General features: G+C 67.3%; 84 protein-coding genes, 1 tRNA gene and 23 pseudogenes (2 of these 108 only partly in view). 59 read left to right on the top strand and 49 right to left on the bottom strand.

Going from position 1 to position 115,343, the window contains the following annotated elements; all coding sequences use genetic code 11:
• Window positions 1–311: the 5' portion of a hypothetical protein gene (locus OHB49_RS42550; protein ID WP_329166920.1), read on the bottom strand. The gene continues 322 nt to the left of window position 1, outside the view; only the first 311 of its 633 coding nucleotides appear in the window; the start codon lies at window positions 309–311; its stop codon lies off the left edge, out of view.
• Window positions 312–1,513: 1,202 nt separating this feature from the next.
• On the opposite strand from OHB49_RS42550, the pseudogene OHB49_RS42555 reads away from it, so the two are divergent.
• From OHB49_RS42555 to OHB49_RS42565, 3 genes and pseudogenes are all read left to right on the top strand, one after another.
• Window positions 1,514–1,723, top strand: a pseudogene (locus tag OHB49_RS42555) (hypothetical protein); the annotation flags it as partial.
• Window positions 1,724–1,955: 232 nt separating this feature from the next.
• Window positions 1,956–2,579, top strand: a complete 624-nt coding sequence (locus OHB49_RS42560; RefSeq protein WP_329166922.1) for a hypothetical protein — start codon at window positions 1,956–1,958, stop codon at window positions 2,577–2,579.
• Window positions 2,515–3,927, top strand: a complete 1,413-nt coding sequence (locus OHB49_RS42565) for a hypothetical protein (RefSeq protein ID WP_329166923.1) — start codon at window positions 2,515–2,517, stop codon at window positions 3,925–3,927. The genes OHB49_RS42560 and OHB49_RS42565 overlap by 65 nt, the downstream gene beginning before the upstream one ends.
• A gap of 735 nt (window positions 3,928–4,662) precedes the next feature.
• On the opposite strand, the gene OHB49_RS42570 is transcribed toward OHB49_RS42565, so the two are convergent.
• The 4 genes from OHB49_RS42570 to OHB49_RS42585 form a co-directional block, all read right to left on the bottom strand.
• A complete protein-coding gene (locus OHB49_RS42570) occupies window positions 4,663–5,172 on the bottom strand; it encodes a hypothetical protein (protein ID WP_329166924.1) in 510 nt (169 codons plus the stop codon).
• Window positions 5,173–5,178: 6 nt separating this feature from the next.
• Window positions 5,179–5,631, bottom strand: a complete 453-nt coding sequence (locus OHB49_RS42575; RefSeq protein ID WP_329166925.1) for a CAP domain-containing protein — start codon at window positions 5,629–5,631, stop codon at window positions 5,179–5,181.
• Between the two features lie 402 nt (window positions 5,632–6,033).
• Window positions 6,034–6,198, bottom strand: coding sequence for a hypothetical protein (locus OHB49_RS42580; protein WP_329166926.1), 165 nt, complete (start codon window positions 6,196–6,198; stop codon window positions 6,034–6,036).
• Window positions 6,199–6,612: 414 nt separating this feature from the next.
• Entirely contained in the window at window positions 6,613–6,825 is a 213-nt protein-coding gene (locus OHB49_RS42585) for a hypothetical protein (protein ID WP_329166927.1), read from the bottom strand.
• Between the two features lie 157 nt (window positions 6,826–6,982).
• Between OHB49_RS42585 and OHB49_RS42590 the strand changes: the two genes are divergently transcribed.
• A complete protein-coding gene (locus OHB49_RS42590) occupies window positions 6,983–7,231 on the top strand; it encodes a Smr/MutS family protein (RefSeq protein ID WP_329166928.1) in 249 nt (82 codons plus the stop codon).
• 1,086 nt (window positions 7,232–8,317) lie between these two features.
• Here OHB49_RS42590 and OHB49_RS42595 read toward each other — a convergent pair.
• Complete coding sequence (locus tag OHB49_RS42595) at window positions 8,318–8,632, bottom strand: hypothetical protein (protein WP_329166929.1); 315 nt, start codon at window positions 8,630–8,632, stop codon at window positions 8,318–8,320.
• On the bottom strand, window positions 8,617–9,201 hold the full coding sequence (locus OHB49_RS42600) for a hypothetical protein (RefSeq protein ID WP_329166931.1): 585 nt from the start codon (window positions 9,199–9,201) through the stop codon (window positions 8,617–8,619). Before OHB49_RS42600 ends, OHB49_RS42595 begins: the two co-directional genes overlap by 16 nt.
• Window positions 9,202–9,777: 576 nt before the next feature.
• Between OHB49_RS42600 and OHB49_RS42610 the strand changes: the two genes are divergently transcribed.
• The 3 genes from OHB49_RS42610 to OHB49_RS42620 all read left to right on the top strand — a co-directional run bounded on the left by OHB49_RS42610 (window position 9,778) and on the right by OHB49_RS42620 (window position 14,862).
• A complete protein-coding gene (locus tag OHB49_RS42610; RefSeq protein ID WP_329166932.1) occupies window positions 9,778–9,972 on the top strand; it encodes a hypothetical protein in 195 nt (64 codons plus the stop codon).
• A 248-nt stretch (window positions 9,973–10,220) separates the two neighbouring features.
• Window positions 10,221–11,342, top strand: a complete 1,122-nt coding sequence (locus tag OHB49_RS42615; RefSeq protein WP_329166933.1) for an IS630 family transposase — start codon at window positions 10,221–10,223, stop codon at window positions 11,340–11,342.
• Window positions 11,343–12,456: 1,114 nt separating this feature from the next.
• A complete protein-coding gene (locus tag OHB49_RS42620; protein ID WP_329166934.1) occupies window positions 12,457–14,862 on the top strand; it encodes a hypothetical protein in 2,406 nt (801 codons plus the stop codon).
• Window positions 14,863–15,215: 353 nt separating this feature from the next.
• On the opposite strand, the gene OHB49_RS42625 is transcribed toward OHB49_RS42620, so the two are convergent.
• Window positions 15,216–15,803: a hypothetical protein gene (locus OHB49_RS42625; RefSeq protein ID WP_329166935.1), complete on the bottom strand. Its 588-nt coding sequence runs from the start codon at window positions 15,801–15,803 to the stop codon at window positions 15,216–15,218.
• A 600-nt stretch (window positions 15,804–16,403) separates the two neighbouring features.
• Between OHB49_RS42625 and OHB49_RS42630 the strand changes: the two genes are divergently transcribed.
• Window positions 16,404–17,489, top strand: a complete 1,086-nt coding sequence (locus tag OHB49_RS42630; RefSeq protein ID WP_329166936.1) for a YncE family protein — start codon at window positions 16,404–16,406, stop codon at window positions 17,487–17,489.
• Between the two features lie 411 nt (window positions 17,490–17,900).
• Here the strand turns inward: OHB49_RS42630 and OHB49_RS42635 are convergent, their stop codons facing one another.
• The gene (locus OHB49_RS42635; RefSeq protein ID WP_329166937.1) at window positions 17,901–18,359 is read right to left on the bottom strand and encodes a hypothetical protein; all 459 of its coding nucleotides are present in this window, start codon (window positions 18,357–18,359) and stop codon (window positions 17,901–17,903) included.
• Between the two features lie 359 nt (window positions 18,360–18,718).
• On the opposite strand from OHB49_RS42635, the gene OHB49_RS42640 reads away from it, so the two are divergent.
• From OHB49_RS42640 to OHB49_RS42655, 4 genes are all read left to right on the top strand, one after another.
• Window positions 18,719–19,063 (top strand): hypothetical protein, encoded by a 345-nt coding sequence (locus OHB49_RS42640; protein ID WP_329166938.1) that lies wholly within the window; start codon window positions 18,719–18,721, stop codon window positions 19,061–19,063.
• Window positions 19,060–20,286, top strand: coding sequence for an integrase (locus OHB49_RS42645; protein WP_329166939.1), 1,227 nt, complete (start codon window positions 19,060–19,062; stop codon window positions 20,284–20,286). Before OHB49_RS42640 ends, OHB49_RS42645 begins: the two co-directional genes overlap by 4 nt.
• Window positions 20,287–21,526: 1,240 nt before the next feature.
• The gene (locus tag OHB49_RS42650) at window positions 21,527–22,165 is read left to right on the top strand and encodes a hypothetical protein (RefSeq protein ID WP_329166940.1); all 639 of its coding nucleotides are present in this window, start codon (window positions 21,527–21,529) and stop codon (window positions 22,163–22,165) included.
• Between the two features lie 202 nt (window positions 22,166–22,367).
• Window positions 22,368–22,799, top strand: a complete 432-nt coding sequence (locus OHB49_RS42655) for a DUF6083 domain-containing protein (RefSeq protein ID WP_329166941.1) — start codon at window positions 22,368–22,370, stop codon at window positions 22,797–22,799.
• A 512-nt stretch (window positions 22,800–23,311) separates the two neighbouring features.
• On the opposite strand, the gene OHB49_RS42660 is transcribed toward OHB49_RS42655, so the two are convergent.
• Both OHB49_RS42660 and OHB49_RS42665 read right to left on the bottom strand, forming a co-directional pair.
• Window positions 23,312–24,661 (bottom strand): IS630 family transposase, encoded by a 1,350-nt coding sequence (locus OHB49_RS42660; protein ID WP_329163976.1) that lies wholly within the window; start codon window positions 24,659–24,661, stop codon window positions 23,312–23,314.
• Window positions 24,662–24,706: 45 nt separating this feature from the next.
• On the bottom strand, window positions 24,707–25,828 hold the full coding sequence (locus OHB49_RS42665) for an IS630 family transposase (RefSeq protein ID WP_329166942.1): 1,122 nt from the start codon (window positions 25,826–25,828) through the stop codon (window positions 24,707–24,709).
• Window positions 25,829–25,868: 40 nt separating this feature from the next.
• Between OHB49_RS42665 and OHB49_RS42670 the strand changes: the two genes are divergently transcribed.
• Window positions 25,869–26,075 (top strand): hypothetical protein, encoded by a 207-nt coding sequence (locus OHB49_RS42670; RefSeq protein WP_329166943.1) that lies wholly within the window; start codon window positions 25,869–25,871, stop codon window positions 26,073–26,075.
• A gap of 845 nt (window positions 26,076–26,920) precedes the next feature.
• Here OHB49_RS42670 and OHB49_RS42675 read toward each other — a convergent pair.
• Both OHB49_RS42675 and OHB49_RS42680 read right to left on the bottom strand, forming a co-directional pair.
• On the bottom strand, window positions 26,921–27,124 hold the full coding sequence (locus OHB49_RS42675; protein ID WP_329166944.1) for a hypothetical protein: 204 nt from the start codon (window positions 27,122–27,124) through the stop codon (window positions 26,921–26,923).
• A gap of 510 nt (window positions 27,125–27,634) precedes the next feature.
• The gene (locus tag OHB49_RS42680) at window positions 27,635–27,805 is read right to left on the bottom strand and encodes a hypothetical protein (RefSeq protein WP_329166945.1); all 171 of its coding nucleotides are present in this window, start codon (window positions 27,803–27,805) and stop codon (window positions 27,635–27,637) included.
• Between the two features lie 149 nt (window positions 27,806–27,954).
• Here OHB49_RS42680 and OHB49_RS42685 point away from each other — a divergent pair.
• Window positions 27,955–29,134 (top strand): annotated as a pseudogene (locus OHB49_RS42685) (ISL3 family transposase); the annotation flags it as partial.
• Window positions 29,135–29,184: 50 nt separating this feature from the next.
• Here OHB49_RS42685 and OHB49_RS42690 read toward each other — a convergent pair.
• The 7 genes and pseudogenes from OHB49_RS42690 to OHB49_RS42720 form a co-directional block, all read right to left on the bottom strand.
• Window positions 29,185–29,444: pseudogene (locus OHB49_RS42690) on the bottom strand (transposase); the annotation flags it as partial.
• Window positions 29,445–29,674: 230 nt separating this feature from the next.
• Window positions 29,675–30,364 carry an LPXTG cell wall anchor domain-containing protein gene (locus OHB49_RS42695; protein ID WP_329166946.1) on the bottom strand — a complete coding sequence of 230 codons (690 nt, stop codon included), beginning with the start codon at window positions 30,362–30,364 and terminating at the stop codon, window positions 29,675–29,677.
• A 642-nt stretch (window positions 30,365–31,006) separates the two neighbouring features.
• A complete protein-coding gene (locus OHB49_RS42700; RefSeq protein WP_329166947.1) occupies window positions 31,007–31,150 on the bottom strand; it encodes a hypothetical protein in 144 nt (47 codons plus the stop codon).
• A gap of 168 nt (window positions 31,151–31,318) precedes the next feature.
• On the bottom strand, window positions 31,319–35,734 hold the full coding sequence (locus OHB49_RS42705; protein ID WP_329166949.1) for an nSTAND1 domain-containing NTPase: 4,416 nt from the start codon (window positions 35,732–35,734) through the stop codon (window positions 31,319–31,321).
• A complete protein-coding gene (locus OHB49_RS42710; protein ID WP_329166950.1) occupies window positions 35,731–36,129 on the bottom strand; it encodes a CU044_2847 family protein in 399 nt (132 codons plus the stop codon). The genes OHB49_RS42705 and OHB49_RS42710 overlap by 4 nt, the downstream gene beginning before the upstream one ends.
• Window positions 36,130–36,184: 55 nt before the next feature.
• Window positions 36,185–40,501: an nSTAND1 domain-containing NTPase gene (locus tag OHB49_RS42715; protein ID WP_329166952.1), complete on the bottom strand. Its 4,317-nt coding sequence runs from the start codon at window positions 40,499–40,501 to the stop codon at window positions 36,185–36,187.
• A gap of 29 nt (window positions 40,502–40,530) precedes the next feature.
• On the bottom strand, window positions 40,531–40,935 hold the full coding sequence (locus tag OHB49_RS42720; RefSeq protein WP_329166953.1) for a CU044_2847 family protein: 405 nt from the start codon (window positions 40,933–40,935) through the stop codon (window positions 40,531–40,533).
• A 117-nt stretch (window positions 40,936–41,052) separates the two neighbouring features.
• Here OHB49_RS42720 and OHB49_RS42725 point away from each other — a divergent pair, with 117 nt between their 5' ends.
• Window positions 41,053–41,253 carry a hypothetical protein gene (locus tag OHB49_RS42725; RefSeq protein WP_329166954.1) on the top strand — a complete coding sequence of 67 codons (201 nt, stop codon included), beginning with the start codon at window positions 41,053–41,055 and terminating at the stop codon, window positions 41,251–41,253.
• A 105-nt stretch (window positions 41,254–41,358) separates the two neighbouring features.
• Here the strand turns inward: OHB49_RS42725 and OHB49_RS42730 are convergent.
• Window positions 41,359–41,440 (bottom strand) — tRNA-Leu (locus OHB49_RS42730).
• A 1,040-nt stretch (window positions 41,441–42,480) separates the two neighbouring features.
• A pseudogene (locus tag OHB49_RS42735) lies at window positions 42,481–42,668 on the bottom strand (IS21 family transposase); the annotation flags it as partial.
• 208 nt (window positions 42,669–42,876) lie between these two features.
• Here OHB49_RS42735 and OHB49_RS42740 point away from each other — a divergent pair.
• Window positions 42,877–43,128 carry a type II toxin-antitoxin system Phd/YefM family antitoxin gene (locus tag OHB49_RS42740; protein ID WP_329166955.1) on the top strand — a complete coding sequence of 84 codons (252 nt, stop codon included), beginning with the start codon at window positions 42,877–42,879 and terminating at the stop codon, window positions 43,126–43,128.
• Window positions 43,125–43,376 carry a type II toxin-antitoxin system RelE family toxin gene (locus OHB49_RS42745; RefSeq protein ID WP_329166956.1) on the top strand — a complete coding sequence of 84 codons (252 nt, stop codon included), beginning with the start codon at window positions 43,125–43,127 and terminating at the stop codon, window positions 43,374–43,376. The genes OHB49_RS42740 and OHB49_RS42745 overlap by 4 nt, the downstream gene beginning before the upstream one ends.
• An 87-nt stretch (window positions 43,377–43,463) precedes the next feature.
• Here OHB49_RS42745 and OHB49_RS42750 read toward each other — a convergent pair whose 3' ends face one another.
• Window positions 43,464–43,625: a hypothetical protein gene (locus OHB49_RS42750; RefSeq protein ID WP_329166958.1), complete on the bottom strand. Its 162-nt coding sequence runs from the start codon at window positions 43,623–43,625 to the stop codon at window positions 43,464–43,466.
• A gap of 1,514 nt (window positions 43,626–45,139) precedes the next feature.
• Here OHB49_RS42750 and OHB49_RS42755 point away from each other — a divergent pair.
• From OHB49_RS42755 to OHB49_RS42780, 6 genes and pseudogenes are all read left to right on the top strand, one after another.
• Window positions 45,140–45,418 (top strand): hypothetical protein, encoded by a 279-nt coding sequence (locus tag OHB49_RS42755; RefSeq protein ID WP_329166959.1) that lies wholly within the window; start codon window positions 45,140–45,142, stop codon window positions 45,416–45,418.
• The gene (locus tag OHB49_RS42760) at window positions 45,415–45,687 is read left to right on the top strand and encodes a hypothetical protein (RefSeq protein ID WP_329166961.1); all 273 of its coding nucleotides are present in this window, start codon (window positions 45,415–45,417) and stop codon (window positions 45,685–45,687) included. Before OHB49_RS42755 ends, OHB49_RS42760 begins: the two co-directional genes overlap by 4 nt.
• Before the next feature lie 202 nt (window positions 45,688–45,889).
• Complete coding sequence (locus OHB49_RS42765) at window positions 45,890–46,030, top strand: hypothetical protein (protein ID WP_329166962.1); 141 nt, start codon at window positions 45,890–45,892, stop codon at window positions 46,028–46,030.
• Window positions 46,031–46,080: 50 nt separating this feature from the next.
• Window positions 46,081–46,482, top strand: a complete 402-nt coding sequence (locus OHB49_RS42770; RefSeq protein ID WP_329166963.1) for a hypothetical protein — start codon at window positions 46,081–46,083, stop codon at window positions 46,480–46,482.
• 126 nt (window positions 46,483–46,608) lie between these two features.
• Window positions 46,609–46,727, top strand: a pseudogene (locus OHB49_RS42775) (cold shock domain-containing protein); the annotation flags it as partial.
• 261 nt (window positions 46,728–46,988) lie between these two features.
• Complete coding sequence (locus tag OHB49_RS42780) at window positions 46,989–47,627, top strand: BlaI/MecI/CopY family transcriptional regulator (RefSeq protein ID WP_329166965.1); 639 nt, start codon at window positions 46,989–46,991, stop codon at window positions 47,625–47,627.
• A gap of 1,398 nt (window positions 47,628–49,025) precedes the next feature.
• On the opposite strand, the gene OHB49_RS42790 is transcribed toward OHB49_RS42780, so the two are convergent.
• On the bottom strand, window positions 49,026–51,455 hold the full coding sequence (locus OHB49_RS42790) for a SpoIIE family protein phosphatase (RefSeq protein ID WP_329166966.1): 2,430 nt from the start codon (window positions 51,453–51,455) through the stop codon (window positions 49,026–49,028).
• 667 nt (window positions 51,456–52,122) lie between these two features.
• Between OHB49_RS42790 and OHB49_RS42795 the strand changes: the two genes are divergently transcribed.
• Window positions 52,123–52,245, top strand: coding sequence for a hypothetical protein (locus OHB49_RS42795; RefSeq protein ID WP_329166967.1), 123 nt, complete (start codon window positions 52,123–52,125; stop codon window positions 52,243–52,245).
• 1,472 nt (window positions 52,246–53,717) lie between these two features.
• Entirely contained in the window at window positions 53,718–54,191 is a 474-nt protein-coding gene (locus OHB49_RS42800) for a DUF6210 family protein (RefSeq protein ID WP_329166969.1), read from the top strand.
• 47 nt (window positions 54,192–54,238) lie between these two features.
• Here the strand turns inward: OHB49_RS42800 and OHB49_RS42805 are convergent.
• A pseudogene (locus OHB49_RS42805) lies at window positions 54,239–54,602 on the bottom strand (transposase); the annotation flags it as partial.
• Between the two features lie 387 nt (window positions 54,603–54,989).
• Between OHB49_RS42805 and OHB49_RS42810 the strand changes: the two are divergent.
• The 4 genes from OHB49_RS42810 (at window position 54,990) to OHB49_RS42825 (ending at window position 63,299) form a co-directional block, all read left to right on the top strand.
• Window positions 54,990–57,335, top strand: a complete 2,346-nt coding sequence (locus OHB49_RS42810; protein WP_329166971.1) for a helix-turn-helix domain-containing protein — start codon at window positions 54,990–54,992, stop codon at window positions 57,333–57,335.
• Between the two features lie 222 nt (window positions 57,336–57,557).
• The gene (locus OHB49_RS42815) at window positions 57,558–58,166 is read left to right on the top strand and encodes a DUF4232 domain-containing protein (RefSeq protein ID WP_329166973.1); all 609 of its coding nucleotides are present in this window, start codon (window positions 57,558–57,560) and stop codon (window positions 58,164–58,166) included.
• Between the two features lie 494 nt (window positions 58,167–58,660).
• Window positions 58,661–59,440 (top strand): sigma-70 family RNA polymerase sigma factor, encoded by a 780-nt coding sequence (locus OHB49_RS42820; protein WP_329166974.1) that lies wholly within the window; start codon window positions 58,661–58,663, stop codon window positions 59,438–59,440.
• Window positions 59,441–60,422: 982 nt separating this feature from the next.
• Window positions 60,423–63,299 (top strand): helix-turn-helix transcriptional regulator, encoded by a 2,877-nt coding sequence (locus tag OHB49_RS42825; RefSeq protein ID WP_329166975.1) that lies wholly within the window; start codon window positions 60,423–60,425, stop codon window positions 63,297–63,299.
• 595 nt (window positions 63,300–63,894) lie between these two features.
• On the opposite strand, the gene OHB49_RS42830 is transcribed toward OHB49_RS42825, so the two are convergent.
• Window positions 63,895–65,307: a GH1 family beta-glucosidase gene (locus tag OHB49_RS42830; RefSeq protein WP_329166976.1), complete on the bottom strand. Its 1,413-nt coding sequence runs from the start codon at window positions 65,305–65,307 to the stop codon at window positions 63,895–63,897.
• 1,249 nt (window positions 65,308–66,556) lie between these two features.
• Between OHB49_RS42830 and OHB49_RS42835 the strand changes: the two genes are divergently transcribed.
• From OHB49_RS42835 to OHB49_RS42860, 6 genes are all read left to right on the top strand, one after another.
• A complete protein-coding gene (locus OHB49_RS42835) occupies window positions 66,557–67,888 on the top strand; it encodes an ABC transporter substrate-binding protein (RefSeq protein WP_329166977.1) in 1,332 nt (443 codons plus the stop codon).
• A 29-nt stretch (window positions 67,889–67,917) separates the two neighbouring features.
• Complete coding sequence (locus OHB49_RS42840) at window positions 67,918–68,910, top strand: carbohydrate ABC transporter permease (protein ID WP_329166979.1); 993 nt, start codon at window positions 67,918–67,920, stop codon at window positions 68,908–68,910.
• Window positions 68,907–69,797, top strand: coding sequence for a carbohydrate ABC transporter permease (locus OHB49_RS42845; RefSeq protein ID WP_329166981.1), 891 nt, complete (start codon window positions 68,907–68,909; stop codon window positions 69,795–69,797). Before OHB49_RS42840 ends, OHB49_RS42845 begins: the two co-directional genes overlap by 4 nt.
• Before the next feature lie 108 nt (window positions 69,798–69,905).
• Entirely contained in the window at window positions 69,906–70,178 is a 273-nt protein-coding gene (locus OHB49_RS42850; RefSeq protein ID WP_329166983.1) for a transposase, read from the top strand.
• Between the two features lie 5 nt (window positions 70,179–70,183).
• On the top strand, window positions 70,184–70,861 hold the full coding sequence (locus OHB49_RS42855; RefSeq protein ID WP_329166985.1) for a hypothetical protein: 678 nt from the start codon (window positions 70,184–70,186) through the stop codon (window positions 70,859–70,861).
• 114 nt (window positions 70,862–70,975) lie between these two features.
• Window positions 70,976–71,866, top strand: a complete 891-nt coding sequence (locus OHB49_RS42860) for an ROK family protein (RefSeq protein ID WP_329166987.1) — start codon at window positions 70,976–70,978, stop codon at window positions 71,864–71,866.
• Here the strand turns inward: OHB49_RS42860 and OHB49_RS42865 are convergent.
• From OHB49_RS42865 to OHB49_RS42875, 3 genes are all read right to left on the bottom strand, one after another.
• Window positions 71,782–72,861: a terpene synthase family protein gene (locus OHB49_RS42865; RefSeq protein ID WP_329166989.1), complete on the bottom strand. Its 1,080-nt coding sequence runs from the start codon at window positions 72,859–72,861 to the stop codon at window positions 71,782–71,784. The two genes, OHB49_RS42860 and OHB49_RS42865, sit on opposite strands and share 85 nt — an antisense overlap.
• 152 nt (window positions 72,862–73,013) lie before the next feature.
• Entirely contained in the window at window positions 73,014–74,363 is a 1,350-nt protein-coding gene (locus OHB49_RS42870) for a cytochrome P450 (RefSeq protein WP_329166991.1), read from the bottom strand.
• A gap of 60 nt (window positions 74,364–74,423) precedes the next feature.
• Window positions 74,424–75,425, bottom strand: coding sequence for a polyprenyl synthetase family protein (locus tag OHB49_RS42875; protein ID WP_329166994.1), 1,002 nt, complete (start codon window positions 75,423–75,425; stop codon window positions 74,424–74,426).
• A gap of 384 nt (window positions 75,426–75,809) precedes the next feature.
• Here OHB49_RS42875 and OHB49_RS42880 point away from each other — a divergent pair, with 384 nt between their 5' ends.
• The 3 genes and pseudogenes from OHB49_RS42880 to OHB49_RS42890 form a co-directional block, all read left to right on the top strand.
• Window positions 75,810–75,947, top strand: a complete 138-nt coding sequence (locus tag OHB49_RS42880) for a hypothetical protein (RefSeq protein WP_329166996.1) — start codon at window positions 75,810–75,812, stop codon at window positions 75,945–75,947.
• Between the two features lie 66 nt (window positions 75,948–76,013).
• Window positions 76,014–76,103 (top strand): annotated as a pseudogene (locus OHB49_RS46015) (hypothetical protein); the annotation flags it as partial.
• A gap of 167 nt (window positions 76,104–76,270) precedes the next feature.
• Window positions 76,271–76,527: pseudogene (locus OHB49_RS42890) on the top strand (IS5/IS1182 family transposase); the annotation flags it as partial.
• A gap of 43 nt (window positions 76,528–76,570) precedes the next feature.
• Here OHB49_RS42890 and OHB49_RS42895 read toward each other — a convergent pair.
• A pseudogene (locus OHB49_RS42895) lies at window positions 76,571–77,778 on the bottom strand (RNA-guided endonuclease InsQ/TnpB family protein).
• A 51-nt stretch (window positions 77,779–77,829) separates the two neighbouring features.
• On the opposite strand from OHB49_RS42895, the gene tnpA (OHB49_RS42900) reads away from it, so the two are divergent.
• Window positions 77,830–78,258: an IS200/IS605 family transposase gene (gene tnpA, locus OHB49_RS42900; RefSeq protein WP_329166998.1), complete on the top strand. Its 429-nt coding sequence runs from the start codon at window positions 77,830–77,832 to the stop codon at window positions 78,256–78,258.
• Between the two features lie 144 nt (window positions 78,259–78,402).
• On the opposite strand, the pseudogene OHB49_RS42905 reads toward tnpA (OHB49_RS42900), so the two are convergent.
• Window positions 78,403–79,606, bottom strand: a pseudogene (locus OHB49_RS42905) (IS110 family transposase).
• Between the two features lie 230 nt (window positions 79,607–79,836).
• Between OHB49_RS42905 and OHB49_RS42910 the strand changes: the two are divergent.
• From OHB49_RS42910 to OHB49_RS42920, 3 genes and pseudogenes are all read left to right on the top strand, one after another.
• Window positions 79,837–80,145: pseudogene (locus OHB49_RS42910) on the top strand (transposase); the annotation flags it as partial.
• Window positions 80,146–80,679: 534 nt separating this feature from the next.
• Complete coding sequence (locus tag OHB49_RS42915; protein WP_329167000.1) at window positions 80,680–81,318, top strand: sigma-70 family RNA polymerase sigma factor; 639 nt, start codon at window positions 80,680–80,682, stop codon at window positions 81,316–81,318.
• Window positions 81,319–81,573: 255 nt separating this feature from the next.
• Window positions 81,574–82,314, top strand: a complete 741-nt coding sequence (locus OHB49_RS42920) for a sigma-70 family RNA polymerase sigma factor (RefSeq protein WP_329167002.1) — start codon at window positions 81,574–81,576, stop codon at window positions 82,312–82,314.
• Here OHB49_RS42920 and OHB49_RS42925 read toward each other — a convergent pair.
• Window positions 82,304–82,564, bottom strand: a complete 261-nt coding sequence (locus tag OHB49_RS42925; protein ID WP_329167004.1) for a hypothetical protein — start codon at window positions 82,562–82,564, stop codon at window positions 82,304–82,306. The genes OHB49_RS42920 and OHB49_RS42925 overlap by 11 nt on opposite strands.
• A gap of 152 nt (window positions 82,565–82,716) precedes the next feature.
• Here OHB49_RS42925 and OHB49_RS42930 point away from each other — a divergent pair.
• Window positions 82,717–82,878 (top strand): annotated as a pseudogene (locus tag OHB49_RS42930) (helix-turn-helix domain-containing protein); the annotation flags it as partial.
• Window positions 82,879–82,939: 61 nt separating this feature from the next.
• A pseudogene (locus OHB49_RS46020) lies at window positions 82,940–83,401 on the top strand (winged helix-turn-helix domain-containing protein); the annotation flags it as partial.
• A 226-nt stretch (window positions 83,402–83,627) separates the two neighbouring features.
• Here OHB49_RS46020 and tnpA (OHB49_RS42945) read toward each other — a convergent pair.
• Window positions 83,628–84,056, bottom strand: a complete 429-nt coding sequence (gene tnpA / locus OHB49_RS42945) for an IS200/IS605 family transposase (RefSeq protein ID WP_329166998.1) — start codon at window positions 84,054–84,056, stop codon at window positions 83,628–83,630.
• Between the two features lie 51 nt (window positions 84,057–84,107).
• Here tnpA (OHB49_RS42945) and OHB49_RS42950 point away from each other — a divergent pair.
• Window positions 84,108–85,315: pseudogene (locus OHB49_RS42950) on the top strand (RNA-guided endonuclease InsQ/TnpB family protein).
• Window positions 85,316–85,466: 151 nt separating this feature from the next.
• Here the strand turns inward: OHB49_RS42950 and OHB49_RS42955 are convergent.
• Window positions 85,467–85,892: a cold-shock protein gene (locus tag OHB49_RS42955; protein WP_443079714.1), complete on the bottom strand. Its 426-nt coding sequence runs from the start codon at window positions 85,890–85,892 to the stop codon at window positions 85,467–85,469.
• A 576-nt stretch (window positions 85,893–86,468) separates the two neighbouring features.
• Window positions 86,469–87,622: pseudogene (locus tag OHB49_RS42960) on the bottom strand (ISL3 family transposase).
• Between the two features lie 97 nt (window positions 87,623–87,719).
• Here OHB49_RS42960 and OHB49_RS42965 point away from each other — a divergent pair.
• The 5 genes and pseudogenes from OHB49_RS42965 to OHB49_RS42980 form a co-directional block, all read left to right on the top strand.
• Window positions 87,720–88,447 (top strand): annotated as a pseudogene (locus tag OHB49_RS42965) (IS256 family transposase); the annotation flags it as partial.
• A 134-nt stretch (window positions 88,448–88,581) separates the two neighbouring features.
• Window positions 88,582–90,267 carry an IS4 family transposase gene (locus tag OHB49_RS42970; protein ID WP_329156951.1) on the top strand — a complete coding sequence of 562 codons (1,686 nt, stop codon included), beginning with the start codon at window positions 88,582–88,584 and terminating at the stop codon, window positions 90,265–90,267.
• 13 nt (window positions 90,268–90,280) lie between these two features.
• Window positions 90,281–90,508 (top strand): annotated as a pseudogene (locus OHB49_RS42975) (transposase); the annotation flags it as partial.
• 410 nt (window positions 90,509–90,918) lie between these two features.
• Window positions 90,919–91,146, top strand: a pseudogene (locus OHB49_RS46025) (WhiB family transcriptional regulator); the annotation flags it as partial.
• A gap of 186 nt (window positions 91,147–91,332) precedes the next feature.
• Window positions 91,333–91,515: a hypothetical protein gene (locus OHB49_RS42980; RefSeq protein ID WP_329167009.1), complete on the top strand. Its 183-nt coding sequence runs from the start codon at window positions 91,333–91,335 to the stop codon at window positions 91,513–91,515.
• Window positions 91,516–92,112: 597 nt separating this feature from the next.
• Here OHB49_RS42980 and OHB49_RS42985 read toward each other — a convergent pair.
• Together OHB49_RS42985 and OHB49_RS42990 are read right to left on the bottom strand one after the other, a co-directional pair.
• Complete coding sequence (locus OHB49_RS42985) at window positions 92,113–92,973, bottom strand: GGDEF domain-containing protein (protein ID WP_443079715.1); 861 nt, start codon at window positions 92,971–92,973, stop codon at window positions 92,113–92,115.
• Window positions 92,974–93,060: 87 nt separating this feature from the next.
• Window positions 93,061–93,345 carry a hypothetical protein gene (locus OHB49_RS42990; protein WP_329167011.1) on the bottom strand — a complete coding sequence of 95 codons (285 nt, stop codon included), beginning with the start codon at window positions 93,343–93,345 and terminating at the stop codon, window positions 93,061–93,063.
• 762 nt (window positions 93,346–94,107) lie between these two features.
• Here OHB49_RS42990 and OHB49_RS46030 point away from each other — a divergent pair.
• Window positions 94,108–94,422, top strand: a complete 315-nt coding sequence (locus OHB49_RS46030; RefSeq protein ID WP_443079740.1) for a hypothetical protein — start codon at window positions 94,108–94,110, stop codon at window positions 94,420–94,422.
• 611 nt (window positions 94,423–95,033) lie between these two features.
• Here OHB49_RS46030 and OHB49_RS42995 read toward each other — a convergent pair.
• Both OHB49_RS42995 and OHB49_RS43000 read right to left on the bottom strand, forming a co-directional pair.
• Complete coding sequence (locus tag OHB49_RS42995) at window positions 95,034–95,423, bottom strand: hypothetical protein (RefSeq protein ID WP_329167013.1); 390 nt, start codon at window positions 95,421–95,423, stop codon at window positions 95,034–95,036.
• Between the two features lie 428 nt (window positions 95,424–95,851).
• Window positions 95,852–96,613 (bottom strand): annotated as a pseudogene (locus tag OHB49_RS43000) (transposase family protein); the annotation flags it as partial.
• Between the two features lie 1,865 nt (window positions 96,614–98,478).
• Between OHB49_RS43000 and OHB49_RS46035 the strand changes: the two are divergent.
• Window positions 98,479–98,558: pseudogene (locus OHB49_RS46035) on the top strand (ABC transporter substrate-binding protein); the annotation flags it as partial.
• Between the two features lie 53 nt (window positions 98,559–98,611).
• Window positions 98,612–99,604, top strand: a complete 993-nt coding sequence (locus tag OHB49_RS43010) for an asparaginase (protein WP_329167017.1) — start codon at window positions 98,612–98,614, stop codon at window positions 99,602–99,604.
• A 9-nt stretch (window positions 99,605–99,613) separates the two neighbouring features.
• Here the strand turns inward: OHB49_RS43010 and OHB49_RS43015 are convergent, their stop codons facing one another.
• Together OHB49_RS43015 and OHB49_RS43020 are read right to left on the bottom strand one after the other, a co-directional pair.
• A complete protein-coding gene (locus tag OHB49_RS43015; RefSeq protein ID WP_329167019.1) occupies window positions 99,614–100,018 on the bottom strand; it encodes an AMP-binding protein in 405 nt (134 codons plus the stop codon).
• 119 nt (window positions 100,019–100,137) lie between these two features.
• Complete coding sequence (locus OHB49_RS43020; RefSeq protein ID WP_329167021.1) at window positions 100,138–100,455, bottom strand: hypothetical protein; 318 nt, start codon at window positions 100,453–100,455, stop codon at window positions 100,138–100,140.
• Here OHB49_RS43020 and OHB49_RS43025 point away from each other — a divergent pair.
• Window positions 100,443–100,754, top strand: coding sequence for a transposase (locus OHB49_RS43025; protein ID WP_329167022.1), 312 nt, complete (start codon window positions 100,443–100,445; stop codon window positions 100,752–100,754). The genes OHB49_RS43020 and OHB49_RS43025 overlap by 13 nt on opposite strands.
• Complete coding sequence (locus OHB49_RS43030; RefSeq protein ID WP_329167023.1) at window positions 100,751–101,476, top strand: IS3 family transposase; 726 nt, start codon at window positions 100,751–100,753, stop codon at window positions 101,474–101,476. Before OHB49_RS43025 ends, OHB49_RS43030 begins: the two co-directional genes overlap by 4 nt.
• Before the next feature lie 7 nt (window positions 101,477–101,483).
• Here the strand turns inward: OHB49_RS43030 and OHB49_RS46040 are convergent, their stop codons facing one another.
• The 3 genes and pseudogenes from OHB49_RS46040 to OHB49_RS43040 all read right to left on the bottom strand — a co-directional run bounded on the left by OHB49_RS46040 (window position 101,484) and on the right by OHB49_RS43040 (window position 103,912).
• A complete protein-coding gene (locus tag OHB49_RS46040; RefSeq protein ID WP_443079716.1) occupies window positions 101,484–102,275 on the bottom strand; it encodes an IS3 family transposase in 792 nt (263 codons plus the stop codon).
• Complete coding sequence (locus OHB49_RS43035) at window positions 102,272–102,583, bottom strand: transposase (RefSeq protein WP_329167024.1); 312 nt, start codon at window positions 102,581–102,583, stop codon at window positions 102,272–102,274. The genes OHB49_RS46040 and OHB49_RS43035 overlap by 4 nt, the downstream gene beginning before the upstream one ends.
• Window positions 102,584–102,704: 121 nt before the next feature.
• Window positions 102,705–103,912, bottom strand: a pseudogene (locus OHB49_RS43040) (RNA-guided endonuclease InsQ/TnpB family protein).
• A 51-nt stretch (window positions 103,913–103,963) separates the two neighbouring features.
• Between OHB49_RS43040 and tnpA (OHB49_RS43045) the strand changes: the two are divergent.
• Window positions 103,964–104,392 carry an IS200/IS605 family transposase gene (gene tnpA, locus OHB49_RS43045; protein WP_329166998.1) on the top strand — a complete coding sequence of 143 codons (429 nt, stop codon included), beginning with the start codon at window positions 103,964–103,966 and terminating at the stop codon, window positions 104,390–104,392.
• Between the two features lie 880 nt (window positions 104,393–105,272).
• Window positions 105,273–105,853: pseudogene (locus OHB49_RS43050) on the top strand (RNA-guided endonuclease InsQ/TnpB family protein); the annotation flags it as partial.
• Window positions 105,854–105,885: 32 nt separating this feature from the next.
• Here the strand turns inward: OHB49_RS43050 and OHB49_RS43055 are convergent.
• Window positions 105,886–106,904 (bottom strand): annotated as a pseudogene (locus tag OHB49_RS43055) (alcohol dehydrogenase catalytic domain-containing protein).
• Window positions 106,905–107,154: 250 nt separating this feature from the next.
• Here OHB49_RS43055 and OHB49_RS43060 point away from each other — a divergent pair.
• A complete protein-coding gene (locus OHB49_RS43060; RefSeq protein ID WP_329167025.1) occupies window positions 107,155–107,301 on the top strand; it encodes a hypothetical protein in 147 nt (48 codons plus the stop codon).
• 1,399 nt (window positions 107,302–108,700) lie between these two features.
• On the top strand, window positions 108,701–109,426 hold the full coding sequence (locus OHB49_RS46045; RefSeq protein ID WP_443079741.1) for a hypothetical protein: 726 nt from the start codon (window positions 108,701–108,703) through the stop codon (window positions 109,424–109,426).
• 262 nt (window positions 109,427–109,688) lie between these two features.
• Here OHB49_RS46045 and OHB49_RS43075 read toward each other — a convergent pair whose 3' ends face one another.
• From OHB49_RS43075 to OHB49_RS43090, 4 genes are all read right to left on the bottom strand, one after another.
• Complete coding sequence (locus OHB49_RS43075) at window positions 109,689–110,264, bottom strand: CAP domain-containing protein (RefSeq protein WP_329167026.1); 576 nt, start codon at window positions 110,262–110,264, stop codon at window positions 109,689–109,691.
• 639 nt (window positions 110,265–110,903) lie between these two features.
• On the bottom strand, window positions 110,904–112,160 hold the full coding sequence (locus OHB49_RS43080; protein WP_329167027.1) for an RICIN domain-containing protein: 1,257 nt from the start codon (window positions 112,158–112,160) through the stop codon (window positions 110,904–110,906).
• Between the two features lie 96 nt (window positions 112,161–112,256).
• On the bottom strand, window positions 112,257–115,187 hold the full coding sequence (locus OHB49_RS43085) for a hypothetical protein (protein ID WP_329167028.1): 2,931 nt from the start codon (window positions 115,185–115,187) through the stop codon (window positions 112,257–112,259).
• A 5-nt stretch (window positions 115,188–115,192) separates the two neighbouring features.
• Window positions 115,193–115,343, bottom strand: partial view of a type VII secretion system-associated protein gene (locus tag OHB49_RS43090; RefSeq protein ID WP_329167030.1) — the 3' end only. Its footprint extends 872 nt past the window's final position; 151 of the gene's 1,023 nt are visible here — the last part of the coding sequence; its start codon lies beyond the right edge, outside the window; it ends in the stop codon at window positions 115,193–115,195.

Raw genomic sequence — 115,343 nt, forward strand, 5'->3', positions numbered from 1 at the left:
TCGGCGATGCGGGAGGGGGCTTCCAGTGCCTGCACGCGGGCGACGAGCCGCTTGAGGTCCCGGCTGGTCTCCTTGATATGACAGCGGACGTCGCCGTCGAGGTTGCCCAGATCGTCCGTGACGGAGCTCAGGTCGCTCTCGACGCTACTGATGTCACCGCGGATGCCGCGCATCTCGTAGTCGAGGTCCTCCACGTAGCCGACCTTCGACTTGAGCGAGCTCACCTCGCTCTCGAGGTCGCTGACCTCGCTTTCCAGAGAATTGCCTCGCTGGTCGAGTCGCCGGATCTGGCTGCTGTATTCGTCGCTCATGCGTGGCCGCCCTTCTTGCCCGCCTCGGCGGGAGCTTGGGATGTTGCGATGGCGACGGCGATCCAGCCGGCGAAAATGGCGACAGGAACCAGGACGAGATCACGCTCAGGCTGACGAGGGCTACCAGCACCCCGACGATGTGCAGACCGACAGCGGTCCTGCGGCGGTGCACGTGGTCGCCGGCACCGGCCTTCTGGGCAGAACCGGCCAAGGCCCCCAAGAAGTGCGGTACGAGAGGCATCAGCCGCCAAAGCGTGTGACCGAGGATGAAGACGAAGGCGATCAGCGCAGCGCCGACCACAGCCTGCCCACACCACGACCAGGTGACGGTTCGCTGACTGAGCCGAAGCTGGGGCTCGGCTAACCGCTCCGGGATCGTCCTCTCGAACTGCAGCAGCCTCTCGGTGTTGCTCACCAGCCGCGCGTACTCGACCGCGAACTGATCGTCACCAGCCGAAAGCTTCACCACCTCGGCATGGCGCGCCCTGACCATTTTCTGGAGCCTCGCGTACTCGCTGATCGAGGCGGGGGGGCCTTGGCCGGGGCATCGACGGTGTTGCGTCGGCGGTAAACCTTGCGGTCGAAGCCGGGTGGCCGGCCGCCGCTGTGCCGGTGCCGTTTCTTACGCTCACCCCCTCGAACCGGCCGAGCTGCGCTTCGAAGAACACTGCGTGCCTGGCGACGTCGACGCTGCGAATCGGTCAGCTCGGCGGTGGTGCCCGAGGTCCACTTCGGCAAAAGTCGCCGAGCTCGCAACCCACGGAACGACCGTGGTGGCCCGTCGCACCGCACCCTGAGCCGCAAGCGGTCACGGTAAGGGTCACCTTGACTCGCGCTAGTCAGCCCGCCTGGGCAGGCGGGCCGTCTGCTCGATACACCCTGGAACCACGCGAAGGGGCCCCGCGGAACGTGCGACGGACCCACGGGGCCCACGAGTACCGTCCCGTCAGGATACCCATACCGACCGTACGGGCAACCAGCACTGACTGCCCGTCGAGGAGGCCTCTGTGTGGTCCACGTCGAGCTTGACGGAACATACGGCGTAGATCCGAACCTGCTGTTTCTCCATGAGGCATCATCGAGCACGAGTTGTCCCATGAGCCGCGCTCCCCGGTGTCTGAGCGGCCGCCCGATCACGCACGCATGAGGTCCCGTGCCGGGTGGCCGGGCACCCAAGGCTGAGCCGGGACCAACCCGGACGCATCGACGCCACCGTCCCCCAGCTCCGCGCCGATGGACACGAGATCCGCGATGCGGACGTGACCCGCCTGTCCCCGCTCAAGCACAAGAATCTGAACGTGGTGGGCCGCTGCAGCTTCACCGCCACCCATCCGGCGGGTGGCATCCTGCGCCCCCTGCGGGCCCCGGATGCGGCCGGGCTCGATGACGATGAGGGCTGCGCGGAAGGCTGACAGTGTCAGGAGGCGACCGGGGCACCGATCAGCTTGTTGGCCCCTGCCGCTGAGCCAGACGCGGTTCGCCAAGCTGGACACACTGACTCGGTCACCGTTTGTCTGATTGATATAAAATAGAGCAATTGCTAGCTATTTAGGTTCTTATGGGGGATTGTGCCTCTTGGGTGATGACCCTTGGATGATCAAGGGAGCCGCCCCGTTGGCGGGGCTGTGACAGAAGGGTGCGCCCATGCCGGAGATCCGGACCTCAGCAGAACGACTGGAGCGGGTACGCGAAACACTGGAGGGCTTCCAGGGGGCCCGGGCCGCTTGCCGGGCCGCACGGCGGCAGGACCTGAGCCGAGGACAGAACCTGCTGCTGGGGGCGGCCCTGCACGCTGCGGCCCGTCTGGAACAGGGCCTGGAGCCCACCATGCTGGAAGAACAGCTGTTGCAGATGCTGCGGGCCGGCGCGGACGACGACACGGAAGTCGCTTCCTGGGGGCGCCTGTTCGCCGAACAGCGAACCGCGCGCGGCGGGGTGAAGGTGTTCCCCTCCACGGTCAACAGCCTGGATGTGCAGAGCGGTTACGGCATGCAGGACCTGCTCGCCGACCTTGCGGAGCTCACCCCGGAGATCGTGGCGCAGCCGAACGTGCAGGTCATCGACATCACCGGGACTGATCCGGAGGAGTCGACGGACAGTGAGGAGTTCCTCCAAGCGCTCGACGAGTACGGCAGCGGCGTCACGGTGCTCGCCGCACCCACGGGTGCGGAGCAGAAGGCCCGGGGCGGTGACCGGTCCGCCGGTGAAGCTGCTGCTGAAGCCGCAGAGGTTCGTGTGCGAGCGCCGGTCAGGCGAGGTTGGCCATGACGAGATCTACTGGGCGATGTCGGCGGGCGCCGACTCCGGCGAGAAGAAGTCCTTCAAGACGCCCGAGTTCGGCAGCGTACAGACGGGCAGCGACCGTGCTTTCACCGGCGGCCACGCCGGCATCCTCATCGACGGGTGGGTACGCGGCCATGTGTCGCTGAACATCGAGTGCTGGGAGGCCGACGACAGCTCGGGCGGCTTCTACAACAAGATGCGCGAGGTCCTGAACACCCTGGCCGAGCGCCTCGCAGACGGGGCGAAGAGCCAGACCTACGAACCGCCCGAGCACGGCGGGGCCAACCCCGAGGGCTGGGCCGCATTGCTGTCGGTCGTCGCGCAGCTCGTCAACGCCCTGCTGGGCTGGCTGACCAACGACGACGACCTGGTGTGTGAACGCACCATCGGTCTCGACCGCGCCGCGCTGGACCGCTACTTCACCGCCAGTGGCTACGCGGCAAACTGGCTCTTCAACGGCGGAGGGGGCGGCTCGCACCGCCTGTGGCTGCACGGCACCCTCACGCCCTACGAGGTCAAACCGCGCTACCGCGAGCTGTCCAGTGCCGGCAGCCAATGGGGCACGCCGGGGTATCTCGCTGACCGCCGCGGCATGAGCCTGCCTGCCGTCGGCGTCTCCTGGGCCAACAACTTCACAAGGCCCGGCATTCTCTACACCGACGCGGCAGCCGACCAACTGTTCTGGGCCGATAACACCAACGACATGGGCGGCCCCATCCACGGCGCGCACACCATCGTCCCGGCCGCAGGCGTCGAGTTCAACGGCAAGGTGCATTGCGTGTTCACCGGCCGCGACGGCCGGGTGTACTGGACCGTCCGCACCGGCACCACCTGGAGCGCGCCTGCGGGCACCACCTGGGGCAGCCGCCACTCACCTGCGCTGGCCGTACACGACAACAAGCTGTACTGCGCCCACACCGGCGTGGGCGGAGACCTCTGGCTCGCCACCTTCACCGGCAGCTCCTGGGGCACCCCCACCCAGCTCGGAAGCTGGCGCACAACCAGCGGCCCGGCACTCGCCACCCACGGAAGCCCGGCCAAGCTCCAATGCGCCCACCGCGGCGCCACGGACACCATCTGGGTCGCTTCCCTCAACGGCACCACCTGGGCCGATCCCACCGAGATCAGTCCCAGCACCGTCAAAACGAACGAGACTCCGGCCCTCGCCTCCTTCGACGGCCAGTTGCACGTCGCCTACCGCGGCCACAACCACAACCTCTTCGTGATCCCCCCGTTCGGCTCCTCATCGCGACCCATCGAGATCCAGTCCGATGGATACGGCTCCCCCTCCCTCGCCGTCCACGGCGGCAAGCTCTACGCCTTCCGGGCATAGCGTCCAGACGACGTCGGTCCCTGTGGGAGTCCGCGTGTGAGACCGAGTTCCTACGTGAAATGGGTAAACCGTGGGTTCGAGCTTTCCGAAGGGAGTTCGTAGTCGAACCGCCGGGTGGTGCTGCCGTAACCGTACCCAGGCGGACTCGGGTTCGTCCTGGCTCGCCGAAGCGAGGGCCGGGCGGTAACCCCGCACCAGTGACAGATGACGGCGATCAACGCTGGCCCGTTGGGAGGTCGCGATGGCCCGGTAGGTCCGGACTTGCAGCGAGCCCTCCACCCCGTCGATACCGGGGTGGAGGGCTCGCTGCCCTTATAGGGTGGCTACGCGCTGGTGCCGCGGCCGGGGGCGATCACCAGCTGGGTGGGGTCCGTGATGCCGATGTTGTAGGCCGTAGCGCTGACCGCAGGAGAGCCACGACGACAGCCTCACAGACCTCCCCGTCCACTCCGACACCCCCTTCTTCCCGTTCCTCCGGGTGCATCGTTAATCGCGCGGGATCCCCTGAAGCCCTCCCCTGGCAGAGGTCCCGCTCGGATCCCGCGTGGAGCTCGGCGGGCCCCCGGGAGGGCCCGAGATCACTGCTCCGTCACAGGCCGAGGAACGCGCCAAGTAGCTGACGGCTGTTTCTCCCCCCATTCAGCCGCCGGGGCGTCCCCGGCGGCTGCCGTCAACAAACCAACCACCGCTAGGGGTGCCGTGGCGCGACGATGTGCAGGTTCTCTGCCGCTGGCTTCAGAGCCGGTGCAGCACCAGATGCCCGATCGTCACTCCCAGGTCCCATGCGGGCAGCCAGAGACGGCCCGGCCCGGCGGCGCTGCCCCCGTCTCCTGTCGGCGCAGGCCCCACTACGCGGCCCGGCAGCAGCAGTTCCGTCCCGGTCAGCCTGCGCCAGGCCGCCTCGGCAAACGTCAGATCCGGGTCCGGACGGCCCGTGGCGCGGCTCCTGGCGGTCAGCCGTTCCAGCTTCGCCGACGCCCACGCGTGCCAGGTGTCGGGATCGGACGTCACTCTCGTCCAGTAGTCCCGCTGGTCCTCGTCGAAGTACGTCACGAACTCGGCGATGCGAGGCGACACGAACACCGTCACCGCGAGGGCGGCGCGTCCGCACCGGTACTCCTGCGACCCGCGCGGCAGCACATCCGCGACGACCATCAGGCGGTCGGCGAGGTCGTCGGCGCACATCCACCGCATCGGGACCGTCAGTTCGCCACCGCTGAACTCGTCGACACTCTCGGGAAGCACGCCCCGTCACCTCCGCTCGGACTCGTAGCCGACGTTCTGCATCCACCAAGGGCCATTGAGCGCGAGATGGACTCCGACGCCGATCGCCGCGAGACCGGCGCCCACAATGTTGGCGCGGTGCCCCGGGCTGTTCATCCAGGCCCGGACCACGAAGGGCGCGTTCGCCTGGCCGCGCGCGATGTTCTCGGCAGCGGGCTCCGGATACCCGCGGCGCGCATCCGGTCCGCCGCCAGCGCACTGCCGGGAGCCTCGTGCGCGGCCAGACGAACACGCCGTCATGTCGCCACTGCGCGCCCGCGACAGGTGCGCAGCCGCTCGTCGACGCAGAGCGGTGGCAGTCCCGTGCCGGGACGCCAGCCGTTGACCCAGGAACGCTGCTGCCCGGTGGCGCACAGCGACTCGAGCCACAGGCACCAGGACCGGCTTGGCAGCGCTACCGTGCTGCCCGTCGATCGCCATGTCACCCCTCAGCACACACAGAAAAGACTCTTTGCAAAGGGATACGCACGGTATGCAGGTTCAGCTCGATCGGTTTTCCGTGTGACTGCGGTGAAGGAGCAGGAAGCGACAAGGGCGGGAACGTCGCGGCACTGTGTTCCTGGCCGGGCAGGTCGGGCCGGCAGGAACGTCGAGTTCTGTTGCGGTGCCTGGTCTGCGCGTCGCTGCCACAAAAGATGAAGCTGCCGAAGTGTCAACGCTTCACGAATCCGCCTGTCGATCTACAACGGCCCGCAGCAGCCGCTTCGCAGTGCTTCGCCCCGCCGGACAGTCCCAACGGGGCGAAGGTAGCCTGGCCCGAAACTCGTCAACAGCATCGTGGACGGGAACCGGCCACACCATGAGAGTGTGCCGCCCGCGAGGTTACGGTTCCCGGTCCAGGGGGATCTGCAGGGTGACGAGCGCGCCGCCGCGACCGACGGTCACGGGATAGGTGACGCCGGACCGCTTGCCGCTCAGGACGTTGTCGAGGTCGTTGACGGTAGGCGTGAGGATTCCGGCGACCTCGACAATACGGTCACCAGGCACCAGACCGACCGCAACAGTGTTGCTGCCCGGGCCACCGCAGGACCGGCATGGCCATATCCCTGCCTCCCGGCGGCGCAGCTCCTCCTCGCGCTCCTGGCGGCGGCATTCTTCATGGGCTTCGCGCTCCAGGCTGCGCTGGTCATCGCGGGCGTGGTACCCGCCATCTGGTGCCGGTGTTGGTGAGGGCGTCGGTGATCGGCTGCCAGTCGCTGTGGCGGAGCAACCCACCGCACTTGCCACCTCCGCCTACGCCTCGGCGGCATGAGCGCATAAACAAAGCGGTAATGCCCCCACACGCTCCAGGCGCGCTGAGCAGCGCGCGCCCCGGGATGCACCACACGGGCCCTGGCCGTCCATCCCCCGAGGAACAGGGCCCGCCCCACATTCTCAGCCCCCCCCCCCAGCAGGAACGGGTCACAGGCCGCGGAAAGCCCCGGCAGCGGTAAGCATGTTCTGCACATCGATCACGGTCCGCCCCGTACGCTCAGCAATCCGGGCAACCGGCTCCTTTTCCTCATACGCGGCAACCACCGCCGCGGTCAGACGACGCCGAGCCGCATACAACCCCTCCTGCGCCTCCCGCACCGCCGCCGCAGCCCCCTCCAGAACACCCGCATCACTCGACATACGTCCCATCCTGCCGCCCCGACACCCCACACAACCACCCACCCCCGGGCAGGGGCCGGGGCTATCGGAACTGAGGTCGGCGCCCGGACGGCGCTGCGTATCCTTGCCCGACAAGCTGCGGCCTTTCGCGCGGCCGGAACACACAGGAGGCTGCACGTTGCTCACCGTGGATCTGCACCCGATCTTCCGTAACAACCGGGACATCGAACTGGCCCTGCGTCAGGCCATATTCAAGGCAGCGCTCAGCGGCGAGACCACGATGGAGATCATTCCGGGCAAGGGCTCGGGAAAACTGAAGAAACGCGTGCTCGCGTTCCTCAACCAGCCGCACATCAAGAAGCTGTACGAACGCTTCGAGACAGACCCGACCAACGACGGCAGAGTCATAGTCCACCTCAAGTCGTAAGACCGGAACACCCAATGGGAGAACAACCTCACGCCCGAACGCCATACACTGATCGCCCCCATCCGCGGTCTGCGGGCCAGGGCAGGATCAGATTCCGGCTCAATGCCGCCGACATCGCCGTTCCAGAGGCGGTCGGACGCGAAGCGTCACGCTCGAAGCGCAGGACTCCGGCTCACCGGGGCCGGCCGGTCACCTACGCTGACACCGGGGCGGCCGGGAGCGGCGGGCAAGCCACGAACCAGGCGCTGGCCTACACAGCAACCGGTCAACTCGTCAGTGATCACTGCGGGGCAGAATGCAGGGAAGGGCACAAGGCGCGACCGGGGCGCGACGACGCATCGACCACCCACCAGCCCCCGCCCGGATCGCAAGCCGCCATGGTCAGTAGCGGGCCCTCCTCTCGATGGTGAGGACAGAGACCGGCAGAGAGCCCCGGTGGTCCACCGGACACCACTGACCACGCCCCCTGAGCGACCAGACACCATCAGAAGAGCCGGCTGCGGACCAGTCAGGTGACGAACACACCGCCCGCTCGCGCGTCACAGCCCGGGCACCCCACCCGGCACAGAAACTGGGTCAGCAGCGCCCAGGCCTACCCTGTATGGCGCCAGCCCCTGAGTTCCCGGAACGGCGCCTCGACACCGCCCTCCCGGGAGCCACGGCACCCACGACCGGCAGGCGGGCGACCCTTGCCGGCCGCACCGCCGACCGGCCGTGGTGGCTCCCCAAGAAACCCCACCACGGCTCGGGACAACAGCCCGAGCGAATTCCATTCACCACGCCCATCCGCAGATGACCGGGGTGGAGTGCCTGGCGGTGGCATCGGCTTCGAGGGGACAACACCGCCAGGCACCAACCACCATCGCATACCGCACCCGCTTACTACGATCCCGCTGAATCCCTGACTGAGGTGGGCGCGCTGGAACGCGATGGTCACGTCCCGGGCCGGTGCAGACCCCGGCCCTCCGGTTCGGGAGCCGTGATGTTCGTGTGTGCTCATGCGGACCAGGCTCTCCGACTGGTTGTCCGTCGGTGACTCATCGCCAGGCGGTCGATACGCCGCCTGGCGATGCTGCCCCGATGACGTCAGCGGCGACTGTGCTGCTGGAACTCGTCATAGACGCGGATAATCCTCTTGAGGAGTTCACCGTGATCGGTCAGGTCTACGTGGCGGGGGTTGGCGGCGTAGCTGAGGAGTCCGAGCATGCGATGCAGGATGTCGGTCTGTTGTTGCTCAAGCTGCCATTTCTCGTTTCCGAGTCCATGTCGATCGGCGCTGAGGTGCTCATCCGGCGCAGCGCAGAGGCGTAGGTGTTCGGCGAGGCATTCCTTCAAGGCGCCGGGCCAGGCCATGTGCATGGGGTTGGGCCGGGTGTTGTCGGTGTTCACCGGTGCGGCCATGAGCGTGGCTTCCTGCGATGTGTCGGCGCGCTGCTGGAGGTCCGGGATGGCAGTGAGTGCCTCGGCTGTCGCACGGATCGTGCGGGCGTGTTGCCAGGCCCACCTCCGTTTGGTGCGCCGGCCCCGGCGCTCGCGGACGTCCTCAACTCTTTCGCTCTGGGTGCGGGCAGGCTGCCATCCGCGCGCGGGTGGGCGCGGCTGAGCTGGAGGTGACGTCGTTCAGCCGACTGCCGGTTACTCATCTCAAGGGCGTCGGCGATGCGGGCCCACGTGATCCGGTGCGAGCGGGCCAGGGTGATGAGCATCAGTTCGTCGGTATCCAGCTTGTCGCGCAGCGAGCGGATCACCAGGCGGGCGGCGAGTACATCGGTCTCGGACACGGCTGGCTCCAGGAGGCCTTGGGCACGTCGCCGATCTTCGTAGCGTCGCGCGATTTCCCCTAAGCGCTTGTTGCCGTAAGAGCCGTAGGAGGTGACGCGACGGATGCCACCGAGGTTCTCCAGCATGTGCGACCAGGCGCGTTCGCGGTCGAACTCCGCTTCGGGGCGCTGGTTGCGTGTCGTCTTCAAGACGACTCCTTTCGTCGTCCGCAAGACGACACTCTCTGCAGACGTCGACGGCCGGCCCGGCGGCCGGTGCCCAGAACGGCTGGCACCGACGAGGACGAGAGGCTCTCCGGTGCCGGGGCCGGCTCTTGCGGACCCTTCCACCCTCCACCGTCACACCATTCACTGACACGAAACCGAGAGATCGCAGGCAGCGCGTCGAAGAGCTCCCAGACGGCACCTCCGTAAGTCTGGGCGTATTTCTGAGTAATCAGAAGAGCCGGCGCGACCGGCTCAGCGACGACCAGCTCGCCAACCTCGGATACGACTGGGCGCGACGGTCTAGGGGGCGGGCTGCCGGGGCACTCGTCGGCCGCTGCACCGGCAGAAACGAAGTGCGGAGAAGTCCCGGACGCCGTCACGGCTCCGGGACTTCGCGCAGTCGGCGGCATGGGCCGCTTGCCCCTGGACATGTCCCGGTGCAGAAAGCAGCCAATTCCAGGACCCTACGGCTCAATTCAAGACAAATCTGGGCCAGGCCGGTGCACGTCTCGCTAGCGTGCGGAACTGAACACTCCGTCCGTCGAGAGGACCTCGTAAGTGATCTTGTCCGGCTCCGCCGCGCTCATACTTCTCCTGATCGTCGTGTTCCTGATCCGCCGGAACAACATCAAGACCCATTACGCGATCCTCTGCCTTCTCGCCGGCTTCTACCTCGCCAAAACAAGCAGCGCCCCTGCCATCGACCACGCCCTCAATAACGTGGCGGACATGTTCGCCAGCATCCAGATATAGCCGCTCACCAGCGCCGTCCGCCGCCCCGCCCATGTGGCAACCACGGAACTGCTTCACCGGCCAGTGAACAAGCACACGAGCATCCCCGGCCCCACGCACCAGCGGTAGGGCCGAGGACTGCACTCTGGCCCACCAGGCCGGCGGGCCGGGATCACGCGACGAACGAAGCCAGGGCAGCCACAGCTGGCCGCCGTACAGGACATCCACCTCATAGTGTCCTGCGCCAGTAGTTGATCGTTAGTTGCTATGTGACTTCTACTGCTGGTGCGTCAGTTCCTCGTCGAGGACCGAAGCTGGAACCGCTGTTGCTGTCCGTGGAGGAGCGGGCGGAGTTGGAGCGGTGGACGCGTCGGGCGACATCGGCCCAGGCACTGGCCCTGCGGGCGCGGATTGTGCTGGCGTGTGCGGGGCCGGAGGTGCCGCCGATTGTCGCGGTCGCCCGGGATCTGCGGGTGGCCGCGGACACGGTCCGCAAATGGCGGCGACGCTTTCTCGCTGAGCGGCTGGACGGGCTGGTGGACGAGCCGCGGCCGGGCCGGCCGCCCACCATCAGCGTCGATCAGGTGGAAGCGGTGGTGGTCACCACGCTGGAACAACTGCCGAAGAACGCCACCCACTGGTCGCGGACGTCGATGGCCCAGCACAGCGGCCTGTCGAAGTCGACCGTGGGCAGGATCTGGCGGCAGTTCCAGCTCAAGCCGCATCTGGCGGACACCTTCAAGCTGTCGACGGACCCGCTGTTCGTGGAGAAGGTCTACGACGTCGTGGGTCTTTACTTCAACCCGCCCGAGGGCGCGGTGGTGCTGTCGGTGGACGAGAAGTCGCAGATCCAGGCACTGGACCGGTCCCAGCCGGTGCTGCCGATAATGCCGGGCATGCCCGAGCGGCGCACCCACGACTACGTGCGCAACGGCCTGACCACACTGTTCGCTGCGTTCGACGTCGCCACAGGTGAAGTCATCACGGCCCTGCACCGCCGGCACCGGGCCGTGGAGTTCAAGAAGTTCCTGGTCCGGATCGACAAGGAGGTGCCCGCTCACCTGCAGGTCCACCTGATCGTGGACAATTACGGCACCCACAAGACTCCCGCGATCAGAGCCTGGCTGGCCAAACACCCGCGGTTCGAGCTGCACTTCACCCCGACCGGCTCCTCCTGGATCAACCAGGTCGAGCGGTGGTTCGGCTACCTGGCCCACCAGATGATCCGCCGCGGCGCACACAAGAACATCCAGGCCCTGGAAGCCGACATCCGGGCATGGGTCAAGGACTGGAACGAAGACCCCAAGCCCTTCATCTGGACCAAGACCGCCGAAGAGATCCTCGACTCCCTCGCCCGCTTCTGCCGACGGATCTCTGGCGCAGGACAATAGTCCAGCACCAGCAGTTCAGGATGCACAGCGAACAAAACGGCCGCCTCGATCTCATGAGCGGCCCTCCGACCTTGCCGGAGCATGGAACGCGCAGCCCGGATCCGGCCGCTCATCTGCCTTAGAACCGCGTCTGGCTCAGCGGCAGGAGCCCACAAGCTGATCCGCGCCCCGATCGCCTCTTGACACCGTCAGGCTTCCCCACCGGCCCCGCCTCCTCAGCGACCTTCTCCCCTCGCAGCCGCCGCGTGCGAACGGCGACCTGCGGAAACGTGATCACTCCGGGGGCTTTCGCAGAACTCTCACAGAAAGTCATTTCTGCGAGTGACCTACCGTCAGCAGCGCGTCACGCACCCGCTACACCAGCCGCCTCGGCGGCCGCGAGGAACATCAGAACGAAAACCGGCGCTAAGCACCAAGATCAATCTCAGCGGCAACCACGGTTCCATTGATCCCCGAGGCCAGAGACAGCCGGGCTGCTGCCGGCCGAGCGCACCGACTCCGGCTACCGGATCAGCGGCGGAGCTGACGGCCTGCGTCGATGGGCCAGGACAACGCTGATCGGAACCGACCTCTACTGGCGGTCCTCGACGCGGCTACGACGTTGGCACGCCTCGGTCACCTGGCTGGCACGAGTGCTCTGCTCGTAGCAATGGGGGCACGACGGCGTGGCCAGCGGCACGGGGCCGCTGTTGCTGGCGGGCCTTGATTCGCCGGAGGAGGACCATACCGCGTGGGGCGACATTGTTGCCCGTCGTTGGTTGCGGGACACGTCGTCGCTCCCGGTCCGACGGTACGCGTGGCGTGACGGGAGCAGTCGCTGTCCCAGCTCGACCGACACGGCGGGTGCGCACCGGGTCGTCAACAACCCGTTCGGACTCCACAGCCGCTCATCAACATCGCATCAACGGCGCCTGCCCGGCCTGGTCGATCGGCTTACATGAATTCTCTCCCCGACGGCAACGGCAGAGGACGGCGATGTATACCCCAAAGCGTTCCCGCTTCCGGCGGAAGGTTCACCGGCACCGGGACAGCGCGGTGCGGAACATGGTGATCGGTGGTGCCGCCGCCGATGCCGTTGCTGGTCTGGCCGTCCGCTCTACTGGTCGGAAGCTCAATGAGCGCGATCGATGACCTCCACAACGCCGTGCCGGACAGCTGGTTGGGCGCGGTCGGCCCAAGCGGCAGCGGTGCGCGCGGCGGGAACACCTTGACCAGCTGGGCTCCGGAGACGTCCGCGATGGGACAGGAGACGGAGCTAGCGATCCCCAGTGCTCCGGCGGGCGCGGAACCGGCCGCCGACCACCGGGCCGCGTTGTCCCCGGCCTCCAGTGCGGAGCTGGCCCCGCTCCTCGACGCCACCGCAGGAAACGCGGCGCGCGCCGGAGCGCCGGAACCGCCTGCAGGCCCAGCGGTGGCGTCCATCGCGCTGGAACGAGAACTGCGTGCGGTGCTACCGCCGCACGACGGGACGGCGCGGGACTGCGTAATCCGGCTCGACGCCCTGCGCCGGCACTTCCACGGCAGTGCGCTCGCGACCCGCGACGACATCGCTGTCGGATCGCCCCGGCCTGAACTCGAACCCGCCATGGCCGTCGGTGGCGTGTGGCGCCCGGTGCGCGGCTCGATCTCCAGTGTCGTCCGGCAAGTGCGCGAGCTCGGCCCTGGCGCGATGGCGTTCGTGCTGACCAAACCCCCCGGCGGCGAACCCCACGGGATCGCGCTGCGCAACCACGGCGGAATCCCGCTGTGGTTGGAAACCCAAGCTCCTCCGGGCTCCCGGGTGCGGACCGTACCGCCACCACTGGTCGACGCCCGGGTGCTCGTGGTCGCCCCGACAGGCCGGGCTGTAGCGCCGACCGCAGGACCGTCCGGGTCCGTGGACGGCATTCTGCACCCCAACACCGGCTCCAGCTACGGGTGGCATTTCACGCGTGCGTTCGGGAACGGTGGCCGCGCGCGCTCCGCGGCGCCCGCGCCGTCCGAGCCGTCCGCGGCGCCTGCGCCGCTCGGCTCAATCTTCTCCTCCCCAGGGCAGGCTGTCCGCGCCAAGGGGCCGGACGGACGGCCGATCACCGTGGCACTGCGCGATATCGTCTGCCAGGTCTTGCCCGGCACCGGGCACGGCGTCGCGTTCACCCCAGACAACAGCTTCCGGCTCACCGGCCGCTACCACATCGCGATCAAGACGCTGCCCGGCGAGACCGTGCACGACGCCCGCGGGCGCACCCGCCGCCCCAAACCGCAACTTCGGCTCGGCGGGGACTTCCACGTGCACGCCGAGGGAACTCGCGGCGGGTTTGCGGTGCCGCTGCGCAACGGCACCTGGGCCACCCTCGAACCGCCCGAATTCGCGACCGTGCTCTCCCGCATCGAACGGCTGCGGACACTGGTTCACGCGAAACCTGACCTCAACGTCGTGCTGCTCTCCTCCGGCGACCACGACGCGAAGGACACCGCGCGCGGACTGTTCAAGGAGGGGATCAACGTGTCCATGCTCAGCAACAACGGCACGGTCTCCCAGCTCCCCGATGGCCGCTTCGGCGTCGCCGACAACCGAGGCTGGAGCACCTACAAGCCCAGCGCCCGGCTCTGGGACTGGTGGAAGCCGCAGCACCACCGGCTCGGCGTCTACTCCGACGGCAACATCAACAACATCACCTTCTTCGAGAGGCACCTGCCGACGGCCCCGTACATCCCCGACGCCGATCCCGACGCCGAAGTCCCGCTGCGAGGCAGGAACAAACGTGGCGACGTAATCGACTTCTTCCCGCACGAGGTCGCACGCATCGGCCTGACGAGTACGAGCACCGGGCGCGAACGCATCAACGGCCTCGACCTCACCGCTGACCACGAGGAACTGGTCCCGGACATGGCGGGCAACCTCGACCAGATGACCCACGTCGTCCGGACCTTCCCCGGCGAAAAAGCCCGCGCCATCCGCCGCACCGAATTGGACAAGCTGCGCAATCACGACCCGAACCGCCGGCTCGTGGAAGTACCGTGGCAACCAGTAGAGCTCGCCACCACCGACCCGAGGTCCGGGCGGCCCAGGAACGTCCGCGTCGGCCCCAACGCGATCATCGCGCATGGCCACTCGCGTGCCGTCCGGATCACGATCGAGCGTGGCGCCAACGAGAGGCACCTCAGCATCAGCGGCGACACCCTCGTCGGCCTGCTGGTACAGCTGCCGGAGTTCCAGCAAATGTACGCCGACAACCCGCACAGCCCCTTCCTCCTGCTCATCTGCGGCACCGCTGAGGACGGCGCGCCGGTGCTCGAAGGGGCGGTGAAAGCAGCTCGGTACCTGACGTTTCCCAACACCTTCATCGGCGCGGGCAGCGACATCGTCGTGTACAAGCAGACGAGCGGGCCGCTGCTGTCAGTGATGGACAACGCGGGATTCACGATTAGCTCCCGCATCCACGGCCACGAGGTCAAGAAGACCCACGCCCGCTACCGCGAATCGGAGTCGGCTGGGGACACCGGCCTCGGGGAACATCAGTACAGAGGTTATCGATGAGAACGATCATGTTCCGGTCAGCGCGAGTGTGCTGACATGGTTCTCGTACTCGGGGTTGAGGAACATCGGAACGAAAACCGGCGCTAAGAGACCTGACCGAAGCCGTTCGGGGTGTGCTCTCGCCTCCTCCAACGCGCTGGACGCGCCTGCGCCTCCACGTGCATCGGATGGTTGCGGAAGTAAGGGATTGAAGCGGCAGCGCCCGCACGAGTCCAGCGAGCCCAACACCTGAGCGTCATTCACAGCCCCTTGGCGGCTGATGTCTGAGCTAGGACTGTGGGCCTGGTAGTTCAGAGAAGGCGTGTGAGGGTCGTCAGGCACCTACGGGAGTCGCCCAATGGCGTCCTGGGGGCTCAGCCGTCGGTCTTGGGGGGGAACTTTTCTCTCACTTTCACGTCGATCAGCGCGTGCGTAAGCCGGTAGAAGCTGGGGTCTCCGTCGACCAGGAGCGTGTACGTGATTGCCTCTCCTGCCCCCAGGCGGCCGGGGCTGATACTCATTCCGTGGTCGTCCAAGCCGCCAGGTCTCAGGCCCAAGGCGCCGGGCGGCTCTGCCGCCATCGAGACCAGCTCCACGACCGGAAGGCCAAGGACGATGCGCAAGGGATCGCCCTGGTCGAACTGGGCGCTGGAGATGTCGCGGCGGCCGGTGTTCTCCAGGCGCAGGCTCACCAGGCGCGGATTGTGCAGCTCACGCTCTCCAAGGCGGATGTGCAGCACGTTGGCCGAGACGTTGCGCTGATGACGCTGGACCAGGGAGGAGGAGCTGAAGGAGTACACCAGGCGGCGCTTGGGGAAGGCGGCGCGGCGCGTGGCATACACCCCGGCGGCTCCGACGCCGGCACCGACGACGACGCCAGCAGCTGCCCAGAACGTCTCGGAGGACCAGAAGGGACCGGAGGCGGCCACAACGTCTGTCGCGGCGGCGAGAGTTGGGGTCATGCGGGTGATCTAAGCAGACGTGGCAGGGCTGCCCTGGTGTACGTGCGGTGAGTATCGGACCCCACTCGGTCAATCGGGGCACAGCGTCCGAGTCGCGTCGCCGACAACCGGAACATCAACTTCTTAGTTCGGAGAAGGCATGTAGGGCAAGTGGCCGTTTTCGCACATGCCTTACGGGTATCCGAGGGATCGTCAGGCACGTACGGCATGTGCGTAAGCGTTGTGGGTGCGCCACCTTGCGCCGGATCAACGAATTCTTGAGCGATCCCCCCTGCCGAGCGATTGTCGGCGGATGCCCCTCCCGGCCCGTCGTGCTCACCGTGCCTGGGTCCAGTCGCCCGCCTCCGCGCCCCGGATCCCCCGGTTCAGTCGCGGCACCGGACCGGGTGCGGTCTCGGTGGGGCGCACGAACGTCCAGGCGACCGCCCCGGCCCATGGTCGGGGCGGTCGCGCGTCCCCGCCATACTGAATATGGCGAACCGTCATAATGTGTCCCATTCTGTCAGCTCGGTCGGGAGGATTGCTGTGACTATCTGTCAAACCGTGAGCGGGGTGGGCGCGCAGGGGGCCCTCCCGTCGTCGGCGCCGCCTGGTCTTCGAGTGCGTCGCTCGTGGTGGGGTGGGTTGCTGCGGGCGCTGGTGGCAGGTCTCGTGCTAGTGGCCGGCCTGGCCCTGCCCATGGTGGCCCCGCAGCCCGCCCAGGCCGTGCCGCCCGGCACCTACGCCTACGTCGCCAACTTCCTCGATGGCACGGTGTCGGTGATCAACACAGCGACGAACACGGTGGTGGTCACGGTTCCCGTCGGCGATGCGCCGTGGGGAGTGGCGGTGTCGCCGGACGGCACCCGCGCCTACGTCACTAACCGCGCCGATGGCACGGTGTCCGTGATTAACACCGCGACCGACACGGTCGTCGCCACCGTCCCCGTCGGCCTTGAGCCCCTGGGGGTGGCGGTGTCGCCGGACGGCACCCGCGCCTACGTCACCAACTTCAGCGCCAACACGGTGTCCGTGATCAAAACGAACACGAACACGGTCGTCGCCACCATCCCCGTCGGCGATGCTCCCATCGGGGTGGCGGTGTCGCCGAACGGCACCCGCGCCTACGTCACCAATTCCGACGACGACACGGTGTCCGTGATCAAGACGAACACGAACACGGTCGTCGCCACCATCCCCGTCGGCGACTTCCCGTTCGGGGTGGCGGTGTCGCCGAACGGCACCCGCGCCTACATCACCAATTCCGACGCCAACACGGTGTCCGTGATCAAAACGAACACGAACACGGTCGTCGTCACCATCCCCGTCGGCGATGTGCCCCAGGGGGTGGCGGTGTCGCGGGACGGCGCCCGCGCCTACGTCATCAACGCCGACGACGACACGGTGTCGGTGATCAAGACGAACACGAACACGGTCGTCGCCACCATCCTCGTCGGCGATGCGCCTCGAGAGGTGGCGGTGTCGCCGGACGGCACCCGCGCCTACGTCACCGACGCCAACGACGACACGGTGTCCGTGATCAACACCGCCACCAACACCGTCGTGGCCACCGTCCCCGTCGACGACCTCCCGTTCGGGGTGGCGATCGGAGTCGTGCCCTGCCCAGGCCACGGCAAGCCGGGTCACGGAAAGCCAGGCCACGACCGGCCCAACCACGGCCACCGCCACCGCCCTGGCCCCCGGTAACCGAACACCGGCATGACGAACGCCCCGGCGCCGGCCGCCCACCCTCGGACCACCGACGCCAGGGCATCCCGTGACCACGCAACCCCACACCACGGCCCGCCGCCCAAAGCCTCCGCCGACCCTCCGCACCCGACCGGACCACCGATCAGACCGCGCTACGTGACTCACTTGCCTGAACGGCCGAACTCGCGCTGACCTGCACGTTCTCTTGACAACCCCAGATAATGGCCGCTGGGGTTTCTGGACTTTCTGGACCGCTCCACGCGGGCCCGCGCGGGAGATTCGGTGCTTCCGTTTGCTAGCAAGCAAGCTTGTCAGCTGGCTCGCTCGTCAGGCCCGCGGAGCGAGTGGCAGGGCCGCCCCGGCGTCTCCGGCCAGGGCGGCCCTTTGTCCTTCGATCCGGCGCCCGGGCTACCTCTTGACGTGCGCGGCGTCCACGCTGTCGTCGATGCGGAGCCGGATGCCGGTGGTCTGGCCGGCCTCGGCGTCCGGATCGAGCAGGGCCACGAACTCGGCGAGCTTGTTGTAGAGCCTGCCGCAGCGTGCGGAGGCCGCGACGTCGTCCTCCTTCGCCCCCTCGTGCAGCGTGCTCAGGAGCTGGGTGAGGTTGTGGCCGGAGAGGAGCACCTCCTGCATCCCGCTGCGGGTGAGGCCTTCGGAGACCTTCTTGATCCGTCCCTCCGGCAGGTTCGGGTCAACGGTGAACCGCCGCGCCTCAATGATGTCCGGGCAGTAAGGCACCCCGAGAAGCGCTTCGGTGCTCTGGGTCCAGGCCGGCTTCCACTGGCCGAATGCGCGGACGGCCATGAAGGTCCATGTGTCCTCGTGACAGGTCAGGGTCAAGTACGAGACGCCGGTGACCGCCCTCATGTTCTGGTTGTGCACGGCCAGGTCGGCGGTGTTCGTCGCGATCGCCTTCTGCCGCGCCGCCCGGCTCGCGCCAGCGCTTCTCCTGCTCCCACTGCTCCTGCTCGATCTGCCGCTTCGCGGACTGGTTGGCCCGGTACTCCTCGCGCCACGTCTTGAACACGTACCCTCCCCGATTCGCTACCGAAAGTGAGAAGACTATGACGATGCGTGTCCGGCGCTCGGCAGTGCGCATCTGGCCGGTCCCCCGTCCGCGAAGCGCGGACGGGGGTGGTCGTGTCGGATAACCTCTCCCTGTCCGACGCGACAAACCCGGACATGACAGCGGGTCAGAGCGGCCCGGCAGGAGGGGATCCACCGGTATGGCGCACGGCATCACCGAGGACGACGACGCGACCGCGCGCGCGTTCATCGCGTACTACCTCCACGACGTCACCGCGAGCGCCGCCGAGGACGGCCACCCCGCCCTCATCAAGGCCGCGGCCGCCGAACGCACCGCGTGGGAGGAGCACGGCCGCCTGGAGGGAAGGACCCCGATGCTCATCAACCGCTGGGCCCTGCAGAACGCGGTCAGGACCGGACAGGACGCCGTCGCCGGACGAGCCGCCCACGCCGACTTCGAGCGGGCCAAGGCCGACCAGAGGGCCGTGGCCCGCTGGCTAGCCGCCCACGGCTACCGCGCCGCGGCGCACCCGGGCCATGCGTGAGCGCCCTCGAGGCGGACACCGCGGTGGTGCCCGCTCCGGCGGCCGCCGACGAGCGCCAGGTGCTCGTGGAGCGGTGGGCCCAGCGGCACGGCATCGACGCTGCCCAGCGCCTCGCCGAGTCAGAGGACCTCGCCGACGCGGTCGCCGCCGAGCTCACCCCGGACAACACCCTCGACACCTACGCGAAGTCCTGGCGGGTGTGGGAACGGTTCTGCGCCGCCACCGGCCTGCCCCCCTCCGAGGGCGACCGCGGCTCCCTGGTCGCGTTCGTGACCTGGATGCTGCGCGAGGGCCAGCACAACGGGCGCGGCTACGCCCCCAGTTCCGCCGGCACCCACCTGGCGGCCACGGTCGTCGGCCTGCACGAGCGCGTGGCCACGGTCAGCAGCGACGACGAGAGCGAGGCCCGCAAGGCGCTGGAGGGCCTGGCGGTGAAGCTGCTCCAGGCCGGGGAACGGCGCGGCCGCGGCCAGGCGGTCAGCGCCGACATCGACGGCCTGTACGCGATCGCCCGCTCCTGCCCCGACACCCTCACCGGCGCCCGGGACAAGGCCCTGGTCCTCACCGGCTTCCACTACGCCTCGCGCTCCCAGGACCCCGCCGGACTACTGACCGGCGACGTCACCCTGCACCCGCGCGGCCTGGTCATCGCGGTGCTCACCGGCAAGACCAAGCACTCGGTGCGCAACGCGAAACTCGCCTACGCCCAGGACCCGGAGGTCTGCCCGGTGCGGGCCTGGACCGCCTACCGCACCCGGCTGGTCACCGGGCACGGCGAGCAGTGGGCCGACCCGTCGACCCCGGCGTTCGTCGGCATCGACCGGCACGGCCACATCACCGGCGGAATGGTCCCCGACAGCGTCACCCGCCCCGTCAAACGGATCTCGAAGCGCGCCGAGGTCCCGATCCACCGGACCGGCCACTCGCTGCGCATCGGACTCGCTTCCGCCGCCCTCAAGCGCGGGCGCGACGGCATCGTCATCGCCGACCAGGGCGGCTGGGCCCGCCACTCCCGCTCCATGCTCGCCTACATGCAGCGCGAGGGCGGCTGGGACGACAACGCCTCCACGGCCTCACCTGACCAACGAAACGGGAAGGGCCCCGATCTATCGGTGCGGGAGCCTTCTTTCAAGTCTTACCGGCAGAATCTCCGGCGGGTTATCGGCCGATCATCTTGTGCAGCACTCCCACCCCTGCGCCGCTGGCTGACAGGCCGGCGATGACGGAGAGAGAAGCGTTGGCCGTGCCGAGGAAGGTGAGCGCTCCGACGACGAGGCCGATGAGCGCGGCCGATACGAAGACCAAGGCCGCATGAGCGTTGATCAGCGGATCGTAGTCGGGTGGACTCTGTCGAGCACGTGATCGAACCCTTAAGTCCTGCGGACGCTGTCGTACCCCTGAGGTACTTTGAGAGTCAGTCAACGGTTCTCCCATCTCTTCATGGCGGTGGAGCCCGACGGCGATGAGAGGGAGACCTCGGGCTGCGGCGGCCTCGACAGCGATGCCGCATTTCGGGTCTCCCTTCGTCGTTTCGAAGGGCGTCGGTCGACGCCTTGAATTTACGGCACCGGACTGACAGCCGAGGGGAACTCCCGAGTACCGTCACGCGTTCCAGGGCCAGTTGGACAGGTGTCTACCGTCAAGCGAACGCATTATGCGAAACGACACCGACAAACACGACGCCCGATCAGGTCGGCGCAGGTCAGGGCGCGCGTCGCGGTCATCGAGCTGATGCATCGGCATCGACCACGCCTGGAAATGGGTGTGAGCGATGGCACATTGAGAGCTCGGCTATGTAGTCCACGTCGGCCGTCATCTTGTCGTCCTCCTTGTTCAGCTCCTCGATCTCCCGCAGTGGCACGACCACGAAGGAACTTGCAGGTCAACTGCACGTCCTCGCAGATGGGCTCCTGGCCATTGCGCGAGCGTGTAGTCGCCTTGGACGTCCGCAGGCCCTGCATTCCCAGGAGGTGAGGATCTGCACTCACCCCTTCGCGAGGCGCACTCGTTGGTCAGCATGATCAGAGGGTGCGACGAGTCGAAGGTGATCGGGTCATCCAAAGGCCGGACGGCGCCGGCCGGTCCGGCCAGTTTGCCCGTCCAGCCAGGAGCGTACGGCTTCGTCCAAGGCATCCTGGATCTCGATGTCCTGGGTCACCTTGGGACCGCTCCCCCACTGGATCTCCGACCGGTTGGGCATCCGGAACTTCTGAACAGCGGGTTCGATGGCGGGCGGCAGGTCGACGCTTGTCGTCCGCAGCGGTCACGTCGTTCACGACGGACCCGGGGCCGATCAGGTACCTGCCGCTCCGGCCCGGCGGTGGGCCCTCACCACTGGGCACCCTTCCTGGACGCCCGCAGCAGCATCGCGAGAGTCGCGCGGGCGGCGTTCGGGAACCGGTCGGTTGTTGCATACGCGATCCGATTCGCTGATCTCGGCTGACGCCCACCACAATCACGCCCATGCCTGACTGGATGCCCTCGTGGGGCACGACCGCGCTGATCTCGATCGTGACGTCCCTGCTCACCCTCATAGTCAGCGGGCGTTACATCTCGCCCCTGCTCGAAGTCCGCAACCGGCGCTTCCAGACGAAGATGCAGGCTCGCGAGAAGTTCCAGGCCCACATGCTGACCGTCCTGTCCGCGGCTACCCGACTGCTCGCCGCACCCATCCCGGCCGAGTCGACCGACACGGTCCGCGCCGCGCTACGGGAGGATCGCGCCCGCTGGCGTGCCCAGATCGACGAGGCGACCCGGTACCTCACCGACCACTTCGAGCAGATCGCCTTTGCCTACGCCGGGTCGCAGATCCCTGAACTGGCCGTGCGGTACTCGGGCAACGCTCGCATGGTCTGGATCTCGGACCGGAGCGAGGACCGCAAGCTGAACGCCCTTCGGGACATCACCCAGCACTGCCATGCGCTGTTCTTCGACAGCCCCCTGTACGCCCCGCAGCGGGCTCGCTCCTGGCGGGAGCTGGAACGGCTGCTGGACGAGCTGGAAGCCCCCGACGCCCCGAACACCGGGCAAGCGGCGGCAACGGTTGACGGTCGTTGGTTGGCGACTCATGTCGTGCCGCCAGGGCACGTCCCGCTGCGGTAGCCGCTCCTCCGTGATCAACGCTCCTAACGGAGCGCACGGGGCAGCTCAGGTGATGGTGCCGGTTCGGCCTGCCCCTGCGGAACTGTCGCGCCGCCACAAGCCCCGTGTGACGCCTTTCGACGCACCGTGCAGATTCTCCCTCCCCCGGCACGGCCGGATCGCGCCCTACCCGTACTGACGGACCGTCCGGACCCTGGTGAGCATGGGGGACACCGAGAACACCGCCGACCGCCCGGACCGCCCCGACAACGCGCTGCAGGCCGCCCTCGAGGGCGCGACCGCCCCACCACCACCCGCACCACCAGAATGCCCGCACTGCGCACTGCCCCAGAACCGCTACCCCACCCTCTATGACGGGCACTGGGTACTCCTCGAGCCGAGGATCTTCGTCCCCGCCCACACCGTTCCCCCGCGCCGGCGATGGGTCCTCACCCTGGACGGGACCGCTATGAACCTGTGGGACGCCGAGCCCTTGCCCGGAACCCAGTGCCGGATCGCACACCGCATGGTCTGCCCCTACCTCGAACCCGAAGACCCCCCGTTGTGGGCCACCGCGCTCCGCAACGAAAACGAACGAAAGGCGCAACGCCTGTTCAACCTGCCCGAGGACTGGAACCTCCCAGACACCGGCTGACCTCCGCGGATCATCCCGGTACGGTGATCAACGGCAGGGCTTTGCCCCGCCTCATGTGCCCCGGATCAGCGCTCTGGCCCGGGGCACAGCCGTGTCCCCCCGGTCTGTCGGTGGCCACTGCAACCCTGACCGGAAACGCCCGGCCGGTGCCTCCTCCCCGTCGGGGCCATCTGCCCTGCTCCCCGAAGTCCCCCAGTTCCACGACGTCGCCGTCAGGCAGAGCAGGCAACGCCTCCCGGTCCAGCTCGTACAGGTCGTCCAACACGCCGGCCGTGTCGCGCCGCGCTGCGACAGTAAGAGCAACGAGGTGGAGCGTCCCAGCGATACGGCGCACCCAGATGTGTCGAGCACCGGCTGCTCAGCGTCACCGAGAGGCCGCGCTGGGCGACATCACCGCCTCCACCCTGCGCGCCTACATCTCGCGCAGTTCGAGCGACGTGCCGATGCCCCGACGAAGGCGGGCAAGGCATCAGCAGCCTTCCAGCTAGTGTGATGCGCCAGAAAAGCCGGTCTTAAGTCTGCTGCTGGTTTTCGGTGCTGGGTGGGCTGATTTTGGTGAGGTAGTCGGCGAGGGACTTGAGGATCTCGTCGGCGGTCTTGGTCCAGGTGAACGGCTTCGGGTTCTCGTTCCAGGTGTCGATCCAGGCGGTGATGTCCTTCTCCAGGGCTTTCACGGAGGTGTGGACGCCGCGGCGGATGAGTTTGTCGGTCAGCAGGCCGAACCACCGCTCGACCTGGTTCATCCAGGAAGAGCCGGTCGGGGTGAAGTGGACGTGGAAGCGGGGGTGTTTACCCAGCCACGTCTTGATCTCGGCGGTGTTGTGGGTGGCGTAATTGTCACAGACCAGGTGGACGTCGAGTCCGGTGGGCACGGCCTTGTCGATCCGGATCAGGAACTTCTTGAACTCGATGGCGCGGTGGCGGCGGTGCAGTTCCGATATGACGGTGCCGTCGGCGATGTTGAAGGCGGCGAACAGGCTGGTGATCCCGTGCCGGTAGTAGTCGTGGGTGCGGCGTTCGGGCATGCCCGGCATCATCGGCAGTACCGGCTGCGAGCGGTCCAGTGCCTGAATCTGGCTCTTTTCATCGACGCAGAGAACCACCGCCTTCTCCGGCGGATGGTGGTAGAGGCCGACGACGTCGACGACCTTGGCGACGAACTGCGGGTCGGTGGACAGTTTGAAGGAGTCCTGCAGGTGGGGCTTGAGGTCGAACTTCTTCCAGATCCGCCCGACGGTCGATTTCGACAGCCCACTGTGCTTCGCCATCGAGGCACGCGACCAGTGCGTGTCCTTGCCCGGGACGGACTCCAGAGTCGCCACAAGTACGTCCTCGACCTGGTCGAGCAGGACCGAGGGCGGCCTGCCGGGGCGGGGCTCGTCCGTCAGTCCGTCCAGACGCAGGGTGATGAACCTGGAGCGCCAGCGGTTCACCGTCGCATGGGCGATGCCGAGTTCGGCCGCGACCTCCTTGTTCGTCCCGCCCTCCGCACACCGCAGCACGATCTTCGCGCGCAGTGCCAGGAACTGCGCGGTCTTCGCCCGCCGCGCCCAGCGCGTCAGCTCCGCCCGCTCGGCTTCGCTGAGCACCAGGTCCGGCTTGCGCCGACCCGGCCGCGTCTCATCCGCCAGACCCGCCAGCCCCCGGGCCACGAACCGCGAACGCCACTTGCGCACCGTCTCCACGGACACCCCACAGTCCGCCGCCGCACCGGTATTTGACGCCCCGTCCGCACAGGCCAGGATGATCCGCGCGCGCTCCGCCACACGGGCCGGCACCCCGCCACCCGCCCAGCGCAGCAGCTCCGCACGCTCCTCAGCGGACAGCACGACTTCGACAGCACGAGGGCCTCGATGCGACATAAAAACAGCCTACAGACTTAAGACCGGCTTTTCTGGCGCATCACACTAGTGTCCTGCGCCGGAGATCCGTCGGCAGAAGCGGGCGAGGGAGTCGAGGATCTCTTCGGCGGTCTTGGTCCAGATGAAGGGCTTGGGGTCTTCGTTCCAGTCCTTGACCCAGGCTCGGATATCGGCTTCCAGGGCCTGGATGTTCTTGTGTGCGCCACGACGGATCATCTGGTGGGCCAGGTAGCCGAACCACCGCTCGACCTGGTTGATCCACGAGGAGCCGGTCGGGGTGAAGTGCAGCTCGAACCGCGGGTGTTTGGCCAGCCAGGCTCTGATCGCGGGAGTCTTGTGAGTGCCGTAATTGTCCACGATCAGGTGGACCTGCAGGTGCGCGGGCACCTCCTTGTCGATCCGGACCAGGAACTTCTTGAACTCCACAGCCCGGTGCCGGCGGTGCAGGGCCGTGATGACTTCCCCCGTGGCGACATCGAACGCGGCAAACAGTGTGGTCAGGCCGTTGCGCACATAGTCGTGGGTACGCCGCTCGGGCATACCCGGCATCATCGGCAGCACCGGCTGAGACCGGTCCAGAGCCTGGATCTGCGACTTCTCGTCCACCGACAGCACCACCGCGCCCTCGGGCGGGTTGAAGTAAAGACCCACGACGTCGTAGACCTTCTCCACGAACAACGGGTCCGTCGACAGCTTGAAGGTGTCCGCCAGATGCGGCTTGAGCTGGAACTGCCGCCAGATCCTGCCCACGGTCGACTTCGACAGGCCGCTGTGCCGGGCCATTGACGTCCGCGACCAGTGGGTGGCGTTCTTCGGCAGTTGTTCCAGCGTGGTGACCACCACCGCTTCCACCTGATCGACGCTGATGGTGGGCGGCCGGCCCGGCCGCGGCTCGTCCACCAGCCCGTCCAGCCGCTCAGCGAGAAAGCGTCGCCGCCATTTGCGGACCGTGTCCGCGGCCACCCGCAGATCCCGGGCGACCGCGACAATCGGCGGCACCTCCGGCCCCGCACACGCCAGCACAATCCGCGCCCGCAACGCCAGCGCCTGAGCCGACGTCGCCCGACGCGTCCACCGCTCCAACTCCGCCCGCTCCTCCACGGACAGCAACAGCGGTTCCAGCTTCGGGCCTCGACGAGGAACTGACGCACCAGCAGTAGAAGTCACATAGCAACTAACGATCAACTACTGGCGCAGGACACTAGGCGTGCAGGCCCTCGCGCAGTACATCGCACGGGAGGGCGCAGGGAAGCCGGTACCCCGAGGTCACAGCGAAGAGATCACGGTCGACGGCGAGGCCGAATCGGTGTCGGTCCGGCTTGGCGCATTTATGAGCAACACCACGGTGAGGCGGGACGAGCTCACCGAACCCCAGCGCGCCGCCCTCGCGGAGCTGGGGGTGGAGTGGGCGTGACACCGGTTTAAGGTCCTGTCCGGGCTTCGCGGGACAGGACCTGATCCAACGTTCTTGGTATTCAGCCCGTCCCGTCGTCGATCAGTCCGTAAGCCGGCTGCGTCTCGTCTCTCGTGCAGCGGACGATCACACGGTCCTCGATCAGGTCGGGGGCTCCACATGCGGTGCGTAGCCCGCTGAGCGTCTCTGGGGACGATGTCGCCGAGGCCAGCCATAACGGCGGGGGTGTTGCGGGAACAGATGGTGCAGTCGGCCTCGCCGAAGACGACGTCCCTGGGGACGACATCGGGCGCTGGCTCGCCACCCAGCAGCGGGACCGGGGCCAGCACAACGACGCGCAGCGGCTGGTCGAGCTGGGCGCGAAACGGCCGTACGGCCCCGCAAGGAGCCCGCGACGGCCGGCCCGACGGCCCCCCGGGCCGGGCAAAGGACTCTGCGGCCTTCAAGAAGGGCTCGAAGGCCCTGGCGCAGTACACCGAGAGGAGGACTCGATGCCCGGCCGGCGCCACATCGAGGTCCTCCCCGACGTTACGGAGCACCGCACCGACTGTCGACCGGCAACGCCACAACCGCTACCTGAAGCAGGCCCTGGCGGTCGGTGCGCGCCTCGACGACGTCGCGCCCGGGGTGACGCGGCACGGGGACGGCATCGGACGCGGGCTCGCACGGCAGGTACGGGACTGGGCGCGTGAAACCGGCTGTCCGGCCCCAGAAGACCGCAGCGCGAACCAATGACCGGCGGAACTCCGGCGCTTTACCGGACACCGCTCACCACAGCCCATGAACGACCAGCCACCAGCAGACGAGCCGGCACAGGGATGCAACCTGGTGCGCCCACCGAACGCTTACCACCCGGACGCAGAGACTCCGCCCACGAGCTGACCCATGACACCCAGGAGCTCCCGGCCGAACGGGACGAGCAGCTCTACCAACGCCAGCATGATGACAACGGTCAGCTTCTCATCGAACCGGCTTCGAGCCCCCGCCCGACGGCGCAACCACAGGAACACGACAACAGCGAGCAGCATCGCCACATTGATCGCCAGCACCCAACCCCCCTTTATCGCACAAGAGCGCTATCCGTCCCCTTGTGTAGCGCGAGCCAAGCAACCGGGTAACCCGGATACCGATCATTGGCCGCAAAAACGCGCCCCCGGCCGGAACGCACGGCCAGTCACCGGCCAACCTGATCGACCGTCTCTGGTGACCGATCGTGGTGAGTTCCAGACCAGCAGAACCCCGGCGCCGCACCGCACACCACTGACCACGCCCATGACCGACCTGACACCGGCACAAGAGCCGGCTGCAGACCAATCAGGTGACGAACACGCCGCCCTCGCGCGTCACCGCCCGGGCACCCTACCCGGCACAGAGAGTGAAGCAGCAGCGCCCAGGCCGACCCTGGCGCCAACCCCTGAAGGTCCCGGAACGGCGCCTCGACACCGCCCTCCCGGGAGCCACGGCACCCACGACCGGCAGGAGGGCAACCTTCGCCAGCTGCACCGCCGACCGGCCGTGGGTTTCTCAGCCGGCCTGCGAGATGCCCTGCACGAGCTGGGTCAGGACGCCCAGAATTCCCTGACCGAAGTCTGTCGGGCAATCAGCACCCCGAAGGCCAGCATGATGACCCCGGTGAACTTCTCGTCCAGTCGGCTTCTGGTCTGTACCCGACAGCGCAGCCGCAGAACGATAATGACAGCGAGCAGTACCGCCACGTTCATCGTCAGCACCCGGCCAGTCCTCCAGTCACAGGCAAGCTCCACCCTCGACCCTCTGGTGTAGCCCGAACCGGTGTTGCGAGTTGGGGGCTGTCCAATCAACGGGTCTGGCCCGTAGTCGGTGGTGACGCCGAGTAGCCATCCGCGATCGTGATCTCGTGATGGATGTCAACTCCCTTGTCGGAACGGTGCTTTCCGGGCTGTCGGTGCTCGTCGTCGAGGACGTGGTGGACGGTGGTGACGCCGTGGTCGTCACGGCCCGCACGCGGGATGTGGCGGTGCCGTGTCCGGCATGCCGTACGCCGACGGCGAGGGTGCACGGGTATCACCGCCGGACGGTGACGGACGTGCCGGTCGACGGCCGCCCGGTCGTCGACCGCCTGCGGGTACGGCGGCTGGTCTGTCCAGCCCTGGACTGCCGGAGACAGACCTTCCGCGAGCAGATTTCCGGACTGCTGGAGCGCCATCAGCGCCGCACGGTGCGGCTTGCCCGGCAGATATCCCAGGAGGCACGGGAGTCATGCGGCCGGGCGGCCGCACGCCTCGCTGGTCTCATGGCGTGCCCGTTCCCCGCAGCACCGCTCTGCGCCATCTGCGGCGCCTGCCGCTGCCGCAGCAGGCGGTCCCACGGGTGATCGGCGTGGACGATTTCGCCCCGCGCCGCCGCTACGCCACGATCATCACGGATGCCGAAACCAGCAGACGCGTCGAAGTCCTGCCCGACCGCGAGACGGCCACCCTCGAGTCCTGGCTGCGCGAACATCCTGGCGTCGAGGTCGTGTGCCGGGACGGTTCGGCCACCTACGCCGAGGCCGTCCGCCGCCCCCTGCCCGACGCGGTGCAGGTCAGCGACCGATGGCACCTATGGCGAAATCTCTGCGACAAAACCCTGCTCGAGATCCGCGCGCACGCCACCTGCTGGGCCACCATCAACCCGCGCCGCCCCGGCGAAGTACGCGAACAGAGCACCCGCGAAGCTGGAACAAGATCTACGAGCTCCTCGGTCAAGGCATCGGCCTCCTCGACTGCTCCCGCCGCCTCAACCTGGCCCTGAACACCGTCAAACGCTACGCCCGCATGCCCGAACCCCAGGCCCTGCCGATCGCTCCGGCCTACCGGCCCACCCTCGTCGACCCCTACCGCGAGCACCTGCGCCGACGCCGTGCCGAGGAAACGGATGTCCCGGTCACCCATCTCCTCGAAGAGATCCGGGAGTTGGGCAACACCGGCAGCGCGAACCTCCTGGTCCGCTACCTCAACCAGAGCCGCGCCGAAGGTGACCGCCCCGTCACCACCGCGCGCCACGCATCCCGCCTCCTGCTCACCGACCCCGAAATCCTGACCGACTACGCGCCAGACCCCAATCAAGGGTGTGACTGGGGTTGTTGAGGTTACTGGCGGGCCACTGGATACCGACCGTCGAAGGCGATATCGAAGGCATTCAGAGCGGTCTTCCAACGGCTGGTCCAGCGGGCTCGTCCCTTGCCTGTGGGGTCCAGCGACATGATCGCCATATAGACGCATTTCAGTGCGGCCTGCTCGTTGGGGAAGTGGCCTCGGGCCTTGACCACCCGGCGGATCTCGGTGTCGAACCGAAGGAACGGCGTGAACTCCTCCCAGGCGTTCCCCAGAGCCTGACGACCGCCGGATGTGCAGAGAGCTACGGCCCCTTCACAACTGGTCGCAGGAGGCACGGTAAGGCCGGCGCGACGCGCGACCGCGGTGCCGAGCCCGGCCCGCTGGTGTCTCGCGCACTGCTGCTGACGGTGAATGGCTGACAGCCGGCCTGCGCAGCACCGGCCAGCCCTTGCCCACACACGGCGGTGCCCCCGTATCCGTCACCCGGACGAACACGAGGGCACCCGTCAAACCCCGCAGACGTCAGCTGCGGGAGGGCTTACGACGGCGCAGCATCAGGTAGCCGCCCGCGGCCACCATGGCCGCCGCGGCGCCCGACAGCAGGCCCACCGGAGCGCTGCTACCGGTCTCGGCCAGATCGCCACCGCCCTGCGGGGACGGGGAGGCGACTGCCGACGGGGCCGCCCCGTCCTCGCCCGCACTCGGCGCGGCGGTCGCGCTGGCCGAGCCCGAGGGCGAGGACGTTGCCGGCGAGGAGGGCGACGCGGGGGCGGACGGTGTCGTATCGCCATCACCGCCTTCGGAGCCCTTGCAGTCCGTCCAGAACACCTTGTGCTTGGCAGCCCCCTTCTCCCCGTCAAAGTTCCAGAACAGCTTGTAGTGCCCGTCGGGCAGCGACAGGTCCGCGGTGCGCCCGTGGCCCTCGGCATCCAGGCTGATGGCCCCGGACTTGACGGTCTCGCCCTTGGTGGCGGCGGTCGGCGCCCAGGCTTCGATGTGCCAGTCGACCTGCTGGACCGCGTCGAAGCCGAAGGCGTCGAGGTAGAACGTGCACACGTGCGGTTCGTTACGGTGCAGCTCCTCGCCTGTCCTGACGTCGTGGATCTTCACCGTCCCGTTGTCACCAGGAGCGGAGGAGTGCGCGGCCGGTGCGAGGAGCAGCACGGCCGAAACGCCGGCGGCAAGCACACCGGCGCGGGTGAAAGTGTGCATGGTAGGTCCAACTTCTGGATGCGAACGGGGAGTTGTCAAGGAAACGGCTCAGTATCAAGCCCGACCCGACGACGGGTCAAGCACGAACAGACAACGACAGCGCCTCTTCACACCGGCGCTGACGGGGTCAGCTTCACTGGACCGCAGAACAAAGTTCACGTGGGTGAAAGTGAGTCCCGGTTCCCCTCGACTGTCGTGATGAGATCGTCACCGACAACAAACAGTCGCCCCTGAAGCTCCCGGAACGGCGCCTCGATACCGCCCTCCCGGGAACCACGGCATCCACGACCGGCAGGCGGGCAACCTTCCGCCAGCCGCACCGCCGACCGGCCCCGTATGGCGCAGGAACCGCACCACCCGCCCCTCCTGGAGGTTCTCGCTGCCGCGATGTCCCCCGCCCCGCCGTTGGGCGCCTGTCTCACGGGCCGACTCCGCCAACCGGTGCGCCGCGTTCCGGCCCAGCCCCGGAACCACGGGGCCGCCGGCAGGCCGCACGTCCATCCTCGGACCATACCCCTCCAGCCCACCCGCCACCGCAGCGAAATCGTCACCGCGGCCAGACCGGCGTTCATGTGGGCAATCTCCACCCCACAAATCACCCCGGCCGCAAGGTGAGAGGCAGCGGCGCGGCGAATACCCCGCTCAGCCGGCCCGTGGCTGCCCGTGGACGATGCGGGCCGCCTCCAGCACCTGCCGCCACGAGGTGACCTCAGGGCGGCGGCGCAGCAGCGCCCGGCGGAGCGCGACGGTCACCGCGGCGATAGGCGCGTACGCCGTCCCCGTCACTGGCCTTCCCGCGTACAGCCCGTATCTGAAGCTGGCTGGGTCGTTGATCCAGGGGTATCTCGGGCGGTCGGGGGCGGCGGCTGAAGTGTTGGGGTTGCGAGCGTATGCCTCGGCGAGGGTGACGGCGCGCTAGTCACGGACCTCCTCGGCGGTCCGGCCGGCCGTGTCTCAGTCGTCCTCGCCACAGGGTTTCCGGGTCCTCGGATCGGCAGGGAGCAGGTCAGCCTCGCCGGGGGTGAGTTCCCGGTCGCCGATGATGGTGCACAGCTCGCGGTACCACTGTCCCGGCGCCAAGTGGAGTGCTCCGCCGGTGCCGTCGGGGCCGATGTGGAGCACGGTGCTGCCGTCCGCGGAGGCGCCCATGAAGGAGTGCTGCCCGTCGAGTGCGCTGTCGCGCGGGCCGGTGAAGGAGTAGAAGGTCTCGTAGCCGGGCTCGCCGATCCGGTAGACGCGTACAGAGTTGTTCGCCGCGACCAGATAGCGGCCCCCGCCCTCCAGGAACCCGGCGGCGTACGGCGTGGACTCCGACTCGGCGATGCTGCGTAGAGGGCCGATCTCTTTGTGCGGCGTCTTGCCGCGCCGCCACAGTTCGAGCACCGATCCCCGGCGCAGGATCGCGAAGTACGTTCCCGTGGCGTCGAATTGGGCGGCGAGGATGTCGTCGCCGGTCTTCACGGTCTCGGTGGTGCGTCCGGTGGTGATGTCGACGATGTGGATGCCGGGCCGGTCCAGGACGACGACGGCGACCCTGTTCGTCGCCGGGTAGGGGCCGATCATCAGGTCCGCGTCCATGGCGCCTTTGGCCCGGGAGCGGACGGCCGCGGCGTCGAAGCGCGCGAGACGCCTGCCGGTGCGCGGGTCCCACTGTTCGACGACGGTTCCCGAGACGGTGACGAGTTTGTCGCCGCGGTCGAAGAAGTAGGTGAAGTCGTACTTCGGTCGTTCGGCGCTGCCGTTGTCGTCGTCGCCGATTTCGATGTCCGCGATTGGCGCGGAGTCGGGCAGTCGCGGGGGCTGGACGGCGGTGACGGCGGTGGTGCGGCGCAGGGTGGTGGCGTCGCGGACGGTGACGATGTTCGCGCCCTCGCGGTCGGCGACGAGCCGTCCGGTGCGGTCGAGGGCAAGGGGTTCGCTGCGTTCGGGCACCCAGTGGGGCTTGCGGCGCGGCGCGTCGGCGAGGACGCGGGCGCTGGCCTTGCGCGCGTGGTGTCGCTGTATGCGGGAGCCGTCCGCCAGGACGGTGATCGTGTACTTGCCGTCGCGTGTGAGGAGTTGCTGGGCGACGTCGAGGAACCAGTAGCCGGGGCGCAGTTGGACGAACCCGATCATCGACTCGTCGTGGCGGACGTAGTAGAGCCGGCCGTCGGCCTCCACGAGCCAGGGGCTGCTCGTGGCCAGCGAGGAGGTTGAGGCGGGCAGGCCGTTGCGGGAGAGGACCTTGCCGTCGCGCATGTCGACGACGCTGAGGCCCTGGAGGGAGTTGAGGGCGACGCGGAGGCCGGATTGGTCGACGGACTGCACCATGCAGGCGCTGGATGCGAAGTCCGCGTTCTTCTCTCGGTAGGCGGTGCCCTCCCGGGAGCCGTCGCTGACCCGGTGCACGGTGACCTCGGTGGTGTTGCCCCGCACATGGCACAGGACGGCGCGGGTCCGGTCTCCGGAGATGCGGATCTGGTCAGCGTCGGCGCGGACCACGAGCCGGCTCCTGCCCGTCACTAGGTCGAGGGCGAGCAGGCTGCCCTTCTCGCCCTGCCCGAAGTCGCGGAACCGCTTGTAGACGGGGACTAGCAGCGTCCGGTTGTCGGGGGCCGGCCAGATCTTGAACTCAAGGCCCTTCGGCGCGGGGAGGTTCCCGGCGAGGGTGCCGTGCGGGCCGTTGTCCAGGTTCCACCGGACGATGCGTTTGCGGACGTGCGCGACGATCATCGTGCCGTCGAGGGACATCGCGGGGGTGACTGTGTCGCTCCAGTTCGTGCCGATGCCAGGGGCGTTGGGCAGACGGTGCACGGGGCCGGCGGGGCGTTTCGCGTCGGGGCGCACCTCGAACCACGCGGCCTTGCCGTCGTACTGGACGTAGGCGGCGCGTTTCCCGTCGGCGGACACCATCACGTACTGGACCTTGTCGGTGGAGGGCACCCTCACGGTGCGTACCGGTCCGGTCAGGGCGGCCACGAACAGGGTGGCCCCGGAGCGCTTGGACGCCGCGAGGACCACGTCGCCGTCGCGGCTCTTGTCGAAGACGGTCTCGCCGAGTTCGCCGGAGAGCACCCGGTCGTAGTCCTTGTGCTGGAGGTACTGGCGCAGCAGTTCGTTCTTGGCCTCCTGCGTGGGGGACGTGTCGTAGGCGGCGAGGGAGAGCAGCGCGGCGCGGGCCGGGTCGGTGCTCGTCGTCTCCTGCGCGGCCTGGGCGAGGGCGCGGGAGGCGCCGAGGGCGGCGCTTTCCTGGCTGCTGCGGCGTTCGACGACGTAGAGCATGCCGAGGACCAGGGCGAGCGTCAGGGCCGTGGCCAGAGCGGAGAACAGGGCGCGCCGCCGACGGGCTCGGGCGCGGCGGTGGGTGCGGCCGTCCGTCAGGTAGTCCCGCTCGGCCACGCTCAAGGCCGCGGCACGCTCCGGGAGCCACTGGTCGGCGCCGGCCATCGCTGCGGTGGTCGGCAGGTGTTCGGGGGCCCGGTCCGCCTCCTGCCAGCGGTCCATTTCGTGCTGTACGGTATCCCGCCAGCCGAGGAAGGACCGGTCCTCGGCCACCCACGCGGCGAGTTTCGGCCACTCGGCGATCAGCGCCTCGTGCGTGAGCTCCACGGTCTCGGTGCCCTCGGCGCCGCGATCGGTGACGAGGAGCCGGGTGTGCGCGGCGAGGCGTTGGGCGATGCCCCACTGGTCCTCGCTGAGGTCGCTGCGCCGGGCGAGCCGCCGGGTGGCCGCGGCGGCGCCGAGCGGCAGCCTGACGAGCTGGGTGAACAGCCGGCGGGCGGTCGCCTCGTCGTTCGGTGGCACGTGTTCGGCCCAGACCCGGTCGGCGTGGTTGCCGAGCGCTCCGGTGACACCGCCGAGTTCGTCGTACGCGCGGTGGGTAAGCACGCCGTCCGTCTGCCGCTGCCACAGGAGATCGAGGGTGAGGGCGAGGAGCGGCAGGGCGCCCGGTTCGGTGCCGGTGTCGGCGAGGATGCGCTCGGCGAGGTGGGGCTCGTAGGAGACGCCGGGGAGGGTGTCGACGTGGGTGGTGACGATGGCTCGCAGGCCGTCCTTGCCGAGCGGGCCGAGGGCGTGGAGGTGCCGGCCGGTGACGGGTCCGAGGTGCTGGTGGCCGAGGACGGGTTCGAGGAAGTCGGCGCGCATGGTGGTGAGTACGCGGACGGTGGGCGGCAGGGCGTCGGCGGCGAACAGTACGTCGGTCAGGTCGCGCACTGCGTCCGGGTGCTGTGGGAGAAGTTCTTCCAACTGGTCCACTACGATGAGAAGTTGTCTGCCGCCCTGGAGTTGGAGAAGGCGGCCCGCCGGGGCGGCGAGGCCATGGCGGCGCAGTTCGTCGGTCAGTTGGGGTATGCGGGCCAGCCGGCGGGTCTCGGCCAGGTCGGGTTCCAGCTGCGGCAGCACCGCGGAGGCGAGGGCCGCGAGGGGGCTGCTCCCTGACGCGGGCCGCATGACAACGACGCAGGCGCCGCGTGCCCGCAGCCGCGGCGCCACACCGGCGAGTGCCAGCGATGACTTGCCGGAACCCGAGGGGCCCACGACGGTGACCCACTGCTGCTCGTCGAGTGCGCGGGCGACCCTGTCACTCTCGTGCCGCCTGCCGTGGAAGACCGCCGCGTCGGCCTCCTCGAAGGCGGCGAGTCCGCGGAACGGCGAGGAAGGCAGCACGAGTGGGCCCAGTTCGGGCCGGGCGGCCACGAGGGTGCTGGTGGGGATCAGGTAGCTGACGGGCGGCTGCCCGGACTCGGCGACCGTGACCATGCCGACCACACCCGCCAGCCGGTCGTCCCACACCGGCCCACCGCTGAAACCCCGCGACACCGGATAACCGGCACCGGCGAGATCGGCCTGCACCCAGCCGTCGGCCTGCCGACCCCGCAGCACCCCCGCGTGCCACACCCCACCGGGACGGCCGGACGGCAGCCCGAACGCCCGTACCCGGTGCCCCCACAGCCCGCCCGCAGCATCGTCGGCGGACGCGTCGGCCGGCTCGCCGGCCACCGCCGACTCGTCCGCGTCGACCAACCGCACCGGGCCGGCTCCGGGCAACGGAGCCGCGAGCCGCAACACGGCGACATCGGCCACGCCGGCTGCCGCACCGCCCACCTCCCTCGGTGGCACCCAGACTTCAACGGTCGCGTGCGCATGGGGCGCGGTGGGCACGAGAAGCAGGTCAGCCGAGACGCGCGCGCCGGGTTGCGGTGGGGTGCCGGCCGGCGTGCCGAGGGCTGCGGAGACCACGTGCGCGCAGGTCAGGGCGACCGTGTCGGACACCAGGAAGCCAACGCCGACGGGTTGCCGCCGCGCGTCCAGGATGCGCAGCAGCGCTCTGTCCAGGGCCTTCGGACCGACGGCCGCCGGCTGCCGTTCCGGTCCCCGCGCCGACGTCATCGCGCCACCCGGTCCGACGGCCGACGCCAGGTCAGGGTCACCGTGATGCCGGCTTGCCCGGTGGTCCGGGAGATCACCAGGTCCGCGTCGGCTGTGAAGGCCAAGCTGAACTGGACGCCGATCTCGTCGGGACCATCGGGCATGTCGCGGAAGGCGGCGACGAAGTTCTCCGCGATGGGCCGGATCCCGGCGAGCATGTCGTTCAGCGACCGGGTCGCCCGCGCCACGACCTGCCCCGGCCGCGCGACCTCGACCAGCCCGTCGGGCACCTCCTCGATCTGCACCTGGACCACGTCCGTCCGTCCCCGCGGCGCGGCACCCCCGAAGTCACCGACGCCACCGGCGTCACCAGCGCCACCGGGCGCGGACACGGGTAGTTCGACCAGATACGCCATGCGTCCCCCTTCGCTTGGACCCTCGTCGTCAACACGCGCCGGTCAACATCCGCCGCTACGCGCACAGCTGCCGTGTCTCCGCCTCCGCCGGGAGATCGCCGCGTTCGTCCGCCGTGAACGCGCGGTCGCCGACGACACGGCACAACTCCTGTCTCCACAGCTCCGGATCCAGGAGGAGGGCACTGCCGGGTTCCTCGAAAGCGCCCTGGAGCACGGTCCTCCCGTCCCCGGACACGTCCAGGAACGAGTAGTCCCCCGTCGCGACGGCCGAATCGGCGAACTGATACGTGTCGTCGTAGCCGCGCTCGCCGAATCGGTAGGTGCGTACGGCGTTGTCGGCGGCGATCAGGAAGCGGCCGTCGTCGAGGAAGACGGCGCGGTATGGGGTGATGCTGTTCTCGCCGACGCTGCTCAGCGGGCCGATCACCTTGCGCGCGGGGTCTCCGCGCCGCCATACCTCCAGTCCCGTGTCCTGGCGCATGACCGCGAAGTACCGGCCGCCGGAGTCGAATTGGGCGGAGAGGACGTCGTCCTCGGTGCGCACGCGGTCCGTGACGCGTCCGTCGGTGATGTCGACGATCCGGATGCCGGGCCGGCCCCGCACGATCACGGAGACCTTGTTCCGGTCCGGGTACGGGGCGATCGTCATGAGCGCGTCTGGGGCGCCATCGGGGCGCAGCGCGCCGGCATCGAAGCGGGCGGTCTGCCGGCCCGTGCGTGGGTCCCACTGCTGGAGGACGGTGCCGGAGACGGTCAGGAGGTGGCCGGTGTGGTCGAAGAAGTAGCGGAACTCGTCCTCCTGGTCGTGCCAGGTGAGTGCCCCGCTGACGTCCAGGTCCCGGACCCGTCGGGTGCCGGGCCGGGTCTTCGGCGGTCGGACGGCGGTCACGGTGGCCACCTTCTGCAGCGTCGACGTGTCACGGACGACCACCGTGTCGCGGGCCTCGCGGTCAGCGACGAGCCCGCCGGTGCCGTCGAAGACGGGCAGGTCCGTCTCGCCGGGCACCCAGTACGGCTTGGCGCGCGACGCCCGTGCGAGGATGTGCCCGCTCCGCTTCGGGTCGGCCGGGCGCAGTTCCGTGCGGGAGCCGTCCTGAAGGACGGTGATCGTGCGCTTGCCGTCGGCGGTGAGTCGTTGCTGGGCGGCCTTAGGCAGCCGCTCGCGGGGAGTCAGGTTCACGAGAGCGATCATCGAGTCCTGCCAGCCCGCGTAGTAGAGCCTGCCGTGCGATTCGGAGAGGAAGGGGGCGGGCGTGAACTGTGTGGCGGCGGGTTCCGGCAGCGAGACGCCGGAGATCACCTCATCCCTGTCCAGGTCCACGACGCGCACTTCCTCGCTCCAGCGGAGCGCGACGCGCCGCCCGGTCGCGTCGACGGCCGCCACCGTGCACAGGTCCGTGCGGTACGCTTCCTCCCGCTCGATGTAGGGGCGGCCGATGCTGGCGCCGTCGGAGGTCCGGTGGCGGCTGACGACGGACTGCTTGCCTTCCTCGCGGCACACGATTGCGGTGCGTCGGTCCCCGGACAGGTGGATCTCCTGGGCCTCGGAGATGAGTTGCGTGGCGCGGCCGGTGCCCATGTCTACGGACTTCAGAGCCTGTGCGCCCGACGCCGTGTAGACCTTCGTCAGCAGCGTCCGCCCGTCCGGGCCGAACCACAGGGCGGTGTTCATGTCCTGGGGCGCGGGCACGTCACCGGCGAGGGTGCCACGGTCCAGGTTCCACCACACCAGGCGGCCCCGGACGCGTGCGGCGAGGATACGGCCGTCCGCCGACATCGCGGGGTGCACCGAAGGATCCCAGCTGACGCCGTTGCCCGGCGCGTCGGGCAGCCGGTGCACGGGGCCGAGCAGGCCTGCGGCGTCGGTGTCCACCTCGAACCACATGGCCTTGCCGTCCGCCTGGACGTAGGCGCCGCGCTTGCCGTCCGCAGACACCGCGACTTCCAGGACCTGCCCGGTCGAGGGCACCTGGGCGCTGCGCACCTGTCCGGAGGTGGCGCCGACGTACAGGACGGCCCGGCCCAGTTGCGAGGTGGCCAGCACGACGTCACCGTTTCCACTGGTAGTGAACTCCCTGACTGTGCCCAGTACACCGGACAGCACCCGGTCGTAGTCGTGGTAGCGCAGGTACTGTCGCAGGAGTTCGTTGCGGGCCTCCGGCGTCGGCGCCGTTCGGTGGGCGGCCAGCGCCTTCAGCACGCCGAGGGCGGGTTCGGTGCGCGCGTCGTCCTCCGCGGCCACCGCGAGGGCGCGGGACGCGGCCTCTGCCGCGCGTTCCCGGCTCTCCTCCCGCGTGGCATAGAACAGCGACAGTGCCACCAGGACGAGTGACACGACGAGGGTGACGGCCGAGAGCGCCGTCCGTCGCCGACGGACCCTCGCGCGGCGGTGGGCGCGGCCGGCGTCCAGGTAGTGCCGTTCGGCATTGGTCAGTTCGTCGCTGCGTTCGCTCAGCCACCGTTCGGAATGGGCGAGCTGCAGGGTTGTTGGAAGTAACTGTGAGGGACGCTCGGCGTGCTCCCAGCGGTCCATGTCCTGTTGCAGAGTGGCCCGCCACTCCAGGAAGGCACGGTCCCCGGTGGTCCAGTCGGCCAGTTTGTCCCAGTCTCTGATCAGCGCCTCGTGCGCGAGTTCCACGGTCTCGGTGCCCTCGGCGTTGCGGCCGGTCGCCAGCAGCCTCGTCCCGGCGAGCCGTTGTGCGACCCGCCACTCCTCGGCGCGCAGTTCGGTGCGTAGTACTATCCGCCGGATGGGCGCGGGCATGCCTACCGGGACTCGGACGAGCCGGGTGAACAGCCGCCTGGCTGCTTCTTCGTCCCCGGGCGGCACGCACGCTTCCCAGACCCGGTCGGCGTGCTCGCCCAACGCGCCAGTGACACCGCCGAGGTCCTCGTACGCCCGGTGCGTCAGCAGGCCGCCCTGCTGACGCTGCCACAGCAGGTCGAGGGTGAGGCCGAGGAGCGGCAGGGCGCCCGGTCCTGGGCCGGTGTCGGCGAGGATGCGCTCAGCGAGATTGGGTTCGTAGGACACGCCAGGGACGGCCTCCACGGGTGCGGTCACGATCTCGCGCAGGCATTCCGGGGACGGCGGGGCGAGTGCGTGCAGGTGTCCGCCGATCTCCGGGCCGAACCGCGGATGGGCCAGGACTGGCTCCAGGAAGTCGGCGCGCAGCGTGATCAGTACGCGGACGGTGCCGGGCAGCATGTCGCCCGTGAGCAGGTCGGCCAGCTCGTCGACGGTGTCCGGTTCCAGGCCGAGGACCTCCTCGAACTGGTCGACCACGACGAGCAGTCGGCTGCCGCGCCGCAGTTGGAGCAGCCGGGCCACGACGTCCGCCGGGCCGTGGCGGCGCAGCACTTCGACGAGTTCTACGATCCGCTCGGGGCGCTCGGCCTCGGGCAGGTCGGGTTCCAGCAGCGGCAGCAGCGCCGCCGCGAAGGCAGTGAGCGGTCTGCTGCCGGGCGTCGGCCGCACCACCACCACCTGGGCGCCTTCCGCGCGCAGCCGGGGCGTCACACCGGCCAGGGCCAGCGACGACTTGCCGGATCCCGACGGTCCTACGACGGTGACTCGGCGCTCCGCGGCCAGTGCCCGCGCCACCTCGTCGCTTTCGGTCTGCCTGCCGTGGAAGATCGCCGCGTCCGTTTCCTGGAACGCTGAGAGGGCCCGGAACGGCGACGGCGGCAGCGTGACGGCGCGCAGCTCTGGCCGGGCCGCCAGCAGTCCGCCGGTGGGGATCAGGTAGCTGACGGGCGGCTGTCCGGTCTCGGCCACCGTGACCATGCCGACCACGCCCGACAGCCGGTCGTCCCACACGGGGCCGCCGCTGAAGCCCCGCGACACCGGATAGCCGTTGCCGGCGAGATCGGCCTGCACCCAGCCGTCGGCCTGCCGACCCCGCAGCACCCCCGCGTGCCAGACCCCGCCGGGACGGCCTGCGGGTAGCCCGAACGCTCGCACCGGGTGCCCCCACAATTCGTCCGCGTCCACCAACTGCACCGGTCCCGCTCCTGGAAGCGGCGCCTCCAGCCGAAGCACGGCAACGTCGGCGGGCTCGACGACATCGTCACGCGCAAAGGGCACCGAGGACCCGCCGTCGGGCGCCCGCGGCGGCACCCAGTGCTCGACACCGGCCGTCGTCGCAGGAGCGCCGCCGTCGCGCTGCGGGTCGGGCACGAGGGGAAGGTCGACCTGGATCCGGGCGGAAGCGGGAGGCGCCGCTTCCCCCGTCGTGCCCAGGGCCGCGTGGACCACGTGCGCGCAGGTCAGGGCGAGCGTGTCGGAGACCAGGAAGGCAACGCCGACGGGCTGCCCGCGACCGTCGCGGACACGCAGGACGGACGCGTCCAGGGACTGCGGGCCCGGGCCCAACGTAGGCTCGGGCGGTAACGCGGGCACCGTCATCCCGCCGCGTCCGCAGCCGGTTCGCCGGACGATGGATTGCGCCAGGTCAGGGTGACCTTGAAGTTGGCCTGACCGGTCGTTCGGGAGATCACCACGTCCGCTTCAGCCGACAGGGACAGGCCGAACTCGACGCCGATCTCGTCGGGTTGCCGTGCCATGTCACGGAATCCGTCGACGAAGTTCTCCGCGACCGGCCGGATCCCGGCGAGCATGTCGTTCAGCGACCGGGTCGCCCGTGCCACGACCTGCCCGGGACGCGCGACCTGCACCAGCCCGTCCGCGGCCTCGTCGATCTGGACCTTGACGATGCCGGTCGCGTCCGACGGTGCTGATCCCGCCCCCTCGCCACCTGTTCTCGCGCCGCGCGCCCCGGACACGGGCAACTCGACCAGGTACGTCATGCTTCCCCCTTCGCGACACCTGCCACGCCAGCTCCGTACCCTACCGATTCGACGGCGTGTCGGGACCGAACCGTCTCGAACCGTTCCCTGAGCGTGCGGACCTGACGGTACGTCAACGTGGGCATCACGGCCCTCGCTCCGCTCGCGCCCACCCTGGAGGAGGCGATCGCGGGCCCGGGCGAGGACCGCTGCCTGCTGCTCGACGGCACACTCATTCCCACCTGGCGCTGCGTCGGCCTGGCCACGGAGGCGAACCCTGACCCGCTGTACAGCGGCAAGCACCACCAACGACAAAAACCCCGCAGATCGTCACAGTGAAAAACACGGAACGCCCCAAGCGAATCTCCGCGCGGGGCGTTCCAGAAGCCGAGAATTTACAAACTGCTCTTCCGCTTCCCTTTATAGCGATTGACACCGTATCGGTAGGAGTGGAGGGAGTCGAACCCTCACGTCCGGGGACACCGGGACTTGAATCCGGCGCGTCTGCCTGTTCCGCCACACTCCCAGGGCCTCAACACTGTCCAATGCCAGTGCGCAGCGCAGGCCACACACCGGCAATCACGACCCGCCGCGCTGTGAACGAACAGCAGCATACCTCCGACAAAACCCGGCGAGGACACGGGCGTTGTCGGCCCTACGCAAGCGCAGTGGCCGTCGGTGCCCGGCTGCTGCCCGGCACCCTCACGTTGCGGGCGGTCTCGGCACCTAAGCGGTGTCGGCCGTCAGTGACGAGGCCAGATCGGTGAGGGCCCGGAGAACCACGGCGGTGAACCGGAGCTGACTGGGGTCCGTTATCCCGGCAGGTGGTGCTTCGAGGCTGACCGAACCGACACGGTGTGCGTTCGACGGCCGATCGAACCGTAGCCGCAAGGCCGGCTCGTGAACTACAGCCTTATAAGCGGACCGGCCGCGAAGGGGTCCCTTCGCGGCTATCCATCCCTGACCATGGAGGGCTTGTGATCGATCGAAGGTGCAGGCGTTCCGGCTGCCGGTTCCCCCGCGGGCGGACGACCGGGACGACCCACCGTCTCCGGCCGTACTGCTCCCCTGAGTGCCTCCACTGGTCCCGCTGGGCCCGCTCCGTCGCGTCGTGGGAGGACGGGCCCGCAGCGCAGGCGGAGGCACAGGAGTTGCTGAAGGTCGCCGATGCCCTTGACCGGCGTCGACGACCGAACCAGCCGGTACCGGAGTTTCCGATGGAACCCAACCCGTGCTGGGCCTACGCCGTGTCGGCCGTCTGACGGCGCGCGGAGGAGCCGTACGACACCACCCCTTTGTCCGCTACCTTCCGTGACGAACAGGAAGGTTCACCTGAGGATCACAGGCACCGGGCAAGCCCGTACTTGCAGGCTTGCCCGCGGCAGGCGAAGGCTTGCCCAAGGACAACCAGGGCGGCGTGACCGATGACCGGTCCGGCAATCCGCCGTGACCGATTCCGGGGGCAATCATCGGCTTGTGGCCCCTGGTCGGCTCATTGACTTCGCCCGCCGGGTGCCAGGGTCGGGGCGGGAGACAGCGATGGCCGCGGTGCCGCCCGCAGGGGTGACGAGACCGGATCCGCCGTACGTCGTCCGCTTCGTCCCACTGCTCGATCACGGCGTTGAACTCGGCGAGCGTGGCGACTTCCGGGACGGGAACGATGTACGTTCGGCGGACCAGCCAATCTGGCCCTCGCCCCCGCCCTTCTCGTGTGCCCCGCGGATTCCGGGCTGGCAGTAGAGAGCTTCCGGGCCGGGAGAAGCCCAGGACCTGTGCGACTGCGGCTCTAAGATTGTCGTAGCGGGGCCTCGGCCCCGAAGTCGGCCTCCGGGCTTGCCCTCCTCCGCCTCGTGCGCAGCTTGGCGGCACGCCGAGTGGCGGGGCAGCCCGACGGTTCGTAGCCCCCGGTCTAGCCAGGCTCAACATGATGCCACTAGATTAATCTTGTGGCATCATGAGAGCATGACTGAGATTGCGATCAGCAAGGCGCGCTCCGAACTCGGCGACCTCGTGCGGCGCGCTGCACACGGTCGCGAGACCATCGCACTCACCGACCACGGCCACGTCGCGGCACTCCTCGTATCACCTCAGGTGATAGAGGATCTCGAGGATTCCCTGGCGATCGCTGAACGCGAGCGGCGCAGGGCGCAGGGCACGCTCGGCGAGGGTGTCAGTCACGAAGAGGTCGGCCGCATGCTGGGGCTGCGTACGTGACCTACAGCATTATCTGGGAGCCCGAGGCCACCAGCGCCGCAGTGCGGTTCCTCAAAGACGATCCGCAGGGCCTTGCCGCCCTGTACGAAGCCGTCGACGCCCTCGCCGGGGATCCTCGGCCTGCCCACTCAACGCCATACGGCAGTGTGTACCGACGCCTGAGGGTCGGCTCCTACCGGGCGCTGTACGTCATCGACGACGAAGTTATCCGCATCCTCGTCACCCACATCGGGCGCATGTTCACCTGAGGTGGAGCGGAGCCGGACGACGGGGCAACCAAGGAAATATCTTGTTCCAGAGCGGCATCGATCAGCGTCGCCCCTCAATTCCCCACGCTACGCCGGGACCGGCTCAGGACGCGAAGGCTCCGCCGGGCAGCGCAGCCGGCCGACGGGCAGGCACAGGTCGAGCGGAGCAGCGGCGGCCAGGACGCTGAAGCCGTCGTCCTCGTAGTAGGGGGCCAGATACGGCTTGCGGGCATGAATTTCGCCCAGCATCGCCCTGATAGCCCTGACGGGCGTACGAACGGACCAGGTCGCCAACGAGCCGGTGCCCCCAGCACCTGGCCGTGCGCTGTCGGCCACGGACACGGCTTCCAGCTCGACGAGCACCCTCGACAGCAGCGTGCTCAGCTTCCACGGCCGGCCGGGCCGAGGATTCCTTTTGTGACTCCTCCCCCTCGTGTACGGGGGGCTTCTCGCTATGCCGGTGGGGCTTCGCGACGGGCCAGCCCGGCCCGTAGAACGTTCAGGGCGCCCACCGTGTCCGCGTGCGCGCTTGGGTCGCACCAAGCGGGTCGTCCGCGACAACGCCCAGGCCGTGCTCGGCGGCCATCGAGACCACCCGGGCCTTGAGCCTGCCGGTCGGCATGGGGCTGATCTGGCCGAGGCGGGAATGCCGTCGGCGGTGATTTCACCGGCCGCGTTTCAGGTCCAAGAGCTGACGTTGCACCCCGTGCGGCGTCGGGCGGGGCAAGCCTCTCCAGGGCCGACGGTCGTCAGGCCGGGTTGGGGAGTGAGCCGCCCCAGCGCAGTCAGGTCACACCGAGTCCACAGCCGAGCCGGAGTGGCGGTTGTCCCGCCTCTCCTGCTGGGTACTGAAGTTGAATGTGTGATGTCGGTCAGCCATGTGTGAGCAGGGGGTGTCCTGGTCCCAGCTGCGACTCGGTCCATGACTACGCCGTCTACGTCGAACCAGCGTCTGGGTGCGCACTACCTCGGACGGGTCAGCATCCTCGGTCGCAGATCGCCCGCAGCCGCGGTTCCCTGCCGGCGGGCATCCGCGCGAGCGTGTACCGGAACGCCTCCCTGGACGGCTGTCTGGCCCGGGGGACTCCAGCACCCGCATCGCAACCGTCTTCGTCGTGGCGGCGTGGGCCACGAGACTGTCGACCGCAGTCAGCTGGCTGGCGGGCAACAGATCACCGAAGCCACGACCCACGCACTGCTCCACTGACCTGCCCAGTGTCCTGCCCATCGCCGCGTTGAGGCTGCGGACAGCTGTCCAGGGGCAAGAGAGCCGAAGGGGCAGCCCTTCGAAGGAGTTCGTCCGAGGCGTCCATCTGCGGCTCCCCGGCACGTACCAAAACAGCCTCTCAATGGTATTCGTGCATTTTATTGGGATATCTCCGTAAAGGGTGTGTCTGATCGGCTTCGTCGAGTGACGACGGCAGGGAACCCGCTGGAAACGGTAGGCAGCGGCCCATGATTGCGGTTCTGCCTTCCCGGTGCCGCCAAGGCCGGGAACGGCACCCCGGCAGGGCTGCCGAGCAGCCGCGATCGCACAGCCCTATCAGGGCGGGCACGCGCGGCATCGTCCGGCCAGTCGCGACCGCCTCGCCGCCACGGCACAGGCCTGATGTGACGCTGCAGGCCTCGCCGCCGCGCTTTCCGGAAGAGGTCGAGCAGCCAACCGAGGAGTCTTACGATCCCGGTTGACCCGTTTTTGCGATGTGGCCTGCCCTCGCCCACGGTCGTGTAGGACACTTGAACTCCCGACCTGGAGGACGAGTGTGAGCGCCCAGCCCGAGAGCTCGCGGGACCGCCGGATCCCTGCCATTCCGCACACCATCAATGCCATTGCTGACGCGCTTGGCGGTGCCGACGGTGCGCGCTTCAAGGCCGAAGTTCTCGCGGCGGAAGAATCGGACGTGCCTGGAGTGATGCGCCGCTGGTGGAAAACAGCCATGATCAGCCGCGTTCCCGAGGCTGCCCGCAGTCGCGCGAACGCCGAGAGCGGAAGCTCCCTACTGTCGGTGGATGAACTCATCGCCCGCATCAACGTCGCATGAGCTGGAGCGTCTGGACCGAGGAGATCCCCGCACGGACTGTCCTGGACATGCCTGTGGATCTACAGAGGAAGACCGCGAACTTCTTGAGGGCTCTGGCGATCGAAGTCGGAGGTGCGCTCGACTTCGGGCGGCGCCCGCCGGGTGACCCGATGGACGACCTAGGAGTCCGGTACTCCCTTGAAGTGGCCGGCGAGCCCGTCATCATCGAGTACATGATCATGAGAGACGCGAAGGAGATCCGGGTTCCGGTTCTGGTCTGGTTCCACTGACCGCGCTCTCGGGGCTCCAGCAGTCGGGCGTTTTTGCCGCTGACGCGTAGCTCATGGGCACGGAACGGCGCCAGCAGTGAAGGCGCTTCTGTCCCGACAACGGGTCTAGCACCCTCACCTGTTCGGCTCTGGGCACTACGAGCGCGGCCAGGCCGTCGGGGTCGAAACCCGCGGTCCCTGCCACGCCGCCGGCCTCGACCGCTTGGACCTGGACCTCGGTTCCGAACCGGCAAGCCGCTTCGTACAGGCGCTGCAGAAGCCGGTCAATGTCACCACCGACGACGCGGCCGAACTCGTCGCTTCCGTCACCGGCGGCCGACTCACAAGACGGGCTCTAGGATGAGCCTGGCAGGACCGCCGAGCTGCAACAACACGGTGCTAGATTCGCTCGCCATGCGATCACGTGAGTACGACCTCGACTTCCGCGACAGGGCCCGGAGGACACGCGCCTGGGGGATCGGTCTGTTGGCTTTGGCGGCGCTCCAGTGGACATGGTGTGCCCTGTTGCTGCTCACGCCATACGAGGTCGATGAGAAGCCCGGCGACCGTTACCCCGCGGAGTGCGAGTCACGGTTGTTGACCGAACGTGGAACGGCCAACGAAGGCCTGCAAAGGGGCGATTGGTGTCAGGACGAACGCGACTGGCCGGAAGCCATTGCAGTGCTCGGGCTGTCCGTGCCGGTATCGGCCGCCGGTGTGGCGTTCTTCGCAATTGGCAGCGTGAGTAGCCGTATGAGCGCCCACGCCGAGGCGATGCGAGAGCTGGACAAGCTCACCGATACACAGAACGCGTAGCCTGCACGGGTTAGCAGGCTGCCGGTTCGGGGATCGGCCGGAACATTGAGAAAGCGCCGCGGGTTCGTGAGGAGCCTTGCGCAGTCATACACAAAGCTCCCCGCGCTGCCTGCGCTCTGGGAGCTTGCGCACTACTCCAACATCTACGCAATCGGCTTCCGGGAGCTCCAGGAAGGCCATCCGTCACCTTCGACATCATCCAGGGCCAGAAGGACCCGCAGGCCGAGAACATCACGGTCGCCTGACCCGACCGGCAGCGCCTCGGTCAGTCTCATCGTTACATGCCCCGCATCTGCTGGTTCCTCACCCTGAAGGGAAGAGTGAGACTTCACTCGACTGGCACATCCGGCGCTACTCATGGGTAGTATCTCTTGATACTGCCGCACATTGCAGCAGTTGTGCCCTGCGGGTGCCCCAGCGCAGACGGGGCACCCGTCTCCGCCCGCTCGCGGACCGGGTCTGTGCTTTCAACCGTCATATCCGCGAGCTGCAGAAAGGCCCATGACATGTCTGAAATTCAGGCCCACGCCACAGGACTGACGTCGCAGTACATCGCCCAGGTGACGGGCGACCTTGAGCGCAACGTCAAGGAGCAGGAACGTATCAGTGCGGAAATCGAGGCGCTGCAGGAGCAGTTGGGCGCCCTGCAGCACGACCACTCCGTGCTGGTGAGCATGCAGGAGGCACTCGGCGGCGCGAACGCAGTCGCCGAGGCAGACACCACGGCCGCGCCGACCGTACCGCGACAGGCCACCGCCGAACCCCGGCAGAGCACGCCGAAGAAGGCGGCCGCCGCGAGTGCGAAGACGACGGCATCCAAGAAGAGCGCCGCCAAGACCCCGTCCGCGAAGGCCTCTTCCGCGAAGGTACCCAAGACCGACACCAAGCCGACCCTCGTCAACCTGATCCGCGGCCACCTGGAGCAGCAGAGCGAGCCGCGGTCCGCGACCGAGATCTCCGCCGCGCTCACACAGGCCCACCCTGACCGCGGCGTCAAGACCACCGTTGTGCGCACCACCCTCGAAGGGCTGGTTGCCAAGAGCCAGGCTCAGCGCACCAAGCAGGGCTCGTCCGTCTTCTACACCGCGACGGCCACTTCGGAGACTGCTGCGGCCGAGCCTCAGCAGGAGACAGTGGCCGGCTGACCATCCGCAGGAGCGCGCATCTCCTGCGCTCGTCGCGCATACCGTGCACGCCCGAGGCTGGAAGCACGTTGCAGCGGTACGCGGGCAAGAAGAGAGGGGCAGTCGCCATGATGTGGCGAGTGCCCCTTCAAGTTGAAAAGAGTCTATCTCGGTCCGCCCTGGGACGTATTTCCTCCGGTGAGCTGCCCACTCTTGCCACACCGTGTCAAGACAAGCCGCTGGAAACGGGCGAAGCAGCGTGTGATTCAACGGAGGTCGGGGGGTCGTGGGCCCCCGGTGCCGCTGCGATACGGCGCATAACGGCAGAGGGCGCAACAGCGTGTGTCGGCGATGGCCTCAGGAGCGACGATCGCCGTCTGCGCGGCGCGGTCCGTGTGCTGTCCCAGCAGGGGTTGTGAGCTGATGTCGGTTAGCTGAGTTGGAGTGAGTTGTAGCGAGCGGGAGTGAGTCCTGGCGGTGGCTTGGTGGGGGTGGGAACGGGGGTTCTGGGGTCGCATGGGTGACCTTGGTGGTTCCGGCTCGTTGGGCTGGGTGGCAGGGGTGCGGCCCTGAGTGGGGTGATGTGGTAGGTGGTTTACGGAAGTTGACGGCCTCCTTCGTGGCGCCTGTACCGTGCGGGGTGGCGGTCCGGGACCGCCTCAAACACCTCACCCCCGAGGACGAGGGGGTGCTGCGTGCCGGTCGGTGCGCATCAGGGTGCGCTGGCGTCCGGTGATCTCAGGGCCCGCTGTGCACCAGCAGGCGAGTCGGCTGCGGGCCAACCAGGTGACGAACACGCCGCCCGCTCGCGCGTCACCGCCCGGCCACCCCACCCGGCACGGAGAGTGAGTCGGCAGCGCCCAGGCCGACCCTGTATGGCGCCAGCCTCCTGAAGCTTCCGGAACGGCATCGTGACATCGCTCTCCCGGGAGCCAGGGCACCCACGACCGGCAGGCGGACGACCTTCGCCAGCCGCACCGCCGACCGGTCGTGGCGGCTCCCCGAGCAACCCTCCACGGCCGGATATGCGCCGGGATGCCGACTTCCGCCCTCCGCGTCCATGTGTAGTCGGTGATGGTGGTTGGTGTCGGACGGTATTGCCCCAAAGCCGATGCCACCGCCCCGGCACTTGCCCGCCGGGCAACTGCTGCCAGTGCCCGTGGTGTTGTGCCGGTGCCATCGCAGCCGACAGACATATTGCCTGCGTAGCAGTTGTCGCTTCCGAGCTCTGGGCAGCGTCCTACGCCACCGCAGCGGCCATCAGTCGCCATCCAGTGGGACCTTCCGCAGTTGTTCGGAAGCTCCCAATGGGGGCGGTCAGTTCTGGCGAGCTGCACGGCGCTGGCGTAGTTGGCGGTGCCGAGTTCCGGGTCGGCCGTGTGTGGTGGGATTGCGCGGTCCGGCAGAAGCGTCGGTGTCTCAGGTAGTCGCTGGCGGCGTGGGTACCGGTTCCTCGGCGTGGGGCACTGCCGTGGGCAGGGTTTGCTCGGCCCAGATGGTCTTGCCTCGGGCGGCGTAGCGGGTTCCCCAGCGTCGGGTGAGTTGGGCGATGAGGAACAGGCCGCGCCCGCCTTCGTCAGTGTCGTACGCGTGGCGCAGGCGCGGTGCGGTACTGCTGTCGTCGGTGACCTCGCAGATGAGGGTGAGGTCGCGGATCAGACGCAGCTGGATGGGGCCGGTGGCGTATCGGATGGCGTTGGTGAGCAGTTCGCTGACGATCAGTTCGGTGGTGAACTCCAGTTCCTCCAGGCCCCAGTAGGCCAGCTGTCGGCCGGTGAGGGTGCGGGCGGTGGCGACGAGTGCAGGGTCGTTGGGCAGGGTCCAGGTCGCCACCTGGTCGGCGTCGAGGCTTTTGGTGCGTGCCAGCAGCAGCACCATGCTCTCCTCGCCGCTGCCCTGGTGTGCTCGGACCACTGCGTCGCAGGTGTCCTTGAGGGCCTTGTGGGGGTTACCAAGGATCCGCCAGGGGCTGGTCGGCTCCTCGGGTGGCTTACCGGCCTCGGCGAGGCTGAGGGTGGACAGGGCGATGGTGCTTCCGGTCGGTAGTTCCACCTCGGTGGTCTCGTACGGAGGGTGGTCGCTTCCCAGGGGCGGACCGGCTGGGACGTCGGGGACCTCGAGCGAGCCGTTTGGGTGGACGATCACGGGTGCGGGATGGCCGGCCCGGGCGAAGGTGCAGCGGCGCGAGATGGGGTCGTAGACCGCGTACACGCAGGTGGCTCTTGCCAGGTGTGCGCCGGCGGAGTCGTCGTCGGCCGGGTGGGTGTGTTCGCTGGTGGGGCCGGACACCAGGTCGTGGAGTTGGGCGAGGAGTTCGTCGGGGGCCAGGTCCTGGGCGGCCAGTGTGTTGACGGCGGTGCGCAGCCGGCCCATGTCCGCTGCTGCCTGCACGCCGACCCCGACCAGATGTCCCACCACCAGGGCAACGCGTGCGCCGGACAGCGGGATGACGTCGAACCAGTCCCCGCCGCCCCGGCTGGACTCGTGGCGCCAGGCCACCTCGACGGCGTTCTGGGCGGGAAAGGTCTGGGGCAGCAGGCTGCGCTGCAGGGTGAGGGCGGCGTTGCGCTCGCGTGTGTACTGGCGCGCGTTGTCCAGGCATACGGCTGCCCGGGCGCCGAGTTCGGCGGCGAGGGCGAGGTCGTCCTCATCGAACGGAGCGGCTCCCTGCACCCGGTAGAAGCTGGCCAGGCCGAGCACCACCCCCCGCGCGGTGAGCGGTACAACCATCATCGAGTGTGCTCCGGCCCGACGCACCAGCTCTGCGCGGCGGAGGTCATGGTCCAGCCACTCATGGTCGACCTGCAGTTCGGCCACCAGACGGGGGAGCAGGTCGGCAAGGCACGCGGTGAAGGACGACGGGTAGTCGGGGATCACCTCGCCCAGACTGTAGGCGGGCTGCGCGAGGAGCCCCTCGGCTGCGCGGAAGCCGGCCCGCCGCAGCAACACCTCGGAGCTCACCGGACCGGGCGGCGGGGCCTCTCCCGCGAGTGCGTCATCGAGGACCTCCACCGCCGCGATGTCGGCAAGGGCGGGCACCGCGACCTCGGCCAGTTCCTCGGCCGTGGTCATCACATCCAGTGTCGTGCCGATCCGGGCGCCCGCCGTCACCAGCAGATTCAGACGGGTCTGGGCCCGTCGCCGCTCGGTCACGTCCTGTGTGGCGACGACCACCCCGTGGACGGCGCCGGCCGGGTTCTTCAGGGGCAGGAGGGTCATGTCGTAGGTGTGATCGTGGTCGGGGTCGGCCGGTGGGCGGCCGACTTGGTCGAAGGCCATTGGCCGGCCGGTCTCCACCACTGACCGGAACTTCTGCTCCGCCTCGTCGTCGATCATGCCCGGAGCTACCTCGCGAGCCCGGCGTCCGACGGCCTCCTGGCCCACCGCCCCCCCCCGGATTCCTGGCCCCGCAAGGTTCAGCCGGACGATCCGCAGCTCCCGGTCCAGGACCTGCACACCGAGGGGGGACTCGGTAAGCAACGCTCTGAGCAACGCCGCGTCGATCATCTCCTCCTCGGTCCTGTCCGCGGGGTCGAGCAACACACACCAACGCACCGCAGCGTCCTCGCCCAGCAGCGCAGACACCCTGGCGCGGACATCGAGCTGGTGCCCGTCCCGGTGCCGCGCGACCACAGTCGCTCCCGACATTCCGCCTCCGTAGGCCAGCTGATCGCGGGCCAGCAGCGTTGCCACCGGCCGGCCCACGATCTCCTGCGACCGATACCCGAGCAGCTCCTGTGCCTCCTGACTCCACTCGGCCACCAAGCCCTGCTCGTCCAGGACCAACGAAGCACCGCGAGGCGGATGCAGCCCACCTCGGCGCTCAGCAGCGTCCCTTCGCGCATTCATGGTCGACTCCGTCCAGGCCTTTCCCGCTCACTGCCCTGGAGTGACCGAGGCCTACGGGACCAATATGACCAAAGCCGGCGACCGGATACCGCCAAGGACGGGCCGTTTGGGCCAGCACATCCATCCCTACCAGCAGGACGATCGGGCCCGTCATCCGTCAAGCCGCAATCACGGCCATCCTCGACAGAAGGCGCGTTCGAATGCGGGCGCTGCTTCGCGCAGATGGTGGCGGGCGTGGGTGGGCTTTGGCCGAGCACAGCAATCCCAAGGTGAACCACGCCAAAGATCATTTCGTTAGAAGGTCAAAGCGGATAAGCGGAGACGACACGCTGGAAGTCGATCCGCTCGGACCTGGCATGCGTATCAACGAGCAGAGGTTTGCAGCGCTCAGGCGGGCACGCCCAAGGGCGCCAGGTCGGCGAAGTCATTCCCGATCCCGGATGGGGAGGTTCAGTCGTGATCAGTGAGGAACAGCTCACCGTCAATGCAGTGACCCGTGGAAGCTCTGTCACCGAGTTGTCCCGTGCCACGTCGAGCGTCGTCCTTGTGTGCATGCCACATGCCTGAGATGCCCTGGGTTGCGACGGCGCTCGCTCTGCTCTGGGTCGTCACGGTTGTTGCAAGATCTGCGTCCTCACGCGCCGCTAAGAAGAGGGAGCCATGGAGCGTGGACAGCTACGTGTCGCTGACGAAGGCGACCGACCTGGCGGAGCACGCCATGAGGGAGTCGGACCGCGAACTGTGCGAGCTTCTGTGGAGCTTGCCCGCCAAAGACCGACGACAATTGTGAAGAGCGGCATAGGGTGCGGCATGAATTCCCCCCTTGTTGTTGATGATCCGGGGAGGTGGCAAGGCCCGCCCGCGGTAGCTGGTCACGCTGCACCGGCCGAAGACGAGCCAGACGGCCCAGGCTGCTGCGCCGAGCCACGGAGCGCCGGGCGTCGCCCACCCCAATCCACCAGCCTGGCCGCGCTGTCTTCGGTGATCACGACCTTCCCGGGATTCAGGTCGGGTCGCTTCGTGCGCGGAGGCCGGCAGGGCGACGGCCTAGACGAGCGCGCTGGCTGTGAGCACAGTTGCGGCGAAGCGGCGGGCGGTCGAAGAAGCAGACATATGTCCCCTCAAGAACAGTTCCTCTAACGGTCAATACAAGTTGGCGGTAAAGGTGCGCGTTCCCGACCCATCCCGGGCCGAGGGCCTGAATTCTGCGCCCTCGTCGGGCCCGCGGCAGACCGAAGGGCTTGCTGTTGATCGTTGAACGGGTGGGTGTAGCGGTCAGCGGACGTCAGGGGCACGCCCGTCGCATAGGTATGCCCGTTGCAGGCGACAGGTGCGGAATGTCCGCGATTGGTATCCGAACTCAGCTCCGGCGCACAACCCGCCACACCGCCCCGCGCCACGCCACGCCCCCGCAAACGGGCACGATCTCAGTAACGGGCGCCCTACCCAATTTCTCGCACACACAGGCCTGAATCGCACAACCGTACAGGAAGCAAGGGTTCCTGTCGCGACGGGGGAATACGCGACAGGAACCCTCACCGCACCACGTGCCCCAAAACGCCGCCGCAACACACACCGCGGCCCCACTCAGTTGATCCGGACACGGCTGTGCGCATTCACCTGAACGCCGACACCTCAGCGGCCTTGTGACCACACGTTCGGCTCACGTGTCGGCCCGGTCGACGGTGGCGGAACTGACAGTCAGGGCATCGTGGGGAATGGAGTCCGCCCGGAAGTCCTTCGCACGTCGACCGGGCGGACCACTTCGAGCGGGGCCCTCGTCACCGGCCTGATGATGACGGCGTTCCCGACGCCAGCCGCGCCGCGTGCCTCTCCCTGCTATGCAGCGTTCGACAACAGCGCCTCAAGACGCCTGTTGGCAGGCCCCGACCACCCCGCGGCCTGCCAACCAAGTGCTGAGCACGAGCCAGGACACCAGCTGCCCTGCACGTGAGCTCGCATTCCCCTCTGCGACTGAGCCCAGTACGCGGACACGGCTGTGCCTCGCATTGAAAACGGGAGGTCCCGCGAGCGCCGCCCCGGTTGGACGCCCAGTGGCCCTCATCAGCGCACCGCAGGAACCGAACCTATCTGTGCCCAACCGCCACGGCGGCCTTTACCACCAGCACAGTTGCGGGAAGCTGCTACGACGATGTGTACGGGCTGCCGGGACCATGGATCACGCCTGTGAGGCCGTCGAGAAGCGGCACGTTTACCTAGACCCGGACGGCGGCCGCTCGGCAACGCTGGGTATGCGTCATCGTGGCGGCGCCCACGAGTGTCGTCTACCAGAATCAGAGTGGCGGCTACTCCTGCGCCCAGTACGAGCAGGAGGGCTACCTCGTTCCGCACTTCAAGTCGGGCCTGGACAAGCAGTTGAAGGCGATCATCGTCGGCGAGCTGCGCGGGTGGGGCATGCGCGGCCAGCAGTGGCCGGTGGACCTGCTCGACCGGCTGCGGGCAGCCGTCAGCTCCTTCGCGGTGTACGGCACCGGCCGCCGTGACGAGCCATATCCGACGGCAGTGGCCTCGACGAGACCTGGCTTACGGAGGCTGCTGACGCCTGGATCCCTGTCGTCAGTCGCGACGGGCCCATCGTGCTGGTGTGGGAGAACTCGCACTAGTCACGTCACGTATCAGGCGTCGATCGCCCTGCGAGTCGTTCCTATCCTGGCGCTGCGACAGCGTGCGCGATATTCGCAGTGCACGTCCATCCACCACGACAAGGGCAGCTGAATGACCGGGTCGGATTCTATGAGCATGCGCGCTCGCCGTTCCCGGACCACCCCGACCTGACAGTTGGTGACCTTGCCCGCGGTCCGGTGCACTGCCGGGACATACATGCCGAGGCGTCTCCGTCCTTGAGGAAGCCCGTGTCGTCGACGATCAGCGCCTCCGCGCCGATCACATCCTGCCTCGGGCCAGCACATGGGCTGTATCCCACGGGCTGGTAGTCACGAAGTGGGCCAGTGCCTGCCGGTTACCGTCCTCGCCCAGACGCGCCGCCATCGGCTCCACCGACTTGCGCCACCCCTCCAGCAGCACCTCACGCACATACACCTGCCCCCACCGCCGCTGATCCGCACGGAAGAACCCGTCGAACATCTCCTTCGTGAATGCCTTCAGGTCCTCCCAGACCCCGGCCATCTCTTGAGGTGTCACACCGCCTCAACGACACTCACCAACATGCAGACACATCACCCACGAGTGAGCTGACCAAGCCCTGCTAGGGCCCGTCTTCAAACCGATCTTGCCCAGAGCAGGAACGACGCCAGACTGACTGCTGCTTCGTAGGAGGTGGCGGTCTTCATGCCCCTATGAATGTCCAGCTATTGATGCTGACGTCAGCACGTTCTTCCTGGGAGTGATGATGGTCTGGAAATCTCGCGGGCGAAGTAGGGTTCTCACAGAGGTGAGGATTCAGAGGCCTACCAGCACGCCGCCGCGTCAACGTCCGCTGGCCGTCTACCGGTTGAATCTGACGCTGCCTTTGTTGATGGGCATAGCCGACATGTTCCCCGCTATAGGGCAGACGTGATAGAACGGGCGGCCAACGGCGCTCTGTGTCGGTTCGCGGCTCGGCCGACGACGGGTGCCTTCACTGCGGGAAGGGAGTGTGACTCCATCACTGGGCATCTGAGTTTCGGGGAGCTACTGCGCGGTCACCGACGTGCGGCACGTCTGACGTTGGAGCAGTTGGCCGAGGTGTCGGGAGTCAGCGCCCGGACACTGTCGGACATGGAACGTGGGCGGAGCAAGGCACCCTATGCCCGGACCGTTACCGCTCTGGCGGATGCGCTGAGGCTTGACGGGAATGCCCGCACTCAGCTGATCGAGTTGGCGCGCGACGGACGGCTGCGAAATCACTGGATGCGGCCGAGTGGTCTGTGTGAGCTGCCCAGGTCGGTTGAGGACTTCACCGGTCGTGCCGCGGAACTGCTCTGGACGAGCGAGCTGGTGCATGCCGAGGGTTCGCCGGGTGTCGGTGTTACCGGGCTCATCACCGGCCCCGCAGGACTGGGGAAGACCACGTTCGCCGTCCGTGCCGCTCATTCGGTGCGGCCGAGCTTTCCCGACGGGGTGTTGTTCCTGGACCTGTTCGGCATGTCCCACCGGCCTCTGTCTGCCGATGACGCCCTACGGTTGCTGCTGCACGAGCTCGGTCTCGCCGACCAGCATGTTCCGGGTGATACCCGTGAGCGCGCCTCCTTGTATCGGTCGCTGTTGCGGGACAAGCGTGTCCTGGTCGTCCTCGACAATGTCGCGTCGGAGGAGCAGGTGCGCCCGCTGCTGCCGGGAGGGGGTGCGAGCAGGGCGCTGATCACCACCCGGCGATCGCTGGCAGGTCTGGAGGGCGTCCGCAGACTCGTCCTGGGGCCCCTGCCGTTGCCTGAGTCCACGGAACTCCTGACCGGAATTCTGGGCGACCGTTCCGCACGCGACGAGGATGCGACTCTCGCCAGGCTCGCCGAGTTGTGCGGGGGACTGCCCCTGGCACTGCGGATCATCGGAAACCGGCTGGTCAGCCGACCCGAATGGGACGCCGCCCAGCTCGTCGCCCGACTGGCGGACGAGGAGCGTCGGCTGGAGCAGTTCAGGGCCGGCGACCTCAAGATCGCCAACGCGATCGGCATGTCGTACGAGCAGCTCGCGGACTCCGCACGCCGGCTGTTCCGGCGCCTTTCCGTGATTCCTGGCCCGGACTTCGACGCCGCTCTAACGGCGGTCGCCGGCGGAATGCCGATCGAGGATGCCTGGGACGCTCTCGACGACCTCGTCGACCTCGGCCTGCTCCAGGACAGCACCGCAGGCCGCTACCGCTTCCACGACCTGGTCCGCTTGTTCGCCCGCGACCGGCTTCAGGAGGAAACCCCGGCCGGGCGTCGGGCACTGACGGAGCGGGTGACGTCATGGCTGCTACGGATGGCCACAATGTCCGGACGATGGTTCGAACCCGGCTATGGCCGTCCCGACCGGCCCGACCCCGATCTCACCGCCCCGTCCTCCGAGGAAGAGGCCGACTGGTGGCTGAGGGTCAATGCGGACAACTGGCTGGGTGCGATGCGGGCCGCGGTCAGCGACCGGCCTACCCTCGTCCTCGACTGCGCCGAGTCGATGCACTGGTTCTCCGAACGGTGGGCGCACGGCCCGCATTGGAGCGAAGTCTTCACCCTCGGAGCACAGGCCGCCGCCAGCCTCGGCGACCTGACACAGCAGGCGACACAGCTGAACTATCTGGCCTGGGCCCACTCGGTTCCGCCGCACGACCCCGATGCCATGCTGCGGTGCGCGGCCGAGGCCCTGGAGTTGGCCACCCGAGGCGGCGCCACGGCACAGATCGTCTGGTCGCACAAGTACACCGCGGCAGCACTGCGCCTGCGCGGACGGCTCGACGAGGCGCTGGCGATCTCGTTCCGGGCAGCGGAGACGTGCAAGATCGTCGGCGACATCGACAGCTACCTCCAGTGCCTTGGCGACATCGCCAACTGCCTTCGTGCCGACGGACGCTACACTGAGGCGCTGGAGCAGTACCTCACCTGTTTCGCGCTGATCGACGACGAAGGCTCGGGGGTGACACCGAGTGTCGCGACGATCACCCGGCCCTTCGCGCTGATCCGCATCGGCCAGTGTCTGGGACACCTCGGCCGCCGTTCCGAAGCGATCATCAGGCTCAGCGAGGGAAGGGATCTCCTGGACACGCTCCAGGTGTCCGACTACCGGTATGCCGAGGCCCTGGAAGCACTTGCCGCCCTGCTGGTCGAGGAAGGCCGGACCGCCGAGAGTCGCCGTACCTACGCGCGGGCTGCGCAGGTGTTCGAATCGATCGGTGACGCCGAGGCGAGTAGCCGCTGCCACGCCCTGGCAACCGCCGCTGACTGACGCACAGGGGCCGATATCCACGCAACTCTGCGTGCGGCTCTGCGTGTTCTCTCTCCTTTAACGCGACTTTTATGGAGCACGCCGGACAGGCACCGGGCCTGTCCATCCAGATCAGAGACGATCATGGCAATCATCAGGAACATCGCGCTCGTACGCGGTGGCTCCGCGGACGGATCAGGCTGGCAGGGGGTCTTTGACCACCTGACCGCCGACGGATACCAGGTGGCCGTCGTACGGACCTCGGATACCGGCAAGGACACCGATCGCGGCGACAAGGCCTACAGCAGCACCAAGGTGTCCTCCGGCGACGAGACCACGACCGGCTCTTCCGGCGCGAACGTCGACAGCGTCGCTGACAAGCCGGGCTACGGCCAGGGCTGCGCCGCCAACGACATCATCTGGAGCACGACAACCAAGGCCCAGGCCGGCTACATCCTGCTCACGCCGAAGGCCAAGCCCGGCATCACCTGTGTCCTGCCCGGCGAGCTACCAACCGTGACCTTCGGCTCGGACGGGACCGAGGCGGGCCCCGCGGAGCAGGCGCTAAGCCCGGAGATCACGCTGTGCGAAGGGCTTACCGCCTACGCCGGCGTCATCCCGAAGACCGCCAAGAGCAGCTTTGGCAAGTTACTGAAGAGCATCATCGTCGCTGGCGGCGACGACCCGAACCCGGAGTCCCTGCCCGTGGACGAGTTATCCGCCGACAAGCCGATCGGCACCAATTGCGCACACCTCCGCCGCCGCCGTTCCCTCTTCTTCCTGAGGAGACTCGGCGTCCATGGGTGGGTGAGCGATCGTCAGGGACGAAAGACGAGTGCGGTTTTGTGCTGATCTCGTCCGTGATCAGGGAGCTCATACGGTGGCTTCCCTCTTCTCGTTCGCTGTAGAGCCCGGCGCCCGGGTAGTGCTCGCACTGGAACGGATCATGCGGCCGATCTGGATGAACGCGCGACCGAGCGGGCCGGGGCGTCCCTGGCTGGCGGGCACAAACTGGCAGGCACGGACAGTGCCCCCGCCCAGGGAACCCGCGAGCAACCGGATACGGCCGGTGGTCAGTGAGCCAGGCCCAACGGCCATACCGAAAGCGGACTCCGATATTGGCCCGCGATGAGGAAGTTCGCCGGTCAACTTCTTCAGCAGCTGGCCCCTCGATGAGCTGACGGACATCCCTCAGATCACGTTCAGCATCACCTCGGCGCAATGCAGCGACATCACCGGTGTGTCAGGAGCCGTTCAGCAGAACGAGATCCGGTCGCAGCGCCTCCCTGCCCGTACAGCCGCAGCGGAATTCCGGCGCCCCTACCGCTCAGGAAAGCGAGAAGCCCATGTCAGCACCCACCCTGTCAGCACCCGCCGCGCCGCTTCTGCCGACCGCGTGCACCATCGACCCTCCTCGGCACGCTCCCTCCCCATCGGCTCCCAGACGCCTGGGCCTGCTATCGCCCAAGCGCGACTGTGATGATCCGGTCTCGCCGCCGTACCGAACGGCTGCGGCCGCGACGCGCAGTACGCACCCCTCCGCAACGGATCCAACCACGTCGGACGAGGCCCAAGGGGAGGCTCTGCCACTCACCCCGCAGCGGCGGACAGCCCTCATCGAGCAGCTGTACACGGAAAACGCCCTCTACCTCACATCCCTGCTGCTCTCACGCGTCAACGGCGACCGCCAGATCGCGGAGGACATCGTGCAGGAGACAATGCTGCGGGCCTGGTCCAACGCCGAGAAACTCTCCGCCGAACCCGAAGGCGCACGCCCATGGCTGATCACCGTCGCCAAGAACCTCCTCATCGACCTCCACCGCCGCAGCCAGTGCCGCCCCCAAGAAATCCCCTACAACCCCTCCCGGCCCAGCCACATGCTCACCAGCATAGACATCTCCGGACGCATCGTGAGCGAGCTGACCGTCCAGCAGATCCTGCACAAGCTCACACCACAACAGAGCGACATCATCCGACGCGTCTACCTGATGGACCACTCCCTGGAGGAAGTCGCCACCGCACTCGACATACCCCAAGGCACCGTCAAATCACGCCTCTTCTACGCCCTACGGTCCCTGGGAAACATCCTCGCCCGCGCAGAAGCCCACGCCGACCTCAACCGATGACCAGGAACCTCACGATCCAACGTGAACCCGCTCCCTCTGCTCGTCGGCTCGGTCAAACGCCACGGGGTCGAGCCGGTCGATGCGGTTCCCGAGCTGGAGGCGCCGCTGCTGGAGTTCGGTGCGCGGACCAGCATGATTCCTCGGGACACGGTGCACCACTACATAGGCTGGAACCCGACCGGTTCTCGAGAGCGGATGTACACACGGGTGACCGGATGGAGCGAATGCTCAAGTTCCGTAGCAATGACCCCGCAGGCCACGCACCGCACAGAACTCGTCGGCCCGGCCAGCCCAGCCAGAAACATAGTGTCGCGACATTCCCACCCTCAGCGCTTCCTACATCTTCACCGCAAGCGCATCGAAAAACCACGACCCAAAACCGCAAACCGCACGTGTCCGTTTACAGAGAGTCTTTTCGTACGTACTGAGGGGTGCCATGGTGATCGACGAGCAACACGGAAGCGCTACGCCAATCCGGTTCTGGCGCCGACGGCTCGAGTCAATGTGGCACCACCGGGCAGCGGTCCTGCTGGTGTGTCTGCTGCCCTTACCCGCCGCGGCCGCCATCCTCGGGTGGCCACCGTTCGACCGGTAAAGACGTTGACCGCGAGAAGTTCGTCCGGTTCCCGGTTCAGAATGGCCAGGGCGCCGATGGCGGCTCCCAGCTCGCCCATGGCAGCTGTGGCGCGGACGCCGTCGCCGGTGCTGGCAACCTCACATACTCGGACGCGCCTGGGTGCTCATGCATCGCCGCATGACGGCAGGACTTCGCCAACGCAGTGGTGCCGAAGCGGCACATCGTCACCGTCGACGTGGGATCGGCGATTCTTGTGCAGAGCGTGGCAGGCTGCGACTGCGGCAGTACGCTTTGTGCCGAGCGGGAAATTGGCTGGTGAGGCGGGGTGGAGGCCACATGACGGCGAGTGCAGGACATACCACTCCTAAACCCCGGATATCTCCTCCGAGGCGAGGAGAATCGACGATGGCGTTGGGTCTCCCGGATCGTCTTGTGGGACGCGAGGCCGAGCTGACGGTATTGCGAGATGCCATCGCACAGCTGCAGGCGGGCACCGGCGGGGTGGTTCTGGTCGAAGGTGAGCCCGGTATCGGCAAGTCGTCGCTGGTCGCCGCAGCGACCGCGGCCGGCCAGGACGCGGGCTGCACAGTGCTGTTCGGCGTCGCCGATCAGGCCACTCACCCTTTGCCGCTGCGCTTGCTGTACGACTGCCTCGGGATCACGCAGCACGCGACCGACCCACGCAACGCGGAGTTCCTGCGCGTCGCGCGCGCCGAGTGGCCTGACGCCCTCCTGAGCAACGCCGTACACGCCGCAGTGCCCGACATGCTCGTCACCCTCATCGAGGAGGACTGCACCAGCGCGCCGACCATGATGGTGCTCGACGATGTGCAGTGGGCCGACGACATGTCACTGGATGTGTGCCGGCGCCTGGCATCAACCGCCGCGCACCTACCGCTGTTGTTGGTCCTGTCCTGCCGACCGGTTCCCCGTGGATGGGGGATGCGACAACTGCGCGCCGCTCTACGCGGCCACACCACGGCAACGATCTCGCTGGGGCCACTTGGTCCGGACGCTATCTATGATCTGCTGGCCGATGTCGTCGGCGCTCCCCCGGGCCCTGCGTTGGTCGATCTTGCCGCTCAGACCAGCGGCAATCCCCTGTACGCGCGGGAGCTGGTCGAGTCCCTGGTACGTGAAGGGGGGGTGACGGTCGGCGAGCACGCCGAGCTGCGGGAGACCTCGTTGAGCACAGTCCGGCGGTCGTTGGCTGCGGCGCTGGACAGCCGGTTGAGCTTCGTCGGCGCCGAGGCGCTGGACATGCTGCGGGTGGCCGCGCTGCTCGGCCGGGAGTTCGCGGTGACGGAGGTGGCAGCCCTCCTGGGCCGGTCCACCATCGGCATCGCTAATTATCTGCAAGAGGCTGCCGCAGCCGGGATCCTCGTCGACGCCGGTCAGCAGATGGCATTCCGGCATCCACTGATCCGCCAGGCACTTTACGACGGCATGCCGACGGCATTGCGCGTCGCGCTGCACCAGGACGCGGCCCGGGCGCTCCACGACATCGGCAGTGTCGAGCCTCAACGTGTGGCGCAGCAACTGCTGGAGTCGGGCCGCGTCGGCAACCGCTGGGCGCGGCGCTGGCTCGCCGACAGCGCACCGGTGCTGGCGGTCAGGGCGCCCCACATCGCTACTGAGCTGCTGCATCGGGAACTGGAGCATGGGGTCGCAGACGACAGTGACCGTGCCGTGTTCAGCGTGGCCCTTGCCCAGATTCTGATCGGCACTGGTGATCACGAGAAAGCCGCGATCCGCGCCCGGCAGGCCCTGGCGGTGTCGAAGGATCCGGCCGACCGGGGACGGATGTACTGGGTGTTGGCCCGGGCACTGTTCAGTGGCGGTGACAACCACGCAGCCGTCGCAGCCCTGGGGCAGGCGTTGAAGCAAACCGACGTGCCAGACGCCTGGCGAGCTCGGTTGCTCGGCTCACTGGCGATGTTCCAACGAGCGGGCACGGGCGCGCTCGACGCCGCCGGCTCCACCGCGCGCCGCGCCCTGGAGATCGGCGAGAAAGCTGGGGACACTGTCGCCGTCGCATACGCGCTCACCAATCTGTGGGCCAACCATTCTGTGCAGCGGCGGCACCTGTCGGCGCTGGAATGCGTGGACCAGGCGCTACAGACGCTGAGCAACAACGACAACCACGCGGACCTGCGGGCTTATGCGTTGCACGCCAGGATCTTCACCCTGCAGAACTTGAGCCGTTGGTCAGACGCCGAGAAAGCCCTGCGGGAGGCGCGGCAGTTCCTGTTCAACTCCGACCGTGGCGAGGACACCATGTCAAGCGTCACCGCCGCGGTCCTCATGTACTGGCTGGGCCAATGGGACGACGCGCTGGCGGAGCTTGACTCCGTCGACCACAGCATCTCCGCGATGACCTACCGGGGCTTGCGCGAGAGCGGCCCCGTGTGGCTGTGGCACGGAGTAGCCGCCCTCGTCGCTGTCCGCCGGGACGATCGCGCCACGGCCGATGCACACCTGAGGGCCGGGCTGCGTCAGCCACCGGTCACGATCGCCGATCGCGAGAACACTGACTTCATGCTGTTCGCGCAAGCGCTCGCCGCCGAGCAGGACGGTGACCAGCACCGTGCTCTATCGCACCTGGGTGGTCTCCTCGCCCGGCAGCCCAGCGAGATGACGCTGATCCATCAATGGCTGCCGGGGGTGCTCCGCCTGGCATTGGCCGTGGATGACCGCTCTGCCGCCGTGGCCGCGCTGGAAGCCTGCCGAGCCGAGGCCGCCGCGGAACAGGTGCCCGCCCGGGCCGCGGCGGCTGCCGACTGGTGCACAGGACTGTATGAGCGCGATACGGCGCCGTTGCGGTCGGCGATAGAGCACTACCGAGCCGTCGGCGTACGGGTGGAGCAGGCGGGTGCGTTGGAGGACCTGGCCGTCGTTCTCGCTGAGCAAGGGAACACGGCCGAGTCCAAGCATGTGATCGGCGAGGCGATCGACCTCTACAGCCGGTTCGGCGCGGCCTGGGACATCCGCCGTGCCGAGGGGCGGCTGCGCCAGTACGGGATCCGTTGCGGCGTGCGCGGCTCCCGGCCCAAGCGGCCCACGCACGGCTGGGACGCCCTGACCCCGGCCGAGAACAAGGTCGCCCTTCTGGTCGCAACCGGCTGTTCCACGTCCGACATCGCACAGAGCATGTACCTCACCCGGCGCACGGTGCAGACGCACATCTCCCATATCCTGGCCAAACTTGGGATGAGCAGCCGCGTGGAAATCGCCCGGGAAGCCTTCAACCGCAACCCCACAGTTATTTCCACCGATCAGTAATACCGGACCGCTGCCTGGAGACACCCAGCAGGCGCCGGCATCAGTGAGAGGCTGGCTCTCTGGGGTCTATTGCGCTGTACGCGTGATTCGCTTCTTGGTCCGACAGTGTCTCGCTCGGTCAGGACCGGGTTGATCTCCTGGGTGAGGCGGGCTCCTGGTGCGACGTTCGGCAAGCGCCGCCCTGGCCGCGGCCTCCGCGTCCAGGAGGTCGGACTTGCCCTGCCAGTGGCGGGTCTTGAGGTCCGGGCGGCCGATCCCGGCCAAGGTCGCGTCTTGTTCGTGCGGATAGCGGGCCAGGCCGAGGCCGTAGCGCCGGTGACCTCGACCTGGTGCTGTGCCCTCGTGGGTTGCGCCGTCCTCTCAGGCGTCCCAGCCCTGCCGGGCCGGATAGCGGCACCTGTGCAGGCAGCGTCATGAGCGGCATGTCCGAGTGGGTCCCGCCGCCCACCTGGGACGGACCGCATACGGGTTATGCGTCGCCGGCCGGCGGCGAAGCGGAGGACCAGTGCGCCCAAAACCGTTCGGGGCGCGCCGGGGGCCAGGTCTCACTCTGCTCACTGCTCAGGATCGGTTCGGTGCTGACCGTTAGTCGGGTCTATATGCAGTCGTCGACCGGGGGCAGGGATCCGTTCCGCGCCGCTCGCCCGTACCAAATGGCACTCGACTTGGGGGTGCGGGCCAAGGTTGCGTAGTCGACGTAAACGGAGCCGAACCGCTTCTCGTAGCCGTACGACCACTCGAAGTTGTCCAGCAGGGACCACAGGTAGTAACCACGCACGTCCGCCCCGTCCCGGATAGCGCGGCGAACGGCAGCCAGGTGCCCATTTAGATAGGCGATCCGCTCCGCGTCGTGTACCCGGCCGTCCGGCTCGGGCTTGTCGTCGTACGCGGCGCCATTCTCGGTGACGTATAGGGGCAGTCCCGGCACCTCTCCGCTGTAGCGCAGCAGCAGGTCGTACAGACCGGAGGGGTCGACGGTCCAGCCCATCGCGGTGCGCTCGCCCGGCGGCTGGTGGAAAGAGATGTCGTCCACGCCCGGCCAAGGGGAGTGCGCGCTCGTGCCGAGCCCCTCCATGCAGGACGCAGAGGCGGGGTCGGCGGCCGCGGACACCAGTGCGGGCGTGTAGTAGTTCAGGCCCAGCCAGTCCAGCCGCTGGTGGCTGACCGCTAGGTCTTGGTCGCGTACGAACGACCAGTCCGTAACCTGGGCAGTGTCCGCGAACAAGTGCTCGGGGTAGGCGCCGTGCAGCATCGGACCGTGGAAGATCCCGTTCGCCAGGTCGTCGATGCGCCGCCGGGCCACCTGGTCCTCTGGCGAGTCCGTGACCGACCGAACGCTCACCGAGTTCAGGCTCACCGCGATGCTGTTACTGGACGGCAAGACGCCGCGTAGGGCTGATGTGGCCAGGCCATGGGCGAGGTTGAAATGGTGGGCGGCGCGCAGGGCCGCCACCGGGTCGGTGCGGCCCGGCGCGTGTACGCCCGAGCCGTAGCCGAGGAATGCCCCGCACCACGGCTCGTTGATCGTGATCCACTGCTCGACCCGGTCGCCCAGGGCCTCACCGACCAGCGCAGCGTACTCGGCGAACCGGTACGCCGTGTCGCGCTCCGGCCAGCCGCCCGCGTCCTCCAGATCCTGCGGCAGGTCCCAGTGGTAGAGGGTGAGGGCAGGCTTGATGCCATAACCGAGCAGTTCGTCGACGAGCCGACGGTAGAAGTCCAGACCGCGCGGGGCTGCTTGGCCGCTCCCGGTCGGCTGCACCCTCGGCCAAGACACTGAGAAGCGGTACGAGTTCAGTCCGAGCTCGGCCATGAGCGCAACGTCGTCGCGGTAGCGATGGTAATGGTCGATGGCGACGTCGCCGTTCTCGTCGCCGGCGATCTTCCCTGGCGTGTGACTGAAGGTATCCCAGATGGAGGGGCCGCGGCCGTCCTCGCGTGCCGCTCCTTCGATCTGGTATGCGGACGTGGCGACGCCCCACCGGAAACCGGGCGGGAAGGTGGACATGGAGAGGAATCCCAACGTAGGAAGCTGGTTTGAGCCTGAAATGTCATTGTCATCGGGTGTGGCCCACACGTGTGAGCATCCACCGCTTCTTTCAGGAGCCCGGCCAAGTGGGCCGAACCTGTCTCGAGGTTTCTGGCCACTGCCGGTGTGGCATTAAGCCACCCGTGCGTCGAGCACTCCCTGTAGTGCCGCACCGACGGTCACACCAGCCCCGGGAGACGTCACCGTGACCGCGCGCACCCACTGCCTCGACGAGAGAGCCGTGGCGCGGCCGGCTAGCCACTCCACATCGTGGGTCACCAATGCCCCTGGCATGCCGGGCTCGGCTCGGCTCACCTCGAGCGAGGGATTGTCTCGGCATGCGAACAGCCATGGCAGGGCGAGGCATCACGCACAGCACGGTCCTTGATCGACGCATGTGCACGGCATCTACCGTTCTGCGCGAGGAGCCATCTCGCACATCACGCGCGCGGGGGCAGGCCAACGGCACCTCGGCCGTGTCACTGCGCAGGCGTGCCGCAAGGTGTCGTCCGCAGATGCAGGTGCGCTGCGCGTTCGGGTTGGCGCTCGTGCATCCTGGCTTCTCCAGTGTGTCCACGTAAGCGAACGCCCCCAAGGGGGCACTCCTCGGATCGATCAACACGACGAACCGCCTGTACCAGGGCACGGGCATCCTCATCCTCGTCCAGTACAGCGGGCTGGGACCTCGTCTCGGTGTCGTCCTCGTACGTGAGCCCTCATCATGCTCTTTCTGCGTTTTGGTCGGGAGGTTCGCATAGGTGCCGGTGCCAGCCCGGGCTCCTGGTGGCGCGACAGGTCGGCTATCTGTGCCACCGCTGCCTCCGTGAGCTCGACCGCACACTTCAGTCTGTCCGCCATTTCCTGCACTATGCAAAGCCCCCGAACATCCAAGACCCCGGATCGGGCACCCGTGACTACGAGTTCCGCCCGACAAGGTTCACGCAGCCCCGGGAATGACTTGATTCGGTCGGTGCACGCCGCGAAAGGTCAGTTGCAGTGCCCCGCCTGGCAGAACCCATGCCCCCAGCAACGTGAGCAGGAATCGTCAAGCGGCCCGTGGCCCCTCCCCGTCCTGAAGGACTCTGCTGGGAAATCCGCAAACCGGTGATGAGGGGCTGTCCGAGCTGCCACGATCGTGTCGTTCGTCGATCGAGTGGCTGGATGTCGCTGGAGTCGCGGGCCGATCACGGGGAGCCGGAGCTGACCGTTAGTTGCACAGGAGGACGAAATGCGAATGAAGTCCCACACCTCTCACCGGGCGGTTGCTCTCACGGCCGTCGTCGCTCTGGGCGCCGTCCTGCTGGCGGGCTGCGCCGACGACAGTGACACACCGGGGTCCAGGAGTTCGGGCGGCACGAACGGCAAGGGGAAGATCACAGTCACCATCGGGGTCTTCGGTGTCTTCGGCTACAAGCAGGCCGGGCTGTACGACGAGTACGAGAGACTCAACCCCGGCGTCACCATCAAGGAGACCTCGATCGAGCGGCTCGACCAGTACTACCCGCAGTTGCTTACCCATCTCGGAACTGGCAGCGGCATGCAGGACATCCAGGCCCTCGAGGTCGGCAACATCTCCGAGATCGTGAACCGGCACTCCGACCAATTCGTCGACCTCGGCAAGGCTCAGGGCGTCGACAAGAACAGCTTTGTTCCGTGGAAGTGGGCGCAGGCCACGACAGCGAGCGGAAGAACGGTCGGCCTCGGCACCGACATCGGGCCGATAGCGATCTGTTACCGCAAGGACTTGTTCAAAAAGGCCGGGCTGCCCACCGACCCGGAGAAGGTCGGGAAGTTGTGGACGGGCGACTGGCAGAAATACGTCAACGCCGGTAAGGCCTACATGGCCAACGCCCCTCAGGGCACAACCTTCGTGGACGCCGCAGGAGGGGTCTACAACGCCGTCATCTCGGGCAGCGTAGAACGCTACTACGACAAGGATGGCAAGCTCATCTACAAGGACAGCCCGGCCGTCAAAGAGGCCTGGAACCTGGCCATGGACGTCATCGAAGGGAAGATGACAGCTAAGCTCAAGCAGTTCGACCAGACTTGGGATCAGGCATACGCCAACGGCCGCTTCGCCACCGTCTCCTGCCCACCCTGGATGCTTGGCTACATTAAGGAGAAGGCCGGGACGAAGGCCGAGGACCAGTGGGGCATCGCCTCGGCCCCCAAGCCCGCCAACTGGGGCGGCTCCTTCCTCAGCGTCCCCGAGGCAGTCAAGAACAAGGACGAGGCAATCAAGCTCGCCACCTGGCTGACCGCACCCGAGCAGCAGGCCAAGCTTTTCCAGAAGCAAGGCAGCTTCCCAAGCTCGCAGGCGGCCTACGAGCTACCCGAAGTCGCCAGTGCTAAGCATGATTTCTTCGACGATGCCCCCATCGGCGAGATCTTCACCGACGCCGCCAAAGACATCCCGACGCTGGTGATCGGCGAGAAGGACCAGATCATCCAGAACACCATCACCGACGTCGGCATCCTCCAGGTCGAGCAGCAGGGCAAGACGCCCGACCAGGGCTGGGCCGCGGCAGTGAAAGACATCGACAACGCCCTGGACCAGTGACGGCGACACCGATGGCTGTCGAGTCCGGAATGGCTGTGCCCCCCGCCAAGCAGGGGGGCGCAGCCCACCGCGAGCGGCTCAAAGCAGAGCGCAAAGCCGAACGGCGCAACCGCCGCTACCGGCGAGGTCTGCGCTGGAGCCCGTACGCCTTCATCGCGCCCTTCTTCCTCTGCTTCACCGCCTTTGGCCTCTTCCCGCTGCTCTATACGGGATGGACGTCGCTGCACCACGTCTCGCTGAACGACCCAACAGCGATGGAGTGGGACGGGCTGCACAACTACACGCGCCTGCTGGAGGACGAGTTCTTCTGGAACGCGCTGCGTAACACCTTCACCATCGGGGTGATCTCGACAGTCCCGCAGCTACTGATGGCGCTCGGGGTCGCACAACTGCTCAACTACCGCCTACGCGGTTCAACGTTCTTCCGGGTCGTGATGCTCACCCCATACGCCACCTCGGTGGCGGCCGCGACACTCGTCTTCGTGCTGCTCTTCGGACGCGACTATGGGATGGTCAACTGGGCTCTCGGCCAGGTCGGGATCGACTCCATCGACTGGCAAAACGGCAAATGGAGTTCGCAGATCGCAGTTTCGTCAATCGTGATCTGGCGGTGGACCGGATACAACGCGTTGATCTATCTGGCCGCTATGCAGGCCGTGCCGAACGACCTGTACGAGTCGGCGGCCCTGGACGGGGCCTCCCGCTGGCAGCAGTTCATCCACGTGACGATCCCCTCCCTGCGGCCGACGATCCAATTCACCGTGGTCGTGTCCACAATCGGCGCGACCCAGTTGTTCGGCGAGCCGCTGTTGTTCGGCGGAGCTGGCGGCCAGAAGGGCGGCGCCTCGCACCAGTTCCAGACCCTCGGCCTCTACATGTACGAGCAGGGCTGGATCAACTTCCACCTCGGCCGAGCAGCGGCCATCGCCTGGACGATGTTTCTGATCCTACTGGTGATCTTTCCACTTTATCTCGCCGTGATATGGGCGCTGCGCAAGAACCCTGGGGAGAAAGCGACATGACAGGGAAGGCCACCGCTGCGCAGCAGCGCGTGACACCGCGGCGCGTGGGCAACGCACAGCGCCTGGACGGGCAGCTGAGCGGTGGCAGGATCACCTACGCCGTATTGATCCTCTTCACCACTGGTTCCCTCTTCCCCCTGGTGTGGACGGCCATCGCCGCCTCCCGTACCAACACCCGGCTGGCAGAGACACCCCCGCCTTTCTGGTTCGGCGGAAGGATCTTCGCCAACTTGGAGACGGCCTGGTCCGACGGCAACATGGGCCTGGCCCTGCTCAACACGACCACGGTAGCGGCCACGATCTCGGTCGGCACCGTGCTGTTCTCCACCATCGCCGGCTTCGCCTTCGCCAAGCTGCGCTTCCGCCTTAAGAACGTCCTGTTGATGCTGACTATTGCCACCATGATGGTGCCGCCGCAGCTCGCCGTGGTGCCGCTGTTCATGCTGGTCGCTCAACTGGAGTGGACGAACCAGTTGCAGGCGGTGATCCTGCCGACCTTGGTCAGTGCATTCGGCGTGTTCTTCATGCGGCAGTACCTCACCGAGGCGCTGCCGACCGAGCTGATCGAGGCGGCTCGGGTGGACGGTGTGAGCAGCCTTCGCATGCTGTGGCATGTGGTCTTCCCGGCCGCGCGGCCAGCGATGGCGGTGCTGGCCATGCTCACCTTCGTCCAGGCGTGGAACGACTTCTTCTGGCCGATCATCGCGCTGACCCAGGACAACCCGACCGTACAGGTCGCTCTGACCGGCCTGGGTCGCGGCTATATCCCGGACCAGTCGGTCATCATGGCCGGCGCACTACTCGGCACCCTTCCCCTGCTGCTCGCCTTCACGTTGTTCGGCAAGCAGATCGTCGGTGGGATCATGCGGGGTGCAGTCAAGGGCTGAGCCGTGAGCGGCGCTAGCTATGGGCCGCCAGCCAGCGCGCCTCCGTCGGCCGTTGGAGCAGCAGATCACGGCCCTGATGCCCGAACGCTCCTTGCTGGGCGTTCTCGCGTGCTGCAATACGCAGAGGGGCTGACCGACAGGCAGGCCGCTGACCAGGTGCGGGCCCGCATGGACTGGAAGTTCCTCCTTGGTCTGGTGCTGGACGGTTCGGGGTTCTGCTTCTCTGTGCCGAGCGACTTCCACGCCCGGCTGATCGAGCACGGCCTGGAGGAAAGGGTCCTGGACCTCATCCTGGAGCGGATCTCTGGCCTCGGCCTGCTGCGTTCCGGGGGCGTCAGCGCACCGACTCCACCCATGTTCTTGCGGCCGTTCGGACGTTGAACCGGATGGAGTTCGTCGGCGAGAACCTGCGTGCAGCGCTGGAAGCCTTGGTCGCCGCCCCGGCATGGCTGTCGCTGCTGCTCGCCGCCGACTGGGCCAAACGCTACGACGACTCCTACCGCTTTCCCAAGGGCGACAACGTCCGCGCCGAGTGGGCCGGGCAGGTCGGTAGGGACGGCCTCACCATCCTGGAGGCCGTCTACGCACCCCGGGTTCCATCGTGGTTACGGGAAGTCCCCGCTGTCCAGGTCCTGCGCCGGGCCGGGGTGGAGCAGTACCACCGCGCCGGCAAGGAGGTGTGCTGGCGTGAGGGCAAAGACCTCCCGCCGGGCAGACGCCGGCTCGCCTCGCCCTACGACCCCGACGCCCGCTACGCGACCAAGCGCGGCTCGGGCTGGTGCGGCTACAAGACTCACCTCAGCGAGACCTGCGAACCCCACGCCCCGCACCTGATCACCCATGTCGTCACCACGGACGCCACCGTCGCCGACACCGAGGTCGCCGCAGCCGTCCACCAGGGCCTGGCCACACGTGAACTGCTACCCGATGAGCACGACGTCGACGCTGTCTACGTCACCGCCGCCCACATCGTGGCCGCGCGCGACGCACATGGGATCGAGTTGCTGGGGCGGGTCGGGCTGGATACGTGCCACGAGAACTACGAGGGTGAGCACTTCACATAGAGCGCAGACCAGCAGGCAGCACTGGAAGACCGACGGCGCGAACTGATGGACGTCGACGGCGACGGGGCCCCGCTACTGGGCGGGCGCCGGGCGCGTACCGGAGGGATGGCAGCCGTGAGCACGCTGCTGACCGGCTCCGAGGCCGAAGGCGCGCGCGTGGTGGTGGCCCTCGACATCGAGGGCACCACGCTCGTCTCCGGTCTGGTGACCGCCGACGGCACCGTGCTGCACTCCGCCGCACGCCCTGCCGTGCGGGACGGAAGGCGGGATCCGGATCTCGTCGGCACCGTCACCGTGGCGCGGGAGATGACCGAGGCGGCCGCAGCCATCCGCGCGGAAGTCGTCGGCATCGGTGCCGGTTTTCCCGAATACCTCGATGCGACAGGGAAGTTGACCAGTTGCGAGGTCCTCGACCGGTCCGTCCAGCCCGCAGACCTGCTCGACCCGCTGGTACCCGCACGGCCGGTAGCCGTGGAGTCGGACATGCGCTGTGGGGCACTGACCGAGGCCCGGTTCGGCCGCGGCCGCGGGCTCGGCTCGTTCCTGTACGTCTCCCTGGGCACCGGACTGTCCGCCGCATTCGCACAAGGCGGACGGGTGTGGGAAGGGCATCGCGGCGAGGCGGTGGCATTGGGACACTGGGAAGTGCCCGCGTCCGTCGACCCGGAATTCTCCGCTGCCCCAGGCGCACCCGCATCAGCCGGGACCCGCTACACGGGCCTGCCCAAAACCCACCTCGGACACATCTTCGCCGCCACCGCCATCAACATCATCAGACTCGACGCCTGGCCCAGCGAAACACCCCTCGGCCAAACCCGCACCTCATACCTCGCCCGACTCCAACTCGCTGCCTGGCCACAAGATCACACCGGCCGGTTTACGCATTTCCCAACGGATTCCTTTAGGGCAGGGAGCAGAAGTCAAAGCCGGTCCTTCCACCACCAGGTGATGGAAGGCAGCGGGGGCGGTTCGGGGTCATCGTTGGAGGGGGTATCGGTGGTGTAGCGGGGGAAAGTGGCCCAGGGGACCTCGGCGGGATCGCCGTTGTAGGGGTTGGCGTAGCGCTCTGTGCCCATACTGAAATCGATGTTGCCGCGGATCATCTGATCCAAACCGGTCAGGTAGCGGCGTAGATTCTCACTGGCGTCGGCGCGGACTTGTTCGCCCAGGCGCAAATATCGTGACATCACTTTGTCGCGCAGGTTCAGCGCCAGCCCTACCGCCTGCTGCGAGGAGCAGCCGTGCGCGGATGCGAAAACTTCGATGAGGTTGATGGGGCGCGGATTTTCGGAGCGTTCTCTGAAGTGGGAGAAGAAGTCGTTGTCCCAGCTGCTCAGGGTGGCCGCCATCTCCGTTAGTGCCCGCACGGATGAGGCGTGTATCTCCTGCTGGGTGAGTTCGTATCCTTCGAGCATGGGGTAAAGGGCCGCGTAGGTGAGCATGCCTCCAGAATTCAGCCGCATCAACGCATAGTCGTCGATGGTAGGCATCTCCGTCTTGCGGTGGCAGGCCGCCTCCCATGTCACACCGAGCACGAACGCGCGCGTCGCCTCGACCAAGCAGGTCAGCTGTGCAGAGGTGGCTCCCAGCCGGGCCAGCCGGGCCATGATGTCCCGCAGGACGTTGGCCCAGCCGTAGCCAGGCAACAGATCTGAGTCGGGGCACTGGGCGACCCGGATCAGGTGCGAGCCCAGGACGGCTAGCGCGCCGGGGTCAGACGGGCCGGACTGGTCACCGTCGAATGAGTCGTCGATCATGGTGAAGCACACCCAGTCCGCATACACCTGTAGGCGGTCTTGATCCGCCCAGGGGAGCATCCAGCATGCGACTCGAGGTACTGTCGCCCATTGCGGGCTGGTGAGGGTTGCCGCATCCGCGACTTCGAATCCGGAGATCCATTCCAAAGACCGCTGCTGGATGCAGTCGGTTTGCGAGTGCGGCTGTCTCAACGGGATCGGGCAGTACAGTGCAGGAATGTGCAATGGCTGAACGTATTTCATCGAATGTCCTTGATTGCAGTCGCGGCGGACGCGGATCTGGTCGGCGATGGCCCTTTCAACGGCCCTGCGCTCGTGCAGCTACGGCAAGGGGACAAGTGTTTTAGCGTGATGCTGGGCGTTCGCATCAGACCGGGTTCGGGACGGGCCGTACGTCACTCCGCCCGCGCCTCCACGGTCATCGGCAGGGTCTTCGGGCGGAGGTTGATGGCTGCGACCTCTCGCAGCTTGTAGCCGGGGACCGTGGTCAGCCGCCGCTTCCTGACGATGGTGGCTAGCACTATCAGCATCATGGTGCGGGCGAAGTGGTCCCCGACGCATTTGTGCTTGCCGGCGCCGAAGGAGATGAACGTACGTCGATCCGCCGGCGCGGAGAGCCAGCGGTCCGGGTCGAAGCGTTCGGCGTCTGGGTAGTGCTGGGGGTTGTGGTGTACCGCATGCGGGCTGTAGATGAGCTCTGTCCCCGCCGGGATGTGGACGCCGCCCAACTCCACGTCCGCCCTGGTTCGCCGCATGGACATCCAGCCCGGCGTGCGGAGCCGCAGCGTCTCGTCGACGACGCGTGCCGCGTACTCCAGCTTCGGAAGGTCGTCGAAAGTGACGGGTCGGTCTGCAAGCACGGCCTCGAGCTCCGCGAGCAGCCGCTCCTCGACCTCCGGATGCCGGGTGATCTCGTAGAAGAGCCAGGACAGGGCGGTGCCTGTGGCTTCGGTGCCGGCGGCGAGCAGCGTGACGAGCTCATCGCGGACTTGTACGTGGGTCATGCCCTCGCCGGTCTCCTCGTCCCGGGCCCGGAGGAGCACGGACAACAGGTCGCCGTGGTCGACGCCTTGCTCCTCATACGCCGAGATCACCTCGTCGAGGACCTTGCGTATGCGGGCAATGGCCGCGAAGAACCGGCGGTTGCCGGGCGTCGGCAGACGGTTGATCACATCCGGGACCATGACCCGCCGCATGGCCTCCTTGGTCATGATGGGAACCGTCTCCTGGACCTCAGCCACCGCGCGATCGCCGAGCTCGGAGGTGAACAACGTCTTGGCCGTCACCCGGGCGGTCAGACGGTTCATCTCCTTCTCGAGGGGGAGCACTGTGCCCGGTTGCCAGGCGTCGGAGATCGCTTCGGTCTGACCGCGCATCACATCTCCGTAGGCGCGCATCCGCGTCCGGTGGAAGGCCGGCAAAATCAAGCGCCGCTGCCGGTGGTGGAATTCGCCATCAGAGTTGGCGATGCCATTGCCGACCATGTCGGCGCTCCTTGTGAAAAGGCGCCCTTTTCGGTAGTTGTCGGCTTCCGTCACCAGCATGCGGTGGATCAGGTCGGGCGAGTTCACCACGTAGACCGTCGCCGGGCCCAGGTGGAGAGCGACTATGTCGCCGTAGGCCTGGAGCGATCGCAGGGTCGCCACCGGACTGTGCCTGAGAACGGAGGGGATGTGGCCAAGGAGCGGGACCCGGCCGGGGGCCGTCGGCACGGCGTGGGCACTGGAGGAGGGGCTGTTGGTCATGGTTGAGGCCTCACCATCGGCGTTGTCGGGAGAGCGGGTCGTGGAGTCGGCGCTTGGCACTCAGTGGTTCCGGTGGTTAATCAGCCGTGCGATTGCGTGGAGTTCGTCGCGCGGCCCTGGGGCCGGGTCAATCTCGTCCAGGGATTCGAGAGCCGCGGCGAGCCGGCGGTCCACCTCGGCTTCGCACCACTTGCGGCCGCCGGCCTGCTCGATCAGCTCGGCGGCGGTTTCGAGGTCGGCGGAGGTGAGCGGCTCGGGGCTCAGATAGAGCTCGGCCAGGTGGTCGGCCTGTGGGGTTCCGGTGGTCAGGGCGGCCACGACGGGGAGCGATTTTTTGCGTGCTTGGAGGTCGGCGAGGGCTGGTTTGCCGGTGACGGCGGGGTCGCCCCAGATGCCCAGCAGGTCGTCGGTGAGCTGGAAGGCGAGGCCGAGTTGGTAACCGAAGTCGTGGGCCCGCTGGACGTGTTCGGGCGACGCTCCGCCGGTGAGCGCGCCGAGGGCGCAGGCGCAGCCGATGAGGGAGCTGGTTTTCCCGGCCGCCATGGCCAGGGTCTCGTCGAGGGTGACGGCGGTGTCCGGGCGGTCCGCGAGGCTGAGGTCCGCGCTCTGGCCGTCGACGAGCTTCAGGAGCGTGTCGGAGAAGTGCCGCATGGCGGTCAGGACGACGGCAGGCGAAGTCTGGGCGAGAAGGTCGAATGCCAGGACCAGCATGGCGTCGCCCGTGAGGAGCGCGCGGGGGACGCCGAAGGCGGCCCAGGCGGCGGGGCGGTGTCGGCGCAGGGTGTCCCTGTCCATGATGTCGTCGTGGACGAGTGAGAAGTTGTGGACCAACTCGACGGCCGCGGCGGCTGGCACTGCGAGATCTGCGCTGCCGCCGACAGCCTCCGCCCAGAGCAGCGCCAGCGCCGGGCGAACGGCCTTGCCGCCGGCGCGAGACTGCGGCATGCCGTGTTCGTCCGTCCAGGCGAAGTGGTACCTGGCTATGCGGCGGACCGGTTCGGGCAGGCGGTCGACCGCGGCACGGAGGGTCGGCTCGATCATGGCGCGGGCACGGCTCGTCATCGCCGGTCGCGGGTGGTCGAGTTGCCCCGTCGCACGGTCGGGGCTCGGGCTCGGGCTCCGATTGTCCATTTCCGGGCATTTCCGGCCACCGCTCACTGCTTCGCTGGTTCTGGTGTACACCACTAGATTCGGCCTCCTTGCGTCGTGCGCAGCGGCAGACAGTTTTACCCGAAACAGAGGTACCGAAATTGAACAGCCCGCCCCGAACTGGTGGTACGTGCACGAGCCGCCCGGCGGGTATTAATTCTCGGGCATGCTGCGGCGGACCGATCCAGTCGTACGTTGCGTGGCTCTCGCGGTGTTCCGTTTCCCGCGCGGCTGGCCGGAATCGTACTGCCACGCCCCCAAACTGTGCTACCCCCCGTATTCGCCATAAGAGGAGCCATGAACTCCGCTCGTGTCCCCTTCCGCTGGCTTGTCGACTGCCATGACCTCGGTCTCACCGTGCTGACCGGCCATGACAACCTCGAGCGGCAGGTGCAGTGGGCGCACAGCATCGAGTTCGCAGACCCCACCTCCTAGCCGAGCAGCGGCGAGCTGCTGCTGACCACCGGCCTGCGGCCGTCCGGGTCGGTCATCAACAGTGGCCTGTGCGTCCGGCGGCTGGTCGGGGCCGACGTCGCGGCCCTCGGCTTCGGGACCGGGCTTACCCACCAACGGGTGCCGCCCGCCCTCACCGAGGCCGCCGCGGAGCATAGCCTGCCGCTTCTGGAGGTGCCGCTGCCGACGCCGTTCGTCACCGGCAGGTCCGGCAGGTCCGGCAGGTCGATCTTCGGGAGCATCTTTTCGACCCGCTTGCGCAGCCAGTTCAGCGACTTCGGCTCACCCAGCGCGTGGACCTTAACTGGGGCCGGCTGCACGAGGCCGTCCTGCACCAGCTCGACGACGCCGGCCTGATCGACGTCTCCCGTCCTCGACTCCGCCCACGTGCGCGCTATAAAGGGGCGAACTTTCAGGTCCGAGCCGCGTGGACCGAGGCGAGCCGGGTTCCAAGATGCGCATCCTGTCGGACGCGAACGGACTTCCCTTGATCGTCGGCCTCTCCGCCGCCAACACCCACGACAGCGAAGGGCTGAAGCCCATGGTGGCCGGTCACCAAACGATTCCCAGTGACTCCTCCCCCTCGTGGACGAGGGGGCTGCTCGCTATGCCGGTACGGCTTCGCGACGGGCCAGCCCGGCCCGTAGAACGTTCAGGGCGCCCACCGTGTCCGCGTGCGCGCTGTGGTCGCACGAGACGCAGTGGAACTTCTCCTGTGTGGGCCGGTTCTCCGCTGCGACGTGCCCGCATTCGGGGCAGGTCCGGGAGGTGTTGCGGGGGTCCACAGCGATCACGTCTCGTCCGGCACTTTCAGCCTTGGCGTGCAGGATCGTCAGGAACACCCCCCATCCGGCATCCGAGATCGAGTGGTTGAGTCCGGCCTTTGCGGCGGCCCTGTTGGGCAGGGAGCGGCCCGGCTGGTCGGGGTCGGGCCTCGGTGCGGGGGCCTTGACCATGTTGCGGATCTTAAGGTCTTCGTGCGCGATGAAGTCGTGTTCGCGGACCAGGCCCAACGCGGTCTTGTGTGCGTGATCAAGGCGCTGACGGCGGACCTTGCGGTGCAGGTCAGCAACCTTCTGGACCGCCTTCTTACGCCGACACGCCGGTTGCCGCGGCGCTTGCACCGAGCGAGCCCCTGCTGTGCTGCTTCGAGCTTCGCGGCGGCCTTCCGCCCGTGCCGGGGATTCTCGATGAACTCGCCGCCCGAGTCGGCAAGAAAGTTCGCTATGCCCATGTCGATGCCGACCACTGAGCCGGTCGCGGGAAGCGGCTTGGGCGCGGTCTGCTCGGCGGTCAGGATCACGTACCAGCGCTTGCCCTCACGCTTGAGGGACACGGTCTTAACCTTGCCGACCACCGGCCGGTGCTGGTTGACCTTGACGTGCCCGACACCTTGGAAGCGGACGCGGGTGGCCGGGTCGTGCGGGGTGGAGTCCCAGCGGCAGCCGTCCCCGTCCTTGGGGAAGTCGACCGTGTCGAACCAGTTCACGCCACGAAAGCGCGGGTAGCCCGGCGTTTCCCCGGCCTTGACGCGGCGGAAGAACGCGGCGAATGCCTTGTCGAGACGGCGCAACGTCGCCTGCTGGGAGGAGAAGGACCACCGGCCCTGCCGCTCCGGGTCGTGCGCCCGGATCTCCTTGAGCTGCGCGGACTGCGATCCGTACTTGATGCTCGTCTTCGACACGTGCCGGTAGGCGTCACGGCGCTCCTGCAAGGCACCGTTGTAGAGGGAGCAGTGATCCCGCAGCATCTCGCCCAGCACGATCGTCTGGCCCACGGTGGGCCGCATAAGGAACTTATACGCACGAATCATCCGACCCACCCCCTTCCACGTCGGCTCGCTTGATCATACTACCCTTGGCGTATGTCACCACGCTGGAAGTCAAACCCCGATATCCGCACCGGACGCCACGTCACCTACGACCTCCACGCACACTTGGTGTTTGTCACCAAGTATCGGCGTGACGTTTTCGATGACGCCATGCTCAAACGGTGCGAGGAGATCATGCGAGAGGTCTGCGCCAGCTTCGAGACAGAGCTACGCGAGTTCAACGGCGAGGCGGATCACGTGCACCTGTTGGTGCACTACCCGCCAAAAGTCGCCCTGTCCAAACTGATCAACTCCCTCAAGGGCGTCAGCTCCCGGTACCTGCGGGCCGAGTACACCGGCCGCATCAACCGGATCGGCATGGGGTCAGTGTTCTGGTCCCGCTCCTACTTCGCAGGATCATGCGGCGGTGCACCGCTGACCGTGATCCGCCAGTACATCGAAGGCCAGAAGCGGCCTATCTGACCTTAACGACAGAGGCGGAGCGAACTCCGGCGCTTCGCGCCTCCGGGCTTAGGATGCGTTTCCCTCCCCGGCTGAAGCCGGGGATACCCACGCAAGAACAGAGATGGAGTTGTCAATCCCGGCTGGTGACTCGCCGTAAGTGGATCAGCCCAGCGCGATAGGGTTCGGCGGTGCGGTGATCTCGAAGGTACGGCCGTCGCGTATGAGGGCCCACAAGACATTCAAGCGGCGGCGTGCAAGGGCGATGACGGCCTGCTTGTGACTCTTACCTTCGGCTCGTTTGCGCTCGTAGAACGCCTTCGAGACGGGGCAGCATCGGGCGGCGACCATGGCAGACATGTAGAAGACCCGCAGAGGACGTCGGCGGTAGCGCCGTGGTCGGCGCATGTTGCCGCTGATGCGTCCCGAGTCTTTGGGGACAGGGGCCAGGCCGGCGACGCCGGCGAGGCGGTCGGAGCTGCCGAAGACGCTCATGTCACCGCCGGTGTGGGCAATGAACTCGGCGCCCAGGACAGGGCCGAGGCCGGGCATGCTCAGGATGACCTCGCCGGACGGATGGTCGCGAAGCCGGCCCTCGATCATGGCGTCGGTCCCGGCGATCTCCGCATCGAGGGCCATCACCTCCGTCGCCAGCTTGGCCACGACAACGGCGGCCAGCTTCTCCCCGGCCACGGCGGTGTGCTGGGCTTCGGCGGCCCCGAGTGCGGTGGCCGCGACGGCCTTGTAGTTGCGGACTTTTCGGTTCTTCAGCCACGTCGTGAGCCGGTTGTTGCCGATCCTGCGCAAGGCAGCCGGGGTCTGATAAGTGGTGAGGAGTACCAGTGCGGCCTTGGAGGTCTTGTAGTCGAAGGCGCGTTCCAGGGCGGGGAAGTACTCCAGCATCTGGGCCCGCATCCGGTTGATCGCCCTCGTGCGGTCAGCAGCCAGATCCAGGCGGCGAGAGGTAAGAGTGCGCAGGTCCACGGCGATTTCGTCACCGCGGCGCATCATCTTCAGGTCACGGCGCATGCGGGCTTGGTCCGCGATGACGAATGCGTCCTTCGCGTCGGTCCTCCCCTCGCCTCGGTAGGAGGCTGCTGCGTGGTGGACGGTGCGGCCGGGGATGTACAGGACCCGCTGTCCGTTGTCGGTCAGCAGCGATCATCAGAGCGGCCCCGCCGGCGTTGAGATCGATCGCCCAGGTCACCGGCGCGCCATCGCTCAACGCGAGAACGTCCGCGATCAGTTCGAGCAGTGTGGCCTCGTCGTTGGCCACCCGCCGCGACAGCTCCCGCTTGGCGTCGGTGTCGATCACCACGCAGTGATGCTCGGCCTTGCCCGCGTCCGTACCGGCCCACAGCTCAGGCACGGTCACCCCCGAAATCGTTGCCTGTATTTGTCCCAGCAGACGACTTCGCCAGCATGTCCTTACCGAGCGACCCTGTCGCGCGCATCCCAATGAGTGGTCGAGTCGTCGCGGGCGGCCAGGCGGCCAATCGTTTGAAGCCACCACTGGGCTGGAGACACGCAGCCACACCCAGCATCCCTGGGCCTTCCGATCCTACGAGTGACCGGAATCAACCCAGCAACAACGTAAGGAGACACGACCCCCACCGCGGCAGGTACTTCAAGCCCCAGCGCCCGCACGCCGACAAGGCCTACGACATCCCCCACCTGCGAAAATGGTTACGGGGCAAACGCATCGGCGTGCGCATCGCCCGCAAAGGCATCGAGTCCAGCGAACGATTAGGACGCCGACGAGGGGTGATCGAGCGGACCATGTCCTGGCTGACCGGCTACCACAGACTCAACCACCGCTACGAACGCTACCCCCGCAACTACCTCGCCCTTCTCGGCCTCGCCGCCGCCCTCTGCTGCTACAAACGCTTCCTCAAACTCACTACATAGGACACCGTCTAAACCAGCATGTCGGGTGCCCAGCCTGGCAGAAACCGCTGGCCACCCACGGCGAAGATGTCTCGTCACGATGCCGCAGGGATCGCGATCGGACGACGCACCCTCGGACACCCGATCCGGGATGGGGTATGCCCTGCTCAAACGGAGTTGAGAGCTTGGAGAAGGACGGACGGCCCCCACACAACCAGAGCGATCGTGCGGGGCATCGGACCGCCCGGGCCGGACCAAGCGGGAACCCGATCGCCCGCAACGGACCGGCCCCCTGGAGGGCCGTCACCGAGCGGGATGCAAAAGGTGGAACTACATCCAGTCCATTCGGGATGCGCCCAGTACGCAACAGTGGGCCCAAGACTCACTTACGCACGCTGGTTGAGAACGGTTCCATCGGCGTGACGTACGTGCCTGGTGTCGCTTCGAGGGCGGTCGTACGTCAGGTGGCCGATGTTTCCGAGGACGTACCTGAGCAGAGTGTTTCCTGTCAGCAGACGGGGCGGCGGACCGCCCCGTCAAAAGAGGGGGATCACTATGACAACCGCGCTCCTCACCCGCCGCAACGCCGGCCGCCACGACACCCCCCTCCGTGACACGACCCACCCGCCCACGGCAACCCCCACGACGCACCGCGCACATACAGCTCCGGCTCAGCGGACCGCCACCGCGGCCCAGATGGAAAGCATCGTTGAGCTGCACGGATCCGCACTGCACCGATTCTGCCTGTCGCTGACACGTGGCGACCGCTGGCGTGCGGAGGAGATCACACAGGAAACCCTGATCCGGGCCTGGAAACACCCCAACGCACTCGACGCCAGCCGCGAGTTCGAATCGTTCCGGCCCTGGCTGTTCACCGTCGCCCGACGCATCGCGATCGACGCGGACCGAGCACGCCGAGTACGGCCCCCCGAGTGCAACGACGCCGTGCTCACCCTGATCCCCGAACCCGAACACGGCTACGACCGACTACTGGTCGCAGAACTGATCCACAAAGCCCTCGCATCGCTGACGGCGGAGCAACAAGCCGTCATCCACTGCCTGTACTTCAGATCACTGACCGGGCTCGAAACCGCAAAAGAACTAGGCCTGCCCCTCGGAACCGTCAAATCCCGCACCCACTACGCCATCAAAACACTCAAGCACGCACTCAAAGAAGCCGGCTTCGCAAAGTAAACGCCCCAACACCAGGGCTGGCGGGCTCCCCTCGGATCACTTTCAGCATCACCTCGCCGCAAATTGCAGCGACAACAGCGATGTGTCATGAGCCATCTAGCATCCGCGGAACCAGATCCGGTCGCAGCGCCTCCCTGTCCGTATTGCATCGCCTCCCCCGCCCGTGCATCTGCAGCGGGATATCCGGCGCCCGCCACCTAGGAATGCGAGAAACCCATGTCAGCACCCACCACGTCAGCGCCTGCCGTACCCCTAGTGTCGACCACGTGCACCATCGAACGTCCTCGGCACGCACCCTCCTCATCAGCTCCCGGACGCCGGACGCTGCTACGCCCTCAGCGCGGCTATGACGATCCGGTCTCCCCGCCGCACCCTCCAACTGCGGCCACGACCCGAAGTAGCCACTCCTCCGCGGCAAACCCGGGGACACCGGACGAGGCCGAAGGACAGGCTCCGCCCCTCACCCCACAGCGGCGAGCAGCCCTCATCGAGCAGCTGTACACAGAGAACGCCCGCTATCTCACGTCCCTGCTGCTGTCGCGCGTCGACGGCGACAGGCAGATGGCGGAGGACATCGTGCAGGAGACGATGCTGCGGGCCTGGTCCCATGCCGAGAAACTGTCCGCCGAGCCCGAGGGCGCGCGGCCATGGCTGATCACCGTCGCCAAGAACGTGCTCACTGACCTCCACCGGCGCCGTCAGTGCCGACCGCAGGAGATCGCCTACAACCCCTCCTGGCCCAGTCACGTGCCCATCAGCACGGATATCGCCGCACGCATCGTGAGCGCCCTGACCGTCCAGCAGATCCTGCCCAAGCTCACACCGCAACAGAGCGACATCGTCCGACGGGTCTATCTGATGGGTCACTCAATGGAAGAAGTCGCCAGCGCACTCGGCATACCACAGGGCACCGTCAAGTCACGTCTGTTCTACGCCCTACGTTCCATGGCACAGATCCTGACACGCGCAGACGCGCACGCCGACCTCAACCGATGAGGTCAGTGGTGCGTACGGTCCCGCTGCTCACCGGGACGGCGGCCACACGCACCAGAGCTCCACGGATGCTCCAGTCGACCCAGGCTGCGTCGACAAACGGCACCAGCGAGCACCGCGACTTGAGAACATCACCGGTAAGTTCGCCGCCCCAAGCGCCGCCGCGGATCTCGCCGTCCGGCTCGAACGCTGCTGTACACGCGGCGGGCGAAACCTTGAGGACGGCCTGGTGAGTCTGCTCGGTGATGGTCATCCTGATTGGTCCATGGATACTCTGCCGTTCAGGGCGGAGAGGAAACGGACTCCTGCGGAGCAGGGCAAGGGCTGCGATTCGCCGCTAGGGCGGATCACAGTGCACTGGCCTCCAGGTTTGATCTTCACATGCGGTCGCAATAGTTTGTGAGCATGAGCGCGAACCGTGTGAAGCGGGCGTTCAAGTACTGCTTCCAGCCGACGAATACGCAGGCAGCCGAGCTGTCGCGCACGTTCGGATGTGTGCGGAAGGTGTACAACGTGGCGCTTGCTGCCCGCACGCAGGCCTGGACGCGGCAGAAGCGGGCCAACTACTGAGGATTTCGGGTTGTCGTCGGGTAGTGACGGTTCGTGATCCCTGCGGTATGCCGTTGGTATGCGTTATCCGGAGGGTGGGGGCCTGACTGCTGAGCGTCGGGCGTTTCGTGAGGGGATCCGGTTCCAGGCCGGCGGGCGGTTCGCAGCGGGTGAGAAGACCGCGGTGATCGCAAAGGATCTGCGGGTGAGTGTGCGGTCGGTGGAACGCTGGCGCCGTGCCTGGCGCGAGGGCGGGTTGGAGGCCTTGCGCTCGGCCGGACCGGCGAACTCCCCGGCCGTCACCGATGCCCAGTTCGCCGTGCTGGAAGAGGAATTGGGCAAGGGGCCGGCCGAGCACGGCTTCGAAGATGAGCGGTGGACCCTGGCCAGGGTCCAGACGGTGATCCGCCGCCAGCTCCGGCTGAGTCTGTCGGTGGCGACGGTATGGCGGCTGCTGAAACGGCACGGCTGGTCCTGGCAGGCACCCGCCCGCAGAGCACTCGAGCGCGACGATCACGCCGTCGAGCTGTGGAAGAAGGAGACATCCCACGCGGACAACGAGTCAAGCTGCTTCGGTGGAGAACTCTGCCGGTGGCTGGTTGGGGAAGGCCTTGGTCTCGTCGTAGGTGGCTACGACCTGGAGGCAGTGGAAGAGCATTCCCATCTCTGTTCTTGCGTGGGTATCCCCGGCTTCAGCCGGGGAGGGAAACGCATCCTAAGCCCGGAGGCGCGAAGCGCCGGAGTTCGCTCCGCCTCTGTCGTTACGGTCAGATAGGCCGCTTCTGGCCTTCGATGTACTGGCGGATCACGGTCAGCGGTGCACCGCCGCATGATCCTGCGAAGTAGGAGCGGGACCAGAACACTGACCCCATGCCGATCCGGTTGATGCGGCCGGTGTACTCGGCCCGCAGGTACCGGGAGCTGACGCCCTTGAGGGAGTTGATCAGTTTGGACAGGGCGACTTTTGGCGGGTAGTGCACCAACAGGTGCACGTGATCCGCCTCGCCGTTGAACTCGCGTAGCTCTGTCTCGAAGCTGGCGCAGACCTCTCGCATGATCTCCTCGCACCGTTTGAGCATGGCGTCATCGAAAACGTCACGCCGATACTTGGTGACAAACACCAAGTGTGCGTGGAGGTCGTAGGTGACGTGGCGTCCGGTGCGGATATCGGGGTTTGACTTCCAGCGTGGTGACATACGCCAAGGGTAGTATGATCAAGCGAGCCGACGTGGAAGGGGGTGGGTCGGATGATTCGTGCGTATAAGTTCCTTATGCGGCCCACCGTGGGCCAGACGATCGTGCTGGGCGAGATGCTGCGGGATCACTGCTCCCTCTACAACGGTGCCTTGCAGGAGCGCCGTGACGCCTACCGGCACGTGTCGAAGACGAGCATCAAGTACGGATCGCAGTCCGCGCAGCTCAAGGAGATCCGGGCGCACGACCCGGAGCGGCAGGGCCGGTGGTCCTTCTCCTCCCAGCAGGCGACGTTGCGCCGTCTCGACAAGGCATTCGCCGCGTTCTTCCGCCGCGTCAAGGCCGGGGAAACGCCGGGCTACCCGCGCTTTCGTGGCGTGAACTGGTTCGACACGGTCGACTTCCCCAAGGACGGGGACGGCTGCCGCTGGGACTCCACCCCGCACGACCCGGCCACCCGCGTCCGCTTCCAAGGTGTCGGGCACGTCAAGGTCAACCAGCACCGGCCGGTGGTCGGCAAGGTTAAGACCGTGTCCCTCAAGCGTGAGGGCAAGCGCTGGTACGTGATCCTGACCGCCGAGCAGACCGCGCCCAAGCCGCTTCCCGCGACCGGCTCAGTGGTCGGCATCGACATGGGCATAGCGAACTTTCTTGCCGACTCGGGCGGCGAGTTCATCGAGAATCCCCGGCACGGGCGGAAGGCCGCCGCGAAGCTCGAAGCAGCACAGCAGGGGCTCGCTCGGTGCAAGCGCCGCAGCAACCGGCGTGTCGGCGTAAGAAGGCCGTCCAGAAGGTTGCTGACCTGCACCGCAAGGTCCGCCGTCAGCGCCTTGATCACGCACACAAGACCGCGTTGGGCCTGGTCCGCGAACACGACTTCATCGCGCACGAAGACCTTAAGATCCGCAACATGGTCAAGGCCCCCGCACCGAGGCCCGACCCCGACCAGCCGGGCCGCTCCCTGCCCAACAGGGCCGCCGCAAAGGCCGGACTCAACCACTCGATCTCGGATGCCGGATGGGGGGTGTTCCTGACGATCCTGCACGCCAAGGCTGAAAGTGCCGGACGAGACGTGATCGCTGTGGACCCCCGCAACACCTCCCGGACCTGCCCCGAATGCGGGCACGTCGCAGCGGAGAACCGGCCCACACAGGAGAAGTTCCACTGCGTCTCGTGCGACCACAGCGCGCACGCGGACACGGTGGGCGCCCTAAACGTTCTACGGGCCGGGCTGGCCCGTCGCGAAGCCGTACCGGCATAGCGAGCAGCCCCCTCGTCCACGAGGGGGAGGAGTCACGGGAGATCAGCAGCTCCTGCGCCCGTTTGGGTGATCGCTACCTGCCGAGAACCTGTACGCCCGGACAGCGCCGGTCTGCCGGTACCCGGGCAGGTCAGCCCCGCTTCGTGCCCGGTCAGTCCTCGGTCCAGCCGTGAACTTTGGCGAACTGCAGCAACCCGCTGCGGATCTGCAGGATCTGGGATCCGGTCAGTGACGGTTCGGACTCCAGCAGGACGTCGGTCACCTCCTTCGTGTACTCGACTGTACCGAGCACATCGCACAGGGTGTCATCGTCCGCCGATCCGGAAACGATGCCGACCGCGGGTCTCGAAGGAATCAGCAGCTTCCCGCCGGAACCCTCGGCGAGCCGGACAGACGATGCCTTCAGCCCGCGGTCACCTTCCTCGATCTCGAACGCCACCGCCGTGCCTCTGCGCACACAGGACTCAGGGATCAGTAGATCGTTCGCATGAACGAAAGCATCCTCACCGCCATGATCGGGTGAAATAAAACCGTATCCCCGTGCTCCGTTGAACCGCACCACACGACCAGTAACCACACCAACCCCCAGAGAAGAAGCCGGGCCCCTTGCCCGTTGTCACACATAGCCCGCCCAAAGGGGCCGGAAAGTTCACTCGCCGGCACCGAGCGAACGACCGGCCCGGCGCGGGCCCTCTGCATACGCGCCTCGCACCCAGGGATCTCCCGCCCGCAATGCCCGCGCAGCAACCACTTCGGGGTGATGCCCCACACAGCAGCGTGGATCATCCAGCCGCCCCACCGCGAGAAAATCCGCCGTCGCACACGTCCCGTGATCACACCAGCCCCCATGCGGACGCACCACACGCGCAGGCACCACCAGTACCCCGTTCGTCGGCCGTCTGTCGAAATTCACCATTCCCTGTCCTGTCCCAGATCCGACTCAGCCGGGCGGGCGGCAACACGCCCGGACCCTATGCACGTAACTACGCACACTCAGGCCCCAGGGATCAGCACACTCGCAGCCGCCTGAAAACACTCCTGGGAACTTGAAGTTCCCTCTCTGATCCGGACAGGTTGATACTGGGGTAGATGGGTCCCGGGGCTGCAGGAAGAACGGGTCTGGCCCGTAGTCGGTGGTAACGCCGGGTGTCCGTCAGGGCAGGAGGATGCGGTGGCGGAGGAGATCGAATCCGGCGCGTCCGTGCATCTGCCGCATGATCCTTTTGGTGCGGGTGTTGACGCCCTCGGTGCGGCGTAGGGCAACGTGAGGCCGGCGTCCACGGCAAGCCGGTCGATTTCGAGGCCATTGGTGAAGCTGCGCAGGTAGGGCAGATCGGCGGCGCGGGCGGCTGCGATCCACGCGGTGAGTTTTCACGTCGTTGCCCTCGCTACGCCCGCATGCCCGGACCCCAGGCGTGTTCAGGGCCAGGTTGAGGCGGCGGGAGCAGTCGAGGAGGCCGATGCCTTGACCGAGGAGCTCGTGGATCTTGTTCCAGCTTCGCGGGTGCTCTGTTCGCGTACTTCGCCGGGGCGGGGCGGGTTGATGGTGGCCCAGCAGGTGGCGTGCGCGCGGATCTCGAGCAGGGTTTTGTCGCAGAGATTTCGCCATAGGTGCCATCGGTCGCTGACCTGCACCGCGTCGGGCAGGGGGCGGCGGACGGCCTCGGCGTAGGTGGCCGAACCGTCCCGGCACACGACCTCGACGCCAGGATGTTCGCGCAGCCAGGACTCGAGGGTGGCCGTCTCGCGGTCGGGCAGGACTTCGACGCGTCTGCTGGTTTCGGCATCCGTGATGATCGTGGCGTAGCGGCGGCGCGGGGCGAAATCGTCCACGCCGATCACCCGTGGGACCGCCTGCTGCGGCAGCGGCAGGCGCCGCAGATGGCGCAGAGCGGTGCTGCGGGGAACGGGCACGCCATGAGACCAGCGAGGCGTGCGGCCGCCCGGCCGCATGACTCCCGTGCCTCCTGGGATATCTGCCGGGCAAGCCGCACCGTGCGGCGCTGATGGCGCTCCAGCAGTCCGGAAATCTGCTCGCGGAAGGTCTGTTTCCGGCAGTCCAGGGCTGGACAGACCAGCCGCCGTACCCGCAGGCGGGACTGGGCGGCCGTCGACCGGCACGTCCGTCACCGTCCGACGGTGATACCCGTGCACCCTCGCCGTCGGCGTACGGCTTGCCGGACACGGCACCACCACATCCCGCGTGCGGGCCGTGACCACCACTGCGTCACCACCGTCCACCACGTCCTCGACGACGAGCACCGACAGCCCGGAAAGCACCGTTCCGACAAGGGAGTTGACATCCATCACGAGATCACGATCGCGGATAGCTACTCGACGTCACCACCGACTACGGGCCAGACCCAGAAGAACGGTGTAACTCCTGATCATGGAGGATGCACTGATGACCAGCAAGAACGCGCCTGACGTGGAGAGTTCGAAGGTGGTTGCCCGGCAGTCGGCGAGGGTGGTGGATGACCCTCTGAGCGAGGAGTTGGTCAGCCGCGTCCAAGCCGAAGGACTAGCTGGCCGGTGAGGGATGTCTCCTGCTGCAGCTGACGAAACGGCTGCTCGGATCGGCTCTGGAGGGCGAGGTTACCAATCACCTCGGCTATGACCGGCACGATCCGGCGGGCAAGAACGGCGGCAACTCGCGTAACGGATCCCGCTCCAAGACGGTGCTGACCGAGGTGGGGCCGGTGGAGATTTCCGTGCCTCGCGACCGGGACGGATCCTTCGATCCGAAGATCGTCACGAAGCGGCAGCGGCGTCTGACCGGTATCGACGAGATGGCCATCTCGCTCGCGCGAAGGGCCTGACCATAGGTGAGGTCCAGGCCCACCTGGCCGAAGTGTCTGGCACCGACGTCTCCCGCCAGACCATCTCGACCATCACCGACAAGGCCCTGGAGGGCATGGCCGAATGGCAATACCGCCCCCTCGACCCGGTCGTCTTCATCGATGCCATCCGCGTGAAATCACGGATGGTGCCGTCGCCAACCGACCGATCTATGTCGCTCTGGCCGTCACCACAGAGGGTCGCCGGGAAATCCTCGGCCTGGGGGCCGGCGAAGGCGGCGAGGGTGCCAAGCACTGGCTCCACATCCTCACCGAGCTCAAGAACCGCGGCATCGGTGCAATGCCGCGTCGTTAAGCCAGCCCGACGGCCGTCAAGACGGATGTCCCCGCGTGTTGCGCGGACATGGGAACGGGACCTCGGGTAGAGCAGGGGATCGACCAAGATCTACCTGCTGTGAAGAGGTCCCGTTGCCCGACCAGTGTGCCATCGCCACGCCCAAATCCCCTGGCCTCGGGCGCGAGTCCGTCTTCGATCCGGGGCACTTGGGTGAGCTGACCCGATACCTTCCCGTCGAGCTCGTCGACGAGGTCCTGGAGGAAACCCGTACGCTCCAGAGGCGCTTGCGACGGCTTCCCTCCCGGGTCGGGGTGTACTTCGTGCTCGCCCTGGCACTCTTCCCGTCGCTGGGCTATCTACGGGTCTGGGGCAAGCTGACGGCCGGGTTCCGGAAGGGTGGTCCGCATCGGCCCAGCGAGAAGGCCCTTCGTGATCTGCGCCGCCGACTGGGGCCGGCGCCGCTCAAAACCCTGTTCGAGATGGTTGCTGGCCCGATCGCGCAGCCCACGACCGCGGGGGTCCGCTACCGCTCCTGGCGGACCGTCGCCTTCGACGGGTGCAGCGCGGTCAAGGTCCCCGATCACGAGCGGAACCGGGCCTGGCTCGGGAAGGTCCGGACGCGCCTGGGGTGGGCTGGTTACCCCACGCTTCGGCTGATGGCACTGTGCGAGACCGGGACGCGTGGCCTGATCGGTGCGGTGTTCGGCCCAATCAGCCAGTACGAGACCACCTACGCCCGGCAACTGCTGCCTCTGCTGAACAAGACCATGCTCCTGCTGGCCGACCGAGGATTTGACGCCGACGGCTTCCTTACGGAAACCGCCGAAACCGGCGCCCAGTTCGTCATCCGCGTGACGGCCCGCCGTCGTCCGGCCGTCCTCGCCGTTCTCCCCGACGGCTCCTACCTGACCCGGCTCGGCAACCTGAAGATCCGCATCATCGACGCGGAGATCACAATGACCACCAGCAGCGGCGAACGGGTCCATGACCGATACCGGATCGCCACCACTCTCCTGGACCACCACCGCGACCCCGCGAAGACACTGGTCCGCCTCTATCACGAGCGCTGGGAAGTCGAGTCCGCCTTCTACTCCCTGCGCCACACCATGCTGGACGGGACCGTGCTGAGGTCCTCGGACCCATCCGGCCTGCACCAGGAGATGTGGGCCCAGCTGACCGTCTACCAAGTCCTACGGATCGCTATGGTCGACGCCGTGGAGTCACAGCCCGGGACCGATCCGGACCGCGCCAGCTTCACCATCGCGTTGGAGACCGCCCGCGAGCAGATCATCCTCACCGGCGCGCGAGCGGGAGACCTCCGCAGAGCATCTCTCCCCGTGCTGATCGGCGCCATCGGCACTGCTGTTCTGGGTGGCCTCCGTCCCTCACGCCGCCCCCGCACAAGCGCCCGAGCGGTCAAGGCCGCCCGTTCCCGCTACCCCACCCAGCCGACCGAGCCCCGCCCCCGCAGGAGCCGCAACATCACCGGACTGACCGTTCTACTCCGTCCCGCACCAAACACCCCACCGCCGCCCTCACCCGACGATCCACTGGACAGGCGCAAGGCCGTCCGCGGGTTCAGGCCGACCGGAGCGGGCCATCGAAACCGCGTCTTCCATCTCCTGTCCACCGACCCCGAGCGGACCTGGCGCCCCCTGGAGGTCGCCACCATCCTGAAGATCGAAAACGCTCGGAGCTTCGCGACACAGATGAGCCAGTGGGCAGCCGAAGGACTCCTCCACAAGGTCGGATACGGGACCTACACCCTCGCGGAAGCCTGGAAAACAACCACCTTGACGGCCGTCGGGCTGGCTTAACGACGCGGCATTGGGCATCGGTGACGTCCTCATGCTCGTCTGCGACGGACTGAAGGACCTTCCCGACGCCGTTGGGACCGTCTGGCCCGCCACGATCGTCCAGACCTGCGTCGTGCATCTCCTGCGGAACTCCTTCCGCTATGCCGCCGGCCAGGGCTGGGACCAAATCGCGAAAGTCCTCAAGCCCATGTACACGGCGCCGACCGAAGCGGCCGCACTGGACCGGTTCGCCGAGTTCGCCAGGCGGCCACTCCCGCTTCTTTGATCCCAGCTGCAGGCCCTCGCTCCGAGCCCGGTCCACCAGCATCGCGAGCAACTGCTCGCCCGACGTGGCCGCACCCACCGATCAGCCAGAGACTCATACTCGGTCGTCATCTCACTCACTTGGTCTCCGTGATCTACAGATCCGCCGTTGATCGGACACTCCCATCCGGGTGCGGTGCGGACACGACTGAACCGGAAACGTTGCTTTCTCGTTTCTCTCGACAAAGCCGGCTAGCAGTCACGACCTTGAGGGGTGCGCAGATGGGTTACGCGCAGAGAGCGATGTTTCATGGCGTGCGCGCCGACAGAGCAGGTATTCATGCCCCCGCACTCGTCAGGCCGATCGCTCCGCTTCCAGAAGGCTGACCCATGTCCAGCGGAAACCGGATGCTTGTCCCTTCGTTCCTAGCCGGGCTGAACTCACGGGTTCCCTGTGCCGAACAGCCATACCTCTTCCATCCGCCCGACGACGGTTACAGCGACCTGGGCCCTCGTGGACGGCAACGGAACGACGAGGCGATCGCCTTGTGCCACAGATGCGAGGCGATGTCTGCTTGTCGCCAATGGGCCAGGGATCAAGGCGAGTTCGGTATATGGGGAGCCGAGACGGACGCGCAGCGGGACGCCGCAGAGCATCCGTCGAAGGTCCACGGCAGTCAAGTGGGGAACCGATCGGCCGCGCCAGCGAACAAGACTGCGCGGACGGACCAGCACGCGAAGCGGCAGCGGCCGGATTCCGCTCCGGCCACTGCCCCAGCCCCGCTGTGGCCGCCACGTCTCAACCCGACGGAGCGATCGGTATTGCTCGCTTTGTACAAGGGCATCGATGCCGACGATCTTCAGGCAGAGTTGGCGCGCAGCCGGATGGCCGTGATGCGGGCCGTCGCCGGATTGCAGCGGAAGCTGGGAACCGACATGGCTGGCCTAGTGGACGTCGCGCGCGAGGCAGGGCTCCTTCAGGTTCCGCGCAGGCCGGCGGCCTGAGTCACCAGACCGGGCGGTCGGGCCGCCCGCTGCTGTGCAGTCCCCTGGGCATCGGCCTGAGTTCGGAGGGGCGGGTGAGCGCCTCTCGCTCGCTCCCCCGGCTGAGCGGGGCTACACGCTGCCTGGGCTTCTCCCTGCGTGGCGATGTCGGCGTACACACGTGAACGCGCGGCTCAGGCAAGTTGGTGAGATGGTCGAGCCACTCTTGCAGCGGTGAGGCATCGCGGGAATCGAGTATGGCGCCGAACTCGCAGACCAGTTCGTGGGTGCGGTGAAGTTTCGGGCAGTGTCCGTGCAGGCACCGCAGATGTTCCGCCGTCTACGGGCCGTGCCGTACCGGGTTGCTGATGATCCAGCGTGCAGCTTCGCGTGGAGAGCGCGGCTGCTCGCGGGGCTCGTCCAGCGGCAGGCAGCGTCGAAGTGGCGCAAGGGACATATTCACGCACTGGTAGTGGCAGGTAGCCCTTGCCGAGGAGTTCCTCACGGAGGATTTTGGCGATACATTCGCCCTTGTCCCAGCGTTGCTGCAGGTAGTCGAGGTACGGATCCAAGCGTGATCCGTCAGTACATCGAGGGCCAGATGCAGCCTGTCTGGCATCAGGCCGAGACGCAGAGATCCACGGCGCTTCGCTCCTCCGCACCAAGGATGCGTTTCCCTCCCCGGCTGAAGCCGGGGATACCCACGCAAGACAGCGGATGGACAGAGCCTACAACCTGGCCGTAGTCGGCTAAGTTTCGTCGGTAGACGTCGACCGCCTTCTGATGCTCCCCGGACTTGTTGCTCGCTCCCCGGCCGGCGGTGCCGTCGCGGCCGGCTCGACGCCCGTTGATGGAAGGCACGGTGATGTGCCGGACCGTGGCGAGGACCGCGCGGCCGGAATGCTTGCCCTCGTACAGAGAGGCGTCGGCCGCCCGCTGGAGCTGCGACAGGTCGGTGGTGCCGAGCACGTCGGCGGAGGCGGCGCCGACCGACGCGGCGACGTCAACGGCCTGGCCGTTGTCGAGAATGACTGGCTTGCTGAGCATCCGAACGAGATGCGCCAGGCGGAGCTCTCGACGACCGGGACCGATCCGCAGCGTCACGGCGAACTCGTCGCCTCCGAGCCTGCCCACGGCAGCGCGGTTGCCCGCCCAGGCGGTGAGCCGCTGCGCGGTGGCGGCCAGTACGGCGTCCCCGGTGGCGTGGCCGCGACTGTCGTTGATCTCCTTGAAGTGGTCCAGGTCGCAGATGACCACCAGGGCGCTGTCGCTGTCGCTGTAGCGGGTGAGGATTTGCCGGGCCTTGGCGGTGTAGCCGTCGCGTCCGAGCAGTCCCGTCAAGGGATCACGGCGAGCGGCGGCCAGACGGCGGTGCAGTGTAACGGCGTGCACGGTCCAGCCGGTCAAAGGGACCGCGAGTGTGGCAATGAGCAGAGCAGGGTGTCTGGTTCGGGCGCGCAGGTGCAGGGCGGAGTCCATGCTGGGATCTCCTCTCGTCGCGGTTGGGATGGGTGGCCCCGGGGACGGCCGAGTGGTTCTCCGGCCTCTGACGACCGCTCGGGGGATTCAGATCAGGCTGTTGGGGTTGTCCCACTCCTTCGCGGTGGCGTTTTGCCAGTCAAGGACCCAGTCGGGACGCAGGCCGCGTACGGCCCATCCGTCGCCCGGAGCATCCGGTACCGTTGAGCTGGCGGCCATGTGCTGCGCGGCTCGGTCGTAGGCGGCGCGCGCGGCGGTCAGGGCATCTCTGGTCCCAGTAGCCGGTCCGGTGAAGGCGTGCAGGCCATGCCGGGACTGGTTGGTGCAGTGGTACATCGGGACGTCGACCTCGTAGTAGGAGAGTTGAGTCATGACGTCCACCTTCTTTCGGTGTTAACGGTGGTGAGGGGCCATCACGACCGTCGCGGCCCCCAGGGGTGCGAGGCCGGAGCGGCACGGATCGTCCGTAATGCGCAACACAGGACTAGCGTCGGCTACGGGCGCTGGCGGGCCATGTAGGTGTGACCCATGGCCTCCGCGACGTAGCGGGCATCAGGCACCCGGCGCGGTGGTGGTGGGTGGTCAGCGTGCGCGGTGCCCGGTCGGCCTGGCTGGTCCTTGGCAGCAGAGGCGGCCGAGGGCCAGGCAGAGCGAAGGGTCAGGCAGCGCGGTCGGCTGGGCGCAGCCCCGGCCGATTATTTCTATGCGTTCGACGAGAGGCTTGGTGAGGTGAATGGAGGGGTGTACATGAACTGAAGATGGCTTGACATCGTCGTTAACTTCAACGAAAGAAGGCGGGTGCGGGTTCAGTCCGCGTCGGGCGATGGGGCAGGCTGCGGTCCAGGGAGACCCCCGATCATCCCTGGAGGGCGAGGAATCCACCCCTTCAGGCTCCGTTGGGAGCGATCGGGTCGTTCGTCGGTCGAGGGAGGGCCGGGGGTATCGCCGGAGTCGCGGGCCGATCGTGGGGTGCCGGCGCTGACCGCGCTGGTGGTTCGGGCTCATTCCCGAAGGGACGCTGGCGGTCCGTATTCGTGAGGCGCTGGGGCTGTTGTTCGAGGACGGGTCCTTCGCTGTGGCGTTCTGCAGGCGGGACGGACTGCGGTCTCGCCCGGGGCGTTGGCCCTGGTGTCGGTGCTGCAATACGCCGAGGGGCTCACCGGCCGGCAGCCCACTGACCAGGTGCGCGCGAATCGACTGGAAGTTCCTCCTCGGCTTGGAACTGGCGAATCAGGGTTCGACTTCTCCGTCCTGAGTGACTTCCACGCCCGGCTGATCGAGCACGGGCCGAAGAGCACGTCCTGGACCTGGTTCTGGCCAGGTGCTCCGAACTCAGGCTGCTGCGTGCAGGCGGTCAGCAGCGCACCGACTCCCCCCACGCGCGCTTCGTCGCCGCGATGGTCAGTCCAACTCACGGTCGGCACCATCAGCTTGACGGATGCTCAGTGAACCATTGCAAGTCTAAACACGTAGGTGCAGTTACCGGACCAGCAGGCGCACAGCCATCCGCTGCCGAACTCTCCGCACCAGGGCAGGCGCACCAAGTCGCCGCCCCATCGCCTTGGTACCGCCCCTAGAGGAGGGCCTCGTGTCGCTGCTAAGCGCACCCCTCACTTGGTCGCAGTCCCCACCGAAAGCCCTGCATAAGCGCGTGCAATTGATCAATACAGCGATCGATACGCGCCAGTACATGCTCGCGGCAAGACAGGCCGATCGGCTCGTCTGGCGCATCACAGCTGAGCATGACATCAATCCCGAGTACGTACTGTGCCTACGACAACTAGGTGCCTACGCTCGCTTCCTGGACGGCCACTACGGGTGCGCGGCGCGTGACAGCCTCGAAGTTGCCCGTGCCTGGGCGCTCAAAGGCGACTACACGCAGGCCACCGACGATCTAGTCCGTGCTGCGTCGGCCTGGCTCCACATGCCGGACTCCGAAGACACCAGGCAGCTTGGCTATGTCCTACTTGCAGCGTGGGATCGGACGCCCTCGCCCACCCGGGCCCCTGGACTCATGCGCCGTCGCTACAGAGCACAGATCGAACACCGCATATCCGCCCTTACTCACCGGCTTCAGCAGCTTCCGCGGAGGGGTTGTGAGCTGGTGTCGATTTAGTGAGTGGAGCGAGAAGCCTCGCCTCAGCCGATCTTGGAACATGAAGATCGAACAGGGTTCCTGGTCGGGTGATCTTCCGGCTGAAGTTCCCTACCCTCCGAATAGCGCATGCCAACGGCATACCGCAAGCATCACAAGCCGTCACCACCCGACGACAACCCAAAATCCTCCACAGGTGCGGCGCTACTTCGTTGAAGCCGATCAGGGCGCGACCGGCATTGTCCTGGGCATGGTGGGTGAGTTTGTCGTGGTGGAGCGAGACGCGATAGGCGCCGACCTTGATGCCGGTGGCGGCCTGGGCCGCCCACGCGTCGACGAGGAGCCGGGTGGTCATGGTCTCAGCGTGGCTGAGGGGAGGCTGCCTCCTGCGCAGTAGGCGACTCCGCCTCTGAAGGGCAATTTCAGGGGCAGAGTCGCCTCGGGCCGCCGCTCGCTCACGGCCCGTGGCCTCGACGGGACGGGCGAGGCCACTTACAGTTCGCCCTCAAAAGCGGGGAGTGGGCGAACTGGTTCAGGCAGTGGCCAGGGAGAATCAGCCACCTTTTCCTGTCACCCCCACGGTAGACAGGAGCCTTCACCGCCTACAACGGCTACTGTCTGCGCGCGGTTCACCTTGCTTTCGAAGGTCACATGCCCGCGAGCAGGAGCGGAACCGTCTCCAGGCGCTGAAGGAGAATGTGTAGTGCGGGCCCTGCTCCTAAAGCGTGTTTCATAAGGGTGTGGGTAGGCAGGTTGAGCTGGGGTTCGGGGCCCTGCCGGTCGTGCTGCGAGGGCGAGGTTGTGCATGCGGGCGACGGCCTGGACAGCATGGTGAGTCTCCGCGCTGCCGGCAGTCGCGGAGGATCTTGTTGTTCTTCATGCGGGCGAAGGCGTGCTCGACTCGGGCGCGGACCGTGCGCTGCTCGGCGTTGTCCGCTTCCTCCCCCGCGAGGAGGGGACGTCCTGGGCGTTTGCGGTGCGGGACGACAAGCCCGGTATTGATGTAGGCGCCGTCGCCCAGCACGGTCACGTCCTGGCAGTGTTCGGCCAGGCCGGATTCTCTCCATACCCGAGCGTCTGCCCGGTTGCCGGGCGCGGGACGAGCGGTGGCGATGACCAGTTTCGTGACCGCGTCGATGATGACCTGCACATTCACCGAGAACCGTCGGTCGCGGCTGGAGGCACCGACCTGCCGGTCACGCACCGGGATTAGTGTCCCGTCCACGAATCCAAAACCGGTCCGTAGCATCGGCCGGGAGTCGGACCAGTTCGGGCCTGCACAGGACCGAGTCGCCGGATCACCCGGCACACGGTCGCCGGCGAGATCCCGAACAGCGGCACGAGCTGCCGCATGGTGAGGCTCGTGCGGTAGAAGACAGCCACCAGCAGCACCCGGTCCGCCAGCAGCAGGCACCACGGACGACCGATCCGCGGACCATCACCACCTCGTTCCCGGACAGCTTTCAGCAGCCCGTCGAACTGCCGCATCCGCAGACCGGTGAACGTCTCGACCCATAACAGCTCAGCACTCAACACCGCACCCATGCGAGGGAAATGCCCGGCTCAAAAGCCTTCTGCAACACGCTTTAGGGGGTGGAAGGGCAGGGCCCGCGTGGCGCGTGGTGTGTTCCGGGGCACGCGCTGCTCAATGCGCCTGGAGCGTGTGGGAGCATGCATCGCTTCCCTTGTCGGCTCATGCCGCCGAATCGTACGCCGAGATGACAAGGGCGGCAGGTTACTGCGTGCTCATTCGCTCGTGATGTGGTCGCTGATGGGCTGCTGCTGACATACTGTGGGGTTCTCGCCGTTCTGCGCTAACTGAGTGTTATACGCGTCTTGAAGTCGGCTGAACCTTTCAAGGAGACGCGTGGCGGACGCGCAGGTGGCGTCGGCCTGGCAGGCCGTGCACGTGGTGCTGTGGACAGCGTGCTCGCGGGCGGCGGCCATGTAGCGCTCATACAAGACGTTCATCGTGATCATGGTGCCCTGCGCGCGGGTTACTGTCGAAGCCGGACGACGGCCTATCCGGAGCGCTGCGCGGCACAGTCGTTTGGAGAGTGCGGCAAGCCGCTCCTCACCCAACCGGTCGCACCAGCTCTTCTGGCTGCTCAAAAAGGCGTCCAACCTCACGGCATTGCCGTCCGGGAGCTCTGCAACATGCTGCCTTCCGACCATGTACTTCTTTGCGCTATGCGCGACGCAAGGGCTGCTGCGCCCCGATGGAAGGCATCTGTACCGCGCACTCCGCCCCGTTGTGTCCCTGTCCTCACACTGGCTCGCGCCGAAGTCCTCTGGGGCCGTGCACCGGGTTTCCCGCCGAGTTGATCCAGTCGTCGTTGCTGTTCGGCGTCGAGTAGTGCCCAGCCACACCTTCTTCGCGGACCAGCGTGCACAGGGCCGTAGGCCATCTGGGCCTCCGCCGACGAGCGGTCAGGTCGCAGTGCCTGTACGGTCGGTGTGGGTGCTTCCTGACAGGACGTGGCGCTCGGTTTGGCCCTGCGGTACTTCGCACGTGCGCAGGGCCAGCCATTCTTGCGCGGTCATGGTCCCCTTGGCCAACTCAAACGGGTCGGCCAGCTGGTTGACGTCGACGGTCCCGTTCCGTCAGGCCATCTCGAGGTTTCTCCGTCGCCGTTCATCGGTATCCACGGCACACTCCCCTGCTTGAGGTGCGATCTTGTTCCTGGCCCGTGTCCGCTCGGATCCGTGCGGAGTTTGTACGGGCAAGAGCTGCCGTTCGACCAGATTTTTCACGGCATGCGCTGTTTCCGTTCCTGCCGGTTCCGGGATGCAATCGGTGCTGATCGTCCAGTCGCTGTCGGCTTCCGGGCTGACGTTCTGGGGCTCGGCGATGGTGATTGACGTTAACTCGCGGCCTCTGCTGGATTGGCCCACCGTCGGCCACGTGTGCACGAGCTGGTCACCGACGCCTTGGCCGCAGCCGTCCGGGCCCGCGGCGGCACAGGACCGTTCGGGGAGTGCCGGTGAGCCAGGACTCACTCCTGCTCACTGCACAGGAACGCTACACATGCGGCGAACGTTTGAGCTCCAGGGGAGTCCGCCACGGCGAGCCGGATGCGGGTCAGCCCGGCGGCCGATTGTGTCGAGCCGCCGGGCTGATGGGTGCCGGTGTCCGGGGAAAGACTGTTCCGGCATCTACTCAACGGCGGTGCGGACACGCAGGTTCACTCCAGAGGACCGGAGTTTCGCCATCGGCTGACTCTCGGCTCAACTCACCGGGATCTTCCCGAGTTTGGGCCATGATCGGCCTTAACAAGACTGGCCCGATCGTTGTGTTGACGAGCTGCCTGATGCCATCGGCCCTGTGCCGGATCGGTGCCGCACGGCTGGAGATCTGGTTGCGTAACCGCAGGGTCGCCGGTGCCGACCGGCTCACCGAGATGGCGGTTCAGGCCACTGACGATTGCAGTGCCGAGATCGCCGTGGGTACCGTGATGGGGAAGCACAAGTAGACGACCTGCTCGCCTGAAGCGATCCTTCCGGGCGGGGCGGGTCATTCGCCCCGCCCGGAAGGCCGCCCCCATGACCTCCACACCTCTCATATCCCCGGCGTCCTCCGCGATGCCCGCCGGCCCCGCTCTACCCGTTCTGGCCGAGGTCGTACGGTCAGGCTTCGTGGAGGGCCACCACCGGGGCTCCCTGGTCGTGCTGGCGGCGGACGGCAGTGTGGAGCGGACCTTCGGAGACCCGGACGCGCCGGTCTTCCCCCGCTCCTCCAACAAGCCGATGCAGGCCGCCGCCGTGCTGCGGGCCGGGCTCGACCTCTCCGGGGAACGGCTGGCGCTGGCCGCCGCGAGCCACTCGGGCGAGGTGTTCCACCTCGACCTCGTACGCAAGATGCTCGCCGACCACGGACTGACGCCCGAGGATCTGCAGACCCCGCCCGATCTGCCGCTGGACCCGACCGAGGCGGAGACGTATCTCGCCGCAGGCCAGGTCCGTGAGCGGATCACCATGAACTGCTCCGGCAAGCACGCCGCCATGCTCGCGGTGTGCGCCCTCAACGGCTGGGACCGGGCGACCTATCTGGACCCGGCGCACCCGCTCCAGCAGCTGGTCCACCAGGTGGTCGAGGAGGCGGCGGGCGAACCCGTCGCGGCGGTCGGTACGGACGGCTGCGGGGCGCCGCTGATGGCGATCAGCCTGGTGGGTCTGGCGCGGGCGTTCCGCTCGTTCGTGCGGGCGGAGGAGGGCACCGCCGAGCGCCGGGTGGCGGACGCGATGCGCGCCCACCCCGAGTACGTCGCGGGTACCCGGCGCCCCGACACCTGGCTGATGCGCGAGGTGCCGGGCACGCTCTCCAAGATGGGCGCCGAGGCGGTCCAGGCGGTGGCGCTGCCGGACGGCCGGGCGCTGGCATTCAAGATCACCGACGGCGGGGGCCGGGCACTCGGCCCGGTGCTCGCCAGGGCGCTGGAGCTGCTCGGCGTCGACGCACCGGTGGTGGGCCGGATCGGACGGGCGCCGCTGCTGGGCGGCAGCGCGGAGGTGGGCGAGATCCGGGCGGCATTCTGACGGGATTGGTCAGGAGGCACGAATGTGCTCGGGCGGCAGCGGCTGGGTGCAGTCGAGCAGACGTCCCGTGAAGTCAGCCAGGTTCCGCGCGGGCGGTCCTGTCACACACACTGTCTCTACAGACGCGTCCGCCAGCATGGTCTGTACACGACCTGCGGGGTAGGTCGTGTACAGGGGCAGGAGGGCCGCACCAGCCTTGAGGATTCCCAGCAGGGCGGCCAGCCAGTCCGGGTGGGGCTGGTCGCACAGGCCCACGACGGTCTCTGGTCCAGCACCCCGTTGGGCGAGATGTTCGGCGATCGCGTCGGAGCGCCGGTCCAACTCGAGATAGCTGAGCACGTCGTCGTTGAGGATCATCGCTGGGGCATCTGGTGTGGTGAGGGTGTGCCGGCAGATCCGTTCTAGGAGTGGCATGCCGTCCTCTACGCGATCACCGTTGTCCCGGCGGAGGAGCAAGTCCCCCTCGTGTGCGTCGCACAGGTGCAAGTCTTCAACTGGCAGCGACGGATCGTCGGCGACAGCCTTAAGTAGCCTCACGTATCGGACTGCATCCGCTGTACGGTTTTGGCCTCGAAGATGTCCTGGCGGTATTGAAAGAACAGGTCTACGGAATCGGGGTGTTCTTCAACCTGGACCGCGAGGTCGAACAGGTCTGTGCCGGTATCCAGTGGGCTCACCTTGACCGACCAGTCCACCCGCGCAGCAGTGACGGGAACGTTGGCGGTGAAGGCCACCTGGAACAGGGGGGCGGTGGTGCTGGCACCTGAGCTGAACCGGATTTTGTAGCGGCCCTGAAGCCAGGCATGATCGCCTCGGCAGATGGGAGAACACAGGTCCGATGCCTGCACCACGGAAGTACCCCGACGAGCTGCGTGAGCGTGCCGTCCGCGAAGTCCAGACCTCCGGTCGTCCGGTCGCTCATGTCGCGAAGGACCTGGGCATCCACAAGGAGGCCCTGCGCGGCTGGGTCCGCCAGGCCGAGGCGGACAAGGGCGACCGGCCTGATCTGCTGACCACCGCCGAACGGACCGAGCTGACCCAACTCCGCAAAGAAATAGCCGAGTTGCGTCGGGCCAACGAGATCCTCAAGGCCGCCTCGGTGTTTTTCGCGAAGGAGCTCGACCAGCCCCGCACGAGGCTGACGCGGTGATCAACCACCTCCGCGACGACTTCGGGGTCGAGCCCGTATGCCGGGAACTGGACCTCTCGGTTTCGGCATTCAACGCCCGCCGTCGGCGCCCAAAGTCCGCCCGGCGCCTGCGCGACGAACAGCTCATCGAGCACATCCGCCGCATCCACGACACCTCCGGCGAGACCTACGGAGCCCGGCGCATCCACCGCCAGTTGCAGCGCGAGGGCCTCACCACAGCACGTTGCACCATCGAGCGTCTCATGCGCGAAGACGGCCTGGAAGGCGTGATCCGCGGGCAGCGGCGCCGCACCACGATCCCCGAGCCGACCGCGCACAGGCCGCCCGATCTGGTCAACCGACGCTTCACCGCAAGCCGGCCGAGTCAGCTGTGGGTCGCCGACCTCACCTATATCCGCACCTGGTCGGGCTGGGTCTACGTCGCCTTCGTCCTGGACGTGTACTCGCGGATGATCGTCGGCTGGCAGCTCGCCACCCACATGCGGACCGATCTCCCGCTGGACGCGCTGGAGATGGCCTTGTGGCGGCGGGGAATCAAGAAGGGCTCGGGTCTGATTCATCACAGCGATCGCGGGTCGCAATACGTGTCAATTCGGTATGGCGAGCGGTTGATTGAGGCTGGCGCGACGGCATCTGTCGGCTCCGTCGCGGACAGCTATGACTGTCAGTCTTTTCGCACCGGATCCCGCAAGGATTGGGTAGCCCCGGCTGAGGTGGTCTGACTCGTGCTTATGACTGACCCCGTGAGTGTCCTGGCGTTGATCTGTCGACCGCCCGGCCGGGCACGCAGCAAGCGCTGCCGCCGGACGGACGTGACCTGATAAGAGCCTGGAGCCGACTCGCCAAAGCGTCCCCGTGACAGTCCTGTCCGTCCGACCGGCGACAGCGTGAACCCCGAACTCGGCTGCCAGGGAAGCGAAGCTGACTGGTGTACTGACACCCGCGATCCGAATGGAAGATCACGGGATGGGTGGGGCGGCGCTGTCGGCAGGCGGCTGTCAGTGCGTCGGCCACCAGCTCGGTACGCAGGTGATCGGCGGTTGCCCAGCCGACCACGCGCTGGGAGGCGATGTCGATGACCGTGGCCAGATAGAGCCAGCCCTCGTCGGTCGGGACATGCGTGATGTCGCCGCACCAGCGGACATCGAGCCCGGTGCGGTCGGGCTGGAAGTCCCGGACGCTGAGGTCAGGACGGAAAACAGCTCCGGTCACATGCCGTCGCCTGCGGTGTCGGCCCTGCAGTCCAGCGGCCCGCATCAGTCGTGCGACACGACGCCGGCCACACCCGGCACCCTCGCGCTTGAGCACGGCATGCACGCGCGGGGCCCCGTAGGTTCCGCGCGACTTCGCATGGGCCTCGAGAATCTGCTCGGTCAGCTCGGCATCCCTCACCGCGCGGGGTCCGGGCAGGCCGGAGCGACGGGCATAAAAGGCGGTCCGGGAGACCTTCATCAGCTCACACGCCCGCTTGACGCTGTGACCTGTCCGCTTCTCCGCCTCGATGAACGGGTGCACCGTCACCGGGTCTCCTTCGCGAAGAAAGCTGTGGCCCGCTTGAGGACGTCGACATCCTCGCGCAGCCGGCGGTTCTCCCGCCGCAACGCGGCCAGTTCCTCGCGCTCACTGCTGGTCAGCCCGTTTCGCTCGTCCGCGTCGACCTCGGCCTGCTTGACCCAGTCCCGCACCGCGGTCTCGGTCAGTTCGAAGTCTCTGGCGACCTGCCCGACCGAGCGGTCACCACGACGGCACAGACCGACGATCTCCGCCTTGAACTCCGGCGTGAACGAACGGCGCGGGCGGCGAGGTTTCTTCTTCCCCATGCTCTCCATGATGGACATCCTCCCGGGGCTGAACCCCTGATCTCGAATGTCCGTCAAAGCGGATCAAGCCCACACACCCTCAGACCGGGCTAACGTGACTCCTCCCCCTCGTGGACGAGGGGGCTGCTCGCTATGCCGGTACGGCTTCGCGACGGGCCAGCCCGGCCCGTAGAACGTTCAGGGCGCCCACCGTGTCCGCGTGCGCGCTGTGGTCGCACGAGACGCAGTGGAACTTCTCCTGTGTGGGCCGGTTCTCCGCTGCGACGTGCCCGCATTCGGGGCAGGTCCGGGAGGTGTTGCGGGGGTCCACAGCGATCACGTCTCGTCCGGCACTTTCAGCCTTGGCGTGCAGGATCGTCAGGAACACCCCCCATCCGGCATCCGAGATCGAGTGGTTGAGTCCGGCCTTTGCGGCGGCCCTGTTGGGCAGGGAGCGGCCCGGCTGGTCGGGGTCGGGCCTCGGTGCGGGGGCCTTGACCATGTTGCGGATCTTAAGGTCTTCGTGCGCGATGAAGTCGTGTTCGCGGACCAGGCCCAACGCGGTCTTGTGTGCGTGATCAAGGCGCTGACGGCGGACCTTGCGGTGCAGGTCAGCAACCTTCTGGACCGCCTTCTTACGCCGACACGCCGGTTGCCGCGGCGCTTGCACCGAGCGAGCCCCTGCTGTGCTGCTTCGAGCTTCGCGGCGGCCTTCCGCCCGTGCCGGGGATTCTCGATGAACTCGCCGCCCGAGTCGGCAAGAAAGTTCGCTATGCCCATGTCGATGCCGACCACTGAGCCGGTCGCGGGAAGCGGCTTGGGCGCGGTCTGCTCGGCGGTCAGGATCACGTACCAGCGCTTGCCCTCACGCTTGAGGGACACGGTCTTAACCTTGCCGACCACCGGCCGGTGCTGGTTGACCTTGACGTGCCCGACACCTTGGAAGCGGACGCGGGTGGCCGGGTCGTGCGGGGTGGAGTCCCAGCGGCAGCCGTCCCCGTCCTTGGGGAAGTCGACCGTGTCGAACCAGTTCACGCCACGAAAGCGCGGGTAGCCCGGCGTTTCCCCGGCCTTGACGCGGCGGAAGAACGCGGCGAATGCCTTGTCGAGACGGCGCAACGTCGCCTGCTGGGAGGAGAAGGACCACCGGCCCTGCCGCTCCGGGTCGTGCGCCCGGATCTCCTTGAGCTGCGCGGACTGCGATCCGTACTTGATGCTCGTCTTCGACACGTGCCGGTAGGCGTCACGGCGCTCCTGCAAGGCACCGTTGTAGAGGGAGCAGTGATCCCGCAGCATCTCGCCCAGCACGATCGTCTGGCCCACGGTGGGCCGCATAAGGAACTTATACGCACGAATCATCCGACCCACCCCCTTCCACGTCGGCTCGCTTGATCATACTACCCTTGGCGTATGTCACCACGCTGGAAGTCAAACCCCGATATCCGCACCGGACGCCACGTCACCTACGACCTCCACGCACACTTGGTGTTTGTCACCAAGTATCGGCGTGACGTTTTCGATGACGCCATGCTCAAACGGTGCGAGGAGATCATGCGAGAGGTCTGCGCCAGCTTCGAGACAGAGCTACGCGAGTTCAACGGCGAGGCGGATCACGTGCACCTGTTGGTGCACTACCCGCCAAAAGTCGCCCTGTCCAAACTGATCAACTCCCTCAAGGGCGTCAGCTCCCGGTACCTGCGGGCCGAGTACACCGGCCGCATCAACCGGATCGGCATGGGGTCAGTGTTCTGGTCCCGCTCCTACTTCGCAGGATCATGCGGCGGTGCACCGCTGACCGTGATCCGCCAATACATCGAAGGCCAGAAGCGGCCTATCTGACCTTAACGACAGAGGCGGAGCGAACTCCGGCGCTTCGCGCCTCCGGGCTTAGGATGCGTTTCCCTCCCCGGCTGAAGCCGGGGATACCCACGCAAGAACAGAGATGGCCAGCGCCCGACGGGCTCATACGGGCCCTCAAGTATCCCCACTCTCCACGGCGTCCCGTGATCAAAACCGGACGAGTCCGGAGAACTCAAGGGCCCTGGGGCTGACCGCGACCTGCCTGACCTGCCTCAGTCGTTTTTAAAGCGTCCTGTGCCCGTCGCACTGCCTGCCGGAGGCATTCGAGACCTTCCTCCAGTTGACGCTCGGCACGCTCGTGAACGGAGTCGGTTGTCAGTTCCGCGCCCTCAGGAAGACTCTCCTGCACCAGATCATCACTCATGGCCATGAATCTCATTCTGTTGGGATCATTGTTTTCTACGAATGTGTGAGTCAATGGGTTCAGCACGATCAGCTCGCAATCTGACTGGTCAGCGGCTGCTTGCGGTGGAACTCCCTCCACGCGCTTGGAGAGTGGTGAGGTTCTTCGACAGTGCGGCACTGCCCGGCTTCTGGTCGCCGCCGTTGTCATGCAGGAGGATCACGGAGTCGGGGTGCACGTTTTCGAGTACCCGGCGCAAGATCACTCATGTGCCGGGCGGGGTCCAGTCCTGCGGTTCGACCGTCCAGAAGCGGAGCTTCTTACCACGGTGTCGGCGCGCTGCAGCACCTAACTGTTTGACGGACCGTAGAGCGGGTGAAAGCGGCCGGGCGGGTGTCCGGTCTGGGCCCGGAGCGCGGAGTCCGTCCGCCCTGCTTCGCCCTTGAACTCTGGCCGCCCGACGGCTGGAAGGCGTTGCTGCCATGCATCCCTCGGGTCAGGACGACAGGCGGGCTTAACCCCCGGCACGGGCGGAAGGCCGCCGCGAAGCTCGAAGCGGCACAGGGGGTTCTCGCTCGGTGCAAGCGCCGCGGCAACCGGCGTGTCGGCGTAAGAAGGCGGTCCAGAAGGTTGCTGACCTGCACCGCAAGGTCCGCCGTCAGCGCCTTGATCACGCACACAAGACCGCGTTGGGCCTGGTCCGCGAACACGACTTCATCGCGCACGAAGACCTTAAGATCCGCAACATGGTCAAGGCCCCCACACCGAGGCCCGACCCCGACCAGCCGGGCCGCTTCCTGCCCAACAGGGCCGCCGCAAAGGCCGGACTCAACCACTCGATCTCGGATGCCGGATGGGGGGTGTTCCTGACGATCCTGCACGCCAAGGCTGAAAGTGCCGGACGAGACGTGATCGCTGTGGACCCCCGCAACACCTCCCGGACCTGCCCCGAATGCGGGCACGTCGCAGCGGAGAACCGGCCCACACAGGAGAAGTTCCACTGCGTCTCGTGCGACCACAGCGCGCACGCGGACACGGTGGGCGCCCTGAACGTTCTACGGGCCGGGCTGGTCCGTCGCGAAGCCGTACCGGCATAGCGAGCAGCCCCCTCGTCCACGAGGGGGAGGAGTCACGACCAGTACTGGGCGCGATGCCCTCGCGTCGCTCGTGGCTGTACCACGATCTTGCGGCCCTGGCGCGCCTTGAACCAGTCGATGGCTTGTGGATACTGCTCCAGCAATAGCCGGTCGCTGACGAAGAAAGCCAGGTCGAGGCTGTCTGTCGCGATGAGCGCGGCGGCACGCTCAAAACTGTGCAGGACGGCCATCGAACCGGTAATCGTGATCTCCTGGTTGTAGATCCGGTACGGCTCGATGACCGTCCGTGTTGCGAAGTCGGAGCCCCGAACTGCAGGAGTGTGCCCGCCGTTCGCGACCCGGCCGAGACCGTCCTGGTTGGCTGCCGCGTTGCCCGTGGCGCCGATCACGAAGTCCCAGCCCTGGGGCCGGTCCAGTTCGTCCGCGGCGGCCGCAGACCATGAGACGCCCAGCTTCTGTGCTGTGGCGAGCCGTTCGGGGTTCATGTCCAGGATGTCGACGCTCGCCACGCCCGTCGGCTTGGCCAACTCCAGCGTCATCAGGCCGATGGTTCCCGAGCCGAGCCGTAGATCAGCGCCTCGGCTCCCAGCGTGCTGTTGTTCAGGACGTAGCCGCGCACCGCGCAGGACAGTGGATCGATTAGCGCGGCGTCGCGCACGTCGACGTGGTCGGGCAACTTGGCGCAGTTCGCCACCGGTGCGCCGGCGAACTCGGCGGTGCCGCCCGCGACCGTGACGCCGATCGCGGCTCAGCGCTCGCAGAGGTTGTCGCGGCCCGCCCGGCACTAGCGGCACTCGTGGCAGTACAGGGAGGGGTCGACCACTGCGACCTGGTCGCCAACGGCCAGTTCGGTGGCCTGGGAGCCGATGCCGACGACCTCGCCCGCGAACTCGTGTCCCGGCAAGATCAGCAGCGTGGGTGCGAACTCCCCCTGGAGAATGTGCAGGTCGGTTCCGCATAGTCCGCATGCGTGGACATCGATGACGTACTTGCCGACCTGGAGTTCCCCCGCATTTGCACGTCGCTTAAAAGTGGCATGAACTGCAGTCAATGTCATGCGTCTATACAAGTGACCGACCGCCTCACCTCACGTCGGCACTTCTCCCACACGGAAGGAACTGAAGACCGTGCTTACGCACATCAAATCCACACTCGGCGTCACAGCCGCAGGCTTACTCGCAGCTGTCCTGATACCGGCACCCGCGGCTCACGCCAGCACTATCAACTTCCGGTCCTGCAACCACACGGGCTATCGGGAATTCGTTCAGTTCCCCTACCGAGGTGGGTGGTCCTCGACCGTCATGGCGCCCGGAACGTGCTGGTCTGCCTCGCTGACCGGGCGCGTCAACGACGAAGCTGTGGGCTATATATATGTCAACGGACACTGGCTGGCCGTAGCCACCAGGTACTTCAACGATTACGGCGGTTTCACCGAGTTCGACTTCTGACCACAGCGGCAGCGACGGAAAAGTGAAGTTTTTCCGCTGAACGCCGTCATTCACGGTGACGGCCGCCCATGACCCCTTCCGCAGTGGAATAACCATCTCCTCCGTAGGGCGAGGAAGCAGATGGGCGTGGGGTGGCCATCAGTCCACCGATTTCCGAAACCGTTCGGCTCATCCCACTCACAAAACTGTCGCACCCCAACCCGGGCGCGGGTCTGGCCACGAGCTTAGTGTCGAGGCCGGGCCCGCGCCCACTTGGTCGACTTCAGATACCTGCAAGGCGGCGACAGTGTGACTTGGCTGGGTAGTCCTAGCCTCGCCGTTCGGTTGGGGTGCGGCTGAGGGTTGCGCAGAAACGCAAAAGTGCCTTCCTGAGCTGGGCCGATGGACCTTGTCTAGGGGCCTCTGTCGTTGCCAGTGGAAGGCACTTTCTGCGTGAAGGTGCGACACGAGGTCGCGTGTGTTGAGTGGATGCTCTTGGAGAGGGGGTCGGCGATGTTGCCGACGACAGGGTAATCCCGGGTCCGTGTCCGATGATCCGTTCCCACCTGGACGTGCGTCGCTGGTAACGGCGGGGTGCGAAGCTCCGGGGAGAAGCCCAAGCGCCGCCGTTCCACCCGGTGGCAACAGGCAAGGGAAAGACCGGGCGGGCGAACACCCGTGAAGCCTCGATGACGTCTCGTGAAAAAAGCCCTGCCGGTGGGACGCCACAGCAGGGTGCGCCGCTGAAACGCGGCAGGCGCCGAGCGGATCTCCCATGGCGCCCGGGAGGACACCGCCGCCCCGGGATATAGAGGGCGCCCAATCCGGTCGTATCTCGCACACGCGGAAAGTGGAAACCCCGACGGACGCCGCCGCTCTGGCATGGGCGGCGGTGGGCCGACCGTGAGGAAGGCTGATGTCTCCGGCGGGACAGGACGGCTAAAGAAGCGAAGGCCGGCAGGCCGAAAGGTCAGAGGAAACCGGGACAGGACGAGCGGCGGCGTCTCCGCCACCATCCCGGCCAACTCGCCGGATGCCGGACAGGTTTCCGGGTCCGAAAGGACGCTGACGTGAGCTGGGTGAGTCTGTGAGGAGGGACGATGACGACAGGGACAGCACCGAAGGACAAGTTTGACGCCGCGGCCACGGCTGGGGTGAACGGACCGGAGGGCGACTTCTTCGCGGGCTGGGACAGTATCGACTGGGACCAGGCGGCGAAGAACGTACGCCGGCTGCGCCAGCGCATCTTCACGGCATCGACGGACGGTGACCTGGCGGGAGTCAGGAACCTGCAGAAACTGATGCTCCGGAGCCTCAGCAACACGCTGGTCAGCGTGCGTCGGGTGACGGAGGTCAACACCGGACGGAAGACAGCGCCGACCTGGCGGCAGCATTCGACCGCATTGACCACGACCGGCTTCTGGCCCAGCTCGGCACCTATCCCGCACTGGGACTGGTCCGGCAATGGCTGAAGGCCGGAGTGGTAGAACGCGGCCGAGTCACTGCGACGGAGGAGGGAACTCCTCAAGGCGGAGTGATCAGCCCAGTGCTGTTGAACGTCGCCCTGCATGGGATGGAGGCGGCTGCGGGTGTGCGGTGCGATACCGGCGGCATCGTGACGGGACATCATTCGGCGCGGGGTGGCCAGGGGTTTCTGCCAGTGCTCGGCACCCCACAGGCTGGTGTAGGCCGGGTCGACCGCGACGACCGCAAGACCCTGTTCAGCGGCCATCGAGACCAGCCGGGCCTTGAGCTTCCCGGTCGGCATGCCGGAGATGAGCTGCCGGAACCGCTTGCGGCCCCCGTGCTTCTCGCGGGTCTTCTCAGGCGTGAAGTCGAGGTCTTCGATACCGATCGCGCCGACACCGGCACACGTGGCCCAGTTGATCAGGCGGGTCAGCGCGTGGCGGATCTGCGCGTCACGGTGACTGGCCGAACCGGACAGGTCGTAGCCGAAGCGGTACGGCCCGCCGACCGGGTTCCGGATATACGCCGCCTGGCAGCGGCGTGCCAGCGCCCACTGATCATGCGTGGCCTTCGTGATCGCACCCGCGATCCGAGACGACGACAGTGCCGTCAGCTCCCGCTTACGCACCGCCCCACGTGTCCGCACCGTGCTCGAGACCGTCCGCACACCGGGCCTTGAGATAACCGGAGGCAAGCGCACCCTGATGCTCACCGACCGCACGCAGCACCCCTTCGTCCTGGGAGGTCGGGTGTTTGAGACGGTCGGCACCCCTGCCACTCAGCCCAACGAGCCGCAACCGCCAAGGTCACCCATTCGACCCCGGAACCCCCGTTCCCACCCCAACCAACCCACCCACAGGACTCACTCCCGCTCACCATCACTCACATCAATGCAGTAAACCGACAGCAGCTCGCAACCCCCGCCGGAACCCGCCGGGCGATCACCAGTAGCCGAAGTTCTGCGTCCACCACGCCGTCCCGGCCTCCACATGGATGCCTACGCCTATGGCCCGGAAAGCCGGGTTGAGGACGTTCAACCGATGTCCTGGGCTGTTCATCCAGCCCCTCATCACCCCCATGGGCTCCGGGAGAAAGACGGCGACATTCTCAGCGGCGGGAAACGGGTATCCGGCCATCAGCATGCGTTCGAGTGGAGAGATACCTTCGGGTGAGAGATGGTCGATGAAGCCGCGCGCGGCCATGTCCTCGCTGTGTGCCCTGGAGGAGTTCCGCAGCCGCTCGTCGATATGCAGCGTGGACAATCCACGCGCTGTGCGCTCCTGGTTCACCAGGGTCACCACGCTGTCCTCAAGGCCCTCCCTGCGGGTTCTGATGAAGGATCGAGAGGCATTTCGCAGGGCCGGGCCGATCCGCTCATCGGCAGCCTGTCGGAACCGCAGCCGGGAACCCCTGTCCGTCTCCCACTGCGCATCCCACCCTTCCTCCTCGTACTCCTCTATCCCGTCGGACCGCCCAGGCTTCATGCGGCTCGCTCTCTTTCTGCTCACGATGCCCACCAGCTATACGGCTACGTCTGCCGACAAGACGGAGTCCCCGGAGCCTTCGGCGGCGTATGCCCCCATCAGGTCGAGCGCCAAGCAGATGATGCTCAACGGAAAGCACCGTCGACGAGCCGCGGTCAGGCACGAGCAGTACCTATCTCAGGCCGTAGCCTGCGCACCGTCCCGGCGCCCGGTGACCGCGGGGGTCCTATTCCCCTGAGGCGGAGCGACCCGTAGCGGTGTCCGGCCTGGTCCGGCTCTCGCCGCCGCCTTCATCGCCGCAAGCACCGGCGGCAGCCGAGGGTGAGGCGGCCGGTGCCAGCGCCTGTCCAGGGTTTGCGGACATGGCCGGCAGTGCCACCGCACGGCGGGCGTCTCTGGTGGGTGGGACAGGCTCGCCTGAGGCCGGATGCGCGTGCGCGTCGGCGTCTTCGACGCCTCGCCACGAATTGTCATCACCGGAACGCGGTGCCGGGGCGAAGACCACCTCGTCGGGCTCGGAGGCAGGTGCAATGCACGGGTAGTGCGACGGCGTGCGCCCCGGCTGACGCCACTGACCGGTGATCAATGATCCGTGGAAATCCGACCTGATTGACCTGCGATCTGTGGCGCCGGCCGCCGGGCGTGGCTGCAGGAGTTGTGCCAGGGGCGGTCCTATCGACGCGACCAGGACTGGTTCGCCCGACGGCTGCACCCCCAGGTCTGCACCGGGGTGCCGTTGTCCTGTCCGAACTTCCGGACGTCGGCGCAGTTGCCCGAGTCCACGGCAAACAGTTCGTTGTTGGAGTTGAGCCGGAACTGCTGGGCCGCGTTGCCGCTGCACCTCGCGAGCTGCACGACCGCGCCATCTTCCTGGGAGGCGTGGGCGACTTCCATGCAGAGGCCCTTCAGCTGGATCGTTCCGTCGTTCTTGAACGTCCAGTTCTGCTCGCGGGAGTCGTTGCAGTCCCAGATGAACAGCCATGCGCCGTCCGAGGCGTGATCGGCGCTCAGGCACTTTCCGGATTGGGCGCTGACGAGGTGGTAGGTCGCGGCGCTGGCAGAGCTTCCCACAGCTGCCTGGGCGACTTTCTGGACGCCGCTCCGGGGCTTGGCCTTCGTGGGGCGGGATGTGGCTGTTGCTGTCGGCGTTGTCTTGGCCTTGGCGTCAGGAGACTTGCGCGGCTTGCTCGATGTGGATTTGTTCGGTTTGGGCGTTTGCGTGCTTTTCTCGTTACCCGGCTTGTCGGGCACGTACAAGGCGAGCGGTGCGTCGGTGTCTGACTCGTCGAGCGGTATTTCCACCTCAGCGGCCGACGACGCCGTGTTCTTCTTCGCATCATCTGACTTGCCTGTGGCAAAGATCAGCAGGGGGATTGCTGCCAGCACCACGCCTGCGATGGCGGCGGCGGCCAGAAACGGCTTCTTCGGCTTTTCCGAGTTTTCGTCGCCGTCTTCGTCGTCCCCGCCTGGAGTCGTCGAGCCGACGGCTGCGATGACGCCGGGCTCCTGGCCTTCGGCATCGGAGGTCAGCCGGGCGCTGGCGGTGGTGGTACGAGCCGCCTGGCCGCTCGTGGACGAAGCGCTTTCCGGGTTGGCTTCCTTCCGGGCCGCCGCACCGGTTTCCGTCACTTTTCTGGCGCTATCGGGGGCGAGCGCTGCGTTGGCTGCGCCGGCGTCCGTGGTCAGCGTGCCTGAGGTGGAGCGCCCCGTAGCGGTGTCCGGCCTGGTCCGGCTCTCGCTGCCTTCATCGTCGGAAGCGCCGGCGGCAGCCGAGGGTGAGGCGGCCGGTGCCAGCGCCTGTCCAGGGTTTGCGGACATGGCCGGCAGTGCCACCGCACGGCGGACGTCTCCGGTAGGTGAGGCAGGTTTGCCTGACGCCGGATGCGCCTGCGCGTCGGCGTCTTCGGCACTCTCGCCGCGACTTGTCATCAGTTGTTCCTCCAGATTATGCACATCAGTTCAGCCGGCTGTGGCGCAGCCGGCTGACCCCTGTTGAATGAAGTCGGATGGGGAATTCGGCACCGGCTACCCGCCAGAGGTCACACGGCCGACACAGCGCTCCGGCCAGCTGCCTCTCATCGGGAGACTTCCGGTCAGGGCCTCTTCAAGACGGGTGAGTGCCGTTCGGTCCAGCTGCTGCCCCCCGGGCGAGTTGCTCGCGGTGGCGGACTCTGTTGCGGGCAGCTCTCGCAGCAGGACAACGGCCGATCCCGTCACCTCGTGGGTCCCGAGCACCCGGAACGCGGTGCCGGGGGCGAAGACCACCTCGTCGGACCCTGGGCTGGACCCTCCCGGGAGGAGCTGGCGGACTCTGCGGCCCGTCACCGACCAGATCGCATAGCCTAGGGGGGCTCCGCCGGGCCACTCGGCAGCGTGCGCAAGCGAGCTGACCGGTCCTGGCGCCTGGAGCAGGGACCCGGGTTCCAGCGCCTCGCCGGTATTCCCGGGAATACCCCCAACCGATCGAAGGCCCCGCAAGCTGATCCCCCGGTATGAGGGCAGTCGCCGCAGACCGGACGCCAGGCAGGCGACGTAGGGCAGCAGCCTGGTGCCGCCCGCGAGCAGGTCCTCAGCCAGCGCTTGTCCGCTGACGAACTCCTCGTTGTTCGTCAGGTAGGCCTGAACAGCAATCAGGTCGGCTCTTGCCGCCTCAAGTTCCTCGCCCCGCAAGGCGGGCATCCTTGTGAGCGCACGGGACACGGCGGCGCTGTGGTGTTCCCATACCCCCGTAGCGAGTTCCCGGAACTGTGATCTCTCGGTCTGGCTGCTGACATGTCCTGGGCGGATCGAGACGGGTACATCGGCTGGCGCCTTCGGAGACCGGGCAGGCGCGTGCGGCGCCGGGGGGGGCAGAGGGTCGGCGTCGGGGGTGTGGCTGCCGTGGGGCTGGGGGGTCTCATGCTGCCCCCTGGTCGTGACATGGTCGGTGACAGCCGCACCCTCTGTGTCTCCGCCCTGGGGTAGCTCGTTCATGGCGAACTGTTCGCCGAGCGCAGTCGCCACCACGCTGGCCGCCGAGTCGCTGTCGGGCCCTGCCGTCTCTGTCTCTGAAGCAGGTTCCGGGAGCCCGGCTCCCGGGCTCAGACTTGTACCGGTTGCCGGTCGAGCCGTTTCACTTCTCACGGCCTCGGTGGTCACGGCAGGCGGCTCCGTCGGATTTGTGGTGGCCGTAGTTTCGGTCGCGGGTTTGAGCGCCGGTATCGAGTGGGTTTCGGCTGTCGTATCTGCCGCGGTGTCCGGTGCCGAGGAAGAAGTCAGCGAGGGGTCTGGCGACTTAGGGGGTTCTGGCGCACCGCTTTCGTCGTGGGCGGCCGCCGGATGCGGGCTGGGGTTGGTGAGAGCGGCGCTGCCCAGCCCGCTGGTCAGTGCGTGCGGGGCTTCGGCCGAGCGCTCACTCGCTCGGGGCCTGCTGTGATCGGCCGACTCGGTGGGCTGGGCGGCCGTTCGGGACGGCTGCGCCGTACCCTGGCGCGGCACCACGTATCGGATGCCCGTCACCCGGTGTTTCGCGGCGACGTCTCGTAGGTCCCGCTCTCCGTGGGCGAGTGTGCCGCTTACCAGGAATGAGGCCTTGGCACATACCTCGGAGCCCAGTTCCTCCAGGAGTCGGGAGAGCGCGGGCCATAGGGACGGGTCGAGTTCCTGTCCGTGGCTGCCCAGTTCGATGGCGAAGGCGTCCGGGTCCGGAGGGCTCGCGGCGAGCGGGGGACGTGGAGTGCCCCGTTCCCCGATCGCAAGACCGGCCCTGGTGACCGCGACCTGCCACCGTTCATCGAGATATACGATGCCCTGGTCGACGATGCCTTCGCCGGGCAGGGGCGGGAACCACTGGAGCAGCCGAGGGTCTGGACGTTCCAGCACCGTCGTCCCCTTCCGTGCCTCCCCTGCCTCGCCTGTCGCCGCGCTCCCGGCGGGTCGGCAGGCCACGGCGGCGACAAACGGCCGCCACCGGGGATGTCCGTCGAAGCCCATCAGTGTCGGGCGGGCCTCGGTCGTTTCGTTTCCCGGCCGGGCGTCGCCCGGCAATAGGGGCAGGCCGGTAAGCACGTTTACATCGCTGCCGAGCATGTCGGCGACGGAGTGCCCGAGCGGCAGTAGGTCGCGGCTGCCTCCGGGAGCCAGTCGGGTCCGGGTTCGCTGTGCGGCGGGCAGCGCTGCGAGCAGGGCGGCGACCTCCTCGGCTGCCACGTTCTCCGCCCCCGCCGCGCCGATCAGCACCATGGGGAGTTCGCTGTCCATGGGAACGGCGAAACAAAGGTCGCCGGTCACGGGTGCGGGGGATTCAGCCGGACGCATGAGTATCCCGGCGGGTATGTGCTCGACCACGCAGCCGTCGTCGGTGCTCGCGGGGATTCTGGCGAAGGCGTCTTGCCACAGCGGAGCAGGGGCCCTGCACCCTGCCATGCTCGGTGCTTGTCCCGGGGTGAAGCGCCACCAGCCCTTTCCGGAACTCGTGCCGTCCTGCTGGGCGAAGAGTGTTCCGCCTGGTGCGATCAGCACCGCACCGTCCGGAGCGAGCACGTCCATCTTCCAGGCATCGGCGATACGGCGGGCCGCACAAGGGCGGCCCCGCCGTTCGTCACCGGCGCCCGCCATCACCAGCCGGACGCAGGAAGTGCCCTTGTGCCGTAGCGAGTCGAGTGCCTCGCCAAGGCGCTCCCAGAACGCTGAGGAGTACGTTCCCGCCCCGGGAGGGGCACCGATCACCAGGGTGACGACATCCTCTTCGTCCACGACCGCATGGGCCACTTCGGTCAGGGTCGCCAGATCCGGGGCATCGTCGTTGGACGACCGCAGGAGCAGGACGCCGCCGACGTCCTCGACAAAGGGAAGACCAGCCCATTCCTGCTGGCCTGTCCCACCCTCCTGACGAGACCGCCTGGCTGACCGCCGTATGCCGCCCAACGCCCCGGACCTGCCGTCCTCCCGCGAGAAGACAGCGGTCCAACGGCTCATCCCGATCACCCTCCGGCCTGTGCGCCCGGTGCTTCGCCGGAGCTGTTCCCATCGCTCTGCTCTGCTTCCTGTGCGCCGGACAACACCCCGCTCACGGAGTCGGCCGCTCCCGAGGAGGAGCTGCTCTCCGGACCGTCGAGGCTGACGGTGGTCACC

This window comes from Streptomyces sp. NBC_01717, from assembly GCF_036248255.1.
Taxonomy (GTDB): Bacteria; Actinomycetota; Actinomycetes; order Streptomycetales; family Streptomycetaceae; genus Streptomyces.

Bases quoted from the DNA above. Each gene is read 5' to 3' on its own strand.
- OHB49_RS42575 (WP_329166925.1), bottom strand. From the start codon at position 5,631: ATGGCGATCGACGGGCAGCACGGTAGCGCTGCCAAGCCGGTCCTGGTG.
- OHB49_RS42560 (WP_329166922.1), top strand. From the start codon at position 1,956: ATGCCGGAGATCCGGACCTCAGCAGAACGACTGGAGCGGGTACGCGAA.
- OHB49_RS43010 (WP_329167017.1), top strand. From the start codon at position 98,612: ATGACCTCCACACCTCTCATATCCCCGGCGTCCTCCGCGATGCCCGCC.
- OHB49_RS43025 (WP_329167022.1), top strand. From the start codon at position 100,443: ATGCCTGCACCACGGAAGTACCCCGACGAGCTGCGTGAGCGTGCCGTC.
- OHB49_RS43085 (WP_329167028.1), bottom strand. From the start codon at position 115,187: ATGAGCCGTTGGACCGCTGTCTTCTCGCGGGAGGACGGCAGGTCCGGG.
- OHB49_RS42835 (WP_329166977.1), top strand. From the start codon at position 66,557: ATGCGAATGAAGTCCCACACCTCTCACCGGGCGGTTGCTCTCACGGCC.
- OHB49_RS42595 (WP_329166929.1), bottom strand. From the start codon at position 8,632: ATGGCCGCACCGGTGAACACCGACAACACCCGGCCCAACCCCATGCAC.
- OHB49_RS42770 (WP_329166963.1), top strand. From the start codon at position 46,081: ATGCGATCACGTGAGTACGACCTCGACTTCCGCGACAGGGCCCGGAGG.
- OHB49_RS42995 (WP_329167013.1), bottom strand. From the start codon at position 95,423: ATGACCACCCGGCTCCTCGTCGACGCGTGGGCGGCCCAGGCCGCCACC.
- OHB49_RS42825 (WP_329166975.1), top strand. From the start codon at position 60,423: ATGGCGTTGGGTCTCCCGGATCGTCTTGTGGGACGCGAGGCCGAGCTG.
- OHB49_RS42720 (WP_329166953.1), bottom strand. From the start codon at position 40,935: ATGACGTACCTGGTCGAGTTGCCCGTGTCCGGGGCGCGCGGCGCGAGA.
- tnpA (WP_329166998.1), top strand. From the start codon at position 103,964: ATGTCACCACGCTGGAAGTCAAACCCCGATATCCGCACCGGACGCCAC.
- tnpA (WP_329166998.1), top strand. From the start codon at position 77,830: ATGTCACCACGCTGGAAGTCAAACCCCGATATCCGCACCGGACGCCAC.
- OHB49_RS42845 (WP_329166981.1), top strand. From the start codon at position 68,907: ATGACAGGGAAGGCCACCGCTGCGCAGCAGCGCGTGACACCGCGGCGC.
- OHB49_RS42790 (WP_329166966.1), bottom strand. From the start codon at position 51,455: ATGAATGCGCGAAGGGACGCTGCTGAGCGCCGAGGTGGGCTGCATCCG.
- OHB49_RS42840 (WP_329166979.1), top strand. From the start codon at position 67,918: ATGGCTGTGCCCCCCGCCAAGCAGGGGGGCGCAGCCCACCGCGAGCGG.
- OHB49_RS43060 (WP_329167025.1), top strand. From the start codon at position 107,155: ATGGCGCCCGGAACGTGCTGGTCTGCCTCGCTGACCGGGCGCGTCAAC.
- OHB49_RS42870 (WP_329166991.1), bottom strand. From the start codon at position 74,363: ATGACCAACAGCCCCTCCTCCAGTGCCCACGCCGTGCCGACGGCCCCC.
- OHB49_RS43080 (WP_329167027.1), bottom strand. From the start codon at position 112,160: ATGACAAGTCGCGGCGAGAGTGCCGAAGACGCCGACGCGCAGGCGCAT.
- OHB49_RS42650 (WP_329166940.1), top strand. From the start codon at position 21,527: ATGCCTGACTGGATGCCCTCGTGGGGCACGACCGCGCTGATCTCGATC.
- OHB49_RS42585 (WP_329166927.1), bottom strand. From the start codon at position 6,825: ATGTCGAGTGATGCGGGTGTTCTGGAGGGGGCTGCGGCGGCGGTGCGG.
- OHB49_RS42705 (WP_329166949.1), bottom strand. From the start codon at position 35,734: ATGACGTCGGCGCGGGGACCGGAACGGCAGCCGGCGGCCGTCGGTCCG.
- OHB49_RS42750 (WP_329166958.1), bottom strand. From the start codon at position 43,625: ATGCTGGGCGAAATTCATGCCCGCAAGCCGTATCTGGCCCCCTACTAC.
- tnpA (WP_329166998.1), bottom strand. From the start codon at position 84,056: ATGTCACCACGCTGGAAGTCAAACCCCGATATCCGCACCGGACGCCAC.
- OHB49_RS42925 (WP_329167004.1), bottom strand. From the start codon at position 82,564: ATGACCATCACCGAGCAGACTCACCAGGCCGTCCTCAAGGTTTCGCCC.
- OHB49_RS42855 (WP_329166985.1), top strand. From the start codon at position 70,184: ATGGAGTTCGTCGGCGAGAACCTGCGTGCAGCGCTGGAAGCCTTGGTC.
- OHB49_RS42985 (WP_443079715.1), bottom strand. From the start codon at position 92,973: ATGGACTCCGCCCTGCACCTGCGCGCCCGAACCAGACACCCTGCTCTG.
- OHB49_RS42740 (WP_329166955.1), top strand. From the start codon at position 42,877: ATGACTGAGATTGCGATCAGCAAGGCGCGCTCCGAACTCGGCGACCTC.
- OHB49_RS42620 (WP_329166934.1), top strand. From the start codon at position 12,457: ATGAGCGCGATCGATGACCTCCACAACGCCGTGCCGGACAGCTGGTTG.
- OHB49_RS42830 (WP_329166976.1), bottom strand. From the start codon at position 65,307: ATGTCCACCTTCCCGCCCGGTTTCCGGTGGGGCGTCGCCACGTCCGCA.
- OHB49_RS42915 (WP_329167000.1), top strand. From the start codon at position 80,680: ATGACAACCGCGCTCCTCACCCGCCGCAACGCCGGCCGCCACGACACC.
- OHB49_RS42780 (WP_329166965.1), top strand. From the start codon at position 46,989: ATGTCTGAAATTCAGGCCCACGCCACAGGACTGACGTCGCAGTACATC.
- OHB49_RS42820 (WP_329166974.1), top strand. From the start codon at position 58,661: ATGTCAGCACCCACCCTGTCAGCACCCGCCGCGCCGCTTCTGCCGACC.
- OHB49_RS42640 (WP_329166938.1), top strand. From the start codon at position 18,719: ATGGCGCACGGCATCACCGAGGACGACGACGCGACCGCGCGCGCGTTC.
- OHB49_RS43035 (WP_329167024.1), bottom strand. From the start codon at position 102,583: ATGGAGAGCATGGGGAAGAAGAAACCTCGCCGCCCGCGCCGTTCGTTC.
- OHB49_RS42695 (WP_329166946.1), bottom strand. From the start codon at position 30,364: ATGCACACTTTCACCCGCGCCGGTGTGCTTGCCGCCGGCGTTTCGGCC.
- OHB49_RS42635 (WP_329166937.1), bottom strand. From the start codon at position 18,359: ATGAGGGCGGTCACCGGCGTCTCGTACTTGACCCTGACCTGTCACGAG.
- OHB49_RS42865 (WP_329166989.1), bottom strand. From the start codon at position 72,861: ATGAAATACGTTCAGCCATTGCACATTCCTGCACTGTACTGCCCGATC.
- OHB49_RS42625 (WP_329166935.1), bottom strand. From the start codon at position 15,803: ATGACCCCAACTCTCGCCGCCGCGACAGACGTTGTGGCCGCCTCCGGT.
- OHB49_RS42760 (WP_329166961.1), top strand. From the start codon at position 45,415: ATGAGCTGGAGCGTCTGGACCGAGGAGATCCCCGCACGGACTGTCCTG.
- OHB49_RS42990 (WP_329167011.1), bottom strand. From the start codon at position 93,345: ATGACTCAACTCTCCTACTACGAGGTCGACGTCCCGATGTACCACTGC.
- OHB49_RS42875 (WP_329166994.1), bottom strand. From the start codon at position 75,425: ATGACGAGCCGTGCCCGCGCCATGATCGAGCCGACCCTCCGTGCCGCG.
- OHB49_RS42710 (WP_329166950.1), bottom strand. From the start codon at position 36,129: ATGGCGTATCTGGTCGAACTACCCGTGTCCGCGCCCGGTGGCGCTGGT.
- OHB49_RS42660 (WP_329163976.1), bottom strand. From the start codon at position 24,661: ATGTCGCATCGAGGCCCTCGTGCTGTCGAAGTCGTGCTGTCCGCTGAG.
- OHB49_RS43015 (WP_329167019.1), bottom strand. From the start codon at position 100,018: ATGCCACTCCTAGAACGGATCTGCCGGCACACCCTCACCACACCAGAT.
- OHB49_RS42655 (WP_329166941.1), top strand. From the start codon at position 22,368: ATGGGGGACACCGAGAACACCGCCGACCGCCCGGACCGCCCCGACAAC.
- OHB49_RS42880 (WP_329166996.1), top strand. From the start codon at position 75,810: ATGAACTCCGCTCGTGTCCCCTTCCGCTGGCTTGTCGACTGCCATGAC.